Source organism: Streptomyces sp. NPDC086023, assembly GCF_044540325.1.
Taxonomy (GTDB): Bacteria; Actinomycetota; Actinomycetes; order Streptomycetales; family Streptomycetaceae; genus Streptomyces.
In genome coordinates this window covers 1-101155 of record NZ_JBITRX010000024.1, presented here as the reverse complement: position 1 = coordinate 101155, position 101155 = coordinate 1, and the positions used below count along the sequence as shown (strand labels likewise).

General features: G+C 74.4%; 81 protein-coding genes and 3 pseudogenes. 44 read left to right on the top strand and 40 right to left on the bottom strand.

The annotated features are described in order from the left end of the window. The first annotated feature begins 182 nt into the window (after window positions 1–182). The gene (locus tag ACIF6F_RS32720) at window positions 183–479 is read left to right on the top strand and encodes an HXXEE domain-containing protein (RefSeq protein WP_399955440.1); all 297 of its coding nucleotides are present in this window, start codon (window positions 183–185) and stop codon (window positions 477–479) included. 56 nt (window positions 480–535) lie between these two features. Here ACIF6F_RS32720 and ACIF6F_RS32715 read toward each other — a convergent pair whose 3' ends face one another. Continuing rightward, window positions 536–1117, bottom strand: coding sequence for a cupin domain-containing protein (locus ACIF6F_RS32715; protein WP_399955438.1), 582 nt, complete (start codon window positions 1115–1117; stop codon window positions 536–538). An 89-nt stretch (window positions 1118–1206) separates the two neighbouring features. Between ACIF6F_RS32715 and ACIF6F_RS32710 the strand changes: the two genes are divergently transcribed. Then, a complete protein-coding gene (locus ACIF6F_RS32710) occupies window positions 1207–1725 on the top strand; it encodes a MarR family winged helix-turn-helix transcriptional regulator (RefSeq protein ID WP_399955435.1) in 519 nt (172 codons plus the stop codon). A gap of 215 nt (window positions 1726–1940) precedes the next feature. After that, window positions 1941–5234: a TIM-barrel domain-containing protein gene (locus ACIF6F_RS32705; protein ID WP_399955432.1), complete on the top strand. Its 3294-nt coding sequence runs from the start codon at window positions 1941–1943 to the stop codon at window positions 5232–5234. Window positions 5235–5339: 105 nt separating this feature from the next. Here the strand turns inward: ACIF6F_RS32705 and ACIF6F_RS32700 are convergent, their stop codons facing one another. The 4 genes from ACIF6F_RS32700 to ACIF6F_RS32685 form a co-directional block, all read right to left on the bottom strand. Beyond that, complete coding sequence (locus ACIF6F_RS32700; protein ID WP_399955429.1) at window positions 5340–5534, bottom strand: ferredoxin; 195 nt, start codon at window positions 5532–5534, stop codon at window positions 5340–5342. A 6-nt stretch (window positions 5535–5540) separates the two neighbouring features. Further along, the gene (locus tag ACIF6F_RS32695) at window positions 5541–6758 is read right to left on the bottom strand and encodes a cytochrome P450 (RefSeq protein ID WP_399955426.1); all 1218 of its coding nucleotides are present in this window, start codon (window positions 6756–6758) and stop codon (window positions 5541–5543) included. A gap of 150 nt (window positions 6759–6908) precedes the next feature. Continuing rightward, window positions 6909–9212 carry an FtsX-like permease family protein gene (locus tag ACIF6F_RS32690; protein WP_399955423.1) on the bottom strand — a complete coding sequence of 768 codons (2304 nt, stop codon included), beginning with the start codon at window positions 9210–9212 and terminating at the stop codon, window positions 6909–6911. Beyond that, the gene (locus tag ACIF6F_RS32685; RefSeq protein WP_399955420.1) at window positions 9209–9979 is read right to left on the bottom strand and encodes an ABC transporter ATP-binding protein; all 771 of its coding nucleotides are present in this window, start codon (window positions 9977–9979) and stop codon (window positions 9209–9211) included. Before ACIF6F_RS32685 ends, ACIF6F_RS32690 begins: the two co-directional genes overlap by 4 nt. Window positions 9980–10113: 134 nt before the next feature. Between ACIF6F_RS32685 and ACIF6F_RS32680 the strand changes: the two genes are divergently transcribed. The 9 genes and pseudogenes from ACIF6F_RS32680 to ACIF6F_RS32640 form a co-directional block, all read left to right on the top strand. Then, complete coding sequence (locus ACIF6F_RS32680) at window positions 10114–11016, top strand: sensor histidine kinase (protein WP_399955417.1); 903 nt, start codon at window positions 10114–10116, stop codon at window positions 11014–11016. Beyond that, a pseudogene (locus ACIF6F_RS32675) lies at window positions 11013–11728 on the top strand (response regulator). The gene ACIF6F_RS32680 and the pseudogene ACIF6F_RS32675 overlap by 4 nt, the downstream one beginning before the upstream one ends. Window positions 11729–11937: 209 nt before the next feature. Then, window positions 11938–14112: an RNA polymerase recycling motor ATPase HelR gene (helR, locus tag ACIF6F_RS32670; protein WP_399955413.1), complete on the top strand. Its 2175-nt coding sequence runs from the start codon at window positions 11938–11940 to the stop codon at window positions 14110–14112. 75 nt (window positions 14113–14187) lie between these two features. Further along, entirely contained in the window at window positions 14188–14820 is a 633-nt protein-coding gene (locus ACIF6F_RS32665) for a hypothetical protein (protein ID WP_399955410.1), read from the top strand. Window positions 14821–14965: 145 nt separating this feature from the next. Continuing rightward, on the top strand, window positions 14966–15217 hold the full coding sequence (locus tag ACIF6F_RS32660; RefSeq protein ID WP_399955446.1) for a ferredoxin: 252 nt from the start codon (window positions 14966–14968) through the stop codon (window positions 15215–15217). Beyond that, the gene (locus tag ACIF6F_RS32655) at window positions 15207–16598 is read left to right on the top strand and encodes an NAD(P)/FAD-dependent oxidoreductase (RefSeq protein WP_399955408.1); all 1392 of its coding nucleotides are present in this window, start codon (window positions 15207–15209) and stop codon (window positions 16596–16598) included. The genes ACIF6F_RS32660 and ACIF6F_RS32655 overlap by 11 nt, the downstream gene beginning before the upstream one ends. Before the next feature lie 24 nt (window positions 16599–16622). Next, window positions 16623–17858 (top strand): cytochrome P450, encoded by a 1236-nt coding sequence (locus ACIF6F_RS32650; protein WP_399955404.1) that lies wholly within the window; start codon window positions 16623–16625, stop codon window positions 17856–17858. 406 nt (window positions 17859–18264) lie between these two features. Further along, window positions 18265–18843, top strand: a complete 579-nt coding sequence (locus ACIF6F_RS32645) for an RNA polymerase sigma factor (RefSeq protein WP_399955400.1) — start codon at window positions 18265–18267, stop codon at window positions 18841–18843. Window positions 18844–19715: 872 nt separating this feature from the next. Next, window positions 19716–20498: pseudogene (locus tag ACIF6F_RS32640) on the top strand (IclR family transcriptional regulator C-terminal domain-containing protein); the annotation flags it as partial. Between the two features lie 342 nt (window positions 20499–20840). On the opposite strand, the gene ACIF6F_RS32635 reads toward ACIF6F_RS32640, so the two are convergent. Together ACIF6F_RS32635 and ACIF6F_RS32630 are read right to left on the bottom strand one after the other, a co-directional pair. Next, entirely contained in the window at window positions 20841–21788 is a 948-nt protein-coding gene (locus tag ACIF6F_RS32635) for a nucleoside hydrolase (protein ID WP_399955397.1), read from the bottom strand. 132 nt (window positions 21789–21920) lie between these two features. Continuing rightward, complete coding sequence (locus ACIF6F_RS32630) at window positions 21921–23330, bottom strand: MFS transporter (protein WP_399955394.1); 1410 nt, start codon at window positions 23328–23330, stop codon at window positions 21921–21923. A gap of 105 nt (window positions 23331–23435) precedes the next feature. Between ACIF6F_RS32630 and ACIF6F_RS32625 the strand changes: the two genes are divergently transcribed. Beyond that, window positions 23436–24371, top strand: a complete 936-nt coding sequence (locus ACIF6F_RS32625; RefSeq protein ID WP_399955391.1) for a LysR family transcriptional regulator — start codon at window positions 23436–23438, stop codon at window positions 24369–24371. A 54-nt stretch (window positions 24372–24425) separates the two neighbouring features. Here ACIF6F_RS32625 and ACIF6F_RS32620 read toward each other — a convergent pair whose 3' ends face one another. Both ACIF6F_RS32620 and ACIF6F_RS32615 read right to left on the bottom strand, forming a co-directional pair. After that, the gene (locus ACIF6F_RS32620) at window positions 24426–25418 is read right to left on the bottom strand and encodes an ion transporter (RefSeq protein ID WP_399955388.1); all 993 of its coding nucleotides are present in this window, start codon (window positions 25416–25418) and stop codon (window positions 24426–24428) included. Between the two features lie 213 nt (window positions 25419–25631). Further along, a complete protein-coding gene (locus tag ACIF6F_RS32615) occupies window positions 25632–26678 on the bottom strand; it encodes a M4 family metallopeptidase (protein ID WP_399955384.1) in 1047 nt (348 codons plus the stop codon). Window positions 26679–26868: 190 nt separating this feature from the next. On the opposite strand from ACIF6F_RS32615, the gene ACIF6F_RS32610 reads away from it, so the two are divergent. Both ACIF6F_RS32610 and ACIF6F_RS32605 read left to right on the top strand, forming a co-directional pair. Further along, window positions 26869–27948, top strand: a complete 1080-nt coding sequence (locus tag ACIF6F_RS32610; RefSeq protein ID WP_399955381.1) for a dihydrodipicolinate reductase — start codon at window positions 26869–26871, stop codon at window positions 27946–27948. Then, window positions 27945–28424 (top strand): carboxymuconolactone decarboxylase family protein, encoded by a 480-nt coding sequence (locus ACIF6F_RS32605; RefSeq protein ID WP_399955378.1) that lies wholly within the window; start codon window positions 27945–27947, stop codon window positions 28422–28424. The genes ACIF6F_RS32610 and ACIF6F_RS32605 overlap by 4 nt, the downstream gene beginning before the upstream one ends. A gap of 137 nt (window positions 28425–28561) precedes the next feature. Here ACIF6F_RS32605 and ACIF6F_RS32600 read toward each other — a convergent pair whose 3' ends face one another. Next, entirely contained in the window at window positions 28562–30214 is a 1653-nt protein-coding gene (locus tag ACIF6F_RS32600; protein ID WP_399955375.1) for a GMC oxidoreductase, read from the bottom strand. Window positions 30215–30806: 592 nt separating this feature from the next. Here ACIF6F_RS32600 and ACIF6F_RS32595 point away from each other — a divergent pair. The 3 genes from ACIF6F_RS32595 to ACIF6F_RS32585 all read left to right on the top strand — a co-directional run bounded on the left by ACIF6F_RS32595 (window position 30807) and on the right by ACIF6F_RS32585 (window position 34399). Further along, window positions 30807–32744: an RICIN domain-containing protein gene (locus ACIF6F_RS32595; protein WP_399955372.1), complete on the top strand. Its 1938-nt coding sequence runs from the start codon at window positions 30807–30809 to the stop codon at window positions 32742–32744. Between the two features lie 86 nt (window positions 32745–32830). Continuing rightward, window positions 32831–33484: a hypothetical protein gene (locus ACIF6F_RS32590; RefSeq protein ID WP_399955369.1), complete on the top strand. Its 654-nt coding sequence runs from the start codon at window positions 32831–32833 to the stop codon at window positions 33482–33484. A gap of 270 nt (window positions 33485–33754) precedes the next feature. After that, entirely contained in the window at window positions 33755–34399 is a 645-nt protein-coding gene (locus ACIF6F_RS32585) for a 1,4-alpha-glucan branching protein (RefSeq protein ID WP_399955366.1), read from the top strand. A 55-nt stretch (window positions 34400–34454) separates the two neighbouring features. Here the strand turns inward: ACIF6F_RS32585 and ACIF6F_RS32580 are convergent, their stop codons facing one another. The 4 genes from ACIF6F_RS32580 to ACIF6F_RS32565 form a co-directional block, all read right to left on the bottom strand. Continuing rightward, window positions 34455–35759, bottom strand: coding sequence for an MFS transporter (locus tag ACIF6F_RS32580; RefSeq protein ID WP_399955363.1), 1305 nt, complete (start codon window positions 35757–35759; stop codon window positions 34455–34457). Between the two features lie 84 nt (window positions 35760–35843). Then, window positions 35844–36668 (bottom strand): dienelactone hydrolase family protein, encoded by an 825-nt coding sequence (locus tag ACIF6F_RS32575; protein ID WP_399955360.1) that lies wholly within the window; start codon window positions 36666–36668, stop codon window positions 35844–35846. A gap of 341 nt (window positions 36669–37009) precedes the next feature. Then, window positions 37010–37828 carry a DUF4253 domain-containing protein gene (locus ACIF6F_RS32570; protein WP_399955358.1) on the bottom strand — a complete coding sequence of 273 codons (819 nt, stop codon included), beginning with the start codon at window positions 37826–37828 and terminating at the stop codon, window positions 37010–37012. Between the two features lie 44 nt (window positions 37829–37872). Beyond that, entirely contained in the window at window positions 37873–43986 is a 6114-nt protein-coding gene (locus ACIF6F_RS32565; RefSeq protein WP_399955355.1) for an RHS repeat-associated core domain-containing protein, read from the bottom strand. Between the two features lie 702 nt (window positions 43987–44688). On the opposite strand from ACIF6F_RS32565, the gene ACIF6F_RS32560 reads away from it, so the two are divergent. Next, complete coding sequence (locus ACIF6F_RS32560) at window positions 44689–45762, top strand: Tat pathway signal sequence domain protein (protein WP_399955352.1); 1074 nt, start codon at window positions 44689–44691, stop codon at window positions 45760–45762. 82 nt (window positions 45763–45844) lie between these two features. On the opposite strand, the gene ACIF6F_RS32555 is transcribed toward ACIF6F_RS32560, so the two are convergent. Continuing rightward, window positions 45845–47410 carry a PQQ-binding-like beta-propeller repeat protein gene (locus tag ACIF6F_RS32555; protein ID WP_399955348.1) on the bottom strand — a complete coding sequence of 522 codons (1566 nt, stop codon included), beginning with the start codon at window positions 47408–47410 and terminating at the stop codon, window positions 45845–45847. A gap of 232 nt (window positions 47411–47642) precedes the next feature. Here ACIF6F_RS32555 and ACIF6F_RS32550 point away from each other — a divergent pair, with 232 nt between their 5' ends. From ACIF6F_RS32550 to ACIF6F_RS32520, 7 genes are all read left to right on the top strand, one after another. Beyond that, window positions 47643–47984 (top strand): hypothetical protein, encoded by a 342-nt coding sequence (locus tag ACIF6F_RS32550; protein ID WP_399955345.1) that lies wholly within the window; start codon window positions 47643–47645, stop codon window positions 47982–47984. A gap of 143 nt (window positions 47985–48127) precedes the next feature. Beyond that, complete coding sequence (locus tag ACIF6F_RS32545; protein ID WP_399955342.1) at window positions 48128–48493, top strand: SCO0607 family lipoprotein; 366 nt, start codon at window positions 48128–48130, stop codon at window positions 48491–48493. A gap of 368 nt (window positions 48494–48861) precedes the next feature. Beyond that, on the top strand, window positions 48862–49530 hold the full coding sequence (locus ACIF6F_RS32540) for a hypothetical protein (RefSeq protein ID WP_399955340.1): 669 nt from the start codon (window positions 48862–48864) through the stop codon (window positions 49528–49530). A gap of 176 nt (window positions 49531–49706) precedes the next feature. Further along, window positions 49707–50681, top strand: a complete 975-nt coding sequence (locus tag ACIF6F_RS32535) for a hypothetical protein (RefSeq protein WP_399955336.1) — start codon at window positions 49707–49709, stop codon at window positions 50679–50681. A 126-nt stretch (window positions 50682–50807) separates the two neighbouring features. Then, window positions 50808–51371 carry a toxin-antitoxin system, toxin component gene (locus ACIF6F_RS32530; RefSeq protein ID WP_399955333.1) on the top strand — a complete coding sequence of 188 codons (564 nt, stop codon included), beginning with the start codon at window positions 50808–50810 and terminating at the stop codon, window positions 51369–51371. Between the two features lie 97 nt (window positions 51372–51468). Further along, window positions 51469–52923 carry an NAD(P)/FAD-dependent oxidoreductase gene (locus ACIF6F_RS32525; RefSeq protein ID WP_399955329.1) on the top strand — a complete coding sequence of 485 codons (1455 nt, stop codon included), beginning with the start codon at window positions 51469–51471 and terminating at the stop codon, window positions 52921–52923. Window positions 52924–52934: 11 nt separating this feature from the next. Beyond that, the gene (locus tag ACIF6F_RS32520) at window positions 52935–54290 is read left to right on the top strand and encodes a DUF6545 domain-containing protein (RefSeq protein WP_399955326.1); all 1356 of its coding nucleotides are present in this window, start codon (window positions 52935–52937) and stop codon (window positions 54288–54290) included. Window positions 54291–54693: 403 nt separating this feature from the next. On the opposite strand, the gene ACIF6F_RS32515 is transcribed toward ACIF6F_RS32520, so the two are convergent. Next, window positions 54694–55959 carry a 2,4-dienoyl-CoA reductase gene (locus ACIF6F_RS32515; RefSeq protein ID WP_399955323.1) on the bottom strand — a complete coding sequence of 422 codons (1266 nt, stop codon included), beginning with the start codon at window positions 55957–55959 and terminating at the stop codon, window positions 54694–54696. A 364-nt stretch (window positions 55960–56323) separates the two neighbouring features. After that, a complete protein-coding gene (locus ACIF6F_RS32510; protein ID WP_399955320.1) occupies window positions 56324–57934 on the bottom strand; it encodes an IucA/IucC family protein in 1611 nt (536 codons plus the stop codon). A 10-nt stretch (window positions 57935–57944) separates the two neighbouring features. Here ACIF6F_RS32510 and ACIF6F_RS32505 point away from each other — a divergent pair, with 10 nt between their 5' ends. Continuing rightward, a complete protein-coding gene (locus ACIF6F_RS32505) occupies window positions 57945–59594 on the top strand; it encodes an IucA/IucC family protein (protein WP_399955317.1) in 1650 nt (549 codons plus the stop codon). 13 nt (window positions 59595–59607) lie between these two features. Here ACIF6F_RS32505 and ACIF6F_RS32500 read toward each other — a convergent pair whose 3' ends face one another. After that, window positions 59608–60078 (bottom strand): flavodoxin family protein, encoded by a 471-nt coding sequence (locus ACIF6F_RS32500; RefSeq protein WP_399955314.1) that lies wholly within the window; start codon window positions 60076–60078, stop codon window positions 59608–59610. Window positions 60079–60356: 278 nt separating this feature from the next. Here ACIF6F_RS32500 and ACIF6F_RS32495 point away from each other — a divergent pair, with 278 nt between their 5' ends. Further along, a complete protein-coding gene (locus ACIF6F_RS32495; protein WP_399955311.1) occupies window positions 60357–61862 on the top strand; it encodes a cellulose binding domain-containing protein in 1506 nt (501 codons plus the stop codon). A gap of 153 nt (window positions 61863–62015) precedes the next feature. Here the strand turns inward: ACIF6F_RS32495 and ACIF6F_RS32490 are convergent, their stop codons facing one another. After that, on the bottom strand, window positions 62016–63977 hold the full coding sequence (locus tag ACIF6F_RS32490; protein ID WP_399955308.1) for a glycoside hydrolase family 5 protein: 1962 nt from the start codon (window positions 63975–63977) through the stop codon (window positions 62016–62018). 75 nt (window positions 63978–64052) lie between these two features. Continuing rightward, the gene (locus tag ACIF6F_RS32485) at window positions 64053–64871 is read right to left on the bottom strand and encodes a LysR substrate-binding domain-containing protein (protein WP_399955305.1); all 819 of its coding nucleotides are present in this window, start codon (window positions 64869–64871) and stop codon (window positions 64053–64055) included. Between the two features lie 58 nt (window positions 64872–64929). Here ACIF6F_RS32485 and ACIF6F_RS32480 point away from each other — a divergent pair, with 58 nt between their 5' ends. Further along, window positions 64930–65328, top strand: coding sequence for a DUF5997 family protein (locus ACIF6F_RS32480; RefSeq protein ID WP_399955302.1), 399 nt, complete (start codon window positions 64930–64932; stop codon window positions 65326–65328). 311 nt (window positions 65329–65639) lie between these two features. Here ACIF6F_RS32480 and ACIF6F_RS32475 read toward each other — a convergent pair whose 3' ends face one another. The 3 genes from ACIF6F_RS32475 to ACIF6F_RS32465 form a co-directional block, all read right to left on the bottom strand. Beyond that, window positions 65640–66353: a class F sortase gene (locus ACIF6F_RS32475; protein ID WP_399955299.1), complete on the bottom strand. Its 714-nt coding sequence runs from the start codon at window positions 66351–66353 to the stop codon at window positions 65640–65642. An 829-nt stretch (window positions 66354–67182) separates the two neighbouring features. Beyond that, a complete protein-coding gene (locus ACIF6F_RS32470; RefSeq protein WP_399955296.1) occupies window positions 67183–67509 on the bottom strand; it encodes a putative quinol monooxygenase in 327 nt (108 codons plus the stop codon). A gap of 216 nt (window positions 67510–67725) precedes the next feature. Next, on the bottom strand, window positions 67726–68463 hold the full coding sequence (locus ACIF6F_RS32465) for an IclR family transcriptional regulator (protein ID WP_399955293.1): 738 nt from the start codon (window positions 68461–68463) through the stop codon (window positions 67726–67728). A gap of 360 nt (window positions 68464–68823) precedes the next feature. On the opposite strand from ACIF6F_RS32465, the gene ACIF6F_RS32460 reads away from it, so the two are divergent. Both ACIF6F_RS32460 and ACIF6F_RS32455 read left to right on the top strand, forming a co-directional pair. Beyond that, the gene (locus tag ACIF6F_RS32460; RefSeq protein ID WP_399955290.1) at window positions 68824–69471 is read left to right on the top strand and encodes a nucleoside/nucleotide kinase family protein; all 648 of its coding nucleotides are present in this window, start codon (window positions 68824–68826) and stop codon (window positions 69469–69471) included. Next, complete coding sequence (locus ACIF6F_RS32455; RefSeq protein WP_399955287.1) at window positions 69468–69956, top strand: GNAT family N-acetyltransferase; 489 nt, start codon at window positions 69468–69470, stop codon at window positions 69954–69956. Before ACIF6F_RS32460 ends, ACIF6F_RS32455 begins: the two co-directional genes overlap by 4 nt. 124 nt (window positions 69957–70080) lie before the next feature. Here the strand turns inward: ACIF6F_RS32455 and ACIF6F_RS32450 are convergent, their stop codons facing one another. Together ACIF6F_RS32450 and ACIF6F_RS32445 are read right to left on the bottom strand one after the other, a co-directional pair. Then, window positions 70081–70584: a hypothetical protein gene (locus ACIF6F_RS32450; protein ID WP_399955284.1), complete on the bottom strand. Its 504-nt coding sequence runs from the start codon at window positions 70582–70584 to the stop codon at window positions 70081–70083. Between the two features lie 158 nt (window positions 70585–70742). Continuing rightward, window positions 70743–71231: a nuclear transport factor 2 family protein gene (locus ACIF6F_RS32445; RefSeq protein WP_399955281.1), complete on the bottom strand. Its 489-nt coding sequence runs from the start codon at window positions 71229–71231 to the stop codon at window positions 70743–70745. Window positions 71232–71363: 132 nt separating this feature from the next. On the opposite strand from ACIF6F_RS32445, the gene ACIF6F_RS32440 reads away from it, so the two are divergent. Together ACIF6F_RS32440 and ACIF6F_RS32435 are read left to right on the top strand one after the other, a co-directional pair. After that, complete coding sequence (locus ACIF6F_RS32440) at window positions 71364–71933, top strand: PadR family transcriptional regulator (RefSeq protein WP_399955278.1); 570 nt, start codon at window positions 71364–71366, stop codon at window positions 71931–71933. Then, complete coding sequence (locus ACIF6F_RS32435; RefSeq protein WP_399955275.1) at window positions 71920–72729, top strand: SGNH/GDSL hydrolase family protein; 810 nt, start codon at window positions 71920–71922, stop codon at window positions 72727–72729. Before ACIF6F_RS32440 ends, ACIF6F_RS32435 begins: the two co-directional genes overlap by 14 nt. 123 nt (window positions 72730–72852) lie before the next feature. On the opposite strand, the gene trpS is transcribed toward ACIF6F_RS32435, so the two are convergent. Further along, window positions 72853–73926, bottom strand: a complete 1074-nt coding sequence (trpS, locus tag ACIF6F_RS32430; protein WP_399955271.1) for a tryptophan--tRNA ligase — start codon at window positions 73924–73926, stop codon at window positions 72853–72855. A gap of 175 nt (window positions 73927–74101) precedes the next feature. Continuing rightward, a pseudogene (locus tag ACIF6F_RS32425) lies at window positions 74102–74398 on the bottom strand (helix-turn-helix domain-containing protein); the annotation flags it as partial. A gap of 147 nt (window positions 74399–74545) precedes the next feature. Here ACIF6F_RS32425 and ACIF6F_RS32420 point away from each other — a divergent pair. Then, entirely contained in the window at window positions 74546–74902 is a 357-nt protein-coding gene (locus tag ACIF6F_RS32420) for a hypothetical protein (RefSeq protein WP_399955269.1), read from the top strand. 517 nt (window positions 74903–75419) lie between these two features. After that, complete coding sequence (locus ACIF6F_RS32415; RefSeq protein ID WP_399955266.1) at window positions 75420–76706, top strand: MFS transporter; 1287 nt, start codon at window positions 75420–75422, stop codon at window positions 76704–76706. Window positions 76707–76716: 10 nt separating this feature from the next. Here ACIF6F_RS32415 and ACIF6F_RS32410 read toward each other — a convergent pair whose 3' ends face one another. The 3 genes from ACIF6F_RS32410 to ACIF6F_RS32400 all read right to left on the bottom strand — a co-directional run bounded on the left by ACIF6F_RS32410 (window position 76717) and on the right by ACIF6F_RS32400 (window position 79164). Beyond that, window positions 76717–77196: a hypothetical protein gene (locus tag ACIF6F_RS32410; protein ID WP_399955264.1), complete on the bottom strand. Its 480-nt coding sequence runs from the start codon at window positions 77194–77196 to the stop codon at window positions 76717–76719. Window positions 77197–77311: 115 nt separating this feature from the next. After that, the gene (locus tag ACIF6F_RS32405; protein ID WP_399955261.1) at window positions 77312–78256 is read right to left on the bottom strand and encodes a TauD/TfdA dioxygenase family protein; all 945 of its coding nucleotides are present in this window, start codon (window positions 78254–78256) and stop codon (window positions 77312–77314) included. A 110-nt stretch (window positions 78257–78366) separates the two neighbouring features. Further along, the gene (locus ACIF6F_RS32400; protein WP_399955258.1) at window positions 78367–79164 is read right to left on the bottom strand and encodes a DUF4239 domain-containing protein; all 798 of its coding nucleotides are present in this window, start codon (window positions 79162–79164) and stop codon (window positions 78367–78369) included. 258 nt (window positions 79165–79422) lie between these two features. Between ACIF6F_RS32400 and ACIF6F_RS32395 the strand changes: the two genes are divergently transcribed. Beyond that, complete coding sequence (locus tag ACIF6F_RS32395; RefSeq protein WP_399955255.1) at window positions 79423–80856, top strand: glycoside hydrolase family 16 protein; 1434 nt, start codon at window positions 79423–79425, stop codon at window positions 80854–80856. Here the strand turns inward: ACIF6F_RS32395 and ACIF6F_RS32390 are convergent. The 5 genes from ACIF6F_RS32390 to ACIF6F_RS32370 form a co-directional block, all read right to left on the bottom strand. Next, complete coding sequence (locus ACIF6F_RS32390) at window positions 80840–82021, bottom strand: 2-oxoglutarate and iron-dependent oxygenase domain-containing protein (protein ID WP_399955253.1); 1182 nt, start codon at window positions 82019–82021, stop codon at window positions 80840–80842. The two genes, ACIF6F_RS32395 and ACIF6F_RS32390, sit on opposite strands and share 17 nt — an antisense overlap. A 221-nt stretch (window positions 82022–82242) precedes the next feature. After that, complete coding sequence (locus ACIF6F_RS32385; protein WP_399955250.1) at window positions 82243–83859, bottom strand: PHB depolymerase family esterase; 1617 nt, start codon at window positions 83857–83859, stop codon at window positions 82243–82245. Between the two features lie 259 nt (window positions 83860–84118). Next, window positions 84119–85189 (bottom strand): SIS domain-containing protein, encoded by a 1071-nt coding sequence (locus ACIF6F_RS32380; protein WP_399955247.1) that lies wholly within the window; start codon window positions 85187–85189, stop codon window positions 84119–84121. 40 nt (window positions 85190–85229) lie between these two features. Beyond that, window positions 85230–85415 carry a hypothetical protein gene (locus ACIF6F_RS32375; RefSeq protein ID WP_399955244.1) on the bottom strand — a complete coding sequence of 62 codons (186 nt, stop codon included), beginning with the start codon at window positions 85413–85415 and terminating at the stop codon, window positions 85230–85232. Window positions 85416–85581: 166 nt separating this feature from the next. Next, complete coding sequence (locus ACIF6F_RS32370; RefSeq protein ID WP_399955241.1) at window positions 85582–86034, bottom strand: Lrp/AsnC family transcriptional regulator; 453 nt, start codon at window positions 86032–86034, stop codon at window positions 85582–85584. 129 nt (window positions 86035–86163) lie between these two features. Between ACIF6F_RS32370 and ACIF6F_RS32365 the strand changes: the two genes are divergently transcribed. Then, window positions 86164–87270, top strand: a complete 1107-nt coding sequence (locus tag ACIF6F_RS32365) for an asparaginase (protein ID WP_399955238.1) — start codon at window positions 86164–86166, stop codon at window positions 87268–87270. A gap of 200 nt (window positions 87271–87470) precedes the next feature. On the opposite strand, the gene ACIF6F_RS32360 is transcribed toward ACIF6F_RS32365, so the two are convergent. From ACIF6F_RS32360 to ACIF6F_RS32350, 3 genes are all read right to left on the bottom strand, one after another. Then, window positions 87471–88193, bottom strand: a complete 723-nt coding sequence (locus ACIF6F_RS32360; RefSeq protein WP_399955235.1) for a carbon-nitrogen hydrolase family protein — start codon at window positions 88191–88193, stop codon at window positions 87471–87473. Beyond that, the gene (locus ACIF6F_RS32355; RefSeq protein WP_399955231.1) at window positions 88190–89167 is read right to left on the bottom strand and encodes an ADP-ribosylglycohydrolase family protein; all 978 of its coding nucleotides are present in this window, start codon (window positions 89165–89167) and stop codon (window positions 88190–88192) included. Before ACIF6F_RS32355 ends, ACIF6F_RS32360 begins: the two co-directional genes overlap by 4 nt. 402 nt (window positions 89168–89569) lie before the next feature. Next, window positions 89570–91048: a DEAD/DEAH box helicase gene (locus tag ACIF6F_RS32350; RefSeq protein ID WP_399955228.1), complete on the bottom strand. Its 1479-nt coding sequence runs from the start codon at window positions 91046–91048 to the stop codon at window positions 89570–89572. Window positions 91049–91478: 430 nt separating this feature from the next. Here ACIF6F_RS32350 and ACIF6F_RS32345 point away from each other — a divergent pair, with 430 nt between their 5' ends. Continuing rightward, window positions 91479–92507, top strand: a complete 1029-nt coding sequence (locus ACIF6F_RS32345) for a hypothetical protein (protein ID WP_399955225.1) — start codon at window positions 91479–91481, stop codon at window positions 92505–92507. Window positions 92508–92924: 417 nt separating this feature from the next. Here ACIF6F_RS32345 and ACIF6F_RS32340 read toward each other — a convergent pair whose 3' ends face one another. Beyond that, on the bottom strand, window positions 92925–93476 hold the full coding sequence (locus ACIF6F_RS32340) for a VOC family protein (RefSeq protein ID WP_399955222.1): 552 nt from the start codon (window positions 93474–93476) through the stop codon (window positions 92925–92927). Between the two features lie 249 nt (window positions 93477–93725). Here ACIF6F_RS32340 and ACIF6F_RS32335 point away from each other — a divergent pair, with 249 nt between their 5' ends. The 4 genes from ACIF6F_RS32335 (at window position 93726) to ACIF6F_RS32320 (ending at window position 97687) form a co-directional block, all read left to right on the top strand. Next, the gene (locus ACIF6F_RS32335; RefSeq protein WP_399955219.1) at window positions 93726–94613 is read left to right on the top strand and encodes an ABC transporter substrate-binding protein; all 888 of its coding nucleotides are present in this window, start codon (window positions 93726–93728) and stop codon (window positions 94611–94613) included. 248 nt (window positions 94614–94861) lie between these two features. Next, the gene (locus ACIF6F_RS32330; protein WP_399955443.1) at window positions 94862–95683 is read left to right on the top strand and encodes an amino acid ABC transporter permease; all 822 of its coding nucleotides are present in this window, start codon (window positions 94862–94864) and stop codon (window positions 95681–95683) included. Continuing rightward, entirely contained in the window at window positions 95680–96447 is a 768-nt protein-coding gene (locus tag ACIF6F_RS32325) for an amino acid ABC transporter ATP-binding protein (RefSeq protein WP_399955216.1), read from the top strand. Before ACIF6F_RS32330 ends, ACIF6F_RS32325 begins: the two co-directional genes overlap by 4 nt. Window positions 96448–96796: 349 nt before the next feature. Continuing rightward, entirely contained in the window at window positions 96797–97687 is an 891-nt protein-coding gene (locus tag ACIF6F_RS32320; protein ID WP_399955213.1) for a S1 family peptidase, read from the top strand. A 121-nt stretch (window positions 97688–97808) separates the two neighbouring features. Here the strand turns inward: ACIF6F_RS32320 and ACIF6F_RS32315 are convergent, their stop codons facing one another. Beyond that, window positions 97809–98312, bottom strand: coding sequence for a hypothetical protein (locus tag ACIF6F_RS32315; RefSeq protein ID WP_399955210.1), 504 nt, complete (start codon window positions 98310–98312; stop codon window positions 97809–97811). Window positions 98313–98601: 289 nt separating this feature from the next. Here ACIF6F_RS32315 and ACIF6F_RS32310 point away from each other — a divergent pair, with 289 nt between their 5' ends. Further along, complete coding sequence (locus ACIF6F_RS32310) at window positions 98602–99321, top strand: DUF4142 domain-containing protein (protein ID WP_399955207.1); 720 nt, start codon at window positions 98602–98604, stop codon at window positions 99319–99321. Between the two features lie 10 nt (window positions 99322–99331). Beyond that, window positions 99332–100855 carry a DUF1996 domain-containing protein gene (locus tag ACIF6F_RS32305; protein WP_399955204.1) on the top strand — a complete coding sequence of 508 codons (1524 nt, stop codon included), beginning with the start codon at window positions 99332–99334 and terminating at the stop codon, window positions 100853–100855. The last annotated feature ends 300 nt before the right edge of the window (window positions 100856–101155 follow it).

The following is a 101155-nucleotide window of genomic DNA, read 5'->3' as shown; positions in this document are numbered from 1 at the left end:
CACCGGCCCCAAGCCCGTCACGTCAGGCGAACCCCAGGATCTGAAACAGAACACGACTCACGAGGCGAGCCCCGACCTCAAAACCAGGTCACTAGCCGGTCGCGGTCATCCGCGTACCAGTCACCCGGCCGGGCACGCCCACGCGTGCCCGGCCGCCCCAACCCACGGGCGGTCGTACGGACATGAACACGCACGAGACCCCGGGCGCGGTGGGCCCGGCCGTCACCTTCGGCCCGCCGGCGGCCTGGGCCGTGCACGACCTGGAGGAACTGCCGGCGGTGCCGGGCTGGTCCCGTGACCGCCTCCCCGAGCTGCAGCGGCGCTTTCCGCAGGTGCCGGAGCGGGTCTGGAGCCGGCCGGCGCCCGCCGACGGCCGGGAGTTCGCGGCCGCGGTCGCCGGCATGGCCCCGGTGGTCACGGCCGCCGCCGCGGCGGGGCACCGGACCGGCGGCCGGTCCGCCTTCCACCACGGCCGCTGAGCCGGCAGGCCGCCGGCGGGCTCCCCCGTACGAGAGCCTGCTCGCCCGGCGCCGGCTCAGCCGGCCGGGGCGTCCCCGGCTGCCGGGCCGGCGTCGCCCCGGGCCGACTTCCCGGACTCGTCCCGCACCTCGTCCCCGGCCTCCTGCCGGGCCGCCGCGCGGGCGGTCTGCCAGGCGGTGGAGTCGAGGAAGTGGTTGTCGAAGCGGTCCTGCGCGGCCAGTACGTCCTCGACCGACGCCTCGCCGCGGCCCACCCGCTCCAGCAGCCGGAAGTACTCGAAGCGCTCCACGCCCGGCGCGATCACGATCAGCAGGTCCACCGGCGAGTCGGGCGCCGCGGCGAACGCGTGCGGCAGGTGGGGCGGCACCACCACCAGGTCGCCCGGGCCGGCCGTCACCACCCGCTCGCCCGTCAGCACCTGGGCCCGCCCCGAGATGACGAAGAACAGCTCGGAGGAGCCCCCGTGATAGTGCGGGGTCGCACCGTCGGCACCTCGTTCCAGCGTCACCCGCATGGTGCTCAGCGCGCCCTCGGTGGCGTCGGCGTCGGCCAGCAGGCGGCCCCGCCCGCCGAGCATCCGCACCACCTCCGCCTCGGCGTCGCGTACGACTACGGCATCAGGTCCGGGCAGCGTCATCGCCGTCCCCTTTCCCTCTTCGGATCCAGGGTGATTCGTCGTCTGATAGTAAGCCATCTAACTATCAGCTTCCGAATAGACTGGCTCACATGACGCAAAAGGACCAGGTCGACACGATGGTCGGCCAGTGGGAGCGCGAGTGCCCGGGGCTCGGGCTCGACCTGGAGGCCATGGGGATCGCGGCCCGGCTGGGCCGCTTCGTACTGCTCGCGGAGCGGCGCGTCGAGGCCACCTTCACCGCGCACGGCCTGCGCAGGGGCGAGTTCGACGTCCTCGCGACCCTGCGCCGGTCCGGTGCCCCGTACGAGCTGATCCCGTCCGCCCTCGCGGACGCCCTGCTGATGACCCGGGCCGGCATCACCAGCCGCATCGACCGGCTGGAATCGGCCGGTCTGGTCCGGCGCCGCGTCGACCCCGAGGACCGCCGGAGCGTCAGGGTGGCCCTGACCGAGGCCGGCCGGGAACTGACGGAGGCGGTGGTCGCCGCCCACTCCGCCAACGAGGGCACGCTGCTCGCGCCCCTGGCCGGCGAGGAACGCGCGGTGCTCGACCGCCTGCTGCGCAAGCTGCTGGCCGGTGTGGAGGAAGGGTCCGCCGTCGAGTCCTGAGCCTTTCTCGGCGGCTTCAAGTCCACTCTGCGTGCTTGAAGTTGCGCGTTTCAAAGGCGCTTCGAACAACTTCTTACACAGCGCGGCCCTCGCGCGCTATGTTGCCAGGCGCATGCCAATCGCACAGCCGTGGTGCGGAAGGGCTCGCTCCGCCGTGCCCACGACCGCCGCGCCGCGTCTTCCCCCGGCCCCGGACCGCATGAGGAGCTGCCCCCATGGGACTCGGTCAACGCCTGGCACGAAGGGGCCGCCCGCGCCCCGGCACCCCCACCCCGCGCACTCGCTTCGCCACCCGGACCCGCTTCACCAGGACCCCATCCGCCACCAGGACCCCATCCGCCACCCGGACCCCGTCCACCCCCCGCCGCCCCGGCCGCCTGCGCCGCGCCCTCGGCACCGCGCTCGCCGCCGCCCTCGCCGCGACGGCCCTGGCCACCGTGGGCCCCGCGGCCCCGGCGGCCGCCGCCTCGGCGGGCAACGCCACCGGCATCACCCAGTCCGGCAACACCTTCACCGTGACCACCTCCAGCGCCGCCAAGGCCCGCGTGGTCGTCGCCCGCGCCGACATCTTCCGCATCTGGCTCTCGCCCGACGGCGCCTTCACCAACGACCCCGCGGGCACCGACCTCGCCGTCACCACCGACTTCGGGTCCGTGGTCACCAGCTCCGCGGACGCCGGCTCCTACTACCGCATCAACACCCCGTCCCTCACCATCCGCGTCAACAAGTCGCCGCTCCGCTTCTCCGTCTACCGCGCCGACAACACCACCCCGGTCTGGCAGGAGACCCAGGCCACCACCTGGTCCGGCGGCAAGACCACCCAGTACCTCGCCCAGGGCCCGGACGAGCAGTTCTACGGAACCGGCCTGCGCCTGGGCGAATGGGCGCTGCGCGGCAAGACCGTCCCGGTGGCCGTCGACAACCGCTGGCGCGAGAACAACAACGCCAGTCCCGCGCCCTTCTACATGTCGACCAACGGCTACGGCGTGATGCGCAACACCTGGGCCCCCGGCTCGTACGCCTTCACCGCGCCCGGCGCCTTCACCCACGACGAGACCCGGTTCGACGCCTGGTACTTCACCGGCGACTCCCTCAAGGGCGTCCTGGACGCGTACACCGACGTCAGCGGCAAGCCCTTCATGGCACCGGTCTGGGGCTTCGAACTCGGCAACGCCGACTGCTTCAACGCCTCCAACCCCGACTACCAGGGCGACCACGACAGGCTCCGCCACCAGACCACCCCCGACGTGGTCGGCTACGCCGCCGACGCCCGCGCCGCGGACATGCCCTCCGGCTGGTTCCTGCCCAACGACGGCTACGGCTGCGGCTACACCCAGCCGCTCAAGTCCACCGTCGACGCCCTGAAGGCCAAGGGCTTCCAGACCGGTCTGTGGACCTCCACCGGACTCTCCGGCATCGCGGACGAGGTCGGCACCGCCGGCACCCGGGGCGTCAAGACCGACGTCGCGTGGATCGGCAGCGGCTACAAGTACGCCTTCGACGGCGTGAAGCAGGCCGTGGACGGCATCGAGAAGAACTCCGACGCCCGCCGCTTCGTCTGGACCGTCGACGGCTGGGCCGGCACCCAGCGCAACGCGGTCGTCTGGACCGGCGACACGTACGGTACCTGGGACGACATGCGCTGGCACGTCCCCGCCATCACCGGCGCCGGGCTCTCCGCGCTCAACTACGCGGCCGGCGACGTCGACGGCATCTTCGGCGGCAGCCCCAGGACGTACGTCCGCGACCTCCAGTGGAAGGCCTTCACCCCCGCCTTCATGACCATGTCCGGCTGGGGCGCCACCAACCCGTCCGCCGGCTACCAGGACAAGCAGCCCTGGCGGTTCGCCGAGCCGTACCTGTCCATCAACCGCACGTACCTCCAGCTGAAGATGCGGCTGACGCCGTACCTCTACACGATGAGCCGCACCGCCCACGAGACCGGCGTCCCCAGCACCCGAGCCATGGTCCTGGAGTACCCCGACGACCCGGTCGCCCGCGGCAACCTGACCAGCGGACAGTTCCTGGCCGGCGACTCCTTCCTCGTCGCGCCGGTGGTCTCCGACACCACCACCCGCGACGGCATCTACCTCCCGGCGGGTGCCTGGACCGACTACTGGACCGGCAGGACGTACGCCGGCCCCGGCTGGCTGAACGGCTACAGCGCGCCCCTCGACCGGCTCCCCCTCTTCGTCAAGGGCGGCGCCATCGTGCCGATGTGGCCGAAGATGAACCACGCCGGCGAGAAGCCCGTCTCCACCCTCACCTACGACATCCACCCCCGCGGCGCCTCCACCTTCACCCTCTACGAGGACGACGGCCTGACCCGCGCCCACCTCACCGGCGCCTACGCCCGCCAGAAGGTAGACGTCACCGCGCCCGCCGCCGGCACCGGCGACGTCACCGTCGCGGTCGGCGCGGCCAACGGCTCGTACACCGGCAAGCCCGCCTCCCGCGGCTACGAGCTGAGCCTGCACGTCGCGGCCGCCCCCTCGGCCGTCACGGCCGACGGCTCCGCGCTCCCCGCGCTGACCTCGAAGAGTGCGTACGACGCCGCGGCCACCGGCTGGTACTTCGACCCCGCCGACCGCTCCGGGATCCTGTGGGTGAAGACCGGGAGCAGGGCCGGCGCCTTCACGGTCACCGCCGCCGGCACCCGGATCCCCGCCGCCGACGCCGTCCCCGGCTCGCAGCCGATCCCGAACTCCGGCTGGTCCGTGGCATACGCCGACAGCCAGGAGACCGCCGCGGAGAACGGCGCGGCCGCCAACGCCATCGACGGGAACACCGGAACGCTCTGGCACACCGCCTGGTCCTCCGGCAAGGCCGCCGCCCTGCCGCACGAGATCCAGATCGACCTGGGCGCCCGCTACACCGTCGACGGCCTCGGCTACCTGCCCCGGCAGGACGGCGGGGTGAACGGCCGGATCGGCCAGTACGAGGTCTACGTCTCCGACACGACCTCCGCCTGGGGCACCCCCGTGGCCACCGGCACCTTCGCCGACACCGCGGCCCTGAAGAACGTACCCCTCGCCGCCAGGCAGGGCCGGTACCTCAGGCTCAGGGCCCTCACCGAGGCCGGCGGCCGCGGCCCCTGGACCAGCGCCGCCGAGATCACCGCCACCGGTCGCCCAGTCCCCCTCCCCGCGGACGCCACCCTCGTCAACGCCGCCTCCGGCACCTGCGTCGACCTCCCGTACAGCGCCACCACCCCCGGCACGGAACCCACCCTGTACGGCTGCCACGGCGGCCAGAACCAGCGCTGGACCCTGCACCAGGACGGCCGGCTCACCGGTCTGAACGGCGTCTGCCTCGACGGCGCCGCCGCCGCCCGGATCACCATCCAGACCTGCGACGGCAGCGCCGGCCAGAGCTGGGGGCTCGGCCCGCAGGGCAGCATCCGCAACGCCGGCCAGTGCCTTGCCGCCTCCGGCTCGGCAAGCGGCAGCAGACTCACCCGCTCGGTCTGTGACAACAGCGCCGCCCAGCGGTGGTCCAGCGGCTCCTGAGCCGCGGGACCCCGCACCACCCCCCACCCGCCGCACCACCCCCCACCCGCCGCGCCGCCCCGGACCCCACCCGGGACGGCGCGGCGCCGTCGTGCCGCCGACCGGTCAGGCCTCCCGCACGGCGATGGCCCCCACCGGGCAGGCGCGGGCGGCCTCCCGGACCAGGGGACTCCCCGCCCCGTCCTCACGGCCCGGCAGCAGGGCGCTGACCCCCTCGTCGTCCTGCGTGAACACCCCGGGCGCCGTCAGCGCGCACTGGCCGGCGCCGATGCACCGCCCCGAGTCGATCGAAATGTGCATGGGCCCTCACCAGGTCACGGGGAGTTCGAGCATCCCCTGGATCGTGTCGCCGGGCGTGAAGGCGATCTCCTCGGGCGCCACCGCCGGCCGCAGCCCCGGCAGCCGGGCGAACAGCGTGCCGAGCGCGATCTCCATCTCGGCCCTGGCCAGGTTCTGGCCCAGGCACTGGTGGATGCCGAAGCCGAAGGCCACATGGTGGCGGGCCGGCCGGTGCCAGTCCAGGACATCGGGGTCCGGGTACACGGCCGCGTCGCGGTTGATCACCGACGTGGCGAAGACCACCCCGTCCTCCGGCCGGATCACCACCCCGCCGACCTCGACCGGCTCGGTCGCCACCCGCAGCATCCCGTCCGCGATGGACAGGAACCGCATCAGCTCCTCCACCGCCCCCGGCAACAGCGACGGATCGGAACGCAGTTCGGCCAGCTGCTCCGGGTGCCGCAGCAGCGTGTACGTACCCAGGGAGATCATGTTGGCGGTGGTCTCGTGCCCGGCGATCAGCAGGATCGCCGCGATCGAGACCAGCTCCTCCACGTCCGTCCGCCCGGTCTCCAGCCGCTCCGCGATCAGCTCGTCCAGCAGCCCCTGGCCGGGCGTCACGCGCTTGCGCCCGATCAGCTCCCGCAGGTACGCGTTGATCCGGTCCCGCGCGTCCTCCACGTCCGCCGGACCGGGCCCGCGCAGCAGCCGCCGCGACTGCGCCTCGAAGAACTCGTGGTCCTCGTACGGCACTCCGAGCAGCGCGCAGATCACCATCGACGGCACCGGCAGCGCGAACGCCCCGACCAGTTCCGCCTCGCGTGCGCCGCCGGCCGTCATCGCGTCGATCAGCCGGTCCACGGTCTCCTGGATCCGCGGCCGGAGCTCCGCGGTGCGCTTCAGGGTGAAGCTGGGGATCAGCATCCGCCGCTGGGCCTGGTGCTCCGGGTCGTCCATGCCCAGCAGGGCCGCCCGCTGCGTGCGCGCCACGCCCGCGAAGCGCGCCGAGGGGACGGGGAAGGCCACGTTCTGCCGGTCGGAGGACAGCCGTCCGTCCGACAGCAGGGCGCGGGCCTCGGCGTGCCCGGTGACCACCCACACCGAGCGCCCGTCGTACAGGCTCACCCGCGACAGCGGCGGCCCTTCGGCCAACGGCCGGTATCCGGCGGGCGGGTGGTAGGGGCAGGTGCGGTCCTGGGGGAAGGCAACGGTCTCAGTGGTCTCGGTGGTCGTCTCGGTCGTCATGCGCAACCTCACAAACACGGGTCCGTCTCGCCTGGCCGGCCCGCGGAGGATCAGCCCCGCGGCCCGGCCCCGCCTATTACATGCCTCAGGCACCTATCCGGCCCATGCCCTATTCGGCCACACCGCACAGTTCGCCCGGAAGGCGTACGGCTACTCGTTGTGCAGCACCGACGCGATGGACAGCCGGGCCGCCGACCGGGCCGGCACCAGTGCCCCCAGCACCGCGATCGCCACACCCGCGCCCACCAGCCCCGCCAGCTGCGGCGCGTGCCAGACGTCCTTCATCCACTCGGGGAAGTCCACGATCCCCACGTTGTCCACCAGCAGCCGGTGCGCCGCCATCCCCAGCGGGATCCCCAGCACCCCGCCCACCAGACCCAGTCCCGCCACCGAGGTGACCGTCATCAGCACCACCTGACGCGGAGTCATGCCGACGGACTTCAGCATCCCGAGGTCCCGGCGCCGCTCCCGCGTGGTCAGCAGCACCGTGTTGAACACCCCGAGTGCCGCCACCGCGCCCAGCAGCACAGAGAACACCGAGGAGAAGCCGACCACCGCGGCCGTCGCCGTGTTCGAGGCGCCCGCCGGCTCCGCCGCCAGCCCCGGGTCGGCCGCACGGACGGCCCTCGCATAGGCCGCCGCGTCCGCCCCCGGCGCCAGCCGCGCCCGGTACTCGGTCGCCCGGGTCCCCGGCGCCAGCACCTCCAGCGTCCGCCAGTCCACGGACAGGGACTTCGCGTTGCCCTCGATCACCCGGCCCACCACCGTGACCGGCACCGTCCGCCCGCGCACCTGCAGCGCGGTCCGGTCCCCGACGGACAGCCCCCGCTGCGTCAGGAAGGCCGGCCCCGCCGCCATCTCACCGGCCCGCGCCGGCCAGCGTCCCTCGACGACCGCGTCGGCCAGCACCCCGGTGTCCCCGCGGTAGAAGTCGGCGAAGTACGTCCCGGGCTGCCCTGCCAGGCGCACCTGGGTGAAGGCCCGGGCCAGCACCTGCTCCGCCCCGAGCGTCCGGAGCCGCGCCTCCGTCTCGCGGTCGCCCAGCCGCGGCGCCGGCCGCCCGGAGGCCGACGGGTCGGCGTCGACCCGTACGCCCGGACCTCCCGAGCCCCTGCCCAGGTCCGCGAACGCCAGCATCGTGCCGGTCAGACCCGTCGCCACGGTCACCGTCGTCACGCCCAGCGTGATCGCTGCCAGCGTGAGCAGCGACCGGCCCGGCCGGGCGAACGGCTGCCCCAGCCCCAGGCTCACCGCGCGCGGCAGCCGCGTACCGCCGAGGAACCGCTGCACGCGCAGCCCCCGCCCGGTGGCCGGCGCGCTGCCGGCCGTGATCGCCCGAGCCGCGGGCAGCCGGTGCGCGCGCAGCGCCGGGACCAGCGCGGCGGCCAGCACCAGCAGCGGCATCCCGATCAGACAGGTGACCGCGGGCCAGGGGCCCACGTCCATCGGGGCCAGACCGGTGTCGATCCCGGAGAAGGCGATCCGTACGAAGGGCCGGGCGAGGGCCCCGCCGGCCAGGGTGCCGAGCAGACAGCCCAGCGCCGCCGGCACCGACACCATCAGCAGGTAGACGGCGACCACCTGGTTCGGCGTGAACCCCAGCGCCTTCAGCACCCCGATGTGCCGGTGCCCCGACACCACCGCGCCGCTGACCACGTTGCCCACGATCAGCACCGAGACCAGCAGGCCCAGCACACCGAAGAGCGAGACGAACGGCAGGTACGCGTCCGCCAGCGAGGAGAAGGCCTCGGCGAGTGCCTGGTGCGACTGCCGGGCCGTGACGGCATCCGCCGGCAGCCCGCGCGTCGCCGCGGCCAGCGAACGGTCCACCGCCGCGCGCGACCCCGCGTCCTCGAACCGGTACAGCATCTGCGCCGAGTCCGGGCGCAGCGCGGCCAGCTGGCCCGGGGTCACCCACGCCTCGGCCGACCGGCTCATGCTGGTCGCGAAGCCGACCACCCGCAGCGGCGGAACCCCCGGCGCGGTCAGCCGGCTGCCCAGCAGCGACCGGTCCGGGGTGCCGGCGACGCCCCAGTTGACGACGATCTCCCCGGGCCCCCGCGCCCACCGGCCGGTCAGCACGCGCACCCGGTCCACCGGACCACCCGGATCCGCCCGGCCCACCACCGTCAGCGCGCCGGACGCCATGTACATCCACGGTTCCGGCAGGTCCACGGCGGCCTGCCCGAAGGGTCCCGCCGCCGCCTCGACGCCCGGCCGGCGGGCGGTCGCCGCCAGCCGGTCCGCCGGAGCCTTCGCCGCGTCGAAGACCACCACGGCGTGCGCCCCGCGCTGCGCGGCGAACGCCTTCTCGAAGGGCGCCGACGCCGCTCCGACCAGCGCCAGGGCCAGCAGCACGGTGGTCGTGGCACACAGGACGACCAGCGCGATGACCACCGTCTGGACCCTGCGCCGGCGTACGGCCGCCCGCGCGGCCCGCCACACGGCGCTCACGCGCCCGCTCCCCGGAGCCGGGCCGGACCCGCGCCGGCCACGTCCGAAGCGGCCGCCGGCTGAGGTCCGTCCAGGGTGCTCTCCCGCGCCACCCGGCCGTCCGCCATCTCCACCAGCCGGCTCGCGCAGCGGGTCGCGAGCTTCGGGTCGTGGGTGACGATCAGCAGCGTCTGCCCGATCTGGTTCAGGTCGATCAGCAGGTCCATCACCTGCTCGCCCGACCGGCTGTCGAGGGCGCCCGTCGGCTCGTCCGCCAGCAGCAGGGCCGGACGGTTCATCAACGCGCGGGCCACCGCGACCCGTTGCCGCTCACCGCCGCTCAGTGCGGCCGGGTGGCTGTCGCGCCGGTCGGCGACGCCCAGCTCGTCGAGCAGCTCCAACGCCCGGCGGCGGGCCTGCCGGGCGGGGGTGCCGGTCAGCTGGGCCGCCAGCGCCACGTTGTCCAGGGCCGGCAGGTCGTCGATGAGGTTGAAGAACTGGAAGACCATCCCGATGTGGTGGCGGCGGTACAGCGCGAGGCCGGTCTCGCCGAGCGCCCCGAGGTCCTGCCCGCGCACCTCCACGCGCCCCGCCGTCGGGCGGTCGAGACCCGCCACGATGTTCAGCAGGGTGGACTTCCCGCAGCCCGAGGGGCCCATCACGGCGACGGCCTCCCCGGCCCGGATCTCCAGGTCCAGCCCGTCGAGTGCCTTCGCGTCGCCGTACTCCCTGTGCACGCCGTCCAGCCGGACGACGACGCCGGGCGAGGTGTGGTGATCGATTGTCATGCCCCGAACCTACGAGCGGGACCGCGGGCGCCGCGTCGGTCCGTCGGTGTATCCGGCGGCCGCCGTCATCCCGGGGATGTACGGTGCTGCACCGGGGGGATGACGATCTTGACGCGGGCCGTGAGGGGGAGCGGATGGGGAACTGGCCGGTCGGGGCGCTGGTGGCGCTGGCTGCGGTGTGCGGCGTCTCCGCGGTCCTCGCGCTGGCGCTCGTACGGGCGCGGCGCCGGTACCGGGACGCGCTGGGGGAGCAGGGCTGGCTGCTCGAACGCGAGCGGGAGGCTGCGGCCCGGGCGGCCGTCGACACCGAGCGGGCCCGGATCGCCGCCGAACTGCACGACGTCGTCAGCCACAACGTCAGCCTGATGGTGGTCCAGGCCGGGGCCGCCCGCGAGGTGCTCACGGCCATGCCGGACGAGGCGGCCGCCGCGATCGGCGCCGTCGAGGCCGCGGGCCGCAGCGCGATGACCGAACTCCGGCACCTGCTGGGCCTGTTGGCGCCGGCGCAGGACGGCACGGACCGGCCCTACGGGGAAGACCTCGCGCCGCAGCCGGGCCTGGCCGGGCTGGGCGTGCTGGTCGACCGGATCTCCTTCGCCGGGCTGCCGGTGGAGGTCAGGATCTCGGGGGAGCCCCGGTCGCTGCCGGGCGGGATCGACGTCACGGCGTACCGCATCGTCCAGGAGGCGCTGACCAACGCCCTCAAGCACGGGAACGGGGGGAAGGCGGAGGTGACGGTGCGTTACGCGGACCGCTCGCTGCGGGTGGAGGTCCTGAACACGGGTCCGAGCGTGCTGAACCCGGCCGTGGCCGGGAGCAGCGCGGGTACGGGTACGGGCGCTGCGCCGGGTACGGGCGCGGAGGCCGGCACCGGCGCTCTGCGGCACCCCGCGCGCCCCCGGACGGCCGACGGCGCCGGCCGCGGCCTGCTGGGCCTGCGCGAGCGGGTGGCCGTCTACGGCGGCGACCTCGACGCCCGCCGACGCCTCGGTGGCGGCTACCGCGTCCGCGCCCGCATCCCCCTGGACCGCCCGTGACGACGCCCGCGACGACACCCGCGCCCGAGCCGGCGTCCGAACCCGCCCCGCGCGTCGTCATCGCCGACGACCAGGAGCTGGTCCGCACCGGCTTCCGGCTGATCCTGACCTCCCGGGGCATCGACGTGGTCGGCGAGGCCGCGGACGGCGCCGAGGCGGTGGACCTGGTGGCCCGGCTGCGGCCCGACGTGGTGCTGCTGGACATCCGGATGCCGGTGATGGACGGACTGGAGGCCGCCCGGCGGATCCTCGCCGCGACGCCCGGGTGCCGGGTCGTCATGCTGACCACCTTCGACCTCGACCAGTACGTCTACGCCGCACTCTCCGCCGGGGCGAGCGGCTTCCTGCTCAAGGACGTCACCTCCGAGCACCTCGCCGCCGCGGTACGGCTCGTCGGCACCGGCGACGCCCTGCTCGCCCCCTCGATCACCCGCCGCCTGGTGGAGCGCTTCGCCGCGCCCGCACCGGCGCCCGTCCCGGCCCCCGCCGTCCACCGCGCGCTGGCCGCCCTCACCCCGCGCGAGAGGGAGGTCCTCACCCTCGTGGGCCGGGCCTGTCCAACGCGGAACTCGCCGCCCGGCTGACCCTGAGCGAGGCCACGGTGAAGACCCACGTGGCCCGCATCTTCGCCAAGCTGGAGCTGCGGGACCGCGCGCAGGCGGTCGTCGTCGCGTACGAGACAGGTCTCGTCGCCCCGGGCGACGACGTCTGACGCGGAGCGGTGCAGGGGAACGACAAAGGCGAGGAAGGGATACCCCACTCCTCGCCACTCTCAACTTATAACGCACCGGGGGGCTTGCGGCAAGGCCCCGGGGATGGGTCAGAATCGCCGACCTACCCCCCGTGCCGGCCGAATGTGGAGATTCACGACGTGCGTGTGTTGTTCCGGCTCATGTCCCTGGACCGGCGGTGAGGCCGGCCATGACCTCCTCCCTCACCACGAGCGCGTTCGACCTGCCCGACCGGCTCGCCCACAAGGCGGACCCGGCACTGACCGACGCCGACGAACGGCACTTCGCGGCCGTCTCCGAGAGCCTGGAACAGACCATCGCCGAGCTGACCGAGCGCCTGGAGGCCGAGCGCCGCGCACCCGGCGGCGCCGGCCGCGCCGCGATGGACCGGGACGCGGAGATCCACCGCCTGACCGGACGACTGCGCACCCTGCGCCGCTTCGGCCGCGACCTCTGCCTGGGCCGGATCGTCCCCGCCGACGACCCCGAGCCCGTGTACATCGGCCGCCTCGGCCTGACCGACAGCACGGGCCGAAGGCTGCTCCTCGACTGGCGCTCACCCGCGGCCGAACCCTTCTTCGCCGCCACCCACGCCGGCCCGATGGGCCTGACGAGCCGCCGCCGGTACCGCTGGACCGGTGGCCGGATCAGCGACTACTGGGACGAGGTGTTCACCGCCGAGGGCCTTGAGGGGCACGCCGCGCTCGACGACCAGTCGGCCTTCATCGCGAGCCTCGGCGGCAGCCGGTCCGCCCGGATGCGCGACGTGCTCGCCACCATCCAGGCCGACCAGGACGCCGTCATCCGCGCCGGCTCCGCCGGCACCCTGGTGGTCGACGGCGGGCCCGGCACCGGCAAGACCGTCGTCGCCCTGCACCGCGCCGCCCACCTCCTCTACTCCGACCCGCGGCTCGGACACCGGCGCGGCGGCGTGCTGTTCGTCGGCCCGCACCAGCCCTACCTCGCCTACGTCGCCGACGTACTGCCCAGCCTCGGCGAGGAGGGCGTGCGCACCTGCACCCTGCGCGACCTCGTCCCCGAGGGCGCCCGCGCGGGGGCCGAGGCCGACCCCGAGGTGGCCCGGCTGAAGTCCTCCGCGGACCTGGTGGGAGCCGTGGAGGCCGCCGTACGCCTCTACGAGGAGCCGCCCGCCGCGGGCACGACCGTGTCCACCCCCTGGTCCGACCTCCGGCTGACCGCCGACGACTGGGCCACCGCCTTCGACGCCGTGGAACCGGGCACTCCGCACAACGAGGCGCGCGACCAGATCCTGGAGGAACTCGTCACGATCCTCACCGAGAAGGACGACAGCGGGGCCGCGCCCCACCTGCTCCGCAGGGCGCTGCTCCAGGACCGGGAACTGACCGGCACCCTGCACCGCGCCTGGCCGCTGCTCGACCCCGGCGAGCTGGTGGGGGACCTGTGGTCGGTCCCCGCGTACCTGCGCCGCTGCGCCCCCTGGCTCGGCCCCGACGAGGTCCGGCGTCTCCAGCGACCCGACGCCCAGGCCTGGACGGCCTCCGACCTGCCGTTCCTGGACGCCGCGCGCCACCGGCTCGGTGACCCGGAGGCCTCGCTGCGGGCCCGCCGGCAGGAGGCCGCTGCGGCGGCCGAACGCGAGCGCATGGCCCATGTGATCGACAGCGTGCTCGCGGCCGACGACGACGGCGAGGGCGCGGTGACGATGCTGCGCGGCCGGGACCTCCAGGACACCCTGGTCGACGGGCAGGCCCTGCCCGGCGCCGGACCCGAGCCGCTCACCGGCCCGTTCGCCCACGTCATCGTGGACGAGGCCCAGGAGCTGACGGACGCCGAGTGGCAGATGCTGCTGCTCCGCTGCCCCTCCAGGAGCTTCACGGTCGTCGGCGACCGCGCCCAGGCCAGGCACGGCTTCGACGGGACCTGGCGCGACCGGCTCGAACGGGCCGGGCTCGACCGGATCACCGTGGCCTCCCTGAGCATCAACTACCGCACGCCGGAGGAGGTGATGGCGGAGGCCGAGCCGGCGATCCGCGCCGCTCTCCCGGACGCCAACGTGCCGGTCTCGGTGCGCAGCAGCGGCATCCCGGTCGTCCACGGCCGGACGGCGGACCTCCGCCCGGTGCTCGACTCCTGGCTCGTCGAGAACGCCGACGGGACCGCCTGCGTCATCGGCGACCCCGCCTTCCCGGAGTCCGACCGGGTGCGGTCGCTGACCCCGTCGCTGGCCAAGGGGCTCGAATTCGACCTGGTCGTCCTCGTCGAACCGGACGCGTTCGGCGGGGGCGTCGAGGGGGCCGTCGACCGCTACGTCGCGATGACCCGCGCCACCCGGCAGCTCGTCGTCCTGACCCGTACGGCGCACCCGGGCTGTCCTCCCGGGTGATCCGGTGGCGTGGGTCCCGTGGCCGCCCACGCCGTCCTCGGTACGAAGGGGAGCCGGCGAGGGGCAGGAGAGAGCATGGAGCGGAAGCACGAACGCCTGGCGACGGCCCGGGCCGCGGGCATCGCGGGAGTGGTGTTCGCGGTCCTGATGGCCACGGCGATCGCCCTGGTGCGCACCGCCCTGCCGGACGGTGCCGACGACGCGGCCGTGGACGCCGGACAGCGGAACGCGCTGCGCACGGCCCTGGAGCTGCTCCCGTTCGCCGGGATCGCGTTCCTGTGGTTCATGGGAGCCCTGCGCGAGCAGGCGGACGGGGCCGAGGACAGGTTCGTCTCCACCGTGTTCCTGGGCAGCGGGCTGGTCTTCGTCGCCACCCTGTTCGGGGCCGCCGCGGCGGCCGGCAGCGTGCTCGACGAGGACCCGCAGGGCTCCCCCTTCGGCAAGGAGTTCGCGTACGCCCTGCTCACCACGTACGCCATGCGGATGGCCGCGGTGTTCGTCCTCACGACCTCCACCATCGGCCGCCGCCGCGGCTCCCTCCCGCGCCCGCTCGTCGCCATCGGCTACCTCGCGGGCCTGACGCTGCTGGTCGTGGCCGCGAACGTGCCGTGGTGCGAACTGGTCTTCCCGGCCTGGGTCCTGCTCCTCAGCCTGAACATCCTGCTGGGCAGGCGGCCGGCCGGCGGGCGGTCCACGGCGGGGGCCTGAGCCGGTCGCGTGCGCCGCCGCTGCCGCGGCCCGGGCCCGCCGGCCCTTCACCCGTACGGCCGGCCCCTCGTCGCGGCCGCCCGGCCGGCCGCCCAGAGTGGTCGGAGGGGGTCAGCCGGGCCATCGGAGAGGAACCGTTCCCGTGGTGAGGATTGCCGTCGACCTGAACCGGTGCCAGGGGTACGCGCAGTGCGCGTTCCTGGCGCCGGACGTCTTCGTCATGCACGGCGACGAAGCACTGCTCTACGACCCCGACCCCGACGAGGCGCAGCGCGCGAAGGTGGCCCAGGCCGCCGCGGCCTGCCCCGTCCAGGCCATCCTCGTCGACGCGGTGGACACGGCGGACGCCGTGCCCGCCGCGGACGCGCCGGCCGCGGCGGTGGCCGGTGCCCGCTGACGGATCCCTGGACCGCCTCAAGCGCGAGGGGCGCATTGTCGTCGTCGGCGCCTCGCTGGCCGGCCTGCGGGCCGCCGAAACCCTGCGTGCCAAGGGCTTCGCGGGCTCACTGACCATGATCGGCGACGAGCCCTGCGAGCCGTACGACCGCCCGCCGCTGTCCAAAGGGGTGCTGCTGGGCATGGCGGCCGCCGAGCGCACCGCACTGCCCCGGCTCAGGTCGGTCGACGCGACCTGGCGGCTCGGCGTCCCGGCCGCCGGCCTGGACATGGCGGCGCAGCGCGTGCGGCTGGCCGACGGCGACGAGGTGCCGTACGACCGCCTGCTCATCGCCACCGGGGTCCGGGCGCGCCCCTGGCCCCGCGAGGAGGAGGCCGAACTCGACGGCGTCTTCGTCCTGCGGACCCGCGAGCACGGCGCGGCGCTCGCCCGCCGGCTCGCCGAGGGACCCCGGCGGGTGCTCGTCATCGGCGCCGGGTTCACCGGCTCCGAGATCGCCTCCGCCTGCCGCGAACGCGGCCTGGCCGTCACCGTCGCGGAACGCGGCGCGGCGCCGCTGGTCGGCGCGCTGGGCGGAGTGGTCGGCGCGGTCGCCGCGGACCTCCACCGCGAACACGGCGTCGACCTGCGGACCGGCGTGATGGTGACCGCCCTGGAGGGCGACTCCGCGGGCCGGGTGCGCGCCGCGCACCTGTCCGACGGCTCGACGCTGGAGACCGACGTGGTGGTCGTCTCGCTCGGCGCGATCCGCAACACCGAATGGCTCGCCGGCTCCGGACTCGGGGCCGGGCCCCGCGGCATCGCCTGCGACGCCGGCTGCCGCGCCTTCGACGTCCGGGGGATCGTCACCGACGACATCTACGCCGCGGGCGACGTGGCCCGCTGCCCGCACCCGCTGTTCGGCTACCAGTTCCTGTCGCTGGAGCACTGGGGCAACGCCGTCGCCCAGGCCGAGATCGCGGCGCACAACATGATCAGCGGGAGCACCGACCGGGTGCCGCACATGGAGGTGCCGGCCTTCTGGTCCTCCCAGTTCGGCGTCAACGTCAAGTCGGTCGGAGTGCCGTCGATGGCGACGGAGATCCTCATCGCGCAGGGCTCGCTGGAAAGCCGGCGGTTCGTCGGCGTGTACGGGTACCAGGGGCGCGTCATCGGCGCGGTCACCTTCGACCAGGCCCGCTGGCTGCCGTTCTACCAGGAGCTGATCGAGACGACCGCGCCGTTCCCGCCCGCGTTCGCCACGGTCGACCGGCACGCGGACGGACACCGGCCGCTCGACGCGGACTTCCCCGACCCGTCCGTGCCCACCCACGGCCCCACCGTGACCCTCAGCGGATACGCGCCGACCGACCGGCGGATGACGTTCACCCCTGCGCACTGACCCGCACGGCCACGAGGACCTCCCATGACGCAATCCCTGCTGCACCGGATCCTGGACCACTCCAACCGGGCCAATCCGTACCCGATCTACGAGCAGCTCCGGAAGAACCCGGTCCACCACGAGGCCGACGGCCCGTACGTGATCAGCACGTACTACGAGATCCGGAGCCTCCTGCACGACCCCCGGATCAGCTCCGACGCGCGCAACCTGGCCTCGAACGCCGCCGATCCGCTGGCCGAGCCCGCCTCGGAGGAGAGCCCCCTGCCGCCGGGCTTCCTGCGGCTGGACCCGCCGGAACACGACCGGATGCGGCGCATGACGAACCGGCCCTTCGGCCCGCCGCACTCCCCGCGCCGCGTCGACGGGATGCGCCTCGAACTGGACGACATCGTCCGCGGCCTGATCGACGGCATCGGCGACCCGGGCCGGATCGACCTGGTGGAACAGTTCTCGTACCCCTTCCCGGTGACGGTGATCTGCCGGCTGCTCGGCGTGCCGCGCGAGGACGAGGCGCGCTTCCACGTGTGGGCCGACACCCTCGCCGCCAGTCTGGATCCCGACCCGGACGCCGACCCGGCGGAGCGGGGCAAGGGCGCGGGCGAGGCGCGGATGCAGTTGGGGATGTACCTGGCCGGGCTGATCGAGGAGCGTCGCAAGAGCCCCGGGGAGGACATGCTCTCCCAGCTGGCCACGGCCAGGGGCGAGGACGGCGCGATGTCCACGATGGAGCTGCTGAGCACGGCGGCCCTGCTGCTGATCGCGGGGCACGAGACCACGGTCAACCTCATCACCAACGGCATGCTGACCCTGCTGCGCAACCCCGACGTCCTGGAGCGGCTGCGCACCGAACCGCGGCTGGCCGTGCCCATCGTCGAGGAACTGCTGCGCTTCGAACCGCCGGTCCAGCTGCTGCCGCAGCGCACCACCCTCGCCGACATCGAGCTCCGCGGCGTCACCATCCCCAAGGGCGCCTCCCTCTGGCTGGTCCTGGCCTCCGGCAACCGCGACCCCCGCCGCTTCGACGACCCGGACCGCTTCGACCCCGACCGCCGCGACATCCAGCACCTCGGCCTGGGCAGCGGCATCCACAGCTGCTTCGGCGCCCCGCTGGCCCGCCTGGAGGCCCAGCTGGCCCTCTCGGAACTGGCCCGCCGCCTGGTCAACCCCCGCCTCGTGGCCGACCCGCCCCCGTACCGCCAGAACGCCGTACTCCGCGGCCCCCGCCACCTCGACATCACCTGCGACGACATCCGCCCCTGAGCCCCCGCCCCCGTCCCGCCCCCCTCCCGCCCCCGTCCCGCCCCGCCCCGAACACTCCCGTCACGCACGCGTGGCGGGAGTGTTCCGCTACGGGGGCGTACGCGGGCGGAAGGGGGCGCGTACGCGAGCCGGTGCGCCAGCTTCCGAAGAATTGTGAAAGAGGCCCCGCACCAACGGCCCCGTTTCCGGTTGGCTAGTACGTGAGAGCAGTACCACTCTCCGGCTGCCGGACCTGGGGGCAGGCACGCCCGGTCACCGCACGCACCACTGGAAGGGACCGCGTCACCGTGGATCTCGTCGAGAACGCAGCGCTCGTGCCGATAACCGCAACCCCGGCCCGTGCGTTCGTCAGTCAGGTAGCCGCCGCGTCGGCCGGCGGTGACAGTGGTCAGCCGTGGGGGTGCGCATGAGCGAAGGCGAGTTCGACCCATCCGGGGACCAGACGGTCTCCAATGAGCTGGCGGGAGTCCTGCCCGTGGAGTACACGGCATTCCACTCGCAGCACCACCGCGCCTACCTGCGTTACGCCCACCTCCAGCTCGGCTCCCGCCAGGACGCGGTCGAGGTGGTGGACGACGCGTTCACCTTCCTGCTCAAGGTGTGGCCGCAGGCGCTCAAGGAGTCCAGCCTGCACGGCTTCGCCTGGTCGGTGCTGCGCGAACACGTCGAGCGCCGCCTCGCCGTACTGGACAGAACACCGGCCATGGTCGAGACAGCCTGGTTCGCGGCCCTCCGCCGCTCCAAGCGTCCACGCCTCGAACTCCAGGAAGCCAGACTTGCCTTGTACGCCGCGATCGCAGAACTCCCCGACCGCGACTACGACATCGCCCTCCTCGCCTTCCTCGGGGGCTACCAAGAGGACAAGGTCGCCCAGATGATGGGCATCAGCTCGGCGGCGGTCCGCTCCAAGATCCGCGGAGCCCGCCGCACCCTGTCCCGGAAACTCGGGCTCGACTGGGCCGCCGGAGAGGAGAAGGACCAGTGAGCGACACGACACGGGATCTGACGACCGTGCTGTGGGAGGTGACGGTGGCCCTCCAGGACTCCGAGGTCCTCGCCGAGGAGTACGCCGGCTACGACGAGGACGCCGCCCGGCGCAGGATCGCCCGCCGGGTCGTCGCCGACCGCACCCGCGCCGCCGCGACCTCCCTCCGCAGCGCCGCCTCCCGACGGCTGCCCGGCCGGCGGCGGCCCGCCCCGCCCGACACCCTCGTCCTCGACGCCGCCTGTCACGTCCGGGCCGCCCGCGGGCTCGACGCGCTGGCCTGGCACCTGGTCGAGAGCGAGGAGTTCACCGCCCGCGCCCTCGACGCCGGGTCCTGGCCGCACGGCCAGGACTCCGCACTCCTCTTCGGCTGTCTGCTGCACCTGGCCGGCCGCCTCGAAGGCGCCCAGTTCTGGTTCCAGTACGCCGCCGGGGCGGGCTCCCGCACCGCCGCGCACTGCCTCTACCTGCTCCACCTCTCCCGCGCCGAGGTCAGCACGGCCCGGCACTGGATGAGCCAGACCCGGACGCTCCCTCCGGAGACCGGCCTCCCGGTGCTGCCCGCGCTCCCCGACGGGCTGGAGGACGCGCTGGGCGCCTCCGTCATCTGGACCTCCCCCCCGATCACCACGCAGGACCTCACCTTCCTGCCGCACGAACCCGGCCCCGCCCCCTCCGAGCAGCCGCTGCGCGACCGGCACCGGCTGCCCGCCGGGCTGCGCCGCGCCATCGCAGCGCTCGCCCCCGAGGAGGACCCGGACCTGGGCGAAGTGCTGCTGCCCAACGCCCAGTTGGCCGTAGCGCTCGCCCGGTACGCCCGGCTGAACCCGGCCCGGCTGACCGAGGAGGCCGCCGAGTGGGCGCCCGGGATACTGCGGGCCCCGGGGCTCACCCACGCCGCCCGGCAGGTGCCGGACGCGGGGCCGGCGCCGGCCGCGCTGACCTCCGTACACCGGGCGCTCCGCGTCCTGGAGGTCATCAACCGCTACTCCGGCGGCGTCAACCTCGCCCAGATCGCCCGCCAGACGCAGCTCCCGCAGCTGTCGCTGGCCCAGGCGCTGACCCAGCTGGTCCGCGCGAACCTGGCGGTGCCGCTGGGCCACGACGCGTACGCCGCGGGCTCGGCCCTCCTGCTGACCGGCGCGGCCGGCGCGGGCGGCATGGGGCAGCTCCAGGAGACCCTGGCCTGGGTGCGCGACGCGGTGGGCGCGGCGGTGTACGTCAGCCGCTACACCGACGGCGAGGTGGCCATCACCCAGTACGCCGACGGGCCCGCCGCGCCGGTCGTGGAGGAATGGGTGGACTTCCGCGCCGCCGCGCACGCCTCGGCGGTCGGCAAGGCCCTGCTGACCCAGCTCGACTACGACGGCCGGATGGACCACCTGGCGCGCCACCGCATCGCCCGGCTGACCTCGCACACCATCACCAGCGAGACGGTGCTCTTCCAGCAGCTCGACACCCGGCAGCCGAACGACCCACTGCTCGACCTCCAGGAGTACGCCCTGGGCACCCTGTGCGCGGCCGTCCCCATCACGGCGGGCCCGAACGCGGAGTGCGTGGCCCTGTCCCTCCCGGGCACGGACCCGCGACGCCTCCAGCAGGCGGCCCGCACCCTCCAGAGCGAGGCGGCCGCGGTCCTCCTGGCCCTGCTGGTGGCCGGCACCACCCCCACGGCCGTCATCGCGGAGGCGACCCCACCCACCCCCGCCCCCACCCCGGACCCGAGCAGAGGAGGCACCCTCCTCGCCCCGACCGCCTAGGGTGCGCCCGATCCCGCATCCACCGGCGTCCGGTATTCAGGTGCCGCCAGCCGCACCGCAGGCTCCGGCGGTCCAGGGGGTGTTGCGAAAGTCCTGTGTGGTGCCCGCGGTGTCCGGTGCGTGCTCTCGGCGTGCCAGACGAAGGCCCTCGTACTGGGCGTACTCGGGGCTTTGGCCGGTGCGGCGAGAGTGCGTGCCGGGCGCCGTGGGCGCCGTGCGGGACTTTCGCAACACCCCCTAGCCGGGTCGGTGGGTGCCGAGGGTGGCCACCGCGTTGACCAGGCGGTCCCAGAAGAGGTCCCGGTCCAGGGTGAGGGCTACTCGGGCGTTCGGGGGGCGGCCCAGGTAACCGTGGAGGTCCACCACGGTCGCGCCGCGGGTGTATTCGCCGCGGAGCTCCACCGTGACGCCCGCCTCGACGCAGTGCACGATCGCGGGGTCGATCACCCTGGCCACGGCCACCGGGTCGTGCAGCGGCGGGGCGGCGAAGCCGTACAGCCTGCGGTACGTGCCGGCGAAGAAGGTCATCAGCTCGACGCAGGTGCGCCCGAGTTCCGTGCCCAGACCCTCCAGCCGGGCCAGCACGTCCGGCGTCGCCAGGGCCTGGTGGGTCACGTTCAGCCCGCACATCGTCACCGGCACGCCGCTGCGGAACACGATGTCCGCGGCCTCCGGGTCCACGTGGACGTTGAACTCCGCGGCCGGCGTCCGGTTGCCGCGCTCCGTCGAGCCGCCCATCAGCACGATCTCCCGGATCCGGCCGCGTACTTCGGGGTACCGGGTCAGCAGCAGCGCGATGTTGGTCAGCGGCGCCGTCGGCACCAGGGTGACCGGCTCGGGGTGCTCGGTGAGCAGCCGGCGCATCAGCTCCACCGCGTGCTCGGGGACCGCGTCCACGGTGGGTTCGGGGAACCGGGGCCCGTCCAGGCCCGACTCCCCGTGCACGTCGCCGGCGGTGCGCAGGGGCGCGACGAGCGGCCGGTCGCAGCCCGCCGCGACGGGCACGTCCGTGATCCCGGCGACCGTGCACACCCGGCGGGCGTTGAGCGTGGTCTTCTCCAGCGTCTGGTTGCCCGCCACCGTGGTGATGGCGAGCAGGTCGACCGCCGGGTCCCCGGCCGCCAGCATGATCGCCAGCGCGTCGTCGTGCCCGGGATCGCAGTCGATGATGATCGGTACGCCCACGCCTGCTCGCTCCCTCGTCCGCCCGGTCGGGTGCCGCCCTGTCCGCCCCGCCAGTCTGCCGTCCGGGGCGGCCGGCCGGGGCGGGACGGCCGCGTTGGCCGGAAAACCCCGCCCGCCCGGCACGCGTACGGGCTACCGCTGCCGTGCCGCCGCCCCGCCGGGCGCCCGTACCGTGCGAGCCGCGTCGCCCGCCGTCGGGTGGAGGCGTACCGCGCCCAGGACCGCGGGCAGGCACAGCGCGCCCAGCAGCAGGAAGGCGACCTGGTACGCGCCACCCGGCGCCGACGCGAGGACCGTGCCGATCCGCAGCGCGATCACGGCCACCGCCACCCCCAGGCCCGCGGAGAGCTGCTGGGCGGTGGCCGAAAGGGTGTTGGCGTCCCGCAGCCGTTCCCGCTCCACCTCGCTGAACGCCATCGTGGAGTAGCCGGTGAGCCCCACCGACCGGGCCGCACCGCCGGCCAGGACGAGGGCGGCCGTCACCGCGACGGGCGTGGCCGCCGTGAGGAACGCGCAGCCGGCCACCGTCACCGCCAGCGCCGCCGTGGAGGCGATCAGCAGCCGCCGGAAGCCGAACCTGTTCAGCAGGAAGGTCGTCGCCGGCTTCACCGCGATGTTGCCGACGAAGACGAACAGCACGACCGCGCCCGAGGCGACCGCGCTCCAGCCGAACACCTCCTGGAACAGCAGCGGGAGCAGGAAGGGGACGGCCGTGATCACCATCCAGACCAGCGAGCCACCCGTCACGGACTCCCGGAACGAGCCCACTTCGAGGGTGCGCAGGTTCACCAGCGGGTGCGGGGCCCGCAGCAGGTGACGCCCCGCCGCCGCGAGCGCTGCGAACGCCACCGCGGTCACCGAGGCGGTGACCGGCCACCCGCTCCCGTCCTCGGCCACCAGGTGGCCGGCCCAGGTCAGGGCCGCCAGGCCGGTGCAGCAGAGCAGTACGCCGACGAGGTCGAGCGGCGGCGGCGAGCCCTGCGGGCCGGAGCCGACGATCCGCCAGGCGGCGGCGAAGGCCACCAGCCCCATGGGGACGTTGATCAGGAACATCCAGTGCCAGCTTGCGTACGTGGTGAGCAGCCCGCCCGCCAGGGGTGCGGCGACCGGCGCCACCAGCCCCGGCCACACCACGTAGGCCATGGCCTTCGGCAGGTCGGACTTCTCCGTCCTGGCCAGGACGAGCAGCCGCCCGACCGGCACCATCATCGCGCCGCCCGCCGCCTGGAGGACGCGCAGGGCGACCAGCGTTCCGAGGTCGGGGGCGGCCGCGCAGGCGGCGGAGGCCAGGGTGAACAGGGCGATCGCCGAGAGCAGCACGCGGCGGGCGCCGAAGCGGACGGCCAGCCAGCCGCTGAGCGGTATGAGCACGGCGAGGGTGACGAGGTAGGCGGTGACCACCAGGCCCACGGCGGCCGGGGTGGTGCCCAGGGCGGCCGCCATGCGCGGGGCCGCGGTCGCGACGATCGTGCCGTCGAGCATCTCCATGAAGAAGCAGCCCGCGACGAGGAGCGCGGTGGCGCGCTGTCGGGAATCCATCATGCAGACCAGGCTCCGGCCGGCCATTGCTGCACACAAGGTCCGATTGGTTCATCAAGAAGTGCACTTGATGCAGCAGTTGGCGGCGGGGAGTGGCAGAGTGGGACCGTGCGACCGCTGCCCGACATGAACCTGCTGCCCGCCCTCGACGCCCTGCTCCGCGCGGGCAGCGTCGCCGGGGCCGCCGCCGAGATGTGCGTCTCGCCCTCCGCGATGAGCCGCACCCTGGCCCGGCTGCGCCGGGTGGCCGGCGACGAGCTCCTCGTACCGTCGGGGCGCGGCCTGGCCCTCACGCCCCGCGCCCGGGAACTCCAGCCGCAGGTCCAGGCCGCCCTCGCCGGGGCGCTCGCCGCGCTGCGACCGCCGGAGCCGGCCGAACTGAGCGCGGTCGAGCGGGACTTCGTGCTCCGCGCCAACGACGCGACCGCCGCCTTCCTCGGGCCCGAGCTCATCGCCCGTGCCGCCCGCGAGGCCCCCGGCATCCGCCTGCGCCTGCTGCCGGAGGGCGACGAGGACCCCGCAGACCTGCGCGGCCGGATCGACCTGGACGTCGGCCAGCTGCCCGAACTGCCGCACGACGTACGCGGCGAGACCCTGGCCCACTACGGCTACCGGGCGGTGACCCGGGCCGACGGGCCCTACGCGGGGGAGCGGCTCACCCCCGAGCGGTTCGCCGCCCTGCCGCAGATCACCGTCACCCGGCGGGGCCGCACCTGGAGCGTGGTCGACGAGCGGCTCGCCGTACTCGGGCTCACCCGCGAGGTGCCGGCCACGGCGCCCACGTACGGCGCCGCCTGCTTCTTCGTCCTGCGCTCCGACGCACTGGCGCTGGTCCCGGGGCTCTTCGCGGCGGAGGCGGCCCGGGTGATGCCGCTCGCCGTGCTCGACATCCCGCTGGACCTGCCGACGGTGGCCTTCGGCCAGGCCTGGCACGTGCGCTGGGACGCCGACCCCGCCCACCACTGGCTGCGCTCCACCGTCGCCGGGATCGTACGGGAGCTCGGCGACGGGAGCGGTACGGCGACGGGCGCGGCCACCCCCTGACTCCGGACCGGGAGCCCCGGCAGCCCCTCCGACCGCGGCCCCCCGGCCCGGTCCTCAGCCCAGGCGGCCCGAGGTCTCCAGCGGGCGCTCACCCGCGCCGGCCGGCAGGGCCAGGCTCGCCTCCAGGTCGTCCAGCGCCCGGCGGGCCCGCGCGATCCGCTCCCGCACCTCGTCGGCGGAGCCCGGCCGCGGTGCGTCCGGTCCTGCCCCCGCTGCCGGCACCGCACCCGGCACCACGGTGATCCCGGCCGCCCCGCGCTCCTCCTTGGCCCGGGAGCGGATCCGCTCCTCCTGCCGGGCCTTCTCCTCCTTCTCCAGTTCCCTGGCCTCGTCCATGGAGTTGATCACCACCCCGATCAGCATGTTGACCAGCACGAACGAGGCGAAGAGCACGAACGACGCGTAATAGACCAGGGACAGCCGGGAGATCGCCAGCCCCGCGTGCACCGCGTCCCCGAGCCCCTCCATCATGGTCAGCAGGAACAGCGTGAGCGCCGCGCGCCCGAGCGAGCCGTAGTGCTCCGGGTCGGACCGGGCGAAGCACACCCAGCCGACCATCGCGTACACGTAGACCACCAGCGCCCCGACGAACAGGAAGCTGACCGTGCCTGGCAGACTCCGGCCCACCGCGACCAGCATCACCCGCAGCTGGGGCAGGAAACGCGCGGTCCGCAGCACCCGGGCCAGCCGGAGCAGCCGCAGCGCCGTGGCGTTCTCCTGGGCCGCCGGCACGACGGCGGAGACCACCACGACCAGGTCGAAGACGTTCCAGGGATCCCTGAAGAAAGCTTTGGGCCGGTCCGCGTGGGCACCGATGCGCAGCAGCATCTCCACCGCGAACACGGCCATGCACCCGTGCTCGGCCAGCCCCAGCACCTCCCGGTGGGCGAGGGCGAAGCCGTGGTACGTCTCCACGCCCAGCAGCGCGGCGTTGGCGAGGATCACCGCGAAGACGACGAACCCGAAGGCCTGATCGTCGGTCACCTTGCGGCACCGGGCCGCGAACCGTGCGCGGCCGGGTCCGCGCGTCGTCACCGGAGGGGTCATCGTGCACCTCGTACTGGTCACCGCTCCGCGCACGCCGCAGGCCCGGGGGCGCGGACCCGTGGGGTCCGCGCCACCCGGGCCGAGGGCGTGCGCCTGTCCAGCTCCTCTAACCGCGCACGCCCCCGGATCTCACCGCGCGCCGCCGCAAGATCCCCCGATCGGGGTGCTGCCCGAAAGGCCGCCCTAGGGGGCGCGCCCCGGGACCGGCGGGCCTCAGACCCCCGGGATGGCCCGCGCCCGGAACGCCGCGCGGACCGCGTCCGCCGCGCCCGCACCGTACATCTGCCGGGCCGTCGCGACGGTCTTGAGCGCCGCGTCCGTGAAGCTGGTGTCCGGTGCGAAGCCGAACTGCGCGTTGACGATGATCCGGTCGGCCGTCCGGGCACCCAGCGCACCGCGGATGTCGAAGAGCGCGCGCGACCAGATCTCGCCGTCCGCGTGCACCTCGCCCTCCCGGTCCGCGTACGTCTTGTCCGAGTCGGTGCGGCGCAGGCAGTGCGGGGCGGCGCTGTACGAGGCCGAGTCCCAGTCCGCGATGCACGCCAGGTCGGCCTTGAGCGGCCAGCCGTACTTCGCGTCGGCGTACGCACCGACCGTCAGGGCCAGGTAGTCGCCGAAGGCCTCGCCGATCGCACCCGCCTCGGGCGAGGTGCCGAAGCCGGGGACCTGGGCCTCGTGCACCGCGTGACCGTACTCGTGGATGATCACCTCGGCGTCCTCGGCGTCGTCCACACCGCCCTTGCCGAAGCGGATCTCGTCCTTCTTGTCGGTGAAGTACGAGTTGTCCGCGCCCCACTGGTTGATGCGGACCGGCTGCCGGCGGGCGTTCGCGCCGGGCAGCTCGGTGCCGAAGCCGAGGCTCTGCAGGTACTCCTGGGACTCGTTGACCCAGAAGTACGCCATGACCTGCTCGAACTGGTCGTCCTTGCGGGTGTACGTCGCGGCGTCCGCGACCTTGGCCGAGGAGCCGGTGTCGGAGCGGACGTAGGCCCACTTGCCCGAAAGGCCCCCGCTGCCGTCGAGGTTGCGCAGCGCGGCGAGCGCGTACGCGGACGCGGGCACGGCGGCGTCGGAGTCCTTGCCGTCGGCCAGCGTCTGGTCGCCCGAGGACTGGACCGGGTTGACCATGAACAGCCGGGCCTGCGGCGCCCCGCCGGCGGCGGCGCCGGAGACCTGGGCCGACACGGGACCGGCGGTGGTGAGCAGCGCCACGGTGGCGGTGGCCGCGGCGACCAGGCCGCGGGGTATGCGGCGAGCCATAAACATCCTCCTGATCGGGGGTGCGAACTACGCGTGCGGCCGTGATCCTCGCCTACGCAGACCCCCCTTGACCAGGCCTGGCGCACCGGAATCCGGACCCGGTGCCCGGTATGGGGGCACTCGCCCCGACAGCCGAAAATCATCGGTCACGGCACTGGGCTCCTCCGGGGCCCGTCGCTACCCTCCGCGCATGATTCCCACGGTTGTCTGGGGCACGGGCAACGTCGGCCGCGCGGCCATCCGCGCCGTCGACGCCCACCCCGCACTGGAACTCACGGCCGTCCTCGTCCACGACCCCGGCAAGACCGGCCGCGACGCGGGCCGCCTGGCCGGACTCGACCGCGACCTCGGCGTCGCGGCCACCTCCGACATCGACGCGGTGCTGGCCGCCGGACCCCGGGCCGTGGTGTACGCGGCCTCCGGCGACCTGCGCCCCGACGAGGCCCTCGCCGACATCGCCCGGGCCCTGCGCGGCGGTGCCGTCGTCGTCACCCCGGCGCTCTACCCCCTCTACGACCACCGCAGTGCGCCGCCGGAGTTCCGCGACCCGGTGCTGGAGGCCGTCAAGGAGGGCGGCGGCTCGCTCTTCGTCTCCGGGGTGGACCCCGGCTGGGGCAACGACGTGCTGCCGCTGCTGATCAGCGGGCTCGGCACCACCCTCGACGCCGTCCGCTGCCAGGAGATCTTCGACTACTCCACGTACGACCAGCCGGACTCGGTGCGCTACCTGGTCGGCATGGGCCAGCCCATGGACTACGAGCCCCCGATGCTGCTGCCGTCGGTGCCCACCATGGTGTGGGGCGGCCAGATACGCCTGATGGCCCGGGCCCTCGGCGTCGAACTGGACGAGATCCGCGAGACGCTGGACCGCCGCGCGCTGGAGACCACGGTGACCACGCGCACCATGGGCGAGTTCGAGGCCGGCACCCAGGGCGCCGTCCGCTTCGAGGTGCAGGGCATCGTCGGGGGCGAGCCGCGGATCGTCATCGAGCACGTCACCCGCATCCACCCCTCGTGCGCCCCCGACTGGCCCACGCCGCCCGACGGCTGCGGGGCGCACCGCGTGATCATCGAGGGCCGCCCCCGGATCGAGGTCACCGTCGAGGCCGCGGACGAGGGCGAGAACCGTTCCGCGGGCGGGAACGCCACCGCCGTGGGGCGGCTGGTCAACGCCATCGACTGGCTCGTCGAGGCCGGACCGGGCCTGTACGACGCGCTGGACGTCCCCCTCCGGCCCGCGGCCGGCCGACTCGGAAGGAAGCAGCCGTGATCATCGACGTGCCGGAAGGCAAGCACCCGATCGAGTACGTGTGGGGGGACATGGTCCCCGAGATCGGCATGGCCGCCTCCAACTTCTCCCTCTCCGTCTACGCCCACACCACCCTGGGGCTGCGCGAGTTCGAGGCCGCGCGGCTGCGGATCGCCCAGATCAACGGGTGCGGCTTCTGCCTGGACTGGCGGACCGACCGCGACGGGGAGAAGGTCGAGGAGGAGTTCGCCGAAGCGGTGGGGGAGTGGCGCACCACGGAGGCCTTCGACGACCGCACCCGGATGGCGGCCGAGTACGCGGAGCGGTACGCGCTCGACCACCACGGCCTCGACGAGGAGTTCTGGGAGCGGATGACGGCGCTCTACAGCCAGGCCGAGATCGTGGAGCTGACCATGAGCATCGGCTCGTGGCTGGCCTTCGGGCGGCTCAACCGGGTCCTGGGGCTCGACACCGTGTGCGTACTGCCCACGCACTGAGCAGCCATGGCCGCGGAGCCCGTCACGGCCGCGGCGCCCGTCACCGGCGCGGCCGGGGGCCGTCCCAAGGCCGCGCCCACGGGGCCCGGGTCCGGCGGTGTGCCGGAACCGGGCCCCGTGGCGGCCTGCCGGGCCGGTCAGAGGTCTTCGGCGATGATCCGCTCGATGTTCCGCTCCGCCAGCGCCGTGATGGTGACGAACGGGTTGACGCTGGTGTTGCCGGGGATCAGCGCGCCGTCGATCACGTACAGGCCCGGGTGGCCGTGCAGCCGACCGTGGTTGTCGGTGGCCTTGCCCAGGACGGCGCCGCCGAGCGGGTGGTAGGTGAGGTGGTCGCCCCAGATCTTGTTGGCGCCGAAGAGGTCGGTCCGGTAGATCGTCCCCTCCTTCGAGTTGATCTTGTCGAAGATGGTCTTCGCCGCGTTGATCGACGGCTGCTTCCAGGCCGTCTGCCAGCTCAGGTCGACCCGCCCGGTGGCCGCGTTCCAGCTGAACTCGGCGCGGTTCGGGTTCTTGGTGATGGACAGGTAGAAGGAGGCGTACGTCTCGATGCCCGTGGGCAGCGGCGCCACCTCGGCGAAGGCGCCGCCCGCCGCCCAGTTGTCGATGCCGCCCGTGGGCATGGACGCCTGCAGCTTGCCGGTGGCGTCCCACATGTGGTTGGCGCGGCCGCACATCACGTTGCCGTTGTCGCCCCAGCCCTTGCCGATCTCGCCGTTGAGACCGGGCAGCGCCCCGGTGGCCTTGAGCCGGACGAGGAGCTTGCTGGTGCCCACGCTGCCGGCCGCGAAGAACACCCGGTCGGCGGTGACGGACTTGGTGGCGGTGGTGTCGCCGCTGGTGTTGATCTGGTCGATGGCCACCGTGTAGCCGCCACCGGCCGCGGGGCTGACCGAGGTCACCTTGTGGAGCGGGGAGATGGTGACCCGGCCGGTGGCGCGGGCCTGGGCGAGATACGTCTTCTGCAGCGACTTCTTGCCGTGGTTGTTGCCGTAGAGGACCTCGCCCGCGAGGGCGGACTTGGGGACGGCTCCGGCGGCCTCCTGCTTCATGTAGTCGAAGTCGTAGACGTTGGGCACGAAGACGAAGGGGAAGCCCGAGCGCTGGGCGTGCTTGCGGCCCACCCGGGCGTACTGGTAGCAGGCGGCGCTGTCGAACCAGGCCGGATCGATGTGGTTGACCCCGAGTCCGGAGTTGGCCCGCGGGTAGTAGACGTCGTACATCTCCGCGGCGTCGACCGTGGGGAGGATGGCGCCGAAGTTCTCGCGCCTGGGCGTGACGGCCATGCCGCCGTTCACCAGCGAGCCGCCGCCGACGCCGCGCCCCTGGTAGACGGTGATGCCCGCGAACTCCTCGGCGTCCAGGATGCCGGTGTACCGCGGTACGTCCTTGTCGAGGGGGAAGCCCAGGAAGTTGCTCAGCGGCTGCTTGGTGCGGGTGCGCAGCCAGTAGGAACGCTGGTCGGGCGAGGTCGTGTTGGCGAAGACGTTGCCGTCGGAGCCGGGGGTGTCCCAGGACATGCCCATCTCGATCATGTGGACGTCGACCCCGGCCTGGGCCAGGCGCAGCGCGGCGACCGAGCCGCCGTAACCCGTCCCGATGATCAGTACGGGGACATGGGCCCCGGGGTCGATGACGGTGGCGCCGACGGCGGTGGGGATCGCCGCGGTGCCCGCCGCGGAGGCACGGCCCGACCAGGCCGCGACTCCAAAAATAGAACCTGTTCCAGCGATGAATCCACGGCGGGAGAGGCCGCTGGAACCGCTGTCGCGCATGGGGGAATCGCTCATGTGGGGTTCCTCACTCTCTGGCGGAGTGGGAACAGGTTCTACTGCTGGGCATGAATTAAGTCACTACATACCCGTTGGTAACTTTTGTCCGTACCTGACATGGATCGATGGCAGCGTCCAGCCGCCCCGGACCGGTGTGCGGCGGCGATCGGCGAGGCCTCGCGATGGTCGGTGATCACCGCTGCGTAGTCGCGGAAATTCACGAGGTGAGCAAAAGGTGAATCTTTGACTGAATTCCCGTCAACAGACCTTCACCGACTATCTCGATCAGATAACGACATCCTTAAAAAGGCCTGGACCAATCACGCGCGACGCGCGTAACTGCCTATTTTTTAAAGTGAATTGACGGTTCATCAAATCTGGTCCGCAGGTAACGGATTGGATTCAGGGCGGGCTTTCCCGTTTGTCCGAATTCACTGCGGAGAACCTCTGGCAGGCTTCCCGGCACCCAGTTCCCTGACCCCGGATTGAGGTGCTCATGTCTACGCATCGGAAACTGAAACAGCGTCAGAAAAGCCGTCATCAGCGGAAGCCGCGCCGGCTCATATTCGCGACGCTCGCCACGGCCGCAGCGGGGGTGATGGCGGCCGGCATGTTCTACGGAAACGTTCTGGAGGGGGCGCAGGCCGAACCGCTCGCGCCGCGTGCCGGAGCCGTCGCCCCCGCCGGGCCGGCCGGCGCGCCGGCCCGCGACGCGGAGCCCGCGCCGCTCAAGGCCGTACCCGCCGACCAGCCCGCCAAGGGCCTGGTCTTCGACGGCCTGGCCGCCGCCCCCAAGGGCGACCGCTGCGCCGGTGTCTACCGCACGGACGCCGGCCACTGCACCCACGGGCCCGACGCGCCGCCCAAGGGCGTCGACATCAAGAAGCAGGTGCCGCCCGCGGTCAAGACGACCGCCCTCGCGGCCGACCCGACCCGTCCCGGCTCCGCGGCCAAGGCCGGCGGGCGTCCTCAGGACGCGCCCGCCACCGCCGACGCGCAGGCCGCGAGCGGCAGCGCCGCCTCCGCGCCCGCCCCGGCCGCCGGCCAGCGCGCCGTGGCCGCCGGCCCGGCCGGGCAGACCGTGCAGTGCGACGGCGACGGCAGCACGGGCAACCGCGTGCAGGTCGTCTACGTCCACGGCCCCGGCCGCGACCGGTTCTCCCAGTACGTCGCGTCGTTCCGCAAGTGGGCCGCCGACGCCGACCTCATCTACTCGGCCAGCGCCCAGGAGACCGGCGGCGTCCGGCACATCCGCTACGTCACGGCCGCGGACTGCACGCCGACCGTCCTCAACATCGAGCTGCCCGACTCCGCGCTCTCCGAGTTCAGCGCCACCAACCGCGCGCTGGCCGGCAAGGGCCTGGACCGCCGCGACCGCAAGTACATGATCTTCGCGGACACCCAGGTCTACTGCGGCATCGGCACGTTCAACGGCGACGAGCGGCCCGGCCAGAACAACCTGAGCAACTTCGGCCCCTCCTACGGCCGTACGGACTCCGGCTGCTGGGGCGGCCACACCGCCGCCCACGAACTCGGCCACAACCTCGGCGCGGTGAACAACAGCGCCCCCAACACCAGCCGCGGTGCCCACTGCACCGACGAGTACGACGTCATGTGCTACTCGGACACGCCGTACTACCCGCAGATGCGCTACGTCTGCAACAACCAGGCGAAGGAGAACATCCTCGACTGCAACCACGACGACTACTTCCACACCAGCCCCCGCGCGGGCAGCTACCTCGCCACCCACTGGAACATCGCCGACAACCAGTTCCTGATGCGCGGCAAGGGCGGCGGTGGCGGCGGCACGGACCCGAACCCGGACCCGACGCCCACCCCCACCCCGACCACGCGTCCCGGCACCGGCCCCGACGTCAAGGTCGGCCAGATCCGCTCCGACGCCGCCGTGGCCGGCTGGGCCAACGTCTCCGGCGCCGCCTGGTACCAGGTGCTGCTGAACGGCCGCCACCTGACCTGGACGCAGGGCACCGCCGTCCGCATCTACAACCTGCGCCCCGACACCGCCTACACCGTCGCGGTCTCGGTCCGCGACGCGGCCGGCCGCGACAGCGGCCCCGGCAAGGCCACCTCCTTCCGCACCGCGAAGGCCGGCGGCGCGGGCACCGCGCCCGGCGCCCGCTACCTGCTCGGCAACGGCAGCACCGGCATGACCGCCGAGATCTGGGGCGGCCGCACCGCCGACGGCACGGTCCTGGTCGGCTCCGCCGCCACCGGGTACGCCCAGCAGCAGTGGTACTTCGACGACGCGGGCAACGGCCTCGTCCGCATCCGCTCCGCCGCCTCCGGCAAGTGCCTCCAGACCGGCGGCGCCCCCTCGGCCGGCATGTGGACGGCCCAGCAGCCCTGCCGCGCCGTCACCGCCCAGCAGTGGAAGGTCGCCGCCCGCGGCAGTGCGGTCACCGTCACCGACCGCTCCGGCGCCTACGCGCTGACCGTCGGCAGCCGCCCGTACTACGGCGCCTGGCTGCTCGAACTCCAGCCGAAGGACGGCCGCGCCGCCCAGCTCTGGACGCTGACCAGGGCCTGACCCACAGGCCCGTCGCGGGCGGCCGTTCGGGGGGACGGCCGCCCGCCCCCACCCCTCATGTCCCGTCTCCCCCGGAGAGCACCGCCATGCCCGTACGAACCACCGCACTCCAGACCGCGCGAAGAACCGCCCGGTCCGCCGTCCTCGTCCCCCTGGCCGCCACCGCGACCGCCGTGGTCATCGGCCTCCCCGGCCTGGCCCGGGCGCACGGTGACACGCTGAAGGTCGAGGTCACCGGCAACCGTGAGGGCCGGGTGACGGCCGTCATCACCTGGGAGAACGACAACGACCCGCTCGACGAGCCGGTCGCCGGCACCGTCAACGCGGTGAGCGCCGACGGCGCCCGCCTCCAGGGACCCTGGCGGCTGGTCGCCGACCCCGGCACCCCGAACGGCTGGACCACCAAGGAGGCGCTGCCCTCCGGCACCTGGAAGGTCTCCGTCGACGCGGCCTTCCCCGGCCTCGGCCACGCCGAGCGCAGCCTGACGGTCAACCCCGCCGGCACCGGAGCCTCCGCCCCGCCGGCCGGCCAGGGGCCGGGCGCCGAACCCGTACGGACCACCGCGCCCGTCGCCGCGCCGCCCGCGAAGGGGCGGCCCGTCACCTCGGAACCCCGGCGGACCGGCCGCACGTCGGCCACCTGGTGGACCGCGGCCGGCGTGGTCGTCGCCGCCGCCGCCGGTGCCGCGGTGGGCGTCCTGGTACGCCGCGCCCGCGCCCGGCGCGCCGGCCGCGGGTGACACCCGGCCGGCGCGGCGACACCGGACCGCCGCCCGCGACGGGCGGCACGACAGGCGCCCCCCGCCGCGCGTGACGCCGGACCGGCGCCGCCCGGCGACCCGCCGAACCCGGTACGGGATCCCGCCCCCGCCACCCCGTGCGCCCGACACCCCTGGGCGTATCGGGGGCGGTGGCGCGGCCCCGAAGGGCTCCGGTCGCGGGGGAGTTCGGCGCGGATGCGAAGCTGGTGCCGACCGGCTCCATCCACGACGACGGAGGAGGACGCGGCCATGGCCGTCATCCACCACACGACCCTCACGCCGACCAAGCTCGAACTGGTCGCGGCCTGGCTGCCCTCCCGCCCCTGGTACCGCGGCGGCGAAGCCGGCCCCGAGCCGGCCAAGGCGGGCGGCTTCCGGCTGGACGACCCGGAGGGCGAGGTGGGCATCGAGTTCATGGTGGTCAGTGACGCCTCCGCCGGCGAACCGACCGCGTACCTGGTCCCGCTCACCTATCGAGGGGCCCCGCTGGACGGCGCGGAGGACGCCCTCGTCGGCACCATGGAGCACGGAGTGCTCGGCAGGCGCTGGGCGTACGACGGCTGCCACGACCCGGTGCTGGTCGGCCAGTTGCTCGCGCTGGTGGAGGGCCGCGCGGAGGCCCAGGCGCAGAGCGACAGCGACACCCCGGACCGCGACGTCACCCGCGCGCTCACCGGCGGCCCCCTCGCCGGCCCCGCCACGGCCGCCGACACCGCCGAGGGTACGGTCCTCAGCCTGGCGACGGGCGCCACGCTGCACCTGAACCGCGTCCTCACCCCCGCCACCCCGCTCCCGCCGACCGCGACGGGCCACGTCTCGGGCGTCTACCGCCCGACCCCGGACACCACCACCCCGACGGTCTTCGCGGTGGTCCACCCCGAACCGGGCAACTGACGTCCGCCCCGCCCACGGCGTCTCGGCAGGCCCGCCGGCAGCGCGCAGGAACGCTTCACCGCGCCGGCGGGTGCGGACCGCGGCCCGGTGAGCGGGGCCGGAGCGTCGAGAGGAGGTGGCGGGCCAGGGCCGTGGTCGCGAGGGCCGTGACCAGGGCGCAGACCGGCCACCAGCCCCAGCGCGCGTACAGGTGGGTGCCGAGCCAGGAGCCCGCGCTGCCGCCCACGTAACCGCAGGTCATGTAGGCGGTGTTGAGACGGCCGCGGGCATCCGCGCGGAGCGCGTAGATGCGTACCTGGTTGGCGACCATGCCCGCCTGGAGGCCGACGTCGAGCAGCAGCGTGCCCACCACGAGCGCCGCCAGGCCCACCGCGCCGCCCGCGGCGCCGAGGCCCAGCACCAGGCCCGTGGCGGCCACCGCGAGCAGGCAGACCAGGTTGACCGCGTCGGGCCCCCGCCGGTCCACCAGCCGGCCCGCGACCGGGGTGCACGCCATGGTGGCCGCGTTGACCAGCGCCAGCGCCCCCACCGCCGGGGCGCCCAGCCCGTACGCCGGGCCGGTGAGCAGCAGCGCGACGGAGGTCCACACGGCGGTGAAGCTGCTGAACACCGCCGTGTGGTACCAGCAGGACCGGCGCAGTTCGGGCTCCGCGCGCAGCAGCCGCAGCGGCTCGGCGAGCAGCGCCGGGTAGCGCTGCCTCGACGGCGGCACGGTGGCGGGCAGGGCGCGGACGAGCAGCAGCGCGACGGTCAGCGACAGGGCCGCGGCCAGCAGGTACGGTGCCCGCCACCCGAACCACTCGCCCATCGTGCCGCCGAGGGCCCGAGAGATCAGCATGCCGCCGAGCGAGCCGCTGAGCATCGTCCCGGTCACCCGCCCCCGTCGGCCCTCCGGCACCAGGCCGACGGCCAGCGGGCCGATCACCGGGGCGACCACGGTCGCGGTGCCGACGAGCGCGCTCGCACCGACCAGGGCCGGCAGCCCGGGCGCCGCCCCCGCGGCGAGCAGGCCCAGCCCGGTCACGCCGAGCAGGGTGACGATCAGCGTGCGGTGCGGGATCCGGTCGCCGAGGGGCACGAGCAGGAAGATGCCCGCCGCGTACCCGGACTGACAGGCCGTCACGGCCAGGGTCGCCGACTCGGGCGTGACCCCGAGCCCCGAGGCGATCAGGGGGCTGATCGCCTGCGGGAAGTACACGTTGCCCACGGCGACCCCGCAGGCGAGCGCGAGCAGCGCGAGCACGACCCGGCCCGCCGCGGGAGCTGCGGGGGCCGGCGCCGCCCGGCCCGGCGCGGCGGCGGCCGGTCCGGGGGCCCCGGGGGCCGGGTCGCACGTGTTCTCGTGGTCCGTCGTCCTCATGGACCGAAGTCCACGCCACGGCGTGCGCTGTGCCAATCGAATTACCGTCCCGGGACGGCCGGGACGGCGCGCCCCGGCCGGCGGTCAGGCAGTCGGCAGCAGCCGGCTCCCCAGGTGGTCGAGCACCTGGTCCAGGGCCGCCCGGGTCGGTTCCCCGGGCCGGTCGACCAGGTGCTCGGTGAGCACCGAGTGCGGCGGCAGCACGCCCGCCGGATTGGCGTACCGGGGATCCAGCTCCACCGCGACGAAGCCCTCGCCGAGCTCCCGCCTGAGGTACGCGAACCGGTCGCCCGGCACGAACCGGTCACCCCGGAACCGCAGGCCGAGGACGCGCAGTCCGTCCCGCTCGCAGCGGTCCCGCACCACGGCCAGCTCCTCGGGCGAGATGTCGATGCCGCAGGCCTGCCGCCGGGTCCACGGCACGGGCAGCGAGGGCTGCGAGAGCACCGGGGCGAGCAGCCGGTCGTCCGTCGCCATGGCCAGCGCGAACCCGCCGGTGAAGCACATGCCCACCGCACCGACGCCCGGCCCGCCGCACCGCCCGTGCTCGTGCGCGGCCAGCGCCCGCAGCCAGGCCACGGCGGGGGAGGAGCGGCCGGTGGCCAGGACGGTGAACTCCCGGCTGACGCACACCGCGGCGATCGACGAGGCGGCGTAGGCGAAGCCGGCGAGCCGGCCGCGGGCGTCCGGGTGCGGGTCCCGGCCGGGTTTGCCGAAGAGCACGGGCAGCACCGCCGTGCAGCCGAGCGAGGCCACGCGCTCCGCGAACGCGAGCACCTTCGGCGTGATGCCGGGGATCTCCGCCATCACGATCACGGCGGGTCCCGAGCCGTGCCGCAGGACCTCGCGGGTGGTGCCGTCGTGGGTGAACTCCTCGCGTGCGAAGCCCTTGAGGTCGTGATCGGCCACCGGGTACCGCCTTTCGTCAGCCGGGAGGGACGGGGAACTCGGGCTGGTTCGGGAAGGGACGGTACCGGTAGGCGCGCCCGCCGGGGCTGTGATCGTGAACGCGCACCGGGTGGCATGGCTCGGAGACGCGTGCGAGTAGTGTCTGTCGGTTCCACTACCCCGACATCAAGCCGACCGACGACGCCACCGTCGTCCACTTCCGGCTGACGACCTGAGTCCTCCCGCGGATGCCCTTCTCGCCGCGCTCGCGAGCGGACGTTCGCGTCCGCCCGCCCGGTGATGAGGGGGGCGAGCGTAGTCATGGGATCCTCAAGCCGCGCCATCCCTTACCGGCGTGGCGGTCAGTCCCACCAGAAGTGCCACACCGTGGACCGGGCCTGGCCGTTGGCCGTGTCGATGACGTCGTCGAGGTCGTCGCAGTAGGCGTTCTGCTCGATGGCCAGGGCCGCGATGGCGGGCAGGTCGAGGGGCGGCCGGGGGACGTACAGCTGCATCTCCGTGCCTCCCATGAAGAACACCTCCGCCCCGTAGCGGGCGTTCCAGTGCCGGAGGAACGCGGAGTGCTCGGCGGGGGTGAGCGGGCACATGTCGGGCCAGGCGGTGGATGAGCCGGACAGGAATCCGGGGAGCAGCAGCGGCAGCCGGTGGCTCTCCCCGCCTCCGCCGCCTTCCTCGACCAGCAGCAGCCACAGGTTCTCGATGCCCCAGTCCGGCGTGAACGCCAAGGGGTTCCCGGCGACCGCCGACCCGGACGGCGGGTCGAGCAGCTGTACGAGCCGGGCGGGGTCCCGCAGTTCCTCCTCCTCGGCACGGTCCTCGGGATAGGCCTCGGCGATGCTGCGGGCGCCCACACGGGACACGATCCGGGCCACGGTGCCTGATGCCTCCGCCACCGGAACCGACTCCGCGGGGGGGCCGGCCTCGGCAGCCGCCGAGGCCAGCGCCGTAAGGTCCTGCGCCGAGGTGACCCGGGTGGTGAGCAGCGGCACCACCCCCGCGCGCCCCCGCCAGAAGTGCCACGCCCGCTCCGCATGTTCCTGCGCGACCCGCACCCCGTGGACCACGACCCCGCCGGGCAGCCGCGCGGAGTGCGCGGCCGCGCCGGGGGCGACCAGTCCGGCGGCCACCATGCTGCTGACGACGGTGTCGGTCGTGGTCACGGGTGCGGGAACCTCACATCAGTAGGAACGGGCGGTCGGGCGGCTCACTGCCGACGGGGGTTCTCCGTGGTGAACAGATGCTTGTCGACGTCGTAGGCGTACACCGTCGACAGGGTGGACGGGTTGCGCACGATCACCGTCCACACTTCCTTCTGCGCCGCTTCCGGGGCGACCCCGGGGACGCTCAGATAGACGGCGTCGGCGCCCTGCTCGTCGGCCTTGCGCAAGTGGTTCTTGATGTTGCGCTTGCCCGTCTGCTTGAACTCCGATCGTACGCCATCCACCCAGGCGTCGAACGACTTGGGGTTCTGACCCGCCTTGCCGGTGTGAGAACCGCGCGCGACCACGGTGTGCCCGTCCAGTGCGAGGGCGAGTGCCATGTCGAACTCGTGCGGCTTGTCGAAGCCGAACTCGCCCTCGGACAGCCACGACTCGTCGATGCGCTCCAGAGCCTCCTTGACGTGGTCCTCCAGGCGTTCCTGCGTCATGTACCGGTTCCACTGGCAGCCGGCGCGCTCGCCCGCGGGGGACATCCGGCACGCCCGCTCGTCGATGTCGTCCATGTCGTCCATGAACTTCCCGAAGAAGGTCTTCCCGGACAGGATCTGCTCCAGGCGCTTGGCCCGCAGGGCCTCGGCGCGTTCGGCGTCGGTGTTCGTCCGGACGTCGTTGTAGTCCTGCTGCGCGTTCGTCTTGGTCTTCTCGTTCTTGGAGCCCGCGTTGACCGGGTCGCCGAACTCCCAGCCGTCCGACGTCGGCGTGCACTGGTAGTACATGCAGTCGTCGGGCCTCAGGCCGGACGGGTCGCTGAAGTTGACCGGGTTGTTGACGGAGTAGCTGTACGAGTTGAGGTTCTGCGGCTCGTACGGCGTGGCCAGCGGGTCCGGGCTGAGGAACCGGCCCAGCCGTGCGTCGTACATCCGCGCCCCGAGTACGGACAGCCCCGTCCCGTCGTCCTCGGTCTTGCCGAGGAATCCGCGGTCGGTGCCGGCGGGCAGCTTGGAGGCGTCGCGCTGTGCGCCGAACGGCAGGTACTTGCGCCGTGTCGGGTTGCCGGTGGCGGTGTCGACGGACAGCTGGGTGGATGCCTGCTGGTCGGCCATCAGCCAGGTCAGCGTGCCGTTGCCGCCCGTTGCCACGCGCATGGCCACGTTGCCGTAGTAGCGGGTGGCCTTCGGGGTGCTCCCGGCCGCCGTCGCCTTGCGGATCTCCTGGCCGCCGAGGTAGAGCACGTTCTCGGTCGCGCCCTTGCGGATCAGGAGGGTGCCGGCGGCGTCGTAGACGTAGCCGGCCACGGCCGAGCCGGTGGTGGCCACCACGTGGCCCAGCTCGTCCCAGTCGAAGCCGGTGGTCTTGCCGTCGACCGTCCGGGACTCCAGCTGGCCGGTGTCGTCGTAGGTGTAGAGGTCGGTGCCCCTGGGTGTCTTGACGGAGCTGACCGCGTGCGGGGCCACGGCGCCCGGCGTGTACGCCGACTGGTCGGCCGAGTAGCCGGGGTAGACGTAGTCGTTGACCTCCGTGCCGGTGGCGGTGGTGCGGGTGACCTTCTGGAGATTGCCGATGCCGTCGTAGCTGTAGTCCAGCTGGTACGGGTCGACGCCGGTGGCGAGGTCGGGGGCGAACGGTCCGGTGCAGGCGGTGCTGCTCTGGGTCGTCCAGGCCCGGGTGAGGCGGCTCAGCTCGTCGTAGTCGTAGCACTGGTGCTGGCCGCTGAGCGTGTCGGTCAGTCCGGTGATCCGGCCGCCGGCGTCGCGTAGGTACTCGTCGTTCTGGACGGTGCCCTTGGTGCTGGTGGTCGTGGTGATGTTCTTCAGCCAGCCGGTGCCCGTGGCGTCGTCGTAGCCGTAGGTCCGTCGGGCCGTGGTGCCCGTGGTCGCCGTGGTGCCGTAGGTGCGGCCGGTGAGGCGGCCCACTGTGTCGTAGTCCGTTGCGTCCACATAGGTGGCCAGGGGGCTGGACACCTTGTCCGGCAGGCCGTACGCGTCGTAGGTGGTGGTCACCTTCTCGGCGGGCAGGCCGGCGGTCGCCGGGTAGCTGAGCGCCGTCTGGTGGCCGGCCGCGTCGTACTCCATCGTGACCGGGTAGGTGCCCTGGAGGCCGGAGCCGTCGGCGGGGACCGTCACTGTGGAGCCCGTGATCCGGCCGTTGACGTCGTAGCCGTCGATCCGGGTGGCGTAGGCGTAGCTGCCGGCGTATGCCGTGCTGGAGGCCGGCAGGCCCTTGCCGCCCGGGGCGGTGTCGTAGGCGGTGCGGGTCAGGACCGCGCTGCCGTTCTCCACGGTCAGCGGACGGTTGAGGGCGTCGTAGGTGTAGGTGAGGGTGACGCCGTTGCCGCGCTTGACCGTCTGGACGTTGCCGTTGAGGTCGTAGGTGATCAGCGAGATCCCGTTGGGGTCGGAGTCGAGGTCCTTGCCGCCGGTGCGCTCGCCGAGCCAGTTGTAGGTGTAGGTGGTCTGGTTGCCCTTGGAGTCGGTGATCTTCGACAGCCGTCCGCTGCGCGTGTACTCGTACGACGTCGTGTACGTCGACGGGCCGAACTCCACGACCTTGACGACCTGCCCGAACACGTCGGTGTACGTGTTGGTGCGCTCACCGGTCGACGGCATCGCCGTGGTGTAGTCACCGTGGTAGTTGGTGCGGGTCTGCCCCTGTACCTGCGGCTCGCCGTTCACCATGGTCCGGGACTCGGTGGTGCGGCCGGCGTGGTCGATCAACAGGTCCGTGTAGGCCGGCAGCGATGCGACCGTGGGCAGGACCATCCCGGATCCGGCGACGCCGGAGTTGTAGAACGCGGAGCTGGTGCCGGTGACGTTCCCGGAGGTGTCGTAGCGGGTGCTGGTCACCGTGCGGCCGGTGCCGCCCGGGGCCGGGGTCTGCGTCTCGCGGGCGCGGCCCAGACCGTCGAGGTAGGAGTGGCTGGTCAGGACCGTCGAGCCGGACTGCAGCGTCTTCGTGGTCACCTTCGGCGGGACCGTGGAGACCAGGTCGGGCACGCCCTCGCTGTTGTCCGCCGTGGTCAGCGTGTACTCGAACGCGATGGTCGGCGTGCCGTCCGGGTACGCGGCCGACTGGCCCGGCTTGAAGACCTGCACGACGCGGCCGACCGAGTCGAGCACGCTGCGCGTGGTCTGGCCGTTGGCGTTCACCGTCTTCACCGGGGCGCCCCACAGCCTGGAGTACCAGGTAGTGGTGCTGAAGGGGGTCACCGGGCCGGCGCCGTCCGGGTCCGGGGTGGTCACCTTGACGCCGTTGACCGGCCAGGACGTGTCCGGCAGGTACTGGGTCGTGGTGGTCTTCTGACGGCCGTCGGTCACGGAGGTGACGCGGCCCGCCTCGTCGTACGTGCTCTTCGTCTCGCGGTGGTTCGCCGCGTCGGTGTACCTGCGGACCGCTGTCGGGTTGCCGTCGGTGGGCTTGTTCGTCGCCACCGAGGTCGCGTTGTCGTACAGGGTGACCGTGTAGGCGTCCTGGTTGGCCGCCGTGCGGGCGGCGCAGTCGGCCGCGTAGTGGCGGGTCTCGTCGGGCAGCACCATCCACCGCTGCACGTGCGTGCCCGGGAACAGATCCGTGTTGTAGGCGCGGCCGTAGGTGGTGCAGCGGTTGTCGTCGGTGTCCGACAGGCCCCAGTCGTTGGTGCGCATCGGCAGGCCGTACTTGGTGCTGGCCGGCTCGGCGTTGTCGTACTCGTCCTTGACGATGTGCTCGCGCCAGCCGCTGGAGGTCAGCTCGTGCGTCGTGGTCTTGGACTCGCGCACGAACCTGGCGTCGGGCAGGCCCGCGTACTGGGCGGTGTTGTACGTCCAGTACTCGTGCCACACCCGCTTGTGTGACCGGCCCGAGCCGTCGCGCTGGCTCGTCTCAAGGGTCTTGCCGTTCAGCCAGGCGTGGTCGGTGACGGGCGGGCGGCCGCTGTCGCCGTCGTCGACGGTCACGCTGCGCTTGGCACTGGGGTCGGTCTTGGAGGTGCGGTCACCGTCCATGCCGCGGTACAGCCAGTGGTAGGTGGAGGCGGCGTTCGACTTGGTGCCGGTGTGCACCTCGACCTGCTGGTAGCCGCGCCACTCGGTCCAGGACTCGTCCTCGTCCTTGGTGAGGGGGTCGTTGGGGAAGGCCCAGGCCGGCTTGCCCTTGTACTCGTAGGTGGTGGTCATCACCGGGTCGCCGTCGCCGTTGGGCCCCGCGCCGGGGCCCGGATCGACGCTGACCTTCTCCACGACGTACTTCTTGAACCAGCCGGTACGCGACTCGGTCGAACCCTCGGGGGTCCACTTCTGCTTGAAGCAGGCCAGGGTGTTGCCGGATTCGGAGGGCGGGTTGTCGATGTCGCAGGTGTCCTGCGTGTCGTAGTGGCGGTAGGTGACGTTGGTGAACGCGCCGAGGTCGCCGTGGATCTGGGTCACGCGGCGGAAGTTGAGGACGCCGCCGCCGAGCTGGTTGTCGCGCCACTCGCCGTTGATGTTGATCGTGGGCAGGGTGATGTCCGGGCCGTCGCCGTAGCCCTTGCGCTGCACGTAGTCGAGCCAGAGGTTGGCGTCGATGGTGCCTTCGGGGTTGGGCAGGCCGTACTTCATCTGGTACTGCATCGCCGGGTCCCACGCGGAGGCGTCGTTGTCCCGGACGAAGGTCTTGATGTCCCACAGCATCTTCGTCGCGAAGAAGGTGGGCGAGTAGGTCTCTCCGTTGATGGTGCGGCAGCCGTTGTCGGCGTTGGTGCCGTCGCACATCAGGTCGGTGGGCACGTCCGGGTAGGAGCCGGGGTTGCCGGATATCGCGGGGCAGTCACCCGGCTCGACGGCCAGGGGATCCTGGTGGCCCATGCGCTCCACGCAGCGGCCGACGTAGCGCAGGTCCACCTTGGCGGGCAGCTGCGCGCCCGGGACCTGTGATGCCCAGCCGTACTCGATCCGCACCGGGTACGCCGCGGAGTCGTAAGCGCGGGCCTGGTCACCGAGCAGGACCGAGCGGTAGTGGTTGCGTTCCTTCTCGTAGAAGTACGCGGTCTCCACCTCGCGGGGGTCCACCACGCGGTCCAGGCCCCAGCGGTACGCCTGCTGGCTGACGCCGATGCCGCCGTTGTAGCCCGGCTCACCGGCGTTGTTGCCGAACACCGGCACGGTCAGCACCGAATTCGTGCCGGGACGTGCGCCGCCCTCCGGACGCTCGGCGCGGCCCCAGCCGAAGTAGTAGCGCATACCGTCCTGGGTGGTGACCACCCAGTACTCGTCGTCGCTGCCGTGTCCGCCGGTCAGGTGCTGGACGCGCCAGCCCGGGTCGTCCTTGACGTGGTACCAGCCGGTGCCGTCGTTGTCCTGGATGAGTTCCGAGGTCACGCCGTTGAGGCTGATGACGTAGACGGCGCCGTCGACCTCGCGTGCAGCGTTGGGTGATGCCCAGCACAGGTCGCCGACCCAGCCGCTGCCCGTGCCGTCGCTCTGGCAGCTGCGGTAGCGGCGCTCGACGAACCCGATGCCCAGGTCCCAGCCGAGGCCGGCCCAGTTCGCCTGGGTGTTCTGCGCGGAGGTGAGGCCGTCCACGCTCTGGGAGTTGTACGACAGGCCGAGCGCGGGAGCCTGACCGGCCGGCGGCTTGGGCACCGTGATGGGCAGGTTGTACGTGAAGGCGCCCGAACCGGTGGAAACGTTCCACGAACCGGTGGGGCTCACGGTCGACGCCCGGAAGTCACCCGCGTCCGAGGAGGACGTGGAGGCGACCACGTACACCGAGGGTGCGGTCGCGGCGGCCATCGTGCTCAGGGAGGTCCTGGGAGCCAGGCTTTCCTGCGCGGTGGGCAGCTGCGCGGTGCTCGCCGCCGGGTCGCCGTCGGCGAGCACGGTCGCCGTGAGGGTCTGCGCCTTCACGTCGTTCTCGGTCTTGACCTCGACCGGGCGGCTGCTGGAGCACCCCTTGGCCGCGGGCGTGGTGAGCGCGCAGGCCGGCAGGCGCACCAGGCGCAGCCGTGAGGCGTACGCGCCGCCGTGGGCGCCGGCGAAGCCCGAGTAGTCGACGGTCAGCCGGACCGAGCCGGTCGAGGCGCGGCCGTCCTTGCGGGTCAGCTGGACGCCGACGCCGGCCGAGCCCACCTTGCTCAGGGCTCCCCTGTCGAGGACCTTGACGTCCACCTTGGCCGGACGCGGGCCGGCGGCGGTGCGCTGTGCCATGGTGCGCAAGGGTGCGGGTCCCACCGAGACGACAGGAGCGGCGTCCGCGGCGGCCGGGGCCACGGCGAGGGAGCCGCCCTCGCGCAGACCCGTCAGATCCACTGTTCGCCGTGCCTGCCGGGGCCACGTGACCTGTGCGGCCTTGGTCCGTGTCGGCTCCGCGCGGTCCCTGGGGACCGCGCCCGGGCTCTGTGCGGCCACGCTCGCCGGGTGTTTGCTCTTCTCTGCGGCAACGGCCGCGGGGACGCCCGCGACCCCCTGTCCCGCCAGGAGCCCTGTCATCAGCGCGCCGGTGACCGCCACCGCGGTGCGACGCCTCAGCCAACCCATGGTCAGCTCCCCACCTTTGTACACATGTGCGAGCACCTGTTCGGTCCATCGCATGACGGAGGAGGCCGGTGCGGATGCCCCGAGCGTCAGGCTCGTGGAATGACGGACTCCGGCCAATCTGCAGACCCTAAGCAGCGGAAGATCGATTTGAAAAGATCCACAAAACGGTCAGGGGGCCAGATAGGAGCATTGATCCACCGTCCTTGCCAAGTGAGGTGAGTCACGCCATCCCACAACCAAATCCGCAGGTCAACGAAGTGCGGGGCCGCCGACACGACCGATCGCCCCGGGTGGTTCAATCAGCGGTCAGCGATGCCCGGCGAATGAACAGCCGGGCGATTTCGTGCATGAGACGAAGGGTGGAAACCAGCCATGTCGGAAGGCGTGCGAAGCCTGGATCGGCGTCTGCTGCTGAAGTGGGCGGCCGGAGCTCTGGGTGCGGCGGGAGTGGGTGCGGGCGTGCTCGCGACGGCCGGGAACGCCGCCGGCGCGGTGGGCACCTCCCAGCGCTTCTCCTTGACGGATCCGTCCACGGAGCTCTTCCGCGAGATCGACCTCCAGGAGACCCGAGTTCTCCAGTCGTTCTCATTCGACAACACCAACAAGCACCTGTACGTGGTGAGCCTGGTGGACGGTGGCCGACAGCTCCCCGGCGAGTCGCGGCGCTACACCGGCGACGAGCGCGCCCGTTACGGCGACCTGTGCGTGACCCGGCTCGATTGGCACGGCAGCATCATCGGCCGGATGTACCTCAAGGGGTTCGGGCACGGCGTCTCCATCGCCGCGGAGCCCGCCGGCAACAGCGCATGGCTCTGGACGGAGACCGACTCGGTCGAGGCGGCCAACCCCAGCTACCCGACCGACCCGACCAAGAACATCGGCTGGGGCAGCAGGATCGGGCGCTTCAAGTTCTCCAACGGCGCAGTCCTGACTCCCACTTCCTCCAAGCTCACCAAGTTCAGCCCCGTGGCCGGCGCCGACCGGACCACCATTGCGGTGGACCCCGCAAACAACCGCCTTGCGGTGCGCTACCGGCTGGCCGGCACCTTCCAGTTCGGCCTCTACGACCTGGCGGCCTTCAAGGCCGGAACGTTCACTCAGCTCGCGCACGTCACCCAGCCGACGGTCCTTGCCAGCGACTTCCAGGGCTTCACCAGCTACGGCCAGTACCTGTACCTGCTCGAAGGAAAGGCCTACAGCAGCACCAACCCCGCGCCGGGCAACACCTACCACACGGTGATCGACTGGAACACCGGCTCCGTCGCGGAACGACGCCTCACCGAGGCAGGTGCGTCACTGCCCTTCCGCGAGCCTGAGGGCCTGGCCATCCAGATCCCGGACACGGCCACGCCCACGGCAGTGCGCTTGTGCACCGGCTTCGCCTCGGGCGCCGACGCCGGCAGCCCGAAGCAGGCGAGCTTCTACTACAAGGACGCCCTCGTCTGAGGAGGCTGCCGAGCACGTCGATCAACAGCCGGGCGTCCAGGACGTAGCCGCTGACGGCGGCGCTCGCGGCGAACTCGCGTCACTAGTCCGCGAAGGACAGCATGCGGATCACCGGCTGCCGGTCGTCGCCGTCCATGAGCGAGTCGGTCACGAAGACGCGGCCGGCGGCGTACGCGACGTTCCCCGCCAGCATCTCCTGCTCCGGGGCCCGGGCCGAGGACGTGTGCCGCAGCAGCACGGTGACCTTGTCCGGGCCGGGGCCGAGCCGCAGGGTCCGGCCCGGCTGCTGCGAGGTGGCCCCCACGTACGCGACGAGCGTGCCGCCCTCGGCCTTCAGCGGCAGGAACGGGCGGTACGCCTCCACCTTCCGCCCCCACGCGAACGTGCCGGTGGCCAGGCTGAACGCCCCGAGCCGGCCCTCCGTGGACACGTACAGCATGCCGCCGCCGACCAGCGGGCCCCGGCAGTTCTGCACGCCCTCCCCGGAATCGCCCTCGTCGCACGGGACCAGCCCCCGGTCGCCGGGGTCGACCGTCACCCGCGGGCGGCCGGCGGCGTCGAGCACCACGGCCGTCCACTTCCGGATGTCCGTGCGGTCCTGCGAGACGAAGACGACCGGGTCGACGGAGAGGACCTTCCACAGCTTTCGCCCGGCCGGCAGGCGGAACCGCCACTTCACCTTCCCCGTGCGGGGATCGAGCTCCTTGATCTGGTCCTGCGGCGTCCTCCCGGTGATCCCGCAGTGGTCGACCTGGAGCAGGCGGACGCCGCCGGCCACGTCGTCGGGGTAGCAGCCGCCGGGGTTCTCCTTCCGTGACACGAACAGGGGCGCCCCGTCACTCACCCGGTAGGCGTCCGCGGACATGAACCGGCCGACCATCAGGGTGTCCCCGCTGATGGCGAGGTGAATGGCGAGGAGGCTGTCCGAGGGGTCCTCCGAGGTCAGTTCCCTGGTCCAGCCGGGCTTCCCGGTCTTCAGGTCGATCATCATCAGGCGGTTGCAGCGGCGGCCCGGACCGCCGCCGGTGCCGCCGCCGCTCGCATAGGCGACCACCACCTTCCCGTCGGGCGTGGTGCCGGCCGGGGTGTCGCAGACCGGGGCGGGCAGCTTCAGGCCCCAGGCCTTGGTGCCGTCGGCCGTCCTCAGGGCGGTCACCTCGGTGTACGCGGCCTGGACCACGGTGTCCCCGGCGAACCAGAGGTCGTGGAGAAGGGTCTCGTCCGGTACGTCGAGGTCGTTGGCGAAGGCCCAGGCCCGGGCCTCGCCGGCCGCCCGACCGATGTTGATGTCGGCGCCCAGGCCGGGCGGCACGCCGCCGGAGCCCGGCGACGGGGCCTTCGGCCCGACGGGCGGCCGCGCAGCCACGGTGGGTCCGGAGGGCCGGTCCGCGCCGCCGCCCTCCTTCCCGGAGCCGCCGCCGAGACCGGCGTACAGGCCGGCGCCCAGGAGCACCAGCGCGAGTGCGGCAGCCCCGGCGAGGAGCGCGGCCCGGCGCCGGGAGGGGCGCGGCGACGGCAGCGGGGGCGGGGCCTCCGGCTGCCAGGAGGGGCCGCCCCAGGGGTCGTTGCCCCGGGCGTACGGGTTGTCCCCGGTGGCGGCCGCGCCCGGCGGCGGTGCCTTCGGCGGCTCGTACCAGGGCTGGTTCATCGGTTCCCCCCTCGTGCGACGGCCCGGAACGGGCGGGGCCCGGTCAGGCGAGCGGCCCCAGTGTCCCAGCGGACGGCGCCCGGCCGCCGCCCCCACCGTCACTTCCGGCCATCGGGCACGGTCGCCGGTCGCCCGTCCCAGGCCGCCGGGCATCGCCCGGGCCCGGCCCCCAAGCGCACATCTCCCTCAACTCCGTTGGTACGGAAGATCACGGTGCGCGTAGCCTCGCCGCATGACGAACACCTGGCACGTCCTCGTCGAGGAGACCCGCACCCTCGAGCGGTGGCTGGACCACCGGCGGATCGAGACCGAGCACTGGAGCCTCGCCGTGAGCGAGCCCGTCGCCGGTCCGGAGACGGCGGCGGACCGGGCCCGGGAGCTGGCCGGGGAGTACGTGCCCGACTGGATGGCGCGGCCCGACCGCCCCGGCGACCGGCCGCGCCGCAGGGCGTACCTCACCGCCGGCGGCAGCTGGCTGGTCACCCTCGCCCACGAGAAGGGCCGCCGCGACTACTGCCACCTGCGGATCACGCCGGCGCAGATGATGCTGGACGAGGCGGAGACCCAGAGGTAGGGGCGCAGACGGGAAGCGGGACCTCGGGTGTTCTGCCCCGGTTGCGCCCGTGGGTACCGGGACGGAAGTGAGTACCGGTACTCATGGTGGAAGTCCCCGCGCCGGCCCGAGACTTACGGCACCGACGAGAAAGGTCACCGATCATGCTGCAGAACCGAGGAGCGCGCGGGTCCGCCGACGCGACCGGCGCCGTCCGCGCCTCCCGCCAGTCCCTCACGCACCTCGCCGTCGCCGGCCTGGTGACGGCGCTGTTCGCCACCGGCTGCGGCACGGGCGCGGACCGGGTCTGCGGCGGCGGACACTACCCCGTGAAGGCGGTGGGCAACACCACGGGCCAGGACTGCGTGCCGGACGGCCAGGAGCCGCCCGCCGGCTACGTCCGCTACCCCGAGGGGAAGGTGCCGGAGCACGTCGGCGACAAGTGGGACGACTACTGGAGCAAGGTCGTGGTCGACGAGAAGGGCAACATCGTCTCCGGCGGGACGGACGGCACCGGCGGCCAGGGCTGAGGCCTGCGGCGGACCCGGCCCGCGTCCCCGCCGACCTGCGCGGCGTGGCCGAGCAACTGCTCCGGCGGTGTGGCCCGCGCAGGGTCGGGGGCGGCCTCGTCCGCCGCCCTCGCCCCGGCCGCGGGCACACCCGCGTCGAGGGTTGCGGTTCGTACCGCCCACCGTGGGAAGCCGGGCACCGGCCCGACCCGCCCTCCTCGGCCGAACGGGCAACGGGTGACGTGCCGGCCAAGCGGAGCCGGCAACCCGCGTCATCGGCAGGCGATGTGACGGCCAGTGAGGACCTGCGGACGCGCCGGAGGCAAACGCCCCGTTCGGGACCGGCGGCCGGTGCGGGCGTTGTCGGTGGGGCCCGCCACACTGGCCCCATGGAGAAGAACGAGGGGCGCGACGGGCACGTCGACCCGCACGAACTGCTGGCGCTGACGGACTGGGACTCGGTGGACAACTGCTTCTCCGACATGGCCCCGCCGACCGAGGACATACTGCTGCGCCTGCTGACCGACGACCCCCGGGAACAGGGCCACGCCCTCCGGGAGCTCATGGAAGCCGTCTGGCACGGGAACGTCGTCTCCAGCGCCGCCGCCCCCGCCGCCCGGTACGTCGCGGCCGTCCTCGGCGACCCCAGGACCCTCGCACTCGTCAAGGACCGGGTGCCCGTGGAGGAGGCCGAGGAGGGCGAGCAGACCCCGTACCCGCTCCGCGCCGGCCTGCTCAACTGGCTGGGGGACGTGGTCCAGGACGCCGCCGCACAACAGCACGCCCCCTACGGCGAGCAGGAGGACGTCGACGCCGTGCTGGCCCTGGCGCCGGAGCTCCACGACGCCGTCCGGCCCTTCCTGGACGACCGGTCCCGCGACGTCCGCGAGGCCGCCCAGGGCGCGCTCCTCCCGCTGCTCGCGCTGCCCGCCCTGGCCGAGCGGATACCGGCCCACCGGGTGCTCGTACGCCACCTCGCCCTGACCGACGGGCACCACAAGTGGCGCGCGATCGACACCCTCGCGTACTGGGGCGAGGACCTGTCCAGGCTGCTGTAGGGGGAGGCCGGGGGCGGGCGCGCGCGGGCGGACCGTGCGGGCAGGCGGCGTCTCAAGTTTCGTGGGGTGACCTCAAGAAGGTTTACGGCAGGCCTGGTTCGGCGGGTCCCCTCCCGTTAGGCTTCTCGCAGCTCAACCCCCTTGCCCCAGCCCCCCGACCCACAGGAGAGCAGCCGGTGCGCGAAGCCCTGCCGCCCCTGGGGGAACTCTGGGACACCGTCGCCGCGCTGGCCGCGGAGCAGGGCCAGGACCCCGCCGAGGTGCTCGGGACCACCCGGCTGTCCGGCCTCACCGGCATACCCGCCGCCCGCGTCGAAGCCGTACGCGACGGACGGGACGCCGGGCTCCCCCTCGACCGGCAGGTGCGGGAGCGCTTCAACGCACTGCGCCACAGCAGGAGGCGCCCGGACGGAGCCCGCCACAGCCTCGACGCCATCGCCCGCCACTTCGCCGCCCGGGGCGCCTCCCTCGGGGCGCTCAACGGCGGCTCGGGACTGCCCGGCCTTCGGCACGCCGCGGGCATCCAGTCCTTCTTCGGCGTCTACGCCGGCTTTCTCATGGCCGACGACCGCAGCGCCGTGGAGCACGCCCTCGCCGCCTCCGGCATCGTGCCGCCCTGCACCCCGGCCGAACTCGACCGGATCGGCCGCCTCACCGGCATCGCCCCGGCCGGCGTGGCCCGCGCCCTCGCCGGCGAGGGCGGCGGCCTGCCGCTGCCCCGCCGCGTCCGCACCCGGTTCCGGCTGCTGCGCGCCACCCGGCCCGGGCCCGACGGGGAGCCGTACTCCCTCAGGGAGATCGCCGCCTCCTTCTCCGCCACCGCCCAGTCCCTGAGCAAGCTCAACGTGGACGAGGACGACAGCCTGCCCAGTCTCGCGGTCGCCGCGGGCATCCAGCGCTTCTTCGGCGTCGACGGCGGCTTCCTCCTCGCCGACGCGCCCACCGCCCTGCGCCGCGCCCTCCACCACCTGGCCGCCGGGCTGCGCCGCACCGCGGCCGAGGCGGCCGAGGACCCGCTGGAGAAGCTCAAGCGCGACTACGAACTGCTGCACATCGCGATGCGCGCCAGCAGCCTCTCACCCCGCGGCCGCCGGGACCTCGCAGCCCACCTCAAGAACCTGCTCGCCAGTGAGGGGATCGCCGATGAGTAGCCGGGCACACGGCCGGTTAGCGGCCGGGACGGGGGAGCGCGCGCCGGGACGGCCCGCGCCCCCGAAGGTCCGCAGGACGTTCCGGCCGTGCGGAATCCGGAAGGGCGGGACGGGGGGAGGCAGCCGATGAGGGTCACGCGCGAGATGCGCGCACTGCGCAGGCGGCTGCTCGCCGACACCCGCCTGCCCCGCCCCGCCGACGCCGGCACCATCATCGCCGGCCTCTGCGAGGCCTTCGCCCGGCGGCGCGGCGGACGCCCCGTCGACCACCGCTTCAGCCGCTTCCCCGTGGCCACCGCCAGCGGCCTCTGGCTCCAGCTCGCCGACCGCGACCTGATCGTCGTGGAGGAGCGCACCCGGCCGGGACACCAGCTGGTCATCGCATGCCACGAGCTGTGGCACATCCTTGAGGGCACCTGCGACAGCCACGGCCCCGGCCTCGCCGTGGCGGCCCGGCTGGCCGGCAGCGACGCCGACCTCGGCGCCCTCCTCGGCACGGAGCAGGGCCTGCGCGCCGTGGTCCAGCAGGCCGCCGTCCGGGCCGGACACGACAACCCGGCGGAGGACCGGGCCGAAACGTTCGGCCTCTTCATGGCCAGAGAACTCACCTGCCTCCTGCCCGCACCCGAGGAGGAGCAGGTGCCACCCGCCATCGAGCGGATCCGCATCTCACTCGGCGGGGGGCACTGACGGTGCCCGCCGACCGCCCGCCGACCTTACGCTCCGCCGAACCCCCGTCCCCCACACCCGTCCCCCAACTCGGCGCAGCGAAAGAGAGCCCCGCACGATGAACAGCACCACAGCGACCCCGCACGCCGTCGTGATCGGCGGCAGCATGGCCGGACTGCTCGCCGCGGCCGTCCTGGCCGCCCACGCCACGGTGACCGTCATCGACGCGGACGAACTCCCCGACCGCCCCGCGCCCCGCCGCGGCCTCCCGCAGGCCCGCCACGTGCACGTCATGTGGTCCGCGGGCGCCCGGGCCGTCGAGCGGATCCTGCCCGGCGTCACCGACGCCTGGACGGCGGCCGGCGCGCTCCGCCGCAGCCTGCCCACCGACCTGGTCACGATGACCGCCCAGGGCTGGATACCCCGGTTCGGCGAGCACCAGTTCAACATCTCCTGCAGCCGCGACCTCCTCGACTGGGTGGTCCGCACCCGCGTCACCGCCCTCGACGGCGTCACCCTGCTGCAGCGCAGCACCGTCCGCGCGCTGGAGGGCTCCCGCCGCGCGGTCACCGGGGTCCGCGTCGACACCCCCGACGAGAAGGACGTACGCCTGACCGCCGACGTCGTCGTCGACGCCAGCGGCCGCGGCTCCCGCGCCCTGCGCTGGCTCGCCGACCTCGGCGTGCGCGGCGTCCGCCGGGCCGAGGTCGACTCCGGACTCGTCTACGCGACCCGGCTCTACCAGGCCCCGCCCGGCGCCCACGAGACCGGCTTCCCCATCGTCAACGTCCAGTCCGACCCCCGCGTGCCGGTGCCCGGCCGGACCGCCACCATCGTGCCCATCGAGGACGGCATCTGGCAGGCCACCCTCTCCGGCACCCGCGGCGGCCAGCCCACCGCCGACCCCGACGCCTTCGTACCCTTCGCCAAGAGCCTGCGCGACCCCGTCGTCGGCGACATCCTCGAACGCCAGACCCCGCTCGCCAGAACCGCCCGCGACGGCGGCCGGACCGCCGCCGAGGTCGCCGTCACCCAGGGCAACGCCAACCGGCGCAGCTACTTCGAGAAGGCGGAGCTGCCGGCCGGCTTCTTCGCCGTCGGCGACTCCGTCGCCACGTACAACCCGCTGTACGGCCAGGGCATGACCGTCGCCGCCCAGGGACTCCTCGCCGTACGGGAGATCCTGCGCCGCAGACCCGTGACCGACCCGGAGTTCACCCGCCAGGCACAGCGCGCCATCGCCGGCCCCGCGACCGTCGCCTGGGAGCTGGCCACCTCGCAGGACATCCTCTACCCGGGCGCCACCGGCATGCGGCCGCGCCCCGGCTCCGGGCTCCTCAACTGGTACGTCGCCCGGCTCATGACCGGAGCCACCCACCAGGAGGAACTCACCGCCGCCTTCCTCCGCGTCATCACGATGACCGAGTCCCCGGCCGACTGGATCCGCCCCCGCACCCTGGCGCGCGTGCTGCGCCCCGGCGGCACCGCCGCCCACGCCGGCGCGCCGCTCACCGCCGCCGAACGCGCCGTGGCGGGCCTGGCCGCCAACGAGTCCGCGGGCAGCGCCCGATGAGGTGCCGCTAGGTGGACAGCGGCATCCTCCTCTACGCCCCGGGCGCGCTGCTCACCCTCGCCCTGCTCGTCAAGGCGCCCGCCCTGCGGCGGGACTGGCACCGGCCGATGATGCGCGCCGTGTGCGTGCTGCTCGTGGTCGGCTGCCTGGTGCTGTTCCTCGCGGCGCCGCCGACCATCGTGGCCGTCAACCGGCTCACCGGGATCCCCAACTGCGCGGCGCCGCTGGTCTACGGGGTGCTCACCGCGTTCTCCGGCTCCTGCATCGTGCTGGTCCTGCACTGGAGCGGTACGGACCCGGCCGCGATCAGACGCGGCACGCGGTGGACCGTGTCGGTGACCGCCGCGGTCACCGTGCTGATCGTCGCGGCGTTCGTGGCCGGGGACGCGGGGGTCGAGCGGGTGCGCGACCTGGACACGTACTACGCGAACACCCCGTACGTGCGCGAGATGATCGTCCTCTACCTGCTGGCCCACTCGGCCGGCAGCGCCACCCTGACCGTGCTGTCGTGGAAGTGGCTGCGGCGGGTGCGGCCCGCCATGCGCTCCCTGCGCGGCGGGCTGGCCCTGCTGGCGCTGGGCGGACTCCTCGACCTCGGCTACCTCGCGGCCAAGTGGGCGGCGGTGGGGGCGCGTTGGGCGGGGCGGGACTGGGACGGGCTCTCCACGGACCTCGCCCCGCCGCTGGCCTCGGGCGCGGCGGTCCTGGTGGGCGCGGGGTTCCTCGTACCGCTGGTGGGGGCGTCTTCGGCCTGGCGGGAGTACAGCCAGTACCGTGCGCTGCGCCCGCTGTGCAGGGCCCTGGGCGGGCCGGCCGGCTCCGGGGCGGCGACGGTGCCGCTGAAGTGGTGGTCGCCGGTGGGCATCCGGCTGATCCACCGGGAGTCGGTCATCAACGACGCCATCCTGGCCCTGACGCCGCACTGCGAGGCGCCCGTCCGCGCCCGCGCCCTGGACGCGGCCCTCGCCCAGGGCCTCGCCCCCGCGGACGCCGCAACGGTGGCGGACGCGGCCATGCTGGCAGCGGCGGCCGCCCGCCGGTGCGGGACGCCTCCGGGCCGGGAGACGGAACGGGCCGTGGACGCCGCGGCCCGGGACACGGAACGGGCCGTGGACGCCGCGGCCCGGGACACGGAACGGGCCGTGGACGCCGCGGCCGGCGACACGAACCGCCCCGGCGCCGCCCCGCCGGCTGTGCGCGGCCACGAGGCGGGTCCCGGCGCGGACGGTCGGCAGGAGGCCGGGCCCGGTGTCGAGGCGCGGCTCGGGTCGCGTCCGCTGGCCGCCCTCGCCGCCGAGTTCCGGCGCTCCCCGGTGGTGGCCGCCGCCCGGCGCGAGGCGTCCCGCGCGGCCGACGCCTCCCCCTGAACCCCGAAGCGGGCGCAGCCTCGCCGCCGGGGGCCGCCCCCGTGGCGGGGCTGGTGGTTCGCCGGGTTCGCTGCCGGTCGGGCTCGGCGCGGTCCCGGGTTTGCCGTCTGCCGGTGGTCCGCGGGTTCGCCGGGTTCGCCGCCCGCAGGGCTCGACGCCGCCCCGGCCTGGCGTCCGCCGGTGTTCGGGCTCGTGGTCCGGAGCGCTCGACGTCGCTCCGGCCCGCCTCTCCGGCTCCTGCCCCGAGGCTCCCGCCCACGGTGCTTGCGGGGCAGGCCGTGCCACCAACCGGCGGCGCGGCGTGCCATGGACGGCTGTCAGGAGGCCGGGGACGGTGTCGAGGCGCGGCCGCCGGCGTCCCGGCAGCCGCACGCGGCGGGCCCGGCGCTGCCCCAGGGGGCTGCTAGCCCTTCGCCGTGCCGGCCGGGTGGCCGGACAGCCAGGCGCCGTAGCGGCGGACCAGGCGGCGGTGGCCCGCCAGGTCGCGTACGAGCGTCAGGCCGGCGGAGACGGTGCGGCGCGGGCGGCGGCCCTCGGCCAGCCGGTGCAGGTGGCGGCGTACCACCGCCAGGTGCGTGGCGGCCCGCCAGGACGTGTCCCGCACCGGCAGCCGCAGCCCCTCCACCCGGGCGGTGGCGTCCTCCCCGGCGGCCCACCGCTTCGGCAGGTCGGGGGAGAGTGCGAGCACGCCCGCCATGCCGGCCACCGCCACGCCCTTGGCCAGTACGCCCTCGGCCACCTCGCGCCGGGCGATGCCGCCGGTCAGCATCAGCGGCACCGGGGGCGCCGCCGCCAGCAGTTCCTCGGCGAACGGCAGGAACCTGGCCTCGCGGGCCAGCGGCCGCCGGTCGGCGGCACCGTCCGCGACGGTGGCCACCGGGCTCTCGACGCTGCCGCCCGACAGCTCCAGCAGGTCGATGTCCAGTTCCCCGAGCATCCCCAGCAGCGCCGCCACGTCCTCGGTGCCGAAGCCACCGCGCTGGAAGTCCGAGGAGTTGATCTTGACGCCGATGTCGAAGCCCGGCGCCACGCGGGCCCGCACGGCCCGGATCACCTCGGCCAGCAGCCGCGCCCGCCCCTCCGGCGAGCCGCCCCACCGGTCGGTCCGCCGGTTGACCAGCGGGGACAGGAACTGGCTGAGGAGGTAGCCGTGGGCGGCGTGGATCTGGACGCCGTCGAAACCCGCGGCCTCGGCGCGCGCGGCCGTCCGCGCGAACCGGTCCACGGTCTCCTCGATCTCCCCGGCCGTCATCTCCTTGGGCGGGGCGAAGCGGTGGCTCAGCCTGCCGAGGTCGACGGGCACCTCGGACGGGCCCCACGACACCCCCGGCATGTCGGAACCGACCTGCCGTCCCGGGTGGTTGATCTGCATCCACACCCGGCCGCCGCCGGCCCGTGCGGCGTCGGCCCAGCGGCGGAAGGGCTCCAGGGGCGAGTCGTCCTCCAGGACGATGGTGCCCGGCGAGGTCAGTGCGCGCCGGTCGATCATGACGTTGCCGGTGATCAGCAGTCCGGCGCCGCCTTCGGCCCACCGGCGGTAGAGCCGCTCGATGCGGGCGTCCGGCAGCTGTCCGGGCCCCGCCAGGCACTCTTCCATGGCCGCCTTGCAGAGGCGGTTGGCGAGCATGCTGCCGTTGGGCAGTCTCAGCGGCGAAAAGAGGTCGTCCAAGTCAGTGTCCCCCACTCACGTTCACCTGATGGCGAGAAGGCTGGCGCGAATGCTTCCCCAAGCACCCGCGCGCGGCGACACAACATACCCCCCGGTGGTGAACGCCACGCCGGTGCCACGGCACCGGCTCGCCTTTCGCTCCTGCGCGGCAACTCGCCATCCCAGCAGCGGGAGTCGGAGGCCGGGCGGGGCAGAGGCTCGTGCCCCGCTGGTCACTGCGTACCAGGGCCGAACGGCCTCGGGCGGCCGGCTCGCGGCGGGCGGTGCCGATGCCGGGCAGTTCACGAGCACGCCGAGCAGGTCCTTGTCCAGACCGGAACCGGTCATGGTCCCGTCCGCGGCGAACCCTCACCGCACGTCGCTCTCAGCCCCCTGGGAAGTCCTGGCCGCCCCCCGCCAGGGGATTCGGGAGCACCGTCCACTGGTCGCCCCCCGTCTCGCTGAGCCGCATCAGCGTCAGGGCCTTGACCGGCAGCGGCTCGGAGGTCAGCGCGCGCAGGTCGTCCCCGGCGGGCAGGGCGGCGGTGCCGGCCGCCAGCAGGGCGCCCAGCGTCTCCGTGTCACCGGCGAGCGGGCCCAGCGCCCCCGACAGCAGGCCCCCGAACAGCTTGCGGCGCAGCGCGAGCGGGTCGTCCGTCTGCTGGCGGGCGGTGAGCGGCGGCAGGGGGATGCCGTGCCGGGCCAGCCGGGCCGGGCTGATCCGGATGTCCGCCAGGTCGCGGTAGACCAGCCGGGCCGGCCGCCCGGCCGCGTCCACCACCAGCAGCAGGTTCTGCCCGTGCGCCTCCAGGGCCACGCCGAGGCCGAGCAGCCGCAGCCCCACCTCCAGCACCAGCCCGGCGAACGCCGCCCGCCAGGCCGCGCGTCCGCCCGCCGGCACGGTGCCGGCCACGAACTCCGCCAGGCAGGCCACCGGCACCACCCGCTCCTCGGCGCCGCGGTCCGCGTACACCTCGGGTGCCTCCCGCAGCACCGCGGCCAGGTCCGGCGCGGGCGCCCCCACGGCCGCCACCGTGCGCGTGACGTGCAGCCGCCCCTCCAGACGGGCCGCCACCGCCTCCGCGAACTCCGACAGCACCACCGCGTTCTCCACCGAGTACGCCGAGATGTCCCGTACGGACGAGGTCAGCCGCGTGCTCAGCGCCGTCTTCACGTGCAGCGCCGCCCCGGCCCCCGCCACCTCCCCGGCCGTCTCCAGGGTGCGCAGCGACAGCAGCGGCCGGGCCGCCAGCAGCGGGCCCCGCACCGGCTCCTTCAGCACGTGCGCCGCCTGCCACGGGTGTACGGGCACCAGCACCCGGTCCCCGTCGCGCAGCCCCCGCGGCCACCGCCCGACCAGCACCGGGTCCGCGACCGGTAGCAGCGGCAGCCCCACCACCTGCCGGTGCTCGGGCGCGTACGCCAGCTGCTCCGCGGCGGTGAAACCCGGCCGCGAACGACAGCCGGGGTGGTACGGATGACCGTCCGTCACCCGCTGCTCCCACTCCCACGCGGCCTCCGCCCCGCCGTCCGTCCCGTCCGCCGCCCCGTCCGTCGCACCGGCCGTGCGTGAGAGGGCCAGGGAGGCCGTGCTCCCGTCGAGCTCCGCCGCGAAGTCCTCGCCCCGGGGCACCCCGAGAGCCCGCAGCAGCAGCGCCGGATGGTCGTACGGGACCCCGTCCAGCTCGACGGGTCCGGCGGGCGGGGCCGTCGTCCAGGGGTCGCGGGGCGGGCCGGTCAGCCGCCGTCCGTCCGCCAGCCGCAGCACGACCGCACCGCCCGCGGCCCCGCGTCCGGCGACCCACGGCAGCGGATCGTGGACCAGACCCCGCCACAGGCGGGACAGCACCGCCGCCCTGGCGCCGGGAAGCGCGTCGGCGTACGGCCCGAGCAAGTCGGGCCGCACCTCGCGGAGTTCCGCGGCGAGGGATCGCTCGGCGGCGGTCTTGATCACGTGTTGCCCTCCTGGAACGCATGGAGCTGCGACGTTACACATACTGAAGGTGATGAACGCGATCCCCGACACCACCGTGCGGACGGCCGAAGCCCTGGCCCTCGCCCCCCTGCTCACCTGTCTGCTGCGCGAGCTCGCCGAGCCGGCCGGGCCCGCCGGGCCGGGCCACCCCGACCGGCCCGCCGGAGCCCCGGACGGGCACGGCCGCCGGGTCTACCGGCTCCGCCCGAGCGGGGGCCTGCTCAGGGTGCGCGGCACCCACCGGCCGGGCGAGCCCGAGCTGTGGAACGGCCGGGACTGGACGCCCCTGGACCACGCGGCGGTGGTGGCCCTCGCGGAGGGGGAGATGCGGAAGTGCACCGGCCGCGACAACGACACGCTCGGCGCCGAGATGGCCGACAGCCGCGAGGTCGTGGCGGCGATCCTGGCCGCCCGGGACCCCGCCCGGGCCCCCGAGGACCTCTGGATCCGGTCCGAGCAGTCCCTGGTCGGCGGACACCCCTGCCATCCGGCGCCCAAGGCGCGCGGCGGCGGGCCGGCCGCCGGCTGGCTCCCGTACGCACCCGAGGTGTACGCGCGCTTCCCCCTGGCCCTGCTCGGGGTGCGCGAGGACGTCCTGGTCGACGAGGGTGACACGGCCGCCCTGGACGCGCTCGGCGAGGCCCCGCCCGGCTACCGGCTGCTGCCGGCCCACCCCTGGCAGCTGGAGCTCGTACGGGAACTCCCGGAACTGCGGGTGGCGTTCGCCGACGGGCGGCTGGTCCGCCTGGGCACGACGGACCGGGAGGCCCGGCCCACGGCCTCCCTGCGGACCGTGCACCTGCCGGCCGGCGGACCGGGCGCGCCGCCGCCGGGGAGTGCCCCCTCCGGTGCCCCTGCCGGTGCCCTGCCCGGTGACCTGTCCCTCAAGTTCAGCCTGGACGTGCGGATCACCAACGACATCCGGCGGCTCTGGCGGCACGACCTGCTCAGGGTGCCGCAGCTGGACCAGGAGGTGGCCGACGCCTTCACCGCGCTGGCGAGCCCCGCCGGATGGATGCGGGACCGCGGGTACCGCACCGTCGACGGCCTCCTCTTCGAACCCTGCGCCGTGCTGCTCAGGGACGGTCTGGAACAGCACCTCCCGCCGGGCACCGAGGCCGTGCTGCCCGCAGCCGTGGCGGAGGGCTTCCCCGGCAACCCGCTCGACCGGGCCGCCGATCCGGTGGCGTGGTGGGGGGCGTACCTGCGGGCCGTCGTACCGCCCGTGCTGGAGGTCTTCGAGCGGCACGGGCTGGTCCTGGAGTGCCACCTCCAGAACACGCTCCTCGTCGTGGACGGCCTCGGGACGCCCGTACGGGCGGTGTTCCGGGACCCGGAGGGCGTGAAGCGGGTGTCCGAGGTGGGCCGGGCCGCGGGCTGGGAGCGGCTGGTGTACTGCCTGCTGGTCAACCACCTCGCCGAGATCGCGGGCGCCGTCGCCGAGCGCTTCCCGGCGGTGGCGTACGGGCTGTGGCCGGCGGTACGGGCCGAACTGGAGCGGTACGCCGCCCGCCGCCCGCTCCCCGAGATCGCCGACCTGCTCGCCTCACCCACCCTCCCCGGCAAGGCGAACCTGCTGCTCCGCTGGACGGACGCCGACGGCGCCGACTCCCGCTACCTCCCGCTGCGCAGCCCGCTGTCCCACGACGCCGAGGAATGGCGCCACTGGCTGGAGGGCTGACCGGGCGGGCCCGTCAGGACACCGGCCCCTGCCCGTCCCGCAGCCGCCCGGCGAACGCCCGCGCGGCGGCCAGGTCACCGGTGTCCGGCCGCTGCTTGTGGATGCCGCCGACGAGCTTGAAGGGGGCCCAGGTGTCGAACGCCCGGCACGAGAAGCTGCCCTCGACCCGGAACCCCTTGTCCCGGAGCAGCCGGACCAGGGGCCGGGTGAACGGTGCCGGCGGGAACTCCGGGAGCCCGCTCGTGGCGAACACGAACGCCCGTCCCCGACCGAGGGGAAGGGCCTTCGCGAAGTCGGTAAGGTCGGGGTGCAGCCGGCCGTGGAAGACGCCCGAACCGAAGCCCACGAGGTCGGCGCCGGCGAGCTCCGCCGGGTCGGCCTGCGAGGGAGAGACGACCTCCGCGCCCAGGACCCGGGCCATGGCGTCGGCGACACGACGGGTGTTGCCGTGCGATACGGAGGCGCACACGATGACGGTCCTCATCCTCAGGATCCCTTCTCCCGCTTCTCCTGCTTCTTCAGCGAGGACCGCGCAGCGGCGCGCGATGTGACAACGGCCGAGTGAGATCACGGTCACACCGCGTGGCGCGCCGCCCGGGCACCGCCCACCCGGATTAACCCCGCTCGATGCTTTCCTTAAGGGGACCTCAAGATCTCAACGACCGCCCCACTGCTGGGCATTTGTCTGTTTCGCGGCCGCTAGCGTGCTGCTCGTTCCCCCCTCGGGACCCCCTCCCCTCCCGATCAGACAGGCAGGTACCCATGGCCGGCAACACTCACCGTCGCAAGGCGAGCGGCAAGGCGAAGGCGGCGGCGGCCCTCGCCGTCGTGGCTGCGGTCGGCGGCACGGCCGTCGTGCTCACCGGCACCGCCCAGGCCGCGTCCGTCGGCGCCGCGTTCACCCGCACCAGCGGCTGGGAGACCGGGTACACCGGCCAGTACGTGGTGACCAACCACGGCAGCGCCCCGCTCACCTCCTGGACCCTGGAGTTCGACCTCCCCGCCGGCACCTCCCTGGCCTCCCTCTGGAATGCCGAGAAGGCCGTCAGCGGCCGCCACGTCACCGTCACCCCGCCCGGCTGGGACCGGGACGGGCTCGCGCCGGGCGAGTCCGTCACGGTCGGCTTCGTCGCGAACGCGACGGCCGGCGGCGGAGCACCGGGCAACCCCACGGGCTGTCTGATCGACGGGCAGAAGTGCTCGGCCGGCGGCGGCACCACACCCCGGCCCAGCGGCCGCCCCACCACGGCCCCCACCGCCACCGCCAAGCCCACGGCCAAGCCGACCCCCACCCCCACCAAGCCCACGGCGAAGCCCACCTCGACCCCCACCGTCAAGCCGACCCCCACGGCGACCCGCCCCACCACCGGGCCCGCCACCACCGGCTTCGCCCCGTACGTCGACACCTCCCTCTACCCGGCCTACGACCTCCTCGACACGGTCGCCGCGACCGGCGTGAAGGAGTTCAACCTGGCCTTCGTCACCTCCGGCGGCGGCTGCTCACCCCTCTGGGGCGGTGTCACCTCCCTCGCCGACGACCGCGTCGCCTCCCAGATCCCGGCGCTGCGCGCCAAGGGCGGTGACGTCCGCGTGTCGTTCGGCGGCGCGGCCGGCTCCGAACTGGGCCTGGTCTGCGGCTCCGCCGACGCCCTCGCCGACGCTTACGGCAAGGTCGTGGACACGTACAAGCTCACCAAGGTCGACTTCGACATCGAGGGCGCGGCCCTGCCCGACACCGCCGCCAACACCCGCCGCGCCAAGGCCATCGCCACGCTCCAGCGCCGGCACCCCGGCCTGGACGTCTCGTTCACCCTCCCGGTGATGCCGGAGGGCCTCACCCAGCCCGGCATCGACCTGCTCGCCGACGCCAAGCGCAACGGCGTCGCGATATCCGCCGTCAACATCATGGCGATGGACTACGGGCCGGCCTACAGCGGCGACATGGGCGGGTACGCGATCCAGGCGGCCACCGCCACCCAGGCCCAGGTGAAGAGCGTGCTCGGCCTCTCCGACGCGGCCGCGTGGAAGACGGTGGCCGTCACGCCGATGATCGGCGTGAACGACGTCGTCACCGAGGTGTTCACCGTGGAGGACGCCACCCAGCTGGCCGGCTTCGCCCGCTCGAAGGGCCTGGCCTGGCTGGCCATGTGGTCCGGCGCCCGCGACAAGCAGTGCCCCGGCGGAGCCAAGAACCAGGCCGACGCCACCTGCTCGTCCATCCTCCAGGCGCCGCTGGCCTTCACGCGCGCCTTCGCGGCCCGCGGGTAGCCCTGGCCCGGGTGACGGGCGGGGCCGCGGAGCGCGCGCCGGAGGGGCGGCGGAGCTCCGGTGGGCCTGCCGTTCCCGCCCCCGGTCACGCCCCCTGTTCCGCCGGCATCGGCCGGCGGAACAGAGGGCGTCGTAGGATCCGCTCCGCCGGGGTCACCCGGCCACCCGCCGGCACAGCAGCGCGTCCGGACCGCCCCGACTGCCGACCCGCGTGGTGAACGCGATCCCCGCCGCGTACTCGTCCGCCGCGCACTGTCCCTTGTACTGGCCGTACGCGAAGTCGCCGCCCGGCGCCCCCGCCGGCCGGTTGTCGCCCCGGTCGAACCAGACCGTACGCCCGGCCGTCCCCAGCGCCTGCCGGGCCGGCGCGCACAGCGCGGACGACACCCGCTCGCCACGCCGCGCGTACCCGATCAGGAACTGCCCCGCCGGGCACTGGAACTTGGTGTACCCCGAGGCCCAGTCGCCCCCGGCCGGCACGTACCGCTCGTCCCACACCGCCGTCTGCGCCGTGCCCGCGGCCCGCAGGTCCCCGGCCGTCACGTCGGAGCACAGCCCCCGGCCGCCCGCGTGCCCGAGGCCCAGCAGGCGCTGGCCGTCCGGGCAGGCCGCCTTGCGGGCCCCGGAGTCCCAGTCGCCCTGCGACCGCACCCGGAGCGACTGCACGAAGTCGCGGTGGTCGGTGGTCAGCATCTGCCAGCGCGCCTCCGGCGCGACCGTCCCGGTCCGGGTCGGAGCGGTCCGCAGCCGGTCCCACGCCGCCGCCCGCCAGTCACCCGGGTCGAGCAGGCCGGACCGGGCGCCGGAACGCTCGTACCGGAGCAGCGCCCAGTCGTCGTGCCCCGCCCAGCCCACCAGCGGCCAGTACGCGAAGTCGGCGTCGGCGCGCACCAGTTCCTCGGTGAAGGCGCCGAACCAGGCGCGCGGCCGCTCGCCCGACTCGCCGGACCCGATGCCGAACTCGCTCACCCACACCGGGGCGGTGAAGTGCCGGCCGGTCTCGGCGGACACGAAGAAGGCCTGGTCGTACAGCACCTGGCGGAGCTCGGCGGGGCTCAGGTCCTGGTAGCGGGGGTCGTGCGTCTCGCCGAGGCCGGTGGCGCCGCTGTGGTTCGGGCCGGTGTATCCGTAGAAGTGCGCCGAGTAGACCAGCTTCCCCGAGACCACCAGCGTGTGGGACAGGGTCCGGGCCGGCGTGAGGGTGGGGCGGCCGTGCGCGAAGCCGTCGACCGGGATGCCGGTCCAGTTGATGCCCTCGATCACCACGAGCAGGTCGGGATTGGCCTCGGTGAGGATGCGGTCCGCGGCCTCCTGGGCCGCTGCCTGCCAGTCGTGCCCGTCGCCCCAGCCCCAGTTCGGGTCGTCCCAGACGTCCCGGCGCACCTCGTTGTACAGGTCGGCGCCCACCACCAGCGGGTCGGACCGGTAGCGGCGCGCCAGGAAGACCCAGTCGTCGGCCCACTGGGCGGTGCTCTGGCCGCTGTTCCAGCGCTCGTTGCCGTCCACCCCGCAGCACCAGCGGGTGGTGCGGGTGTGGTTGTTGAGGATCACCGCGAAGCCGTCCGCGGTCAGGGCCCCGACCACGGCGTCGTACACCTGGAGCGGGGTCCGGCCGCGCAGCTGCGGGTTGGCCGCCACCGCGGAGTCCGGCACCGGGGCGGTGGTGTGGATCATCTCGTTCGAGAACGGCAGCCGGATGCTGTTCAGACCCAGCCGGTGGAAGTCGGCGAGCAGGTCCGCCACCGGCACCCGGTCGAGCCCGAGCGGGATGCCGTGGGCATCCTGCCCCGCGTGGTGGTTCGCCGGGTCCGTGATGTCCCCCGAGCCGGTCCAGGAACCCTGGGCGCCGTCCCAGTTGGCGGCCCGCAGCCGGAACCTGCGGCCGTCCGCGTCCACGATGTACCGGCCCCGGGTGGACAGCGGCGGCCGCCAGTCCGCCGCGGTGGCGGTCCCCCCGACGGTGGCCGTACGCGCCTCGGAGGTGGCTATACGCACCTCGCCTGCTCCCGTACCCGTACGTGCGTCCGGGGCCGCCCCCACCGCCGCCGGCGCCGCGGCGAGGCCGCCCGCCACCAGGGCCGTGACCGCCCCGGCCGTACCCAGAAGAACCCGCATGCCACCCCGCCGTCCAGGTCGTCCGACATTCGAACGGCGCCAAATTACCGGCGAGTTGGTACGAAGACCAGAGGTTCAGGAGCGGCGGCGGGGCTTCCCGCGCTTCGCGCCCGCGGCACCCTTGCCCGCGCCTCCGGAGGCCCGGCCGCCCCGCGCGCCGCCGGAACCGCCCCGCGCACCCTTGGCACCCGAGGCGCCGGCGGACTTCTTCCGGGCGTCCCCGCCCGCCGCGGGCCGCTTGCGGTCCTGGCGTCCGGCGTCCGCCGCCCCGCCGCTCGACGGCTGCCGGCCCCGGGAGCTGTTCACGGTGCGGCCGCGCACGATCCCGATGAAGTCCTCGACCAGGTCCGTGGTCTTCTCCTCCGGCCACGACAGCGCCACCTGCGACTGGGGCACGTCGGTGACCGTCCGGTACGTCAGGTCCCGGCGGTGGTGCAGCCGGGCCAGGGACTGCGGCACGACCAGCACGCCCACCCCGGCGGCCACCAGCTCGATGGCGTCGCCGGTCGTGGCCGGACGTTCGATCGCGGGCTTGCCGGGCGGCTGCTCCCAGTCCAGGGTGTCGTCGAGCGGGTGGAAGACGATCTCGTCGGCCAGGTCGGCCGGGGTGACCTCCTCGGCCGCGGCGACCAGATGGTCCTTGGGGACCACCACCACGGTGGTCTCCGTGTAGAGGGGGATCGCGCTGAGGAACGTACGGTCCACCGGCAGCCGGACGAAGGCGGCGTCCGCCTCACCGCGGCGCAGCGCGTCCTGCGCCTCCGCGGCGGGCACCGCCACCAGCTCCAGCGGGACGTCCGGCAGCCGCTCGCGCCAGATCCGCACCCACTTGGCGGGTGTCACGCCCGGTACATAAGCGAGCCGGAAGGAAGGGGATGTATCCGAGCCTGTCACCGGGCCAGATTACCGGGCGTGGTCGGAGCCCGCGCACGCGCTCGATATCCTTGGTCCCATGAGTTCGCACCAGAGCACCCAGTCCATGAAGCCCGCCACCGCGGCGAAGAAGCTGGGTGTGTACCTCGACGCCACCCCCGCAGAGTTCCGGGAGGGTGTCGTCACGCGCGACGAGCTGAGCGCGCTCCAGGCCGAGCCGCCGGCCTGGCTGGTCGAGCTGCGCGCCAACGGCCCGCACCCGCGCCCGGTCGTCGCGGCCAAGCTCGGCGTCTCCATCTCGGGCCTGGCCCGCGGCGGGATCACCGAGGCGCTCACCACGGAGCAGATCGAGGCGGTCAAGCAGGAGAACCCGGAGTGGCTCCAGAAGGAGCGCGCCACCCAGGCCGAGGTCCGCAAGGAGACCGTGCGCGTGAAGAAGATGCACGCGGAGCGTGAGGCGCGCCGCCAGGAGTCCTGACCCTTCCCGCCCCCGTACCACCTCCGCCGTGGGGTGCCGCGCCGTATCGCTGCGCGGCACCCCACGGCGTTTTCGTGCGCGGCCGGGTCCGGTCCGGCCCCGGGCCCAGTCCGGCCCCGGGCCCAGTCCGGCCCCGGGCTCAGTCAGGCCTCGGGCCCACTCCGGTCCCGCCCTCGGGCGCGGCCCGCTCCCTGCTTGGGGGCGGGGCGGGGCTGGCGCCGGGTCCGCGGCCTCGTGCAGGCAGGGGCCGGGAGGGGGCGGGTGACTGGGCCGGGGTCGGGAGGCGTGGCCGCGGGCCGGACGGTCCGGGGTCAGCGGCTGACGTGCGTGAGCCGGGCGACGACCTTGACGGCCACCCGGCAGGCCGGCGGGGCGCCGGCACAGCCGAACAGCCGGAGCCGGGGGCCCCTGGCACGTCCCTCCCCGCGCCCGGCGCCGGTGCCGCCGCGGGCCCGGAGCCTCGCACGCTCGGGGCCGGTGCGCGACCAGGCGGACGTGCCCCCGGCGCGGGCGGTGCCGCCGCCGACCCACTCGACGGTGAAGGTCGCGGTGGAGCCGTCCTCGCGGACCACGTGCACCCGGTTGCCCGGCCGGAGCGCGGCGAGCCGGTGGAAGGACCCGGGGAGCGCGGCCGTACCGGTGCGGCCGAGGACCAGTGCGCTGCCCCGTTCGCCCGGGGTGGGGCCCGCCTCGTGCAAGGACAGGACGCGCGGGTGTGCCGGGCCCCCGGAGCCGACGGGGGCGTCGATGCGCAGGGCCGGGATGCGCAGGCGCAGCGGCGCCGAGGCCCGGAGCGGGCCGGGGGTGCGGCGTCCGCGGGAGTGAGCGAGATCGTCGGCGAGCCGCCGGTGCGCGGCCAGCGGGCCGGCGGCCGGCCCGCTCCGGGCGCGGGGTCCTGGCAGTCCGTCGTGGGGCCCGTCGCCACTGGTGACCACCCATGCACCCACGCTGACGGCCAGCACCGCGAACAGCGCGACGAGCCGGTCGGTCCGCCGACGGCCCGCCGCCTTCCTGCTGGAATCCACCCGTGCCCCCTCGTCCTCCGGGGTTTCCCCGGAAGTCCCCCCGTGGCCCCCGCACCTCGGCCGGGCCGCTGCGGGCGCGGCGTACGCGCCGCTCCCGTCCGCGGCCGCGGGCCCGGTGCTCGGACGTGCCCGGCGGCCCGCCGGTTCCGGGCCGTCCCCGTCACCACGGGCCCGCTGCCCACGGCCTGGCCTGACGAACCCTCAGCCCGGTCCGTACGCAGGCCCTGCCGGGCCCGTCCCGTCGCGTGCCCCGCAGGTCAAAGGCCCCGCGGCGACCGCCGCGACCCACGCCGGCGCCGCCGACAGCCTGCCGCCGAAAGGGTGACGGCCAGGGCGGCCGGACAGGAGCCGGAGCGACGGCTCCGTGCTCCAGGGCCGGGAGACGGTGAGGTCCGGGGGAGCGGGACTGGGGGCGGTGCGGTGCGGTCCGGTGGGGTCAGGGTCGGGGGCGGCGTGGCCTCGTGGGTCCGGGGCGGGGACGGTGTGGCCTCGTGGGTCCGGGGGCGGGGGCGGCGTGGCCTCGTGGGTTCAGGGCGGGGACAGCGTGGCCTCGTGGGTCCAGGTCGGGGCGGTGCGGCCCATGAGGTCCAGGGCCGGGACGGCGCCGCGCCACGGAGTCGGCGACGGGCGTGGCGCGGCCCGCAGGTCGGGGATGGGACGGCGCAGCCCCGTGGGGGTGGTGTCGGGGGACGGCGCGGCCCGGTGGGGTCAGAGTCGGCGGACGGCGCTGCCCCGGGCCGGGCACGTGCGGGCGGCCCCGAAGGGCCAGGACCGCGGCGCGACGCTGCCTCCCGGGGCCGCGGCGCGGCGGGCGCGGCCCCTCCGAGGGTCAGGACCGGGGTGCCAGCTCGGCCATCGGGCTCCAGCCCTCGCCGGGGATCTCGGTGTGGATGATCTCGGGGGTGGCGGCGATGGCCCCGGCCATGGCCTCCAGGCCGGCCTCGAAGTGCGGGGCCGCTACGTGCGCGGCGCCCGCCGCCGAGTCCCTGAACCCCTCCACGAGGGTGTACTCGTTCGGGTCCTCCACGCTGCGCGACCAGTCGAAGAAGAGGTTCCCGGGCTCGGCCCGGGTGGCGCGGGTGAACCCGTCGACGAGGGCGGGCCAGTCGTCGGCGTACTCGGGACGGACGGTGAACCTGACGGTGATGAAGATCATGCCGCGAGCCTGGCAGCCGCCCCCTGCCGGGCGCCACCCGCACCGGGCCGTTTTCCGGCCCCGCCGGAAAACGGCCCCGGTCAGCGGACGCTGCTCGTGAGCGGATGCAGCCGGTGAGCGGGCGCGCCCGGGTGAGCGGGCGCCGCCGGTCACCTGGCGCCGCCGGTCACCGGGCGCCCCTGGTTGGCCGGCGCGTCGGTCGGCGGGCGCCCCCGGTCACAGGCTGCCCGCCGCCGCGCGTTCGAGGGCGAGGCGTGCCGCCTGGGGGCGGCGCCGGTACTCCTCGGTCGGCAGGGAGACGGACAGGGCGTGCACCGCCCCGGCCTCCTGCGGGCCCGGCAGGGTGAGCGCCAGGCAGGTGAACGCGGGGTCGGCCTCCCCGACCGACACCGCGAAGCCCTGCCCGCGCACCCGGGCGAGCTCCGCCTCCAGCAGCTCGGCGGAGGTGATCGTGGCCGCCGTCAGCCGGGCCATGCCGTGCTCGTCGAGGTAGCGGCGGCGGGCGGTCCGGGGGAGCGCCGCGAGCAGCGCCTTCCCGTGCGCGGTGGCGTGCGCGCGGGTCTCCCGGCCCGGCGCGAAGGGGTTCGCGGTGTCCGTGACGGGGGCGGTGGTGTCCACGACCGTGATCACCCCGCCCCGGTACGCGGTGTGGTACGCCTCCCCGCCCGTGGCCCGCCGCAGCCGGCCCAGCAGCTCGGCCGTCCCCGCGGCGGGCTCCCACTGGCGTCGGAACTCCCGGTGCAGCGCGGGGATCCGCGGCCCGGGCACGTACCCGCGGGCGGTCCGCGTGACGTAGCCGCGCTCGGCCAGCGGGCCCAGCAGGTGGTACGCGGTGGACAGCGAGCACCCGACCCGGCGCGCCAGCGCCTTCGCGGCCAGCGGCCCCGGCGACGAGGCCACCTCGTCCAGGATCGCCAGGGCGCGGTCGACCCACTGCGGTCCGCTCTGCGGCATCGGAAACTCCCGGGGACGGCGTCAACGCTGACCGATCACCCTAACCAGCCGCGCTCCCCGCCGGGACACGGGCCCTGCCCGGCTGTCGGTCCGCCCGGCGGCAGGATCCACGCGGCGACCGACCACGGAGACCGGCCCCGGCGGTCGGCCGTGGTCGCCGGCCCAGCCGACGCACCCCGGCGGTCAGCCTCGGTTGCCGACCCACCCGGCAGACCCCGGCGACCAGCCCGGCGCGCGATCCAGACGCCCGACCCGGACGCCCGACCCCGGCACCGGCCGCGCGGCCGGCCGGTCCCCGGCCCCGCTCGCAACCGGCCCCCAGGCCCGCCCGCCCGGCCCCCGCCCCCGACCCGTCGGCCGGTGCGGCAGGATGCCGGTATGCGGATCGAGGAGCTGGAACGGCGTGCGCGGGGGCTGGCCGGGGCCGGGGGCCGGCGGATCCTGGGCATCGCCGGGCCGCCCGGCGCCGGGAAGTCCACCCTCGCCGACCGCCTGGCCCGGGCCCTGGGACCGGCGCTGGCGGCCGTCGTGCCGATGGACGGGTTCCACCTGGCCCAGGCCGAACTCGTACGACTGGGTCGCGCCGACCGCAAGGGCGCGCCCGACACCTTCGACGCCGCTGGCTACAGCGCGCTGCTCCGGCGGTTGCGCGAGCCCGCCGGGCCGGTCGTCTACGCCCCGGCCTTCGACCGGTCGCTGGAGGAGCCGGTGGCCGGCAGCATCCCGGTCGCCCCGGACGTACCCCTGGTGATCACCGAGGGGAACTACCTGCTGCACGGCGCGGGGGAGTGGGCGGGCGTGCGGCCGCTGCTCGACGAGGCCTGGTTCCTCGCCCCCGACGACGCGCTCCGCGTCCGGCGCCTGGTGGACCGGCACGTGCGTCACGGCAAGGCGCCGGACCACGCGGCGGACTGGGTCGCCCGTTCCGACGAGGCCAACGCCCGTCTGATCGCGCCCGGCCGGGACTCGGCGGACCTGGTGCTGGCCGACGTATGCTGCGCACCATGATCACCCTGGAGCGACTGACGGCTGAACACGCCACTGCCCTGCTGGAGTTCGAGCGGGCGAACCGGGCGTACTTCGCGCGCTCGGTACCGGACCGGGGGGACGCCTTCTTCGAGTGGTTCGGTGACCGCCTCCGCGCCCTGCTCGCCGAACAGGCGGACGGTACCTGCCACTTCCACGTCGTCCTCGACGCCGCCGGAGTCCTGGTCGGCCGGGTCAACCTGGTCGACGTGGCGGACGGCGCGGCCGAACTCGGCTACCGGATCGGCGAGTCGGCCTCCGGCCGGGGTGTGGCCACGGCCGCCGTCGAGGAGGTCTGCCGGCTGGCGGCCGGCGCGTACGGGCTGTCGCGCCTCTTCGCCGTGGTCACCCTCGACAACCCGGCCTCCCGGGCGGTGCTGCGCCGCACCGGCTTCGCGGAGGCGGGGGACACGGTCGTCGACGACCGCCCCGCCACCCGGTACGAGCGCTCGCTCGCCGGCCTCTGACGGCCGGGCCCCACCGGTCTCCACGCAGCCCGGCGTGATGCCGCCCCGGCGTGACGTCGTCCCCGGCATGACGCCGCCCCCGGCACCGACAGCCGGGGGCGGCGTCACGCGCGGTGCGCCTGGCTCAGCGCAAGAGCAGCGAGGCGTCGCCCGCCGCCGTGGTGACCGAGGACGGGCAGAGGAAGCTGCCCGAGGTCTTGGCCGCGGTGAAGGCCCGGTTGACGTACTTCCGGTCCGTTCCGTCGCGGTTCCACAGCACGTTCGTGGCCTTGTAGCGGCAGGAGATGAAGCTCTGCTTGCCGGTGATGTCGATGACGTCGGCCGCGGCGGTGCCGGCCGCGTCGTCGAAGGTGACGTTGGGGTTGTTGTTGAGCGTCGCGGTGATGCCCCCGCTGCAGCTCAGGTTGCCGCCGGGCTTGTTGATGGTGTTCCGGTCGATCGACAGGGCGCTCGGCGGGTTGGCGCTGGTCTTCGCGTTGGTCCAGGTACAGGTGTTGCCGGCGACCACGATGACGCCGTCGACCAGCTGGCTCGCCGTGGGCCCGAGCGCGGTGGCCGCGGTCGAGGCGCCGGCGGTGGCGGCGATGACGAGGGCGGTGACGCACGACAGTTCCGAGATCCTTCGCATGTCGCTCCTTCTTGCCACGTCCTTGTGGGGGTGTGAGCGGAGCCCGGAGGTGCGGGATGGCCGGCGGAGGTCCGTCCGGATCCGGGTGCGTCATGGAAGGTCCCATAGGGATGTTCGATTGTCAGGTCCCGGTCAAATCATTGGCCGGATCGCGGCACTCAGGCCCCCGGCACCGGCATGCTTCCGGCCGCTCCGCCGGTGGCGGCGGCCTCCGCGGGTGCCAGTCCGTCGGCGACCAGGCCGGCGAGCACCGCCTGGCCCAGGGCGTGCACCGCCGACTGCGGCCGCACCATCACCGTGATCTCCTTGATCCGGCCGTCGTCGCCGGTGTGCAGCAGGTCGATGCCGTGGATGTCCTTCCCCCCGGCCACCGCCCGGAACAGCAGCACCTCCGAGGGTGCGGTCGTGCCGTCCGTGCTGGTCTCGGAGCTGCCCTCGAAGGCGCCGACGTAGCGGAAGTCCTCGAAGGTGCGCAGCAGCACCCCCAGCAGACCGGTCACCGCGGCCCGCCCCTCGAACGGCCTGAACTTGACCGGGCTGTACAGCCGGATGTCGTCGGTGAACAGCTCCTCCATGGCGGCGAGATCGCGGCGCTCGACGGCGGCGCGGAAGCGGGTGGCGGCGGACGGCGTCGGGGTGTCGGGCATGGCTGCTCCAGGGTGCGGCGGGGCGGGTTCCTCGTACTCATCAATCTGACTACTCATATTCATGACTATGATGGCTCGTGTCCAGGGTCCCCGGGGAACGGGAACGGGAGCGGGAACGAGGAGGCGACCGCAATGGCACTGCGCCACGCCGTCCTGGCGGCGCTGCTCGGCGAGGAGCTGAGCGGCTACCAGCTGGCGAAGGCCTTCGACCTCGGCGTGGCCAACTTCTGGCACGCCCAGCCCCAGCAGCTCTACGCAGAGCTGACCAGGCTGGAGGCGGAAGGGCTGGTCACCGGCCGTGAGGTGGTCCAGGACACCCGCCCCAACAAGCGGCTGTTCACCGTCACCGCGGACGGCCTGGCCGAACTGGACCGGTTCACGGCCGCCACGGCCAAGCCGACCTTCATCCGGGACGACCTCCTCGTGAAGGTCCAGGCCGCCGACCACGTCGACACGGACACGCTCGTCGCCCAGCTCACCGAACGCGCCGCGTTCACCCGCACCAAGATCGAGCTGCTCGAAAAGCTGCTGCGGCACATGCGGGGCGACCGCGACGAGGCCGACTTCCTCCGCCACGGCGGCCCCGTCGGCCCCTACCTGACCTGCCTGCGCGGACTCGCCTTCGAGCAGGGCAACCGCGACTGGTACGAGCGCACCGTCACCGTTCTGAGGGAGAGGCAGCAGACCCATGACCGGCACTGACCCGCACGAGCCCCGCCCGGCAGTCCGCTACGAGCGGTACGTCGCACTCGGCGACAGTCAGACCGAGGGCCTCGGCGACGGCGACGACGGCGCCGGCCTGCGTGGCTTCGCGGACCGCCTCGCCGAGCTGATCGCCGTCCACGAACCGGGGCTCCGGTACGCCAACCTCGCGGTCCGCGGCCGCCAGGCCGGACAGGTGCGCGCCGAACAGCTCGCCCCCGCCCTGGCGCTGCGCCCCGGCCTCGCCTCCGTCGTCGCCGGGGTCAACGACGTGCTGCGGCCGAAGTTCGACGCCGACGAGGTCGCGGGCCACCTGGAGGCGATGTTCGCCGCCCTCACCGCCCAGGGCGCCCGCGTCGTCACCGTGACGTTTCCCGACCTCACGCGGCTGATACCGCTCGCCCGCCCGGTCGGCCCGCGCATCACCGCCCTCAACGACCGGGTCCGGCTGGCCGCTGCCCGGCACGGCGTCGCCGTCGCGGAGACCGCCCGCCCCGCGGCGGTCGCCGACCCCCGGATGTGGACCGCGGACCGGCTGCACGCCAGCCCCCTGGGCCACGAGCGGATCGCCGCCGCGCTCGCCGAGGCCCTCGCGCTGCCCGGCAGCGACGACACCTGGACCCGCCCGCTGCCGTCGCCCACCGTCCCGCTGCCGACCGGCTGGGGCGCCACCGCCGCCGACCTGCGCTGGGCCGCCGGACACCTCGGCCCCTGGCTGCTCCGCCGGGTGCGCGGCCGGTCCAGCGGCGACGGCCGCACCGCCAAGCGGCCGGGGCTGCTGCCGGTCCTGGGCTGACGGTCGCAGGGCCCACCCCCGGCCGGGCCTGGGCCGGGCGGGCGGGGCCGGGCGGGCCGGCGCGTTGCGGGTGACCGGTTGGCGGTGGCGGGTTGCGGGTGACCGGTTGGTGGTGGCGGGTCCTCAGTAGCGGGTGCCCATGGCCTCGTGGACCTCGGCCAGCGTGGCCTCCGCGCGGGCGGCGGCCCGCGCGTTGCCCGTGCGCAGCACCTGGCGTACGTACGCCCGGTCGCGCGCGTACTCGGCGCGCCGGGCCCGCAGCGGCGCGAGGTGCTCGTTGACCGCCTCGGTCACGGTCCGCTTCAGGGCCGCCGCACCCCCGTCGCCGATGGCCGCGGCCACCTCGTGGGGGTCCCGGTCCAGGCACAGTGCGGCCAGCAGCACCAGACTCGACACCTCGGGACGGCGCTCGGGGTCGTACGTGATGTGCCGGTCGGCGTCCGTCTTCGCGCCCTTGAGCAGCCGGGCCGTCTCGTCGGCGGTCGCGGCCAGGGCGATGGCGTTGCCGCGGGACTTGCTCATCTTCGTGCCGTCGGTGCCGAGCAGGACCGGAGCCGCCGACAGCAGCGCGGCCGGCTCGGGGAACACCTGCCCGTAACGCTCGTTGAAGCGCCGGGCCACCGTCCTGGTGACTTCGAGGTGCGGCAGCTGGTCGCGGCCCACCGGGACCACGTTCGCCTTGGAGAAGAGGATGTCCGCCGCCTGGTGCACGGGATAGGTGAACATCAGCCCGCTGACGGACGACTGCCGGGAGTGTGCGATCTCGTCCTTGACGGTGGGGTTGCGCTGCAGCTCGGGCACCGTGACGAGGGAGAGGAAGGGCAGCAGGAGCTGGTTCAGTGCGGGGACCGCGCTGTGTGCGAAGACCGTGGAGCGCTCCGGGTCGATGCCGGCGGCGAGGTGGTCCAGGACCAACTCCTCGACGTGCTCGGCGAGTCGCTCGGCCACGTCGCGGTCGGTGAGTACCTGGTAGTCGGCGACGATCACGTACGTGTCCACGCCGAGGTCCTGGAGGCGGACGCGGTTGCGGAGCGTCCCGAAGTAGTGGCCGAGGTGCAGCCGGCCGGTGGGGCGGTCGCCGGTGAGGACCCGGAACCGCTCGGGGGCCCGGAGGATCTCCGCCTCCAGGGCGTTGTTGCGGTCGTCGTGGGGCGGGGTTGGGGTTGGGGTTGGGGTGGTGGTCGGGGTGGTCGTCATGGTTTTCCGCCTTCGCTTCCGTTGCCGGGCGGGCCGTCACCGGACGGGCGGGTCCGCACGCGAAGCGGTACGCGGAAGGGCCGTCCGATGGACGGCCCGGGACATGTCTCGTCAGTGGCCGCCCCTAGGGGGAGCGCCACTGCCACGCACGAGACATCTGGGTCATGCGGCGAGCCTACCGGCCGCCCAGGCGCGGCTCCAGGGCATTTCGTCCCGTAGGGCGGCTGGCAGGCCGGGCTTGCGCGGAGGGTTCAGGCGGACAGTTCGCTTCCGGCCTCCGCCTCGCCGTCGGTCGTGGCGCAGGCCGCCACCGGCTCGTCCAGGGGTCCAGGGACGTGCCGAGGGCGCCGGCCAGCGCCGCCACCGTGGAGAACGCCGGGGTCGGGGCCCGGCCGGTCTCGATCTTGCGCAGCGTCTCGGCCGACACGCCGGCCGCCGCCGCTACCTCCACCATGCTGCGCGCGCCGGACGCCGGCATCGCCGCCGTGGGCGTGAGCGTGAGAGTCGGTGGCGGGTGGGGGCTGGTTGTGGTGTCGGTGGTGCCGTGAACGTGGAACCCCGCGCCGTGCGGGTGCGTCGTAGCCCGCACACGGCAACGGTAACGACCCGAGGGGGAACCATGGGGGAGTACGACTCCGCGCGACCGCAGCCCGGCGCGGATGAGGCCGGCGAGGCCGGTGAGGCCCAGGACAACGTCCAGCACGCGGACCTGACGGTCCCGGCTCGGGCCGCCGCGGCCGCCACGGGGGCGGACGCGGCGGATCCGGCGGACACCAGGCCCGACTGGATCGGCCCGTCCGCGGTGCCGGTGGATGCCGCGGCTGGGTGGGATGGTCCGTCGGTGGTGCCGGGTGATGCCGCTGATGAGTTCATCGGGCCTGGCGCCGTCGCGGAGGGTGCCGCGACGGATTGGATCGGCCCGGGCCTGGTGCCGGAAGCCCCGCTGGACGACATGGGCGGTGAGCAGGCCGGCTGACCTGCTGCCGTGTTCCGGTCGTGGCGAGGCCGGGCACGGTGGTGTTCGGCCCCGCTCGATGGATCCGCTCGGGCTCGGCTCAACCGGCCGGGAGGTCTGCGCCGAGCCGGGCCTGGGGCAACCGGGGTGGCTGCGAACGCGCCCGCTGCGGGAGGGCGCCCCGTGGTGCGTGGGTCCTCTCGGTGCTTGACCCGTCGTGGCCTGCAGGCCTCCCCCAGCTACCGCTGGGAGGTGCCCCCAGCGGCAGGCCCACCCCGGGGGCAAGGGGGCTTCGCCCTGGCCTTCGGCCACCCCCGGCCCGGGCCTGCCTCCGGACCAGCCTGCCACGACGGGTCAAGCACCTCCCCCACGCACCACGGGGCGGGGTATTGCACGGGGGAGTGCCCCACGCGGATGCGAGTTTTGGGTGGGCCCGCAGTGGTGGGGGCGGTGTGTCCAGCATGGGAGACACCGGGGTCGGAACGGCGGGGGTGGGCGGAGACTGGGGCAGGCAAGTCCCCCCTCGTACGGAGCCCGCATGTCAGATCCCGCACCCGACGCCGCCGGTCCCGACCGCGTCGGAGGACCGGCCCCCGGTCCCGGGGAGCGCCCCCTCCGGGCCTGGTCGGCGGTGCTCGCCTTGTCCCTCGGGATCTTCTGCCTGATGACCTCCGAGCTGCTGCCCGTCGGTCTGCTCACCCCGGTCGGCGCGGGGCTCGGTGTCTCGGACGGTACCGCCGGGCTGATGGTGACCGTGCCCGGCCTGGTGGCCGCGGTCTGCGCCCCGCTCGTCACCGTGGGCACCGGGCGGCTGGACCGGCGGCTCGTCCTCTGCGCGCTGATCGCCCTCGTGGCCGCGGCCAACCTCATCGCCGCCGTCGCCCCGAACTTCGCCGTGCTCCTCGTCGCCCGGCTCCTGGTCGGCGTGGGCGTGGGCGGGTTCTGGGCGATCGCCGGCGGACTCGCCCTGCGGCTCGTACCGGAGCGGCACACCCGCCGCGCCACCGCCGTCATCGTCGCCGGTGTCTCCACGGCCTCCGTACTGGGCGTGCCGGCCGGCACGCTGCTCGCCGAACTCAGCGGCTGGCGGGCCGCCTTCGCGTCCGTCGGTGTGCTCGGCCTCGGCTCGCTCGCGGCGCTCGTCCTGCTGCTTCCCCCGCTGCCGCCCGGTCCGTCCGTCGGGTTCGCGGAGCTGCCCGCCGTCCTGCGGTCCAACGCCGCCGTGCGGGCCGGGGTGATCGTGACGTTCCTGCTGGTCACCGGGCAGTTCGCGGCCTACACGTACGTACGCCCGGTGCTCCAGGACATCGCCGGCGTCCCCGCGGCGGCGGTCAGCACCCTGCTGCTCGGCTACGGCGCGGCCGGCGTCGTGGGCAACTTCCTGGCCGGTGCCCGTGAGGCCCGGCGGGCGCTGCTCGTCACCGGCCTGGTGCTGCCCGTGCTGCTGACCCTCATCGCGCTGCTCGCCTCGCCCGTGGCCGGCGGTGTCCTGCTGATCGCCTGGGGGCTGGTGTACGGCGGGGTGTCGGTCAGCGTGCAGAACTGGATGAACAAGGCCGCCCCCGGAGCCACGGAGGCCGCCTCCTCGCTCATGGTCGCGATGTTCAACCTGGCCATCGCCATCGGCGCGGTGACCGGCGGCGCGCTGGTCGACGGGGTCTCCACGGCGGCCGCCCCGCTGGCCGGGGCCGCCCTGGTTCTGCCGGCCGCCGTCATCATCCTCGTCACGCGATCGGCCCGCCCCGCGGGCCCGTCCGTGCCGGTGGCCGGGCACGGTTCCGGGGACGTCCGCACGGGCGAGGACGACACGGTCGCCGGGCGCTGACGCCCATCGGCTACGAAGAACTGCCCGGCGTCGGCACGCGCTTGCCGCGGGCGTTGTCACAGAGCAGGCTGATGAAGACGGGGCTGTCCGAGGCGTCGGTGGCGGGGCCGCGCAAGGAGGTGGAAGCGGTCCAGCCGCCCTTGCGCAGGGTCAGGGCGCCCGGTACGTCGGGGCCCCGCTGCCAGCCGTGGGCGGAACGGGCCTTCGCGAACGCGCTCTGGAGCTTCGCGTCCGCCGTGGCCGCGCGGGTCTGCCCGGTGAGCTGCTCGTTGCACTCCAGCGGGAGCACGTCCTGGGGCGTCCGCCGCAGGGTGACGCCCTCCGCCGCCAGTAGCGCCGTCAGCTCCGCCACCACCGTGTCGGCGGGCAGCGGCGCCGCCGTGCTGCGGGCGGGCAGCGGGCCGAGGTCCTGGAGCGGGTGGGCGCAGCCCGTCGCCGTCACGGCGAACAGCAGCGCCGCGCACCCCCGTACGTACCGTCCGCGTGCCATGAACCCGCCTGTCGTGCCGTGTTGCCGTTACCGGCGGCCCAGTCTCGCACCCGGGTCAGGGCACCGTGGCACAGGGGTGCCCGCACCCCGCCGCCCCCGGGGCCGTGGACGCGCGTCACCACCGCCCCGGCGCCGTCCCCGTCACCGGCTCCGACGGCCTGCCGTCCACCCCCACCGGGACCTCGCCGGCCAGCATCACCCGGTGCATCACGCGCGGACCGTCCGCCACGCCCGTGTCGTTCGGGGCGAGGTGGACGGTGGCCCGGTTGTCCCAGAAGGCCACGTCCCCCGGCTCCCAGCGGAACCGGACGGTGTACTCGGGCCGGACGGCCTGCTCCAGCAGCAGCTCCAGCAGGGGCGCGCTCTCGGCCCTGCTGAGGCCCAGGATCTGCTCGACGTAGTAGCCGTTGACGAACAGCAGCCGCTCGCCCGATTCCGGGTGCACCCGCACCAGCGGGTGGTGCGAGGCCTGCTGGTGGTCCAGCAGATGGCGTACGTACGCGTCGTCACCCGGCCGTGGCTGGTAGCCGACCCCGAGCCGGTGCTCGGCCCGCAGCCCGTCCACGAACGACCGCAGCGGCGCCGACAGCCCCGCGTACGCCGCCGCCAGGTTGGACCAGCAGGTGTCGCCCCCGTACGCCGGCACCGCCTCGGCCCGCAGGATGCTCGCGGCGGGCGGGTCGATCCGGGCGCCGTGGTCGCAGTGCCAGCCGCGCAGCAGCGTGTGCCGGCGGCGGTCGAGCCACTCCGCGCGGTCCATGCCGTAACGGCCGCCCAGCTCCAGGCGGTCGGCCGTCGTCTCGATCTCCGGGAACTCCGGCGGCGACACGCTGCCCCGCCGGGACGGTGCCACGGGTGTGCCGAACCGCCGGGCGAAGACCAGGTGCGCCTCGTGGTCCAGGTGCTGGCCCCGGAAGAACAGCACCTTCCAGCGCAGCAGGGCGGCCCGGACCGCCGCCGCCTCCGCGTCCGACAGGGGCTTCGCCAGGTCGAGCCCGACGACCTCGGCACCGGTGTACCCGGCCACGGGCCGCACCTCGACCGCGCTGTCCTCCACCACACGCCCTCCGCTTCCGCTTCTTCGCGCCTGCCCCGCCGACCCCCCCAAGCCTGCCCCGCCCCGGCCCGGCACCAACGCGTCTGCGTCCGAGGGGGGGCGAGCGCCGGGCTTCATGCCCGTTCCGGCCAGAACTTCGACAGGGCGCCCTCCTTGTAGGGGGCGGGGCTCACGGCCAGTTCGCCCGCGAAGGGTCGGTCCAGGACGAGGACCAGCAGCAGGCTGAAGCCGATCAGGGCCGCGACCGCCGTGACGAACAGGAGCTGCATGCGCAGGCTGCGCAGCCCGAACAGGAAGGTCAGCGGGATGATGACCAGCGCGCCGCCGAACACCAGCACCTTGAGCAGGGTGGGGAGTTCGGCCTGGGCCAGGCTGATCCGCTCGCGGCGCTGGGCGACGGCGTCGTTGAGGCTGGCCACGGCCTGCTCGTAGAACACCTCGTCCCGCGCGGTCACCGGCTCGTACGCCTGCAGGGCGTCGTACATGGCCTCCACCCGGGACGACGTGGCCGAGAAGGCCGGTTCGCCGGAGCGCATCCTCGGCCACTGCACCTCCACCACCGAGTGCACGTACTCGCCCACCGCCCGGTGCACCCGCTCCCGCTCGGCGGGCGGCAGGACGCGGGTGGTGCGCACGACCAGCGCCAGGTCGGTCGACTCCCTGGACACCACCTGCTGGGTGTGGTCGAGCTGGGTCCACAGCGTCACCACCACGAAGGCCAGGATGATCCCGTAGATCGCGCCGAACATCCCCAGCACCACGCCCACCATCTCGTTGTGCTCGCCCTCCGCCAGGTGCGGGAAGCGGCGGCGGGCCACCAGGCTGCCGGCCACGGCCAGGACGATCAGCACGCCGACCATGAGCACTGTGAGGGTGACGGTGTCGAGATGGTTGAGCAGCCAGAGCGACAACGCGCCGACCTCCCTGTTGAGCGCGTGCGGGACAGCCGGTGAAACGATCGTGCGGCCCCGGTGGTCACGTACCCGTGCGCCCCGGCTCCGGAGTTCACGAAGTGAACGGGCCAACTCCCTTCCGGATTCTTTGTGTTCACCTCTTGCCCTGCGGCGGGCGGGCGAGCACAGTGGTCGCGCGGCCGCACTGGGAGCGCTCCCACATTCCGGAGCCCCCCATTCCCCGAAGCACCCCCCTTCCCCCACCGAGAGGTGCCCATGAGCGAGATGAGCGAGACACGCGTACGCCCCGGCCCCTTACGCCGCGCCACCCTGGCGGCCGGCGCCCTGCTGCTGGCGGCCGCCGCGGCCGTCACCACGGCCTCGCTGCCCGCCAACGCCAGCGCCCCGGCCCCCGGGCCCGGCTGGACCACCGTCTTCCTGGAGGAGTTCGACGGGCCCGCCGGCAGCGGGATCGACACCGCCGACTGGCAGTACACCACCGGCACGAGCTACCCCGGCGGCCCCGCCAACTTCGGCACCGGCGAGATCGAGACGATGACCGCGGACCCGGCCAACGTCTCCCTCGACGGCGGCGGCAACCTGCGCATCACCCCGCTGCGCGACGCCGCCGGACGCTGGACCTCGGGCCGGGTCGAGACCCGCCGCTCCGACTTCCAGCCCCCGGCCGGCGGAAAGCTCCGCGTCGAGGCCCGTATTCAGATGCCGAACGTCACCGGGCCCGCCGCCAAGGGCTACTGGCCAGCCTTCTGGATGCTCGGCGCGCCGTACCGCGGCAACTGGTGGAACTGGCCCGGCATCGGCGAGCTGGACATCCTCGAAAACGTCCAGGGCATGAACCAGGTCTGGGCCACGATGCACTGCGGCACCAGCCCGGGCGGCCCGTGCAACGAGACCTCCGGCATCGGCGGCCAGCGCGTCTGCGCACCGGTCTCCTGCCAGGCCGGCTTCCACACGTACGCCGTGGAGTGGGACCGCAGCACCAGCCCGCAGCAGATGCGCTTCTCCCTGGACGGCACCGTCTACCACACCGTGCGCCAGGACCAGGTGCCCGCGACGGTCTGGGCGGACGCCACCGACCACGGCTACTTCCTGATCCTGAACGTGGCCATGGGCGGCGGCTTCCCCGACGCCTTCGGCGGCGGACCCGACGGCGGCACGGTCCCCGGCCACCCGATGCTGGTGGACTACGTGACGGTGCTCAGCAGCGGGCCCGGCGGCAGCACCCCGCCGACCACGCCCCCGACCACACCCCCCACCACCCCGCCGCCCGGCGGCACCCGCGACGCCTACACCACCCTCCAGGCCGAGGCGTACGACGGGCAGGCGGGCCTGACCACCGAGACCACCACCGACAGCGGCGGCGGCCGGAACATCGCCTCCATCGCCAACGGCGACTGGGCCCTGTACCGGCAGGTCGACTTCGGCACCACACCCGCCCGCCAGTTCGTCGGCCGCGTCGCCAGCGGCGCGGCGGGCGGGGTGAGCGGCCTGGTCGAGGTACGCCTCGACTCCCGCACCAGCGCCCCGATCGGCAGCTTCGCCCTCGCCGGCACGGGCGGCTGGCAGAGCTGGCGGACGGTGCCCGCCAACATGGCGGCGGTCACCGGGACGCACGACGTCTACCTGACCTTCACCAGCGGCCAGCCGGCCGACTTCGTGAACGTCAACTGGTTCACCTTCGGGCACTGACGACCGAAGGCGGACCGGTCTCCCCGGGGGCGGGCTGCCGCACCGTACGGCCGCCCGCCCCACCCCCACCGAGGCCCCCACCCCCACCGGGGCCCCCACCCCCACCGAGGCCCCCACCCCCACCGGGGCCCCCGGCCCCGCCCGCCAGCCGTGCCAGCCGGTTCTCCGCCAGGATCCGCCGGGTGGTCACCCGGTCCGGGTAGCAGCGCATGAACATCCGCGTGAAGTGCGCCCCGTAGTGGATGGCCTCGTCCCCCGGCCCCGCGCCCAGCGGACGCACCACCGCGTCGAACTCCGGCTCGTGGAAGTACGCCAGCGTGAACCGCTCCCGGTCCGCCAGCCGCACCCGGTGCGGCGTCGACAGCAGCGCCCCGCGCGTCAGGAACTGCAGCATGTCGCCCGGGAACACGGTGAGGACGCCGGGCGCCGGGGCGACGTACCGCCAGCCGGGCTCGTCCTCCCACAGGCCCGCCGAGCTCTCGTCCTCCCGCCAGTTCCGCGGCCGCGCCTCACCGGGCACAGGGGGCCGCACGAACAGGCCGCCCACCTCGTCCTGGGCGGCGATCACGAGCAGCCCGTAGTCCGTGTGCGAGCCGATCCCGCGCCGCCCCGCCCCCGCCGACCCCGGCGGGAACCGCAGCACCCGCATGTGGTGCCAGCCGTCCCGGGTCAGCCGCCCGAACCCGGCCGCGCCGCCCGGCCCGAGGCCCAGGCCGAGCGCCACCAGCCGCAGCAGCCGGTCGCCCAGCCGGCCCACGCCCCCGAGGTACGCCTCCATGGCGCACCGGAAGCCGGTGCCGGGCCACGGCACCGGCCCGTGCGCCGGCCACCCCCGCCGTACGCGGGGGTGGCCGGGCGGCAGGTCGGGCGTGATCGTGAAGATCTCAGAAGCGTCCGCCTCGCCCGCCGTGAGCTCCTCGCCGGAGGCGATGTAGCCGGCGTACGAAACATCGCTGACCAGCGAGGACTTCTCCGCCCGGGGCAGCTCGAAGAACCGGCGGGCCGCCGCCAGCGCGGCCCGCGTGCGGGCCTCCTGCGCCGGGTCCGCGGCCACCTGGAAGATGCCGTCCCGCCGCCAGGCCCGGACCAGCTCCCGCCCCAGGGCCTCGTCGGCCGCCGTGCCGGCCACCACGGCCGGCACCCGGAACGTCCGGAAACCATCCATCCCGACCACTCCTCTTCGCCGTACCGCCCGCCCCCTGGCGGGGGCAGGGGCTCCTGCCCCGGTGCACGCGCGGAGGGCCCGCGGGTTCGGGGGCGGCCGCAATCCGACGCGACTTCGGGGAGTCGGGCGGGGCGGCGCGGGCCGGGGCGGGGGCTGGGCTTTTGCGGCGGAGGCGGGGGCGGAGGCGGGGCGGGGGCGGAGGCTGAGGCGGGGGGCGGGGGCTACTCGTACTCGACCGTGAGCGTGGCGCGGGTGCCGTGGTTGAGGAACAGGTACGCCGTGCTCGTCTGGGGCGCCTCGAAGCGCAGGCGGACCTGGGTGGTCCCGGTGCGGTGCAGGGCCTGGAGGCCGGCGGGTGAGAGGTCGGAGGACGCCGCGGAGCCCGAGGAGAACGGCGTGACGACCGCGGCGCCCGCCACCGTAGGGGCGGCGGTCCAGTCCGCCGCCTCGACCCCGCACCCGCCGAAGCAGCCCGTACGGACGTCCGCCACCAGCCGGTTGCCGGCCGGGCTCGCCCACGGGTCGCCGGAGCCGCTGCTGCGGGTGACCGTCACGTAGGCGCGGGTCACCCGCGCGCCCGCCGGGATCCGGGAGGTGTCGAAGGAGAGCAGGGTGCGGTTGTACCGGCCGTCGGAGCCCCGGCCCACGGCCTGGCCGTAGCTGCCCTCCAACGTGCCGACGGACGCGCCGGTGCCGTCGGCCGCCGCCTTCACGTACCCGTCCTCGGCGTCCACGCTGGGCAGGACGAGCCGGTTGCCGGCGGGCGGGGGAGTCGTGGGACCGCCGCCGAGGGCGCGGACCATGCCCATCACGGCCTCGATCTGGCCGCCGCCGTGCCGCGCGTGGGCCGTGTCGCCGAGGTAACCCCACCAGTTCCAGCAGCCGTTGGGGTTGTCGAGCGTCGCGGTCGGCACGGCCTGCGGGTACAGGACGACCATCCGGTTGGTGTCCGCGTACTCGTTGAGGTACGCGCCGTCGATGAACTGGCGGCCGAAGCCCTGGTACGCGTACCCCTGCTTGCATCCGTGCAGTGCGACCAGCAGGGTGCAGGGGGCGCCGTCGGCGCAGGCGGTGGGCACGTACGCGTAGCCGGTCTCGTCCAGCGAGTGGGCCGCGGCCCGGCCGCCGGTCGCGTACCGGTTCTGGTCGAACGCGATCAGGCTCCCGCCGGGCGCCGCGGCCGGGGCGGTGACCGTGCCGAGCAGGTGCCCGAGGAGGTCGCGCTCGGCGTCGAACCCGCAGTCGTTGAGCCACGGCTTCTGGGTGACGGAACAGGAGTTGGGGCCGCGCGGGCTGATCCAGGCGTGCCCGGCGGCGACCTGGTCCTCGTACCTGACGCGGGCGCCGAAGCGGCCGTACCAGGTGGCGAGCGCGTCGGAGACCGGCTGCCGGACGGTGGTGTCGCCCGTGCCGCTGAAGAGGTAGACGGGGTCGCCGGAGAGGTTGGCGACCGGGTCGATCAGGCCCTGGGCGGACCAGTCGCGGGCGGTCCGCTCCAGCTGGTCGAGGCCGAGGTCCTGGAGGGTGTCCATGCAGGCGTTGAGGGCGGTGTTCAGACTGCCGCGGGCACAGCCGTAGGGGCCGGAGGCGAAGGCCGCCGAGCCGCCGAAGGTGCCGGAGTACGCGACGTGCAGCTGGGTGGCCAGGTAACCGCCGGACGAGACTCCCGCGCTGTAGACGCCGGTGATGTCGTACGGGCGGAGCTCGCCCGGCACGGCGGGGGGAACGGCGGCGGCCGCACCGGTCGGAGCCGCGACGGCCGGGGGTGCCAGGGCCGCTCCCAGGAGCAGGAGCAGGACCGCCAGTGGGCGGAAGCGGGCAGCGCGCGACCATCTCATGTGGACCCTCCCGGGTGTCCCGGCGTGTGCCGATCTCGGTGTCCGGGAGGTTAGGCGCGGGGGTGGCGCCCTCCTATGGTGCCCGCAGCCACAAAGCCCGACCCGTCCATGGTGCGGCCGGACCGGGTGGCGCGCAGGGGGGCGGGCGGTCGGCACGGGGCCGGGTGGCGCCGCACCGGGACGGCGCCGCACCGGGACGGCGCCGCACCGGGACGGCGCCGCACCGGGACGGCGCGGCGCCGGGGTGACGCGGCGGCGGTCAGCCGGCGGTGACCGGCGAGGCGACCTCGAAGTCGCCCGGGTCCACGCCGCCCTCCTTGGTGTCGTCGTTGGCGAACACGAAGGAGTCGACGGGCACCCCGCGCTCCTCGCTCAGCTGGGCCACCAGCTCCTGGAGCACCACGGTCTCCAGCACCACGCGGGCGGCCTCTGCGCAGGCGGGCAGTCGGATCACGGAGAGGTCGGGGACGCTGACCTCCGCGTCGGCGCCCGCGGTGGTCACCAGCAGGGTGGTGTGGCCGGCCCCGGCGAGGGAGCGGGCCAGGGCCAGCTCGCGGCCCGAACCGACGATCACGTGCAGGGTGTTGCCCGCGGACTCCATCGCGCCGTGCAGGTAGTTGCGGGTGGCAGAGGCGGCCGACGGCATCCGGACGACCTCCCGCAGCAGCAGGGCGCCCTCCTCGGCCGAGGCGCGGGAGGCGCCCGCGGCGACCACGTCCGCCGCGACGCAGCCCGCCGCGCGGGAGCGCAGGGCGGCGGCCATCTCCGCTGTGCGGGACCGGACTTCGCCCGTAAGGGATGCGATGTCCCGCCACGGATCCACCCGTTCGGGGCGGCCGGTGAGAGCGCCGGCGATCAGGTCGAGGGCGACGAGGGTCCCGGTGTAGCCGACGGTGGACGCGTGCGAGTCGGGTTCGTTGCCCAGGCCCACGGTGACGTCGGCGAGTTGGGAGAGCGGTGCGGGTACGACGTTCAGCAGGGCCGCCCTGGGCGTGCCGGCGGGGGCGTTGCGGACCGCGGCGAGCGTCTCGGAGCTGCGGCCGCCCTGCGAGACGGCGACCAGCACGTCCGCCTCGAAGCCGCTGAGGCCGTCCTCGATCTCGCTGGCCAGCACGCGCTGGGTGACGACGCCCTGCTCGCGCAGCTGCCGGACGGGGAGGGCGAGGGCGGCGTAGGAGGCGCCGATGCCGGTGAACAGGGGACGGCGGGCGGTGAGGAGGCGTTCGGCGGCGGGCTCGGCGAGCGCGGCGCGGACGCGGGCCGCCACGCGGGCGAGCGCGGCGCCCTGGTCGTTCTGGCCCTGGTGGAAGGGGATGCGGGACGCGGACATGGGGTGGGTTCCTTTCGGGCGTACGGGCAGGCGGCCGGGGTCAGGGCCGCGGGTCGCCGGCACCGGTGTCCGCGGCGCCGTCGCCCCGTGTTCCCGGCCGGTGGTCGGGGAGGCCGAACCTGACGATGGCGAACCGGAAGACGACGTCATACAGGGCGGCGAGGACCGGGCCGATCGGGATCAGCGGCAGGGACTTGGTCGTGATGGCCGAAGTTGACAGCGCCATCGGTGGCATCGCACGCTTCCCGGCCGGTGCCCCGTCGGCCGGACAGTCCGTGACCGGCGGGCTCCCGGTCCTCGTGTTCGCCCTCCGGGCCGTCGCCCCGGCCACCAGCCATTCGCCGATGGGCAAGGAGTCGCCACCGTCCGCGGGGCCACCGTCCGCCGGGGCCTCAGTCGATGGGCAGCCCGCGGGGATCCTTGACCCGCTTCATGATGATCTGGGAGTTGACCTCGGTGACTCCGTCCAGTGCGGTGAGCCGCTCGATCCACAGCTGCTCGTACGCGGCCAGGTCGGCGACCGCGATGCGCAGCAGGCAGCCCGGGCTGCCGAACAGCCGGTAGGCCTCGATCACGTCGGGGATGTCCCGCAGGGATTCCTCGAAGGCCTCGACCGTCCGGCGGTCGCGGCGCACCTCGATCGACACCAGCACCTCGAAACCGCGCCCCACCGCGTCCGGGTCGATCACCGCCCGGTAGCCCTGGATCACGCCGTCCTGCTCCAGCTGCCGCACCCGGCGCATGCAGGCGGAGGCGCTCAGGCCGATGCGCTGGGCCAGCTCCTGGTTCGTCAGGCGGCCGTCGTGCTGGAGCTCGCGCAGGATACTTCGGTCGATCCGGTCCATCACACAATTATCAACGACGATCGATGATCAAATGTGGTCATTTTCGCAATCGCATTGCGCGGGAACTGTCCTATCCTTGCGGCCGGCCACCCGGACCACCCCACGACGGCACCACCGAGGCAGACACACATGACGACGCGCGCACACGACGACCGCCGGATCGTTCTCATCAGCACGGGCGGCACGATCGCCAGCCGCTGGCAGGGATCGGGCTACGCCGCCGACGCGGCCGGCGGCGACGTCCTGGCCAGCGCCGCCCTGCCCGACGGCCTCTCCGTCGAGGTCGTGGACCTGTTCAACGTGAACAGCTCCAACATGACCACGCGCCACCAGCTCGCCCTGCTGCGCACGGTCCACGAGACCCTGGCCGACCCGGGCGTCGACGGCATCGTCATCACCCACGGCACGGACACCCTGGAGGAGACCGCCTTCCTCCTCGACCTGCACCACGCCGACCCCCGCCCGGTGGTCCTGACCGGCGCCCAGCTCCCCTTCGGCACCGGCGAGGGCGACGGGCCCTCGAACCTCAGCGATGCCCTCCAGGTCGCCGCGACCGTCCGCGACCTGGGCGTCCTGGTGGTCTTCGACGGCATGGTCCACGGCGCCCGCGGCACCCTCAAGACCCAGACCCTGGCCGTCGACGCGTTCTCCGACCCCTCCGCCCCGCCGCTGGGCAAGGTCGGCTTCAGCCGCGTCGACATCCGGCGCGCCCCCGCCCGCCCGGCGGCCCTGCCGCTGCCGGCCGCCGCGTACGCCGCCGACTACGCGGCCGGCGACCTGCCCCGCGTCGACATCGTCACCCACCACAGCGACGCGGACCCGGTCCTCTTCGAGGCCGCCCTCGCCGCCGGGGCGCAGGGCGTCGTCCTGGTCGCCACCGGTGCCGGCAACGCCACCCCCGACTTCGTCGCGGCCGTCACCCGGGCGGTGGCCTCCGGCGTGCTGGTGGCCGTCACCACCCGGGTCCCCGCGGGACCGCTCGCCGCGCTGTACACCGGCGGCGGCGCCGTCGACCTGGCCGCGGCGGGCGGGCGGCTCACCGGCACGCTGCGCGCCGCCCAGGCCCGTATCGCCCTCCTCTCGGCGGCCCTCGCCACGCCGGACCGGGCCGAGCGGGCCGAGCTCGTCGGCCCGCTGCTCAACGGGCCGGAGTCCGTCGGCGAAGCGTCCGTCGCCGCCCCCGGGGCCGACGTGGTCCCCGACGCCGACACCGTCCCCCGGGCCGACGCGGCCTGACGGGCCGGGCCGGGTTGTGCCCGCCCGGGTCGCCGGCGACGCAGTGCCTGTCGTACGTGCTGCGCTCCGCCGTGGTCCAGCTCCGGTGGTCCGGCCCCGACTCGTGTGGCGTGCCAAGCGGGCCACCGAGCGGGCCGCGGAGGTCCGACGGCGGGGCGGCGGCGTGTCGGTCGCGGGCCCCGGAGCCCGCCGGCGGCGCCTCAGCCCTGCCCGGCCCCCGGCACCTCGGCCACCACGTACATCGTCGTGGACGCGTCCGCCTCGGCGACGAGCGCGCCGCCCGGCGCCCACACGCCCGAGCCGCCGCAGCCGGTCCACGGCCCGGCCGGGCCGACGTGGTTGGCCAGCACCACGTACATGCCCGTCGACCGTGCGATGCCCGGGTAGACGGTGGCGCGCTCCTGAGCGCCGCCGCCGGTGCCGTACAGGGAACTCGCGAGGTGGACCCGGCAGCCGTCGGCGGCGCCGCGGCCGGTCAGGTCCTCGAAGTGGTTGTCGAAGCAGGTGGCCAGGGCGAAGCCGATCCCCCCGAGCTCGAAGCGGCCGTCCCGGTCGCCCGCCTCGAAGACGTCGCGTTCCTGTTCGTACAGGTGCTGCTTGGCGTACGAGGTGACCGGCTCGCCGTCCGCGCCGTACACCAGCGAGGCCAGAGCGGGACGTGAACCACCGTTGCGCAGGGCGCAGTTGACCACCACGGCGGCGCCGACCCCGCGCAGCGGGTCCAGCCGTGGGTCGTCCGGCGTCACCCAGAGGGCGGGGTCCGCGGCCAAGGCCCCGAGCTCGTACCCGGTGAGGGCCAGCTCCGGGAAGACGACCAGCTCCGCCCCTTCGTCGCGCGCCGCGGCGGCGAGGGAGACGAGGCGGCGGACGTTGGCCGTCACGTCCCCGGGAACGCACCCGAGCTGAGCGGCGGCGATCTTCATGCGCCCAGGGTGCCACGGCGGCCGGTCGCGGCCGGGGCGGAGCCTTGTCCGTACCCGGCGGCCAGGTCCGCGTCCCACCCGTACCGGACCGGGATCTCCTCCCGGGCCCGCAGCCACGAGGCGGGCACGCCACCCGTGCCGGTCCGCGCCGCGACCACGCCGCCCGCGATGGCGCAGGTCGTGTCCCGGTCACCCCACCCGCCGACCGTAAGCCAGAGCGCCGCGGCCAGGTCGTCCGGGCTTCCGGCCGCCGCCCACAGGGCGAACGGAACCGTGTCCTGGGCCGACAGCAGTGTGCCGGAGCCGAGCACCGAGGCCGCGTGGCGCACCGAGGTCCGCCCGGGGAAGCCCGCGGCCACCACGAGCCGCGACCGTACATCGCTCTCCGGCACGTGGGAGGCGACCTCCCGCAGGAACTCGGCCCGGGCCACGACCGCGTGGTCCGCGCCGGCCGCGGCCAGCGCGGCCGCGACGGACACGGCCACCGCGCCCGCGACCGCCTCGGGGTGGGCGTGGGTGGTGAGCGCGGACAGCCTCGCCTGCTCGGCCGCGGCGGCCAGGTCGTCCCGGAACCAGGCGCCCAGCGGCGCGACGCGCATGGCGGCTCCGTTGCCGTGCGATCCCTGGCCGCCGAACTGCGCGGTCGTCACGGTCCGCCAGTCCTCGCCCCGGCCGAACCGCTCCAGCACGCCGTGCATGGAGGGGCCGTACTTGCGGCCCGGGTCGCGGGCGTACTCCGCGGCGAAGTCCGTGGCCAGCCGGTCCTGTCGTACCTCGCCGTGCACGGTGAGATGGGCGAACAGGACCAGCGCCATCGCCGAGTCGTCCGTCCAGTGCCAGGGCGCGGGACGGGCGTCCCGCGCCGCCCACAGCTCCTCGGCGGGCTCGTCGGAGGGCAGGAACCACCGGTCCCCGAAGGCGTCCCCCAGGACGAGACCGTCGAGGCTCGCGTGGGCGTGGGGGCGCGCGGTCATGGCGGGGCTCCTGGGGTGTGCGGGGGCGACCGCCGGGATCCTGGCGGCCCCCGCATTCTGTCCGGCCGGGCACGGCCGGGCCAGTGAATTCACGCCCGCCGACGGCCGGTTGGTCCGGCGGGAGGCGGCGGCGCCTGCGCAGTCGCACGCTCATCGGAGACGTGGTTCACGCCGAGGTGCCGTACGTACGGAGGTGCGGTCCGTACGGAGGTGCGGCCGGTGCGGAGGTGCCGTACGTACGGAGGCGCGGTCCGTGCGAAGGCGTCGTGCGTACGGCGCCGCGGGCGAGCCGGAGCCACTTGCGTCGAGCAGTCGCCGGCTCCGTGGGCCACAGGTGCCGTGGAGCCGCGGGCACCGTGCAGCCGGTTGCGCGCGGCGGCCGAAGGGCGGCGCCGCCGCCGGTCAGCGGCCCTTGCGTACGCGGGCTGCGCGGCGGGCCTCCGCGAGCGCACGGGCCTCGCTCGTCTTGCGGGACTGGCCCTGGCGGCCGGAGCCGCCGGTCCCGATGCCCCGGAAGGCCGCGCCGCGTCCCGCCTTGGCGTCGTCCCCGGACTTGGCTCCGCCGCCGGGCTTTCCCGTACCGCCCGGCTTGCCGGCGCCACCCGGCCTGCCCTGGCCACCCACTCCGCCCGCGGCCGCGACGGGCGGACGCTTGGCGCCGGTGATGCGTGCCAGGTCGGGCGAGCCGGGGCCCACCTGAGTGACCGTCGCCCGGACCCCCGCCGCCGACAGCATCTCCTTCACCTCGCGCCGCTGGGCGGGCGTGACCAGCGTGACCACGCTGCCGGCCGCGCCCGCGCGGGCCGTGCGGCCGCCGCGGTGCAGGTAGTCCTTGGGGTCGGTGGGCGCGTCCACGTTCACGACGAGTTCCAGCGCTTCGATGTGCAGGCCGCGGGCCGCCACGTCGGTGGCCACCAGCGCGGTCACCTCGCCGTTGCGGAACTGCTCCAGCGTGTGCGTACGCTGCGGCTGGGACTTGCCGCTGTGCAGCGCCGCGGCCTTGATGCCGGCGGCGCGCAGGTCGCGGGTGAACCGGTCCACGCCCGCCTTGCTGGCCAGGAACATGAGGACCTGCCCGTCGCGGGCCGCGATCTCGGTCGCCGTCACGTACTTCTCCGCCGCCGGAACGGTCAGCAGGTGGTGCTCCAGAGCGTCGGGCGCCCCGTCGGGCTCGTCGACGGCGGCCGGCACCGGGTCCTGGAGGTAGCGGTGGACGAGGTCGTCCACCTCGCCGTCGAGCGTGGCTGAGAACAGCATCCGCTGCCCGCCCGTCGGTACGCGGTCCAGCAGCTCGGTGACCTGGGGCCCGAACCCCATGTCGCACATCCGGTCCGCCTCGTCCAGCACCGTGATCCGCACCCGGTCCAGGTGGCAGTCGCGGCGCCCCACCAGGTCGGTGAGGCGGCCGGGCGTGGCGATGACCACCTCGGCCCCGGCCCGCAGCTCCTTGACCTGGTGACCGGTCGACAGGCCGCCGACCACCGTGGCGAGCCGCACCTTCAGCGCCCGCGCGTGGGGCTCCAGCGCGTGCGCGACCTGCTGCGCGAGCTCGCGGGTGGGTACGAGGACCAGCCCGAGCGGCCGCTTCGCCTCCGCCCGGCGGCCCGCCGTACGGGCCAGCAGTGCCAGACCGAAGGCCAGCGTCTTGCCCGAGCCGGTGCGCGCCCGGCCGAGCACGTCCCGGCCGGCCAGCGCGTGCGGCAGGGTGGCCGCCTGGATCGGGAACGGCTCCGTGACGCCCGCCCCCGCCAGCGTGACCAGCAGCTCGGGCGGCAGCCCCAGCTCGCCGAACCCGGCGACGGGCGGGGTGGTGGCGTCCGTGGCGTCCGCCTGCGGGCGCTCGTCCTGGGCACCGGAACCGGCGTCGGCCTTCGCGTTCATGGGGAACCTTCCTCGATCGGGCGCCCGGAACGCACCGGGGCCCGTACCCCCTGGGTACGGGCCCCGACGTTCGAAGCGTGAGGCCATTTTACCAGCGGGCCGCCGTCGGACCGGCCCGCCGTACGATCGGCCGCACGGCCGGAACGAGGGGAGCGGGGCGGTGGCGATGCGGGGGGCGGACGGGCGCGGCACGGGCGGGCGGCTGGGCGCGGGCCGTGGGGGGAGCGCGAGCGGGTCGGGCGCGGGCGGGTCGGGCGGAGGCGCGGGCGCGGGTGGTGCGGGCAGCCCCGCGGACCCGGGTGGGGACAGGGGGCCGACGGGCGCGGGCACCACGGCGAAGCCTGGGGCCCGGGGCGTTGCGGGAGGTCCCGCCCACGTACTTGCTGCCGACGGGGCCGGGGCTGACGGGGCGTGGGCAGGCTTGCCTGGGGTGGATGAGTCGACGGTGGGCGTGCCTGGGGTGGACGGGGCGACCGTGGGCGTGCCCGGTGCGGACCGGACTCCGGCCGCCGGGCGCCGCGACGAGGGGCAACCGGCCACGCCGGACCGCCCCGTGGACGGCGGACGTGACGGGGGACGTACGAACCGGCGGAGGCCGGTGGAGGGCTGGCTGGCGGAGGTGTGGGCGCGTACCCGCCTCGTACAGGTGCTGGCCGGTGGCGAGGGCGCGGACCCGCTCGACGAGCGGCCGCTGCTGGGCTGGATCGAGGGCGCCGGGCCGCTCGCGGAACTGCGCTCCCTCTCGACGCGCGGCCGCTTCACCGGAGGCGTCTGCCGCTGCCCCGGCGGATTCACGCTCAGCCTGCACGACGCCGGCGGCGAGCCCCTCGGCCGGGCGAGTCTGCACGGTGTCGACTCGGTCTCCTGGGAACGCGGCCGGTTCGGCGACGACCTGGAGGTGGCCGACCCGGTGGGGCTCGCGCTGCTGCTGGCCCGGCACGGGGCCCCGGGTGTCGTCGCCCGGTTCTCGTCCCGGCTCGCGGTCGCGCTGGGGCTGCGCGAGGGGCGTCCGCAGGTCCGTCAGGCGGGCCCGGGGCCGCACGGCGCCGGGCTGCTGGCCGGACGCGGTGTGCCGGACGCGCTCCGGCCCGCGCTGGCGGAGCTGTCCGGACTCGACGCGGGCCGCCTCCCGGAGGCGCGCGTCGCCACGCTGCGGGACCGCCTCGTGGAGTCCGTACCCGACGCGGCGGAGCGGACCCTGGCCCTGCTGTCCTGGCTGGGCCGCCTCCCGGACCCGATGGAGGCCGATTTCGGCGAGGGGCTCCTCGTACGCGCCCTCCTCGACGACACGCATGTCCTGCCCACCCTGACCGCGCACAGCCCGCCGCCGGACCCCAACCTCACCCTCGCCCTCCTGCGTTGGGCGGCCCGGGCGGCCCGGGCGGCCCTGACGGACCCGCAGGACGGCGCGACCCTGGCCACCCTGGCGGCCCCCGCCCTGCGCAGGATCCTGGGCTGACCACGCGCCACGCGCCCCTGCCCGGTGCCGGCCGCCACTGTCCGCTGCCGGCTGGCCCCCGGTGGCGCCTGCGCCTGCTGCCGGCCGCCCGTGCCCGGTGCCCCCGCTGGCCGCCTCTGCCCGGTGCCGGCTGCCCCCGCCCGCTGCCTGCCGGGCTGGGCGGTGCGGGCAGGCCCTGTCTGCTGCCGACCGCCCTGCCTGTCTGCTGCCGACCGGCCCGCCCGCTGCCGGTCGGCGCTCGTCGTCCGGTGCCGGCCGCGCTGTGCGATACCGGCCGCCCCCGCCCGGCGCCGGCCCGCGCTGTGCGATACCGGCCGTCCCCGGCCGCTGACGGCCGGCCCTCCGCCTCGTCTCGCCCCGTCCCGCCCCGTCCCGCAGCCTCCCGCCTCCCTCCCCTCCCCGCGCCGGCGGGCCGGCTCACCCCGTCGCGGCCAGACGGCGCCGCAGTTCCTCTTCGGGGACGTCCTCCACATGTGTCAGGAACACCCACAGGTGCCCCGAAGGGTCCCGCAGGACGGCGGTGCGGTCCCCGTGGAACATGTCCTTCGGCGTCTGCACCACCTCCGCTCCGGCAGCCGCCGCCCGCGCCGCGAGGGCGTCGACGTCCGGGACGAACACGTGCAGCGTCACGGTCGTCCCGCCGCCCAGTGCCGCCGGCGAGGCGAAGGCGGCGCCCTCCGCCTCCTCGGTGCTCACGTCACCCAGCATCAGCACCGAGCCGCCGATCGAGACCTCCGCGTGCAGCACCCCGCCGCCGGGGGCGTCCACGCGGAAGTCCTCGCGGGCGCCGAACGCACGCCGGTAGAAGTCGATCGCCGCGACGGCGTCGGCCACCGCGATGTGCGGCACCACGGAGCGCAGGTAGCGCTCGGGGACCACCCCCTCGCCGGGTGCCGCAGCCCCTCCGGCCCCGCCGGCCCCTTCGGCCGGTTCTGTCGTGGCGGGCTCGGGCCGGGTGTTCTCGGTCATGCCGGCTCTTCCTTCCCCTGGGTGGCGCCCGACGGTGAGTCCGGGACGCGGCCTCGACCGTAGGACCTCAAGCAGACTTGAGGTCAACCGGTGGGCGAGCCACAGGCCGGGACCGGAGCGTCGCCGCGTACGCCACACAACGCCTCCCGGCAGCAGGCCCGTTCACACTCCCGCAATGCTCGTCCCATGATGTGAACGATCCACGGGGCGGCCTGGACAGACCCGCCCGGGCACTGCGAACCTCCGGCCATGCGTCTCACCGACCCCGTACTCCGCCGTCTCGCCTGCGCCGCCGCACTCGCCCTCGCCACCGCGACGGCCTGCGCCCCGCAGCCCGAACCCCAGGACCCCAAGGCCGCGCCCTCCGCCACCGGCACCCAGGGGGCCTGCGCGAAGGGCACGCTCGCGACCCGGCAGTCGGGCAGGCTGACCGTCGGCACGGACAAGCCGGCGTACGCACCCTGGTTCCAGGACGACGACCCGTCGAACGGCAAGGGCTTCGAGTCCGCCGTGGCCTACGCGGTGGCCGAACGCCTCGGCTTCGCGCGTTCCGACGTCACCTGGACCACCGTCCCCTTCAACAGTTCCTTCGCACCCGGCGCCAAGACCTTCGACTTCGACGTCAACCAGGTCTCGATCAGCGACGACCGGCGCAAGGCCGTGGACTTCTCGTCCGGCTACTACGACGTCCGGCAGGCCGTGATCGCGCTCAAGACCTCGAAGGCGGCCGGCGCGAAGACCCTCGCCGACCTCAAGTCGGCCAAGCTGGGCGCCCAGGTGGGCACCACCAGCCTCGACGTGATCAACGAGCAGATCAAGCCGGCGCAGCAGCCCGCGGTCTTCCAGAAGAACGACTTCGCCAAGGCCGCCCTCGGCAACGGCCAGGTCGACGCCATCGTCGTGGACCTGCCCACCGCCTTCTACATCACCTCAGCCGAGGTGCCCGAGGCGAAGATCGTGGGCCAGTTCGAGCCCACCGCCGGTGAGCCGGAGCAGTTCGGCCTCGTCCTCGACAAGGGCAGCCGGCTCACCGCCTGCGTCAGTGCCGCCGTCGACGGCCTCCGCGAGGACGGCACCCTGGCCGCCCTCGAAAAGCAGTGGCTGTCCGACGCGGCCGCCGCGCCGGTGCTGAAGTGAGCCTGAAGGACGGGGGGACGGCGGACGGCGCGGACGCCGAGGAACACCACCGCGCCCGACAGCACACCCCGCGCGAGCCGCAGGAGCCGCAGGAGCCGCAGGCCCCGCAGACCCTGCGTGACCCGCAGACCCCGCGTGACCCGCAGACCCTGCGCGAGCCTCACGACCCGCAGCCCCCGCGCGAGCCTCAGCCGCCGAACGGCCCCCACGACCCGGAGGCCGACCGCTACGTCCCCTCCGCCCGCCGCATCGAACGCGAGCGGATACGCCGGGCCCGCGCCCGCCGCGCCGCCCTCATCGCCACCGCCTCCACCCTCCTCACCGGCGCCGTGCTCGTCCTCGTCGTCGTCCACTCGCCCGGCTGGCCCCGCACCCGCGCGACCTTCTTCGACCTCCACTACGCCCGCGAGGCGCTCCCCGCCGTCCTCCAGGGCCTGTGGCTGAACATCCGCCTCCTGGTGGTCTGCGGCTCGGCCGCCCTGGTCCTGGGCATGCTGATCGCCGTCGCCCGCACCCTGAAGGGCCCGGTCCTGCTGCCCCTCCGGGTGCTGGCGGCCGCGTACACCGACTTCTTCCGCGGCCTGCCGCTCATCATCAACATCCTCAGCATGGTCCTCGGAGTGCCGGCCCTCCGGCTCCAGGGCGTCCCCACCGACCCCGTCGTCCTGGCCGGCATCGCGCTCGTCATCACGTACTCCGCCTACCTCGCCGAGGTCTTCCGCGCCGGCATCGAGTCCGTCCACCCGTCCCAGCGCGCCGCCGCCCGGTCCCTCGGCCTGTCCGGCCTCCAGACCCTGCGGTACGTGGTCCTGCCGCAGGCCGTACGGCGTGTCGTCCCCCCGCTCCTCAACGACCTCGTCTCCCTCCAGAAGGACACCAGCCTGGTCTCCATCGGCGGGGTGGTCGAGGCCGTGTACGCGGCGCAGATCGTCGTCGGCAAGGAGTTCAACTTCACCCCGTACGTGGTCGCCGGGCTGATCTTCGTCGCGATCACCATCCCGATGACCCGGTACACCGACTGGATCACCGCCCGCACCGAACGCCGCCGCGCCCAGGGAGGCCTCGTATGACCGCCGCCGACGCCCGCCCGGAACCGGTGCTCCGCTTCGAGTCCGTCCGCAAGACCTACGGCCGCGACGGCACCCCGGTGCTGCGCGACGTCACGCTCGACGTGGCACCCCACACCGTGACCGCCCTGATCGGCGCCTCCGGCTCGGGGAAGTCGACGCTGCTGCGCTGCGCCGCGCTGCTGGAGGACATCGACGACGGGGCGATCCTCCTGGACGGGCAGGACATCACCGACCCGCGCGCCGACGCGGACGCCGTGCGGCGGCGGATCGGCGTCGTCTTCCAGGCGTACAACCTCTTCCCGCACATGAGCGTCCTCGACAACGTCACGCTCGCCCCGCAGCGGGTCCACCGCCTCACGCGCGCCGAGGCGGAGGAGCGGGCCAGGGAACTCCTGGAACGCCTCGGCCTCGCCGACAAGGCGGACGCGTACCCGGACCGCCTCAGCGGCGGCCAGCAGCAGCGCGCGGCCATCGTCCGCGCCCTGGCCGTACGGCCCCGGCTGCTCCTCCTGGACGAGATCACCGCGGCCCTGGACCCGGAACTGGTCGGCGAGGTCCTGACCGTCGTACGCGGCCTCAAGGACGAGGGCATGACGATGGTCCTGGCCACCCACGAGATGGCCTTCGCCCGCGAGGTCGCCGACCAGGTGTGCTTCCTGGACGCCGGCGTGGTCCGCGAACACGGCACCCCGCACGAGGTCCTGGACCGCCCGTCGGAATCCCGCACCCGCCGCTTCCTCCGTCGCCTGACCCCCTCCGCGTGACCGCCTGGGCGTGACTGCCGCCGCGTTACCGCCTGCGCCTGACCCTCCTCCGCGCGGCCGCCTCCGCCCAGGTGCGGGTGTCCTCCGGGAGGGACAGGCGGGAGAGCTGGGTCAGGGCCCGCTGCCTCCGGTCCATCCGGTCCATCCGCCCAGTATCCCGGAACGGGGGGAGCTCGGGCGGGGCGGGGCGGTTCACCGTATTTCGGACGACCTTCGGCGAATTCCGGCCGGGGAATGAACCTCCGGAACTCGAACGCACTCTCGTCTCTCGGTACGTGCCGGCCGGTTCGGAGCCACCGCAGTGGACGGGCCGCCGGCGTCCCGTCGAGACACAGGAGACCACCCCCCAATGAGCAAGATCCTGCCCGGCCGGCGCGCGCGCCGGACAGCCTCCCTCGCAGCCGCCGCGGCCGCAGCCCTGGCGCTCATCGCACCGGCCGCCACCGCGGCCGCCGCGGGCCCCGTCCCGCCCGCGGGCGGCGGCAAGGCGCCCGTCGGCATCATCGGCGGCAAGGAGCAGTCCGACGGCGCCTACCCGTGGATGGCGGCCCTGCTGTCCAAGGGCACGGCCAGCCCCGTGCAGCGCCAGTTCTGCGGCGGCAGCCTCATCAGCCCCGACGTGATCCTCACGGCGGCGCACTGCGTGACCGGTGCCAAGGCCAAGCAGCTGGAGGTCACCGTCGGCCGCACCGTCCTGTCCAAGAAGAGCCAGGGCCAGCTGCGTTCGGTCCGCTCGATCGTGTCCCACCCCCGCTACGTCAAGGGCGACGGGGCCTTCGACCTGGCGCTGCTCGAACTCGAGCGCCCGGTCACCGGCATCGTTCCCGTGAAGCTGCCCACCGCCGGCACCGACGCCCTGCTGCGCCCCGGCGCCAAGGCCAAGGTCATCGGCTGGGGCAACACCGACACCGACCTGACCCACTACCCCGACCGGCTGCGCGGGGTGTCGGTGCCGCTGCTGTCGCACCCCGAGTGCAAGGCCACGTACCCCGGTTACAACCAGGCCGTCAACGTCTGCGCCGGCGTCGAGGGCAAGGACTCCTGCCAGGGTGACAGCGGCGGTCCGCTGTTCCGCGTGGTGGCCGGCCGTACGTACCAGATCGGCATCGTGTCGTACGGCGAGGGCTGCGCGGAGCAGGGTGCGCCGGGCGTCTACGCCTCCACCAGCTCGGCCAAGCTGTGGAGCACCCTCTCGGAGTCCCGTGAGGGCAAGCGGATGCTGAAGCTCCTGGGCCGCTGATCCCGTACCCGCCGCGCCGCCCGAACGCCGTCACGGCGGGGCGGCGCGGCGGGCGGTGCGGCCGGGCGCTGTGGCGCTGCGGCGGGGACCGGACCCGCCCGTCCCGCTGTGGGGTTCCGGTTCAGCGGCCGTAGGCGTCGCGGCAGAGGCGGGTGAGGGCGGGCGAGGTGATGCCCTGGGACTGCGCGCACAGCCGCGCCATGTCGACGCGTCCCGGCGCCGGGGCCGGCACCGGACGGGGCCGCGGGCTGCGGACGGGCACGGCCCGCCGGGGTGGCTTGCGCCGCTGCTCGGGTCGCGCGGCCGCCGGGGCGGCCTTCCGGGGGCGCTGCGCCTTGCGCGGGGGTTCGGCCTTCCGGAGGCGTTCGGCCTTCTGTACGCGATCCGCCTTCTGCGGGTGCTCCGCCGTCCACGGCGGCGCCACGGGCGGCTCCGCCGACAACTGCGGTACGGGCCCCCACTCCTCCCGCGCGGCCCCAGGGGTCTGCGCCACCACCGGCACGGGCGGCCGCCCCCGAGGGCCGGGACCCGCCGGCGGCACCCCACCGTCCCGCCCCACGGCCATACACCCGGAACCGGCCAGCAGCACGGACACGACCAGCGGCAGCAGAAGCGATCGACGCACCTGCCCAACCCTGTCGCAACCGGACCCGAAACGCTCCGAGTTGCTCCGGCCTTCCCTCCAACGGGGGGTTGTGAAGGCCGCGTTGACGGCATTCCTTGCGGACGGAACGTGGTGCGCGCTGAGCGGTGAGCGCGGGAATGTAGCAGGGAATCGTGCGGGTGTCCGGGTGTTTGTCGGATGGTGATGCAGTTGCCGCCCGGGGCTTCGGGCGGGACTAGCGTCCCGTCGCACCCCCCGGGACGGCGGTGCGTGGTGCACCCCGCCCGGTACCCGGAGCGAGGAGGGCACCGTGCTGCCACTGCGTCGACGGTCCATCGGCGGGCTGCCGGACACGACGAGACACGTGCTCGCCGGAGGTGTCGTCATCGGCGCCCTGGCGCTCACGCTGGTCGCGCTGCTGATTCCGGTGGACGCGTTCGGCGGACGCTCCCCGGCCGCCGCCGCGACGGTCACCGGTGACGACGGCGCCGGCACGCTGAGCACGCCGTACGGGCCGCTGACCGCCCAGGACCGGGACTTCGTCCGCCGGGTCCGGCTCGCCGGCCTGTGGGAACTGCCCGCCGGCCGCCAGGCGATGCAACGCGGCACGCGTGAGTCGGTGCGCACCGTCGGGGAGCACCTGGTCGAGGGCCACACCGAACTCGACCGCCGCGCCATCGAAACCGGCCAGGCGCTCGGCCTCGACCTGCCCAACCAGCCGAACGAGCAGCAACAGGGCTGGCTCTCCGAGCTCGACCGGACGCAGGGCGACCCGTACGAGCGCCTCTTCGTCCACCTGCTGCGCCAGGCGCACGGCAAGGTCTTCGCCCTTGTGGGGCAGGTCCGGGCGCAGACCCGGAACTCCATGGTCCGCGCGCTCGCCACCGACGCCAACTCCACGGTCCTGGACCACATCACGGTCCTGGAGGACACCGGCCTCGTGGACTTCGAGGCGCTCGACGGCGGCTCGCAGCCCGGCACCGGTGCCGCGACCCCCGCCTCCACCACCCCCATCCTCCCGACGAAGTGAAGTGATCGCATTGAGCCGACCGAGTCGACAGGGCCACAAACGCCCGCGGTTCCCCCGCAAGATCCTCGCCCTCACCGCCGTCCTGGCGCTCGGGGCGGGCGGCGCGACGTTCATCGCCCAGCAGGCGTCCGCCGGCATCAGCGACCGCGGCGAGCAAGGTCAGCAGCAGGGGCAGGAACAGGGCCAGGGGCAGGGGCAGGAGGGGATACCCGGTCAGGACGGCACGGCGGTGGTGACGGCCACCATCGACTGCCCGGACGTCGGTGACCAGCTGCGCGACGTGCCCGTCCAGGCCCGCGCCGAGGTCGACACGAACCTCGCCCAGCTCGATGCCCAACTCGCGGACGCGTACGCCAAGCTGGCCGCGGGGCAGGCGGGGCAGGGTGGCCAGGCGGGCCAGGGTGGCCAGGCCGCTCAGGGTGGCGGTCAGGCGGGCCAGGAGGCGCGGCTCCTCGATGACCTCCAGCAGCAGCGGGAGGCGAGCATCGACCGCGTCGCCGACGCCATCGGCCGCTTCAGCCGGCGCCCCTCGGACATCGAGGGACTCGGCGCCTGCACCATGAAGCAGGCTTCCGTGCAGTCCGACGCGGTCAAGACCGGCCAGGCGGAGCAGGGTGGCTCCGGGGCGCAGGGCCCCGCCGGCAGCCGGAGCGGTCCCTCGCGGCGCGACTTCGTCGCCATCACGACCGTACGGCCCAACGTCCGCCGCCCCGCGAACCGCAACGGCGCCTCCACCGGGTCCTTCTCCGTGTCCTGCGGGCGCAACAGGAACGGCCACTTCAACCCCGACAACGTGATCGTCGCGCCGGGCGTCAGCAACGGCGCCCACCACATGCACGACTACGTGGGCAACGTCTCCACCGACGCCTTCTCCACCAACGACAGCCTCGCCGCGGCCGGCACCACCTGCACCAACGGCGACCAGTCCACCTACTACTGGCCGGTGCTGCGCCTGCGGGACGGGCGCCGCGAACGCGACGCGAACGCTCCCGGTGGCGGGCAGGACGCCAACGTCGGCACGATCCTCACCCCCAAGCAGGTGACCCTGCAGTTCAAGGGCAGCCCCGTCGGCAAGGTCGCCGCGATGCCGCGCTTCCTCCGCATCATCACCGGCGACGCCAAGGCCTTCACCAACGGCACGGCCAACGCCAACGCCTCCTGGAGCTGCACCGGCTTCGAGAACCGGCAGCTGAAGGACAAGTACCCGGTCTGCCCGCGCGGCAGCGACGTGGTCCGCACCTTCACCTTCCAGAGCTGCTGGGACGGCCGCAACATCGACAGCGCCAACCACCGCACCCACGTGGCCTTCGCCGCGGCCCGCGACGGCCGGTGCGGCAACGGCTTCACCGCCATTCCGCAGCTGGTGCAGCGGATCGTGTACAGCGTGCCGCCGGGGGCGCGGATCGCCGTCGACAGCTTCCCGGAGCAGCTGCACAAGGCCGTCACCGACCACGGGGACTTCATCAACGTGATGTCGGACGGGCTGATGGCCCGGGCGGTGCGCTGCATCAACGACGGGCGTGCCTGCCGCTAGACACCGGGGGCCGGCGGCCCCCTCACAGGCCCCCGGGGCGGACGCTCCCCCTCCCTGACGCCCGCGTCCGCCGCGGGTACGGTGCCGGTCCGAAGCCGACTTCGGGCCGGCACTGGTTTGTGTGTGGGGGGGCGGGAGGGGGGCGTGGTGCTTTGCTGGGTCGCCGGAGCTTTGGGTGCCGTCGTTTGCCGGAGCTTCGGGGGTGGGTCGTGTGGTGTGTGGGTCCCCTCGGTGCTTGACCCGTCGTGGCCTGCAGGCCCAGCGGCAGGCCCACCCCTGGGGCTTTGGGGCTTCGCCCTG

Excerpts from the sequence above, each read along its gene's own strand:
- ACIF6F_RS32720 (WP_399955440.1), top strand. The coding sequence starts at position 183 with ATGAACACGCACGAGACCCCGGGCGCGGTGGGCCCGGCCGTCACCTTC.
- ACIF6F_RS32715 (WP_399955438.1), bottom strand. The coding sequence starts at position 1,117 with ATGACGCTGCCCGGACCTGATGCCGTAGTCGTACGCGACGCCGAGGCG.
- ACIF6F_RS32710 (WP_399955435.1), top strand. The coding sequence starts at position 1,207 with ATGACGCAAAAGGACCAGGTCGACACGATGGTCGGCCAGTGGGAGCGC.
- ACIF6F_RS32705 (WP_399955432.1), top strand. The coding sequence starts at position 1,941 with ATGGGACTCGGTCAACGCCTGGCACGAAGGGGCCGCCCGCGCCCCGGC.
- ACIF6F_RS32700 (WP_399955429.1), bottom strand. The coding sequence starts at position 5,534 with ATGCACATTTCGATCGACTCGGGGCGGTGCATCGGCGCCGGCCAGTGC.
- ACIF6F_RS32695 (WP_399955426.1), bottom strand. The coding sequence starts at position 6,758 with ATGACGACCGAGACGACCACCGAGACCACTGAGACCGTTGCCTTCCCC.
- ACIF6F_RS32685 (WP_399955420.1), bottom strand. The coding sequence starts at position 9,979 with ATGACAATCGATCACCACACCTCGCCCGGCGTCGTCGTCCGGCTGGAC.
- ACIF6F_RS32680 (WP_399955417.1), top strand. The coding sequence starts at position 10,114 with ATGGGGAACTGGCCGGTCGGGGCGCTGGTGGCGCTGGCTGCGGTGTGC.
- helR (WP_399955413.1), top strand. The coding sequence starts at position 11,938 with ATGACCTCCTCCCTCACCACGAGCGCGTTCGACCTGCCCGACCGGCTC.
- ACIF6F_RS32665 (WP_399955410.1), top strand. The coding sequence starts at position 14,188 with ATGGAGCGGAAGCACGAACGCCTGGCGACGGCCCGGGCCGCGGGCATC.
- ACIF6F_RS32650 (WP_399955404.1), top strand. The coding sequence starts at position 16,623 with ATGACGCAATCCCTGCTGCACCGGATCCTGGACCACTCCAACCGGGCC.
- ACIF6F_RS32645 (WP_399955400.1), top strand. The coding sequence starts at position 18,265 with ATGAGCGAAGGCGAGTTCGACCCATCCGGGGACCAGACGGTCTCCAAT.
- ACIF6F_RS32630 (WP_399955394.1), bottom strand. The coding sequence starts at position 23,330 with ATGATGGATTCCCGACAGCGCGCCACCGCGCTCCTCGTCGCGGGCTGC.
- ACIF6F_RS32620 (WP_399955388.1), bottom strand. The coding sequence starts at position 25,418 with ATGACCCCTCCGGTGACGACGCGCGGACCCGGCCGCGCACGGTTCGCG.
- ACIF6F_RS32615 (WP_399955384.1), bottom strand. The coding sequence starts at position 26,678 with ATGGCTCGCCGCATACCCCGCGGCCTGGTCGCCGCGGCCACCGCCACC.
- ACIF6F_RS32610 (WP_399955381.1), top strand. The coding sequence starts at position 26,869 with ATGATTCCCACGGTTGTCTGGGGCACGGGCAACGTCGGCCGCGCGGCC.
- ACIF6F_RS32600 (WP_399955375.1), bottom strand. The coding sequence starts at position 30,214 with ATGAGCGATTCCCCCATGCGCGACAGCGGTTCCAGCGGCCTCTCCCGC.
- ACIF6F_RS32595 (WP_399955372.1), top strand. The coding sequence starts at position 30,807 with ATGTTCTACGGAAACGTTCTGGAGGGGGCGCAGGCCGAACCGCTCGCG.
- ACIF6F_RS32590 (WP_399955369.1), top strand. The coding sequence starts at position 32,831 with ATGCCCGTACGAACCACCGCACTCCAGACCGCGCGAAGAACCGCCCGG.
- ACIF6F_RS32585 (WP_399955366.1), top strand. The coding sequence starts at position 33,755 with ATGGCCGTCATCCACCACACGACCCTCACGCCGACCAAGCTCGAACTG.
- ACIF6F_RS32580 (WP_399955363.1), bottom strand. The coding sequence starts at position 35,759 with ATGAGGACGACGGACCACGAGAACACGTGCGACCCGGCCCCCGGGGCC.
- ACIF6F_RS32565 (WP_399955355.1), bottom strand. The coding sequence starts at position 43,986 with ATGGCACAGCGCACCGCCGCCGGCCCGCGTCCGGCCAAGGTGGACGTC.
- ACIF6F_RS32560 (WP_399955352.1), top strand. The coding sequence starts at position 44,689 with ATGTCGGAAGGCGTGCGAAGCCTGGATCGGCGTCTGCTGCTGAAGTGG.
- ACIF6F_RS32555 (WP_399955348.1), bottom strand. The coding sequence starts at position 47,410 with ATGAACCAGCCCTGGTACGAGCCGCCGAAGGCACCGCCGCCGGGCGCG.
- ACIF6F_RS32550 (WP_399955345.1), top strand. The coding sequence starts at position 47,643 with ATGACGAACACCTGGCACGTCCTCGTCGAGGAGACCCGCACCCTCGAG.
- ACIF6F_RS32545 (WP_399955342.1), top strand. The coding sequence starts at position 48,128 with ATGCTGCAGAACCGAGGAGCGCGCGGGTCCGCCGACGCGACCGGCGCC.
- ACIF6F_RS32540 (WP_399955340.1), top strand. The coding sequence starts at position 48,862 with ATGGAGAAGAACGAGGGGCGCGACGGGCACGTCGACCCGCACGAACTG.
- ACIF6F_RS32530 (WP_399955333.1), top strand. The coding sequence starts at position 50,808 with ATGAGGGTCACGCGCGAGATGCGCGCACTGCGCAGGCGGCTGCTCGCC.
- ACIF6F_RS32525 (WP_399955329.1), top strand. The coding sequence starts at position 51,469 with ATGAACAGCACCACAGCGACCCCGCACGCCGTCGTGATCGGCGGCAGC.
- ACIF6F_RS32510 (WP_399955320.1), bottom strand. The coding sequence starts at position 57,934 with ATGTGTAACGTCGCAGCTCCATGCGTTCCAGGAGGGCAACACGTGATC.
- ACIF6F_RS32505 (WP_399955317.1), top strand. The coding sequence starts at position 57,945 with ATGAACGCGATCCCCGACACCACCGTGCGGACGGCCGAAGCCCTGGCC.
- ACIF6F_RS32500 (WP_399955314.1), bottom strand. The coding sequence starts at position 60,078 with ATGAGGACCGTCATCGTGTGCGCCTCCGTATCGCACGGCAACACCCGT.
- ACIF6F_RS32495 (WP_399955311.1), top strand. The coding sequence starts at position 60,357 with ATGGCCGGCAACACTCACCGTCGCAAGGCGAGCGGCAAGGCGAAGGCG.
- ACIF6F_RS32490 (WP_399955308.1), bottom strand. The coding sequence starts at position 63,977 with ATGCGGGTTCTTCTGGGTACGGCCGGGGCGGTCACGGCCCTGGTGGCG.
- ACIF6F_RS32480 (WP_399955302.1), top strand. The coding sequence starts at position 64,930 with ATGAGTTCGCACCAGAGCACCCAGTCCATGAAGCCCGCCACCGCGGCG.
- ACIF6F_RS32470 (WP_399955296.1), bottom strand. The coding sequence starts at position 67,509 with ATGATCTTCATCACCGTCAGGTTCACCGTCCGTCCCGAGTACGCCGAC.
- ACIF6F_RS32465 (WP_399955293.1), bottom strand. The coding sequence starts at position 68,463 with ATGCCGCAGAGCGGACCGCAGTGGGTCGACCGCGCCCTGGCGATCCTG.
- ACIF6F_RS32455 (WP_399955287.1), top strand. The coding sequence starts at position 69,468 with ATGATCACCCTGGAGCGACTGACGGCTGAACACGCCACTGCCCTGCTG.
- ACIF6F_RS32450 (WP_399955284.1), bottom strand. The coding sequence starts at position 70,584 with ATGCGAAGGATCTCGGAACTGTCGTGCGTCACCGCCCTCGTCATCGCC.
- ACIF6F_RS32445 (WP_399955281.1), bottom strand. The coding sequence starts at position 71,231 with ATGCCCGACACCCCGACGCCGTCCGCCGCCACCCGCTTCCGCGCCGCC.
- ACIF6F_RS32440 (WP_399955278.1), top strand. The coding sequence starts at position 71,364 with ATGGCACTGCGCCACGCCGTCCTGGCGGCGCTGCTCGGCGAGGAGCTG.
- ACIF6F_RS32435 (WP_399955275.1), top strand. The coding sequence starts at position 71,920 with ATGACCGGCACTGACCCGCACGAGCCCCGCCCGGCAGTCCGCTACGAG.
- trpS (WP_399955271.1), bottom strand. The coding sequence starts at position 73,926 with ATGACGACCACCCCGACCACCACCCCAACCCCAACCCCAACCCCGCCC.
- ACIF6F_RS32420 (WP_399955269.1), top strand. The coding sequence starts at position 74,546 with ATGGGGGAGTACGACTCCGCGCGACCGCAGCCCGGCGCGGATGAGGCC.
- ACIF6F_RS32415 (WP_399955266.1), top strand. The coding sequence starts at position 75,420 with ATGTCAGATCCCGCACCCGACGCCGCCGGTCCCGACCGCGTCGGAGGA.
- ACIF6F_RS32410 (WP_399955264.1), bottom strand. The coding sequence starts at position 77,196 with ATGGCACGCGGACGGTACGTACGGGGGTGCGCGGCGCTGCTGTTCGCC.
- ACIF6F_RS32395 (WP_399955255.1), top strand. The coding sequence starts at position 79,423 with ATGAGCGAGATGAGCGAGACACGCGTACGCCCCGGCCCCTTACGCCGC.
- ACIF6F_RS32390 (WP_399955253.1), bottom strand. The coding sequence starts at position 82,021 with ATGGATGGTTTCCGGACGTTCCGGGTGCCGGCCGTGGTGGCCGGCACG.
- ACIF6F_RS32385 (WP_399955250.1), bottom strand. The coding sequence starts at position 83,859 with ATGAGATGGTCGCGCGCTGCCCGCTTCCGCCCACTGGCGGTCCTGCTC.
- ACIF6F_RS32380 (WP_399955247.1), bottom strand. The coding sequence starts at position 85,189 with ATGTCCGCGTCCCGCATCCCCTTCCACCAGGGCCAGAACGACCAGGGC.
- ACIF6F_RS32375 (WP_399955244.1), bottom strand. The coding sequence starts at position 85,415 with ATGGCGCTGTCAACTTCGGCCATCACGACCAAGTCCCTGCCGCTGATC.
- ACIF6F_RS32370 (WP_399955241.1), bottom strand. The coding sequence starts at position 86,034 with ATGGACCGGATCGACCGAAGTATCCTGCGCGAGCTCCAGCACGACGGC.
- ACIF6F_RS32365 (WP_399955238.1), top strand. The coding sequence starts at position 86,164 with ATGACGACGCGCGCACACGACGACCGCCGGATCGTTCTCATCAGCACG.
- ACIF6F_RS32360 (WP_399955235.1), bottom strand. The coding sequence starts at position 88,193 with ATGAAGATCGCCGCCGCTCAGCTCGGGTGCGTTCCCGGGGACGTGACG.
- ACIF6F_RS32355 (WP_399955231.1), bottom strand. The coding sequence starts at position 89,167 with ATGACCGCGCGCCCCCACGCCCACGCGAGCCTCGACGGTCTCGTCCTG.
- ACIF6F_RS32350 (WP_399955228.1), bottom strand. The coding sequence starts at position 91,048 with ATGAACGCGAAGGCCGACGCCGGTTCCGGTGCCCAGGACGAGCGCCCG.
- ACIF6F_RS32340 (WP_399955222.1), bottom strand. The coding sequence starts at position 93,476 with ATGACCGAGAACACCCGGCCCGAGCCCGCCACGACAGAACCGGCCGAA.
- ACIF6F_RS32335 (WP_399955219.1), top strand. The coding sequence starts at position 93,726 with ATGCGTCTCACCGACCCCGTACTCCGCCGTCTCGCCTGCGCCGCCGCA.
- ACIF6F_RS32325 (WP_399955216.1), top strand. The coding sequence starts at position 95,680 with ATGACCGCCGCCGACGCCCGCCCGGAACCGGTGCTCCGCTTCGAGTCC.
- ACIF6F_RS32320 (WP_399955213.1), top strand. The coding sequence starts at position 96,797 with ATGAGCAAGATCCTGCCCGGCCGGCGCGCGCGCCGGACAGCCTCCCTC.